At 54.6% G+C, this 113,735-nt stretch carries 109 protein-coding genes, 1 pseudogene and 1 riboswitch (2 of these 111 only partly in view); of the genes and pseudogenes, 45 read left to right on the top strand and 65 right to left on the bottom strand.

The window, feature by feature from the left end:
- The 4 genes in view from pqqC to pqqF are tightly spaced (each overlapping or abutting the next) and all read left to right on the top strand, a layout consistent with a single transcriptional unit that may run on beyond the window.
- Positions 1-81, top strand: the 3' portion of a protein-coding gene (gene pqqC / locus ACETPC_RS07580) for a pyrroloquinoline-quinone synthase PqqC (RefSeq protein WP_380180205.1). The gene continues 672 nt to the left of window position 1, outside the view; the window shows 81 of its 753 coding nt (coding positions 673-753); its start codon lies beyond the left edge, outside the window; its stop codon occupies positions 79-81.
- Positions 81-365 (top strand): pyrroloquinoline quinone biosynthesis peptide chaperone PqqD, encoded by a 285-nt coding sequence (pqqD, locus tag ACETPC_RS07575; RefSeq protein WP_380180203.1) that lies wholly within the window; start codon positions 81-83, stop codon positions 363-365. The genes pqqC and pqqD overlap by 1 nt, the downstream gene beginning before the upstream one ends.
- Positions 352-1,491, top strand: coding sequence for a pyrroloquinoline quinone biosynthesis protein PqqE (gene pqqE / locus ACETPC_RS07570; protein WP_380180201.1), 1,140 nt, complete (start codon positions 352-354; stop codon positions 1,489-1,491). The genes pqqD and pqqE overlap by 14 nt, the downstream gene beginning before the upstream one ends.
- Complete coding sequence (pqqF, locus tag ACETPC_RS07565) at positions 1,488-3,821, top strand: pyrroloquinoline quinone biosynthesis protein PqqF (RefSeq protein WP_380180199.1); 2,334 nt, start codon at positions 1,488-1,490, stop codon at positions 3,819-3,821. Before pqqE ends, pqqF begins: the two co-directional genes overlap by 4 nt.
- 109 nt (positions 3,822-3,930) lie before the next feature.
- Here the strand turns inward: pqqF and ACETPC_RS07560 are convergent, their stop codons facing one another.
- Positions 3,931-4,167, bottom strand: coding sequence for a helix-turn-helix domain-containing protein (locus ACETPC_RS07560; RefSeq protein ID WP_380180198.1), 237 nt, complete (start codon positions 4,165-4,167; stop codon positions 3,931-3,933).
- 551 nt (positions 4,168-4,718) lie between these two features.
- Between ACETPC_RS07560 and ftnA the strand changes: the two genes are divergently transcribed.
- Positions 4,719-5,225, top strand: coding sequence for a non-heme ferritin (gene ftnA, locus ACETPC_RS07555; RefSeq protein WP_380180196.1), 507 nt, complete (start codon positions 4,719-4,721; stop codon positions 5,223-5,225).
- A 36-nt stretch (positions 5,226-5,261) separates the two neighbouring features.
- Here the strand turns inward: ftnA and ACETPC_RS07550 are convergent, their stop codons facing one another.
- Both ACETPC_RS07550 and ACETPC_RS07545 read right to left on the bottom strand, forming a co-directional pair.
- A complete protein-coding gene (locus ACETPC_RS07550; protein WP_380180195.1) occupies positions 5,262-5,753 on the bottom strand; it encodes a GNAT family N-acetyltransferase in 492 nt (163 codons plus the stop codon).
- 10 nt (positions 5,754-5,763) lie between these two features.
- The gene (locus tag ACETPC_RS07545; protein ID WP_380180193.1) at positions 5,764-6,201 is read right to left on the bottom strand and encodes an SRPBCC family protein; all 438 of its coding nucleotides are present in this window, start codon (positions 6,199-6,201) and stop codon (positions 5,764-5,766) included.
- A 376-nt stretch (positions 6,202-6,577) separates the two neighbouring features.
- Here ACETPC_RS07545 and ACETPC_RS07540 point away from each other — a divergent pair, with 376 nt between their 5' ends.
- Positions 6,578-7,108: a hypothetical protein gene (locus ACETPC_RS07540; protein ID WP_380180191.1), complete on the top strand. Its 531-nt coding sequence runs from the start codon at positions 6,578-6,580 to the stop codon at positions 7,106-7,108.
- Between the two features lie 41 nt (positions 7,109-7,149).
- On the opposite strand, the gene ACETPC_RS07535 is transcribed toward ACETPC_RS07540, so the two are convergent.
- From ACETPC_RS07535 to ACETPC_RS07520, 4 genes and pseudogenes are all read right to left on the bottom strand, one after another.
- Positions 7,150-8,421 (bottom strand): phosphatase PAP2 family protein, encoded by a 1,272-nt coding sequence (locus tag ACETPC_RS07535; RefSeq protein WP_380180189.1) that lies wholly within the window; start codon positions 8,419-8,421, stop codon positions 7,150-7,152.
- Between the two features lie 119 nt (positions 8,422-8,540).
- Positions 8,541-9,780: pseudogene (locus tag ACETPC_RS07530) on the bottom strand (cupin domain-containing protein).
- A 498-nt stretch (positions 9,781-10,278) separates the two neighbouring features.
- On the bottom strand, positions 10,279-10,866 hold the full coding sequence (locus ACETPC_RS07525; RefSeq protein WP_380180187.1) for a cupin domain-containing protein: 588 nt from the start codon (positions 10,864-10,866) through the stop codon (positions 10,279-10,281).
- A gap of 117 nt (positions 10,867-10,983) precedes the next feature.
- Positions 10,984-11,895 carry a hypothetical protein gene (locus ACETPC_RS07520; protein ID WP_380180185.1) on the bottom strand — a complete coding sequence of 304 codons (912 nt, stop codon included), beginning with the start codon at positions 11,893-11,895 and terminating at the stop codon, positions 10,984-10,986.
- Positions 11,896-12,539: 644 nt separating this feature from the next.
- Here ACETPC_RS07520 and ACETPC_RS07515 point away from each other — a divergent pair.
- Positions 12,540-13,022, top strand: a complete 483-nt coding sequence (locus ACETPC_RS07515; RefSeq protein WP_380180183.1) for a YlaC family protein — start codon at positions 12,540-12,542, stop codon at positions 13,020-13,022.
- Between the two features lie 8 nt (positions 13,023-13,030).
- On the opposite strand, the gene ACETPC_RS07510 is transcribed toward ACETPC_RS07515, so the two are convergent.
- Complete coding sequence (locus ACETPC_RS07510) at positions 13,031-14,458, bottom strand: PLP-dependent aminotransferase family protein (protein ID WP_380180181.1); 1,428 nt, start codon at positions 14,456-14,458, stop codon at positions 13,031-13,033.
- Between the two features lie 57 nt (positions 14,459-14,515).
- Positions 14,516-16,633 (bottom strand): putative bifunctional diguanylate cyclase/phosphodiesterase, encoded by a 2,118-nt coding sequence (locus ACETPC_RS07505; RefSeq protein WP_380180179.1) that lies wholly within the window; start codon positions 16,631-16,633, stop codon positions 14,516-14,518.
- 531 nt (positions 16,634-17,164) lie between these two features.
- Here ACETPC_RS07505 and ACETPC_RS07500 point away from each other — a divergent pair.
- The 7 genes from ACETPC_RS07500 (at position 17,165) to ACETPC_RS07470 (ending at position 24,642) form a co-directional block, all read left to right on the top strand.
- Positions 17,165-17,731: a spore coat protein U domain-containing protein gene (locus ACETPC_RS07500; RefSeq protein WP_380180177.1), complete on the top strand. Its 567-nt coding sequence runs from the start codon at positions 17,165-17,167 to the stop codon at positions 17,729-17,731.
- A 23-nt stretch (positions 17,732-17,754) separates the two neighbouring features.
- On the top strand, positions 17,755-18,285 hold the full coding sequence (locus ACETPC_RS07495; RefSeq protein ID WP_380180175.1) for a spore coat U domain-containing protein: 531 nt from the start codon (positions 17,755-17,757) through the stop codon (positions 18,283-18,285).
- An 18-nt stretch (positions 18,286-18,303) separates the two neighbouring features.
- Complete coding sequence (locus ACETPC_RS07490) at positions 18,304-19,020, top strand: molecular chaperone (protein ID WP_380180173.1); 717 nt, start codon at positions 18,304-18,306, stop codon at positions 19,018-19,020.
- 3 nt (positions 19,021-19,023) lie between these two features.
- A complete protein-coding gene (locus ACETPC_RS07485; protein WP_380180171.1) occupies positions 19,024-21,423 on the top strand; it encodes a fimbria/pilus outer membrane usher protein in 2,400 nt (799 codons plus the stop codon).
- Positions 21,420-22,412 (top strand): spore coat protein U domain-containing protein, encoded by a 993-nt coding sequence (locus ACETPC_RS07480; RefSeq protein ID WP_380180169.1) that lies wholly within the window; start codon positions 21,420-21,422, stop codon positions 22,410-22,412. Before ACETPC_RS07485 ends, ACETPC_RS07480 begins: the two co-directional genes overlap by 4 nt.
- 169 nt (positions 22,413-22,581) lie before the next feature.
- The gene (locus ACETPC_RS07475; RefSeq protein ID WP_380180167.1) at positions 22,582-23,901 is read left to right on the top strand and encodes an MFS transporter; all 1,320 of its coding nucleotides are present in this window, start codon (positions 22,582-22,584) and stop codon (positions 23,899-23,901) included.
- 99 nt (positions 23,902-24,000) lie between these two features.
- A complete protein-coding gene (locus tag ACETPC_RS07470) occupies positions 24,001-24,642 on the top strand; it encodes a helix-turn-helix domain-containing protein (protein ID WP_380180165.1) in 642 nt (213 codons plus the stop codon).
- 13 nt (positions 24,643-24,655) lie between these two features.
- On the opposite strand, the gene ACETPC_RS07465 is transcribed toward ACETPC_RS07470, so the two are convergent.
- The 3 genes from ACETPC_RS07465 to exbB all read right to left on the bottom strand — a co-directional run bounded on the left by ACETPC_RS07465 (position 24,656) and on the right by exbB (position 26,646).
- Complete coding sequence (locus ACETPC_RS07465; RefSeq protein WP_380180163.1) at positions 24,656-25,366, bottom strand: RES family NAD+ phosphorylase; 711 nt, start codon at positions 25,364-25,366, stop codon at positions 24,656-24,658.
- A gap of 120 nt (positions 25,367-25,486) precedes the next feature.
- The gene (gene exbD / locus ACETPC_RS07460) at positions 25,487-25,909 is read right to left on the bottom strand and encodes a TonB system transport protein ExbD (RefSeq protein ID WP_380180161.1); all 423 of its coding nucleotides are present in this window, start codon (positions 25,907-25,909) and stop codon (positions 25,487-25,489) included.
- Between the two features lie 5 nt (positions 25,910-25,914).
- Positions 25,915-26,646, bottom strand: a complete 732-nt coding sequence (gene exbB, locus ACETPC_RS07455; protein WP_380180159.1) for a tol-pal system-associated acyl-CoA thioesterase — start codon at positions 26,644-26,646, stop codon at positions 25,915-25,917.
- Positions 26,647-26,889: 243 nt separating this feature from the next.
- On the opposite strand from exbB, the gene metC reads away from it, so the two are divergent.
- Entirely contained in the window at positions 26,890-28,092 is a 1,203-nt protein-coding gene (metC, locus tag ACETPC_RS07450; protein ID WP_380180157.1) for a cystathionine beta-lyase, read from the top strand.
- Positions 28,093-28,182: 90 nt separating this feature from the next.
- On the top strand, positions 28,183-28,845 hold the full coding sequence (locus ACETPC_RS07445; RefSeq protein WP_380180155.1) for a DedA family protein: 663 nt from the start codon (positions 28,183-28,185) through the stop codon (positions 28,843-28,845).
- A gap of 166 nt (positions 28,846-29,011) precedes the next feature.
- On the opposite strand, the gene ACETPC_RS07440 is transcribed toward ACETPC_RS07445, so the two are convergent.
- Entirely contained in the window at positions 29,012-29,914 is a 903-nt protein-coding gene (locus tag ACETPC_RS07440; RefSeq protein WP_380180153.1) for an AraC family transcriptional regulator N-terminal domain-containing protein, read from the bottom strand.
- A 233-nt stretch (positions 29,915-30,147) separates the two neighbouring features.
- Between ACETPC_RS07440 and dkgA the strand changes: the two genes are divergently transcribed.
- Positions 30,148-30,972, top strand: a complete 825-nt coding sequence (dkgA, locus tag ACETPC_RS07435; RefSeq protein ID WP_380180151.1) for a 2,5-didehydrogluconate reductase DkgA — start codon at positions 30,148-30,150, stop codon at positions 30,970-30,972.
- A 416-nt stretch (positions 30,973-31,388) separates the two neighbouring features.
- Positions 31,389-31,661 (top strand): YdgH/BhsA/McbA-like domain containing protein, encoded by a 273-nt coding sequence (locus ACETPC_RS07430; RefSeq protein ID WP_380180149.1) that lies wholly within the window; start codon positions 31,389-31,391, stop codon positions 31,659-31,661.
- Between the two features lie 111 nt (positions 31,662-31,772).
- On the opposite strand, the gene ftsP is transcribed toward ACETPC_RS07430, so the two are convergent.
- The 3 genes from ftsP to parC all read right to left on the bottom strand — a co-directional run bounded on the left by ftsP (position 31,773) and on the right by parC (position 36,421).
- Positions 31,773-33,191: a cell division protein FtsP gene (gene ftsP / locus ACETPC_RS07425; protein ID WP_380180147.1), complete on the bottom strand. Its 1,419-nt coding sequence runs from the start codon at positions 33,189-33,191 to the stop codon at positions 31,773-31,775.
- Positions 33,192-33,279: 88 nt separating this feature from the next.
- Positions 33,280-34,017, bottom strand: coding sequence for a 1-acylglycerol-3-phosphate O-acyltransferase (locus ACETPC_RS07420; RefSeq protein WP_380180145.1), 738 nt, complete (start codon positions 34,015-34,017; stop codon positions 33,280-33,282).
- A gap of 130 nt (positions 34,018-34,147) precedes the next feature.
- The gene (gene parC, locus ACETPC_RS07415) at positions 34,148-36,421 is read right to left on the bottom strand and encodes a DNA topoisomerase IV subunit A (protein ID WP_380180143.1); all 2,274 of its coding nucleotides are present in this window, start codon (positions 36,419-36,421) and stop codon (positions 34,148-34,150) included.
- A gap of 228 nt (positions 36,422-36,649) precedes the next feature.
- On the opposite strand from parC, the gene ACETPC_RS07410 reads away from it, so the two are divergent.
- Positions 36,650-37,228, top strand: a complete 579-nt coding sequence (locus tag ACETPC_RS07410; protein ID WP_380180141.1) for an NAD(P)H-dependent oxidoreductase — start codon at positions 36,650-36,652, stop codon at positions 37,226-37,228.
- A 32-nt stretch (positions 37,229-37,260) separates the two neighbouring features.
- On the top strand, positions 37,261-37,569 hold the full coding sequence (locus ACETPC_RS07405) for a putative quinol monooxygenase (protein ID WP_380180139.1): 309 nt from the start codon (positions 37,261-37,263) through the stop codon (positions 37,567-37,569).
- Positions 37,570-37,813: 244 nt separating this feature from the next.
- On the opposite strand, the gene ACETPC_RS07400 is transcribed toward ACETPC_RS07405, so the two are convergent.
- The 9 genes from ACETPC_RS07400 to nudF form a co-directional block, all read right to left on the bottom strand.
- Positions 37,814-38,413 carry a hypothetical protein gene (locus ACETPC_RS07400; RefSeq protein WP_380180137.1) on the bottom strand — a complete coding sequence of 200 codons (600 nt, stop codon included), beginning with the start codon at positions 38,411-38,413 and terminating at the stop codon, positions 37,814-37,816.
- A gap of 401 nt (positions 38,414-38,814) precedes the next feature.
- Positions 38,815-40,263 carry a hypothetical protein gene (locus tag ACETPC_RS07395; protein ID WP_380180135.1) on the bottom strand — a complete coding sequence of 483 codons (1,449 nt, stop codon included), beginning with the start codon at positions 40,261-40,263 and terminating at the stop codon, positions 38,815-38,817.
- 583 nt (positions 40,264-40,846) lie between these two features.
- The gene (locus tag ACETPC_RS07390; RefSeq protein WP_380180133.1) at positions 40,847-41,782 is read right to left on the bottom strand and encodes a DMT family transporter; all 936 of its coding nucleotides are present in this window, start codon (positions 41,780-41,782) and stop codon (positions 40,847-40,849) included.
- A complete protein-coding gene (locus ACETPC_RS07385) occupies positions 41,779-42,366 on the bottom strand; it encodes a TetR/AcrR family transcriptional regulator (protein WP_380180131.1) in 588 nt (195 codons plus the stop codon). Before ACETPC_RS07385 ends, ACETPC_RS07390 begins: the two co-directional genes overlap by 4 nt.
- 218 nt (positions 42,367-42,584) lie before the next feature.
- Positions 42,585-44,480, bottom strand: coding sequence for a DNA topoisomerase IV subunit B (parE, locus tag ACETPC_RS07380; RefSeq protein ID WP_380180129.1), 1,896 nt, complete (start codon positions 44,478-44,480; stop codon positions 42,585-42,587).
- A gap of 47 nt (positions 44,481-44,527) precedes the next feature.
- Positions 44,528-45,106 (bottom strand): esterase YqiA, encoded by a 579-nt coding sequence (gene yqiA / locus ACETPC_RS07375; RefSeq protein ID WP_380180127.1) that lies wholly within the window; start codon positions 45,104-45,106, stop codon positions 44,528-44,530.
- A 3-nt stretch (positions 45,107-45,109) separates the two neighbouring features.
- Positions 45,110-45,934 (bottom strand): 3',5'-cyclic-AMP phosphodiesterase, encoded by an 825-nt coding sequence (gene cpdA, locus ACETPC_RS07370; RefSeq protein WP_380180125.1) that lies wholly within the window; start codon positions 45,932-45,934, stop codon positions 45,110-45,112.
- A 37-nt stretch (positions 45,935-45,971) separates the two neighbouring features.
- Complete coding sequence (locus ACETPC_RS07365; protein WP_380180124.1) at positions 45,972-46,397, bottom strand: DUF1249 family protein; 426 nt, start codon at positions 46,395-46,397, stop codon at positions 45,972-45,974.
- A complete protein-coding gene (gene nudF, locus ACETPC_RS07360) occupies positions 46,394-47,029 on the bottom strand; it encodes an ADP-ribose diphosphatase (protein ID WP_380180122.1) in 636 nt (211 codons plus the stop codon). The genes ACETPC_RS07365 and nudF overlap by 4 nt, the downstream gene beginning before the upstream one ends.
- A gap of 213 nt (positions 47,030-47,242) precedes the next feature.
- Between nudF and tolC the strand changes: the two genes are divergently transcribed.
- The 3 genes from tolC to ACETPC_RS07345 all read left to right on the top strand — a co-directional run bounded on the left by tolC (position 47,243) and on the right by ACETPC_RS07345 (position 50,702).
- The gene (gene tolC / locus ACETPC_RS07355) at positions 47,243-48,727 is read left to right on the top strand and encodes an outer membrane channel protein TolC (RefSeq protein ID WP_380180121.1); all 1,485 of its coding nucleotides are present in this window, start codon (positions 47,243-47,245) and stop codon (positions 48,725-48,727) included.
- Between the two features lie 143 nt (positions 48,728-48,870).
- Positions 48,871-49,539: a DUF1190 family protein gene (locus ACETPC_RS07350; protein ID WP_380180119.1), complete on the top strand. Its 669-nt coding sequence runs from the start codon at positions 48,871-48,873 to the stop codon at positions 49,537-49,539.
- A 2-nt stretch (positions 49,540-49,541) separates the two neighbouring features.
- A complete protein-coding gene (locus ACETPC_RS07345) occupies positions 49,542-50,702 on the top strand; it encodes a glutathionylspermidine synthase family protein (protein ID WP_380180117.1) in 1,161 nt (386 codons plus the stop codon).
- A 5-nt stretch (positions 50,703-50,707) separates the two neighbouring features.
- Here ACETPC_RS07345 and ygiD read toward each other — a convergent pair whose 3' ends face one another.
- On the bottom strand, positions 50,708-51,490 hold the full coding sequence (gene ygiD, locus ACETPC_RS07340; protein ID WP_380180115.1) for a 4,5-DOPA dioxygenase extradiol: 783 nt from the start codon (positions 51,488-51,490) through the stop codon (positions 50,708-50,710).
- Positions 51,491-51,675: 185 nt separating this feature from the next.
- Here ygiD and zupT point away from each other — a divergent pair, with 185 nt between their 5' ends.
- Entirely contained in the window at positions 51,676-52,443 is a 768-nt protein-coding gene (zupT, locus tag ACETPC_RS07335) for a zinc transporter ZupT (RefSeq protein ID WP_380180113.1), read from the top strand.
- Positions 52,444-52,504: 61 nt separating this feature from the next.
- Here zupT and ribB read toward each other — a convergent pair whose 3' ends face one another.
- Entirely contained in the window at positions 52,505-53,161 is a 657-nt protein-coding gene (ribB, locus tag ACETPC_RS07330; RefSeq protein ID WP_380180111.1) for a 3,4-dihydroxy-2-butanone-4-phosphate synthase, read from the bottom strand.
- Positions 53,162-53,257: 96 nt separating this feature from the next.
- A riboswitch (FMN riboswitch) is annotated at positions 53,258-53,410 on the bottom strand.
- A 147-nt stretch (positions 53,411-53,557) separates the two neighbouring features.
- Between ribB and ACETPC_RS07325 the strand changes: the two genes are divergently transcribed.
- On the top strand, positions 53,558-53,845 hold the full coding sequence (locus ACETPC_RS07325; protein ID WP_380180109.1) for an accessory factor UbiK family protein: 288 nt from the start codon (positions 53,558-53,560) through the stop codon (positions 53,843-53,845).
- A 56-nt stretch (positions 53,846-53,901) separates the two neighbouring features.
- On the opposite strand, the gene hldE is transcribed toward ACETPC_RS07325, so the two are convergent.
- The 3 genes from hldE to ACETPC_RS07310 form a co-directional block, all read right to left on the bottom strand.
- On the bottom strand, positions 53,902-55,329 hold the full coding sequence (hldE, locus tag ACETPC_RS07320; RefSeq protein WP_380180107.1) for a bifunctional D-glycero-beta-D-manno-heptose-7-phosphate kinase/D-glycero-beta-D-manno-heptose 1-phosphate adenylyltransferase HldE: 1,428 nt from the start codon (positions 55,327-55,329) through the stop codon (positions 53,902-53,904).
- A gap of 84 nt (positions 55,330-55,413) precedes the next feature.
- Complete coding sequence (gene glnE / locus ACETPC_RS07315) at positions 55,414-58,227, bottom strand: bifunctional [glutamate--ammonia ligase]-adenylyl-L-tyrosine phosphorylase/[glutamate--ammonia-ligase] adenylyltransferase (protein WP_380180105.1); 2,814 nt, start codon at positions 58,225-58,227, stop codon at positions 55,414-55,416.
- Positions 58,228-58,255: 28 nt separating this feature from the next.
- Entirely contained in the window at positions 58,256-59,557 is a 1,302-nt protein-coding gene (locus tag ACETPC_RS07310; protein WP_380180103.1) for an inorganic triphosphatase, read from the bottom strand.
- 275 nt (positions 59,558-59,832) lie between these two features.
- Between ACETPC_RS07310 and ACETPC_RS07305 the strand changes: the two genes are divergently transcribed.
- Positions 59,833-60,453: a TIGR04211 family SH3 domain-containing protein gene (locus tag ACETPC_RS07305; protein WP_380180101.1), complete on the top strand. Its 621-nt coding sequence runs from the start codon at positions 59,833-59,835 to the stop codon at positions 60,451-60,453.
- A gap of 107 nt (positions 60,454-60,560) precedes the next feature.
- Positions 60,561-61,787 (top strand): multifunctional CCA addition/repair protein, encoded by a 1,227-nt coding sequence (locus ACETPC_RS07300; RefSeq protein ID WP_380180099.1) that lies wholly within the window; start codon positions 60,561-60,563, stop codon positions 61,785-61,787.
- Positions 61,788-61,822: 35 nt separating this feature from the next.
- Here the strand turns inward: ACETPC_RS07300 and bacA are convergent, their stop codons facing one another.
- Complete coding sequence (bacA, locus tag ACETPC_RS07295) at positions 61,823-62,641, bottom strand: undecaprenyl-diphosphate phosphatase (RefSeq protein WP_380180097.1); 819 nt, start codon at positions 62,639-62,641, stop codon at positions 61,823-61,825.
- Between the two features lie 144 nt (positions 62,642-62,785).
- Positions 62,786-63,145 carry a bifunctional dihydroneopterin aldolase/7,8-dihydroneopterin epimerase gene (gene folB, locus ACETPC_RS07290; protein WP_380180095.1) on the bottom strand — a complete coding sequence of 120 codons (360 nt, stop codon included), beginning with the start codon at positions 63,143-63,145 and terminating at the stop codon, positions 62,786-62,788.
- A gap of 107 nt (positions 63,146-63,252) precedes the next feature.
- On the opposite strand from folB, the gene plsY reads away from it, so the two are divergent.
- A complete protein-coding gene (gene plsY / locus ACETPC_RS07285; protein ID WP_380180093.1) occupies positions 63,253-63,849 on the top strand; it encodes a glycerol-3-phosphate 1-O-acyltransferase PlsY in 597 nt (198 codons plus the stop codon).
- A gap of 100 nt (positions 63,850-63,949) precedes the next feature.
- Here plsY and tsaD read toward each other — a convergent pair whose 3' ends face one another.
- Positions 63,950-64,972 (bottom strand): tRNA (adenosine(37)-N6)-threonylcarbamoyltransferase complex transferase subunit TsaD, encoded by a 1,023-nt coding sequence (tsaD, locus tag ACETPC_RS07280; protein WP_380180091.1) that lies wholly within the window; start codon positions 64,970-64,972, stop codon positions 63,950-63,952.
- A gap of 303 nt (positions 64,973-65,275) precedes the next feature.
- On the opposite strand from tsaD, the gene rpsU reads away from it, so the two are divergent.
- From rpsU to rpoD, 3 genes are all read left to right on the top strand, one after another.
- Positions 65,276-65,491, top strand: coding sequence for a 30S ribosomal protein S21 (rpsU, locus tag ACETPC_RS07275; RefSeq protein WP_001144069.1), 216 nt, complete (start codon positions 65,276-65,278; stop codon positions 65,489-65,491).
- Between the two features lie 111 nt (positions 65,492-65,602).
- The gene (dnaG, locus tag ACETPC_RS07270; RefSeq protein WP_380180066.1) at positions 65,603-67,348 is read left to right on the top strand and encodes a DNA primase; all 1,746 of its coding nucleotides are present in this window, start codon (positions 65,603-65,605) and stop codon (positions 67,346-67,348) included.
- Positions 67,349-67,570: 222 nt separating this feature from the next.
- On the top strand, positions 67,571-69,415 hold the full coding sequence (rpoD, locus tag ACETPC_RS07265) for an RNA polymerase sigma factor RpoD (RefSeq protein WP_380180065.1): 1,845 nt from the start codon (positions 67,571-67,573) through the stop codon (positions 69,413-69,415).
- Between the two features lie 117 nt (positions 69,416-69,532).
- On the opposite strand, the gene ACETPC_RS07260 is transcribed toward rpoD, so the two are convergent.
- The 5 genes from ACETPC_RS07260 to ACETPC_RS07240 all read right to left on the bottom strand — a co-directional run bounded on the left by ACETPC_RS07260 (position 69,533) and on the right by ACETPC_RS07240 (position 72,974).
- Complete coding sequence (locus ACETPC_RS07260) at positions 69,533-69,673, bottom strand: Hok/Gef family protein (RefSeq protein ID WP_380180398.1); 141 nt, start codon at positions 69,671-69,673, stop codon at positions 69,533-69,535.
- A 253-nt stretch (positions 69,674-69,926) separates the two neighbouring features.
- Positions 69,927-70,451, bottom strand: a complete 525-nt coding sequence (gene mug / locus ACETPC_RS07255; RefSeq protein ID WP_380180064.1) for a G/U mismatch-specific DNA glycosylase — start codon at positions 70,449-70,451, stop codon at positions 69,927-69,929.
- Positions 70,452-70,468: 17 nt separating this feature from the next.
- Positions 70,469-71,422: a YncE family protein gene (locus ACETPC_RS07250; RefSeq protein ID WP_380180062.1), complete on the bottom strand. Its 954-nt coding sequence runs from the start codon at positions 71,420-71,422 to the stop codon at positions 70,469-70,471.
- 71 nt (positions 71,423-71,493) lie between these two features.
- Positions 71,494-71,955: a heme-degrading domain-containing protein gene (locus tag ACETPC_RS07245; protein WP_380180061.1), complete on the bottom strand. Its 462-nt coding sequence runs from the start codon at positions 71,953-71,955 to the stop codon at positions 71,494-71,496.
- Positions 71,956-72,035: 80 nt separating this feature from the next.
- Positions 72,036-72,974, bottom strand: a complete 939-nt coding sequence (locus ACETPC_RS07240) for a LysR substrate-binding domain-containing protein (protein WP_380180059.1) — start codon at positions 72,972-72,974, stop codon at positions 72,036-72,038.
- A 129-nt stretch (positions 72,975-73,103) separates the two neighbouring features.
- Here ACETPC_RS07240 and ACETPC_RS07235 point away from each other — a divergent pair, with 129 nt between their 5' ends.
- A complete protein-coding gene (locus tag ACETPC_RS07235; RefSeq protein ID WP_380180057.1) occupies positions 73,104-73,493 on the top strand; it encodes a tautomerase family protein in 390 nt (129 codons plus the stop codon).
- Positions 73,494-73,550: 57 nt separating this feature from the next.
- On the opposite strand, the gene ACETPC_RS07230 is transcribed toward ACETPC_RS07235, so the two are convergent.
- A complete protein-coding gene (locus tag ACETPC_RS07230) occupies positions 73,551-74,702 on the bottom strand; it encodes a porin (RefSeq protein ID WP_380180055.1) in 1,152 nt (383 codons plus the stop codon).
- A 496-nt stretch (positions 74,703-75,198) separates the two neighbouring features.
- Between ACETPC_RS07230 and opgB the strand changes: the two genes are divergently transcribed.
- The 4 genes from opgB (at position 75,199) to ACETPC_RS07210 (ending at position 80,834) form a co-directional block, all read left to right on the top strand.
- Positions 75,199-77,493 (top strand): phosphatidylglycerol--membrane-oligosaccharide glycerophosphotransferase, encoded by a 2,295-nt coding sequence (gene opgB, locus ACETPC_RS07225; protein ID WP_380180053.1) that lies wholly within the window; start codon positions 75,199-75,201, stop codon positions 77,491-77,493.
- A gap of 168 nt (positions 77,494-77,661) precedes the next feature.
- Positions 77,662-79,224 (top strand): methyl-accepting chemotaxis protein, encoded by a 1,563-nt coding sequence (locus ACETPC_RS07220; protein ID WP_380180051.1) that lies wholly within the window; start codon positions 77,662-77,664, stop codon positions 79,222-79,224.
- Between the two features lie 86 nt (positions 79,225-79,310).
- Entirely contained in the window at positions 79,311-80,498 is a 1,188-nt protein-coding gene (gene ampH, locus ACETPC_RS07215) for a D-alanyl-D-alanine-carboxypeptidase/endopeptidase AmpH (RefSeq protein ID WP_380180049.1), read from the top strand.
- Between the two features lie 60 nt (positions 80,499-80,558).
- Positions 80,559-80,834, top strand: a complete 276-nt coding sequence (locus ACETPC_RS07210) for a hypothetical protein (RefSeq protein ID WP_380180047.1) — start codon at positions 80,559-80,561, stop codon at positions 80,832-80,834.
- Positions 80,835-80,859: 25 nt separating this feature from the next.
- Here ACETPC_RS07210 and ACETPC_RS07205 read toward each other — a convergent pair whose 3' ends face one another.
- On the bottom strand, positions 80,860-81,558 hold the full coding sequence (locus ACETPC_RS07205; protein ID WP_380180045.1) for a tetratricopeptide repeat protein: 699 nt from the start codon (positions 81,556-81,558) through the stop codon (positions 80,860-80,862).
- Between the two features lie 204 nt (positions 81,559-81,762).
- Here ACETPC_RS07205 and fucO point away from each other — a divergent pair, with 204 nt between their 5' ends.
- Positions 81,763-82,914 carry a lactaldehyde reductase gene (fucO, locus tag ACETPC_RS07200; RefSeq protein WP_380180043.1) on the top strand — a complete coding sequence of 384 codons (1,152 nt, stop codon included), beginning with the start codon at positions 81,763-81,765 and terminating at the stop codon, positions 82,912-82,914.
- A gap of 195 nt (positions 82,915-83,109) precedes the next feature.
- Complete coding sequence (locus ACETPC_RS07195; protein ID WP_380180397.1) at positions 83,110-84,417, top strand: NAD(P)/FAD-dependent oxidoreductase; 1,308 nt, start codon at positions 83,110-83,112, stop codon at positions 84,415-84,417.
- A 113-nt stretch (positions 84,418-84,530) separates the two neighbouring features.
- Here ACETPC_RS07195 and ACETPC_RS07190 read toward each other — a convergent pair whose 3' ends face one another.
- Genes ACETPC_RS07190 through ACETPC_RS07175 form a run of 4 tightly spaced genes read right to left on the bottom strand, consistent with a single transcriptional unit; the run spans position 84,531 to position 87,104 of the window.
- Positions 84,531-85,208 carry an HAD family hydrolase gene (locus ACETPC_RS07190; RefSeq protein ID WP_380180041.1) on the bottom strand — a complete coding sequence of 226 codons (678 nt, stop codon included), beginning with the start codon at positions 85,206-85,208 and terminating at the stop codon, positions 84,531-84,533.
- A complete protein-coding gene (locus ACETPC_RS07185) occupies positions 85,208-86,524 on the bottom strand; it encodes a carbamoyltransferase C-terminal domain-containing protein (protein WP_380180039.1) in 1,317 nt (438 codons plus the stop codon). The genes ACETPC_RS07190 and ACETPC_RS07185 overlap by 1 nt, the downstream gene beginning before the upstream one ends.
- Positions 86,525-86,577: 53 nt before the next feature.
- Positions 86,578-86,844, bottom strand: a complete 267-nt coding sequence (locus ACETPC_RS07180) for a carbamoyltransferase N-terminal domain-containing protein (protein ID WP_380180037.1) — start codon at positions 86,842-86,844, stop codon at positions 86,578-86,580.
- A gap of 41 nt (positions 86,845-86,885) precedes the next feature.
- A complete protein-coding gene (locus tag ACETPC_RS07175) occupies positions 86,886-87,104 on the bottom strand; it encodes a hypothetical protein (protein ID WP_380180035.1) in 219 nt (72 codons plus the stop codon).
- A 133-nt stretch (positions 87,105-87,237) separates the two neighbouring features.
- Here ACETPC_RS07175 and ACETPC_RS07170 point away from each other — a divergent pair, with 133 nt between their 5' ends.
- From ACETPC_RS07170 to ACETPC_RS07155, 4 genes are all read left to right on the top strand, one after another.
- On the top strand, positions 87,238-88,131 hold the full coding sequence (locus ACETPC_RS07170; RefSeq protein ID WP_380180033.1) for a LysR family transcriptional regulator: 894 nt from the start codon (positions 87,238-87,240) through the stop codon (positions 88,129-88,131).
- 374 nt (positions 88,132-88,505) lie between these two features.
- Complete coding sequence (locus tag ACETPC_RS07165) at positions 88,506-89,738, top strand: PocR ligand-binding domain-containing protein (RefSeq protein ID WP_380180396.1); 1,233 nt, start codon at positions 88,506-88,508, stop codon at positions 89,736-89,738.
- 14 nt (positions 89,739-89,752) lie between these two features.
- Positions 89,753-90,766 carry a response regulator gene (locus ACETPC_RS07160; RefSeq protein ID WP_380180031.1) on the top strand — a complete coding sequence of 338 codons (1,014 nt, stop codon included), beginning with the start codon at positions 89,753-89,755 and terminating at the stop codon, positions 90,764-90,766.
- 100 nt (positions 90,767-90,866) lie between these two features.
- Entirely contained in the window at positions 90,867-91,415 is a 549-nt protein-coding gene (locus ACETPC_RS07155; RefSeq protein ID WP_380180029.1) for a BMC domain-containing protein, read from the top strand.
- An 11-nt stretch (positions 91,416-91,426) separates the two neighbouring features.
- Here the strand turns inward: ACETPC_RS07155 and ACETPC_RS07150 are convergent, their stop codons facing one another.
- From ACETPC_RS07150 to ACETPC_RS07095, 12 genes are all read right to left on the bottom strand, one after another.
- Entirely contained in the window at positions 91,427-92,335 is a 909-nt protein-coding gene (locus ACETPC_RS07150; RefSeq protein ID WP_380180027.1) for a glycyl-radical enzyme activating protein, read from the bottom strand.
- A 46-nt stretch (positions 92,336-92,381) separates the two neighbouring features.
- Positions 92,382-94,916 carry a glycyl radical diol dehydratase GrpM gene (grpM, locus tag ACETPC_RS07145; RefSeq protein WP_380180025.1) on the bottom strand — a complete coding sequence of 845 codons (2,535 nt, stop codon included), beginning with the start codon at positions 94,914-94,916 and terminating at the stop codon, positions 92,382-92,384.
- A gap of 46 nt (positions 94,917-94,962) precedes the next feature.
- Positions 94,963-95,259 carry a hypothetical protein gene (locus ACETPC_RS07140; protein ID WP_380180023.1) on the bottom strand — a complete coding sequence of 99 codons (297 nt, stop codon included), beginning with the start codon at positions 95,257-95,259 and terminating at the stop codon, positions 94,963-94,965.
- A 12-nt stretch (positions 95,260-95,271) separates the two neighbouring features.
- On the bottom strand, positions 95,272-96,750 hold the full coding sequence (locus tag ACETPC_RS07135) for an aldehyde dehydrogenase family protein (protein ID WP_380180021.1): 1,479 nt from the start codon (positions 96,748-96,750) through the stop codon (positions 95,272-95,274).
- 28 nt (positions 96,751-96,778) lie between these two features.
- Positions 96,779-97,534, bottom strand: coding sequence for a propanediol utilization microcompartment protein PduB (pduB, locus tag ACETPC_RS07130; RefSeq protein ID WP_380180019.1), 756 nt, complete (start codon positions 97,532-97,534; stop codon positions 96,779-96,781).
- Between the two features lie 21 nt (positions 97,535-97,555).
- Positions 97,556-97,837 carry a propanediol utilization system shell hexameric protein GrpH gene (grpH, locus tag ACETPC_RS07125; protein ID WP_380180017.1) on the bottom strand — a complete coding sequence of 94 codons (282 nt, stop codon included), beginning with the start codon at positions 97,835-97,837 and terminating at the stop codon, positions 97,556-97,558.
- 132 nt (positions 97,838-97,969) lie between these two features.
- Positions 97,970-99,172, bottom strand: coding sequence for a propionate kinase (tdcD, locus tag ACETPC_RS07120; protein ID WP_380180015.1), 1,203 nt, complete (start codon positions 99,170-99,172; stop codon positions 97,970-97,972).
- 23 nt (positions 99,173-99,195) lie between these two features.
- Positions 99,196-99,687 (bottom strand): heme-binding protein, encoded by a 492-nt coding sequence (locus tag ACETPC_RS07115; protein WP_380180013.1) that lies wholly within the window; start codon positions 99,685-99,687, stop codon positions 99,196-99,198.
- A 16-nt stretch (positions 99,688-99,703) separates the two neighbouring features.
- Positions 99,704-99,970 carry a EutN/CcmL family microcompartment protein gene (locus ACETPC_RS07110; RefSeq protein ID WP_380180011.1) on the bottom strand — a complete coding sequence of 89 codons (267 nt, stop codon included), beginning with the start codon at positions 99,968-99,970 and terminating at the stop codon, positions 99,704-99,706.
- 3 nt (positions 99,971-99,973) lie between these two features.
- Entirely contained in the window at positions 99,974-100,630 is a 657-nt protein-coding gene (locus ACETPC_RS07105; protein ID WP_380180009.1) for a hypothetical protein, read from the bottom strand.
- Positions 100,627-101,280 (bottom strand): phosphate propanoyltransferase, encoded by a 654-nt coding sequence (locus ACETPC_RS07100; RefSeq protein ID WP_380180008.1) that lies wholly within the window; start codon positions 101,278-101,280, stop codon positions 100,627-100,629. The genes ACETPC_RS07105 and ACETPC_RS07100 overlap by 4 nt, the downstream gene beginning before the upstream one ends.
- 2 nt (positions 101,281-101,282) lie before the next feature.
- A complete protein-coding gene (locus ACETPC_RS07095; protein ID WP_380180006.1) occupies positions 101,283-102,377 on the bottom strand; it encodes a 1-propanol dehydrogenase PduQ in 1,095 nt (364 codons plus the stop codon).
- Between the two features lie 419 nt (positions 102,378-102,796).
- Here ACETPC_RS07095 and ACETPC_RS07090 point away from each other — a divergent pair, with 419 nt between their 5' ends.
- Complete coding sequence (locus ACETPC_RS07090) at positions 102,797-103,087, top strand: SymE family type I addiction module toxin (RefSeq protein WP_380180005.1); 291 nt, start codon at positions 102,797-102,799, stop codon at positions 103,085-103,087.
- Between the two features lie 196 nt (positions 103,088-103,283).
- On the opposite strand, the gene ACETPC_RS07085 is transcribed toward ACETPC_RS07090, so the two are convergent.
- The 3 genes from ACETPC_RS07085 to ACETPC_RS07075 all read right to left on the bottom strand — a co-directional run bounded on the left by ACETPC_RS07085 (position 103,284) and on the right by ACETPC_RS07075 (position 104,866).
- Complete coding sequence (locus ACETPC_RS07085; RefSeq protein WP_380180003.1) at positions 103,284-103,943, bottom strand: RES family NAD+ phosphorylase; 660 nt, start codon at positions 103,941-103,943, stop codon at positions 103,284-103,286.
- Positions 103,936-104,610 (bottom strand): integrase, encoded by a 675-nt coding sequence (locus ACETPC_RS07080; RefSeq protein WP_380180001.1) that lies wholly within the window; start codon positions 104,608-104,610, stop codon positions 103,936-103,938. The genes ACETPC_RS07085 and ACETPC_RS07080 overlap by 8 nt, the downstream gene beginning before the upstream one ends.
- Before the next feature lie 106 nt (positions 104,611-104,716).
- Entirely contained in the window at positions 104,717-104,866 is a 150-nt protein-coding gene (locus tag ACETPC_RS07075) for a hypothetical protein (RefSeq protein WP_380180411.1), read from the bottom strand.
- 309 nt (positions 104,867-105,175) lie between these two features.
- Between ACETPC_RS07075 and ACETPC_RS07070 the strand changes: the two genes are divergently transcribed.
- Entirely contained in the window at positions 105,176-106,354 is a 1,179-nt protein-coding gene (locus ACETPC_RS07070; protein ID WP_380179999.1) for a hypothetical protein, read from the top strand.
- 122 nt (positions 106,355-106,476) lie between these two features.
- Here ACETPC_RS07070 and ACETPC_RS07065 read toward each other — a convergent pair whose 3' ends face one another.
- The 5 genes from ACETPC_RS07065 to ACETPC_RS07045 all read right to left on the bottom strand — a co-directional run bounded on the left by ACETPC_RS07065 (position 106,477) and on the right by ACETPC_RS07045 (position 111,137).
- The gene (locus tag ACETPC_RS07065) at positions 106,477-106,863 is read right to left on the bottom strand and encodes a hypothetical protein (protein WP_380179997.1); all 387 of its coding nucleotides are present in this window, start codon (positions 106,861-106,863) and stop codon (positions 106,477-106,479) included.
- 28 nt (positions 106,864-106,891) lie between these two features.
- On the bottom strand, positions 106,892-107,233 hold the full coding sequence (locus ACETPC_RS07060) for a hypothetical protein (RefSeq protein ID WP_380179995.1): 342 nt from the start codon (positions 107,231-107,233) through the stop codon (positions 106,892-106,894).
- A 238-nt stretch (positions 107,234-107,471) separates the two neighbouring features.
- Positions 107,472-109,091: a hypothetical protein gene (locus ACETPC_RS07055; RefSeq protein ID WP_380179993.1), complete on the bottom strand. Its 1,620-nt coding sequence runs from the start codon at positions 109,089-109,091 to the stop codon at positions 107,472-107,474.
- Positions 109,092-109,114: 23 nt separating this feature from the next.
- On the bottom strand, positions 109,115-109,912 hold the full coding sequence (locus tag ACETPC_RS07050) for a nucleotidyltransferase domain-containing protein (RefSeq protein WP_380179991.1): 798 nt from the start codon (positions 109,910-109,912) through the stop codon (positions 109,115-109,117).
- Between the two features lie 4 nt (positions 109,913-109,916).
- Entirely contained in the window at positions 109,917-111,137 is a 1,221-nt protein-coding gene (locus tag ACETPC_RS07045) for an RtcB family protein (protein WP_380179989.1), read from the bottom strand.
- 182 nt (positions 111,138-111,319) lie between these two features.
- Between ACETPC_RS07045 and rtcR the strand changes: the two genes are divergently transcribed.
- Positions 111,320-112,906 carry an RNA repair transcriptional activator RtcR gene (rtcR, locus tag ACETPC_RS07040; RefSeq protein ID WP_380179987.1) on the top strand — a complete coding sequence of 529 codons (1,587 nt, stop codon included), beginning with the start codon at positions 111,320-111,322 and terminating at the stop codon, positions 112,904-112,906.
- Between the two features lie 55 nt (positions 112,907-112,961).
- Here rtcR and ACETPC_RS07035 read toward each other — a convergent pair whose 3' ends face one another.
- A protein-coding gene (locus ACETPC_RS07035; protein WP_380179985.1) for a DUF4153 domain-containing protein crosses the window boundary here: on the bottom strand, positions 112,962-113,735 show its end. The gene runs 948 nt beyond the window's last position; the window shows 774 of its 1,722 coding nt (coding positions 949-1,722); its start codon lies off the right edge, out of view; it ends in the stop codon at positions 112,962-112,964.

The following is a 113,735-nucleotide window of genomic DNA, read 5'->3' as shown; positions in this document are numbered from 1 at the left end:
AGCATGGCCTACGAGCTGCATCGTCCGCCTTACCATACCGTCACCGACCAGATCGCCTGGCATCATGAGAGATTGCTGTAATGACTATTAACGACCAGCAGGTGCCTCTGTTCCGTCGCGGCTACCGCTTACAGTGGGAGCCGACCCAGGATTGCCACGTCATCCTTTATCCGGAAGGCATGGCGAAGCTGAACGAGAGCGCTACCGCGATTTTACAGCTGGTGGACGGCAAGCGTCCGCTGGCGGCCCTGATTGCCGAGCTTAACGCTCGTTTTCCCGATGCGGGCGGCGTGGATGAGGATGTGAAAGCGTTCTTTGTGCAGGCCGTTGAACAGAAGTGGATAATTTTTCGTGAACTTGCTTAAGCCTCAGGTCAATCCGCCGCTGTGGCTGCTGGCCGAGCTGACCTATCGCTGCCCGCTACAGTGCCCCTACTGCTCCAATCCGCTGGATTTCGCGAAGCAGGAGCAGGAGCTGACCACGGAGCAGTGGATCGAAGTCTTTAAACAGGCCCGCCAGATGGGTGCCGTGCAGCTGGGCTTTTCCGGCGGCGAACCGCTGGTGCGCAAGGATCTGCCCGAGCTGATCCGTGCCGCGCGGGATCTGGGTTTTTATACCAACCTGATTACTTCCGGCATCGGCCTGACCGAGAAGAAGATCGACGCCTTTGCCGAAGCGGGCCTCGATCATATTCAGATCAGTTTCCAGGCCAGCGACGAGACGCTGAACGCCGCGCTGGCGGGATCGCAAAAGGCCTTCCAGCAGAAGCTGGCCATGGCGAAAGCGGTCAAGGCGCACGGCTATCCGATGGTGCTTAACTTTGTGCTGCACCGCCACAATATCGATCAGATCGACCGGATCATCGAGCTGGCGATCGAGCTGGAAGCGGACGATGTCGAGCTGGCAACCTGTCAGTTTTACGGCTGGGCACAGCTGAACCGTGAAGGGCTGCTGCCCACGCGCGAGCAGATCGCCAGCGCCGAAGCCGTGGTGCAGCGCTACCGCGAGAAGATGAAAGACAACAGCAACTTCGCCAATCTGCTGTTTGTGACGCCCGACTATTATGAAGAGCGGCCGAAAGGCTGCATGGGCGGCTGGGGCGCGATTTTCCTGAGCGTGACGCCGGAAGGCATGGCGCTGCCGTGCCACAGTGCGCGCCAGCTGCCGGTTGAGTTTCCTTCGGTGCTGGAGCATACGCTGCAGGAAATCTGGTACGACTCGTTCGGCTTTAATAAATATCGCGGCTTTGACTGGATGCCGGAACCCTGCCGCTCCTGCGACGAAAAAGAGAAGGATTTCGGCGGCTGCCGCTGTCAGGCCTTTATGCTGACCGGCAACGCGGATAACGCCGATCCCGTTTGCGCCAAATCGCCGCATCACGGTCAGATTTTGGCGGCGCGCGAGCAGGCTAACTGCAGCAATATTCAAATCAGCCAGCTACAGTTCCGCAACCGCACTAATTCCCAGCTGATCTTTAAAACTGCGCCGTGAACGATCTTTCCTCCTGCTGCGTGGCAAACGGCCTGCGGATCAATTTGATCCAGGATCCGCAAGCTACGCGGTCGGCAGCGCTGTTCCGTCTTTCTGCAGGCAGTTTTGACGAACCGGCGCGCTGGCCTGGCCTGGCGCATCTGCTGGAACATGTGCTGTTCGCTGGCAGCGAAGGTTTTCAGCAAGAGCAGCGGCTGATGGCCTGGGCGCCTGCTCAGGGCGCGCGGCTGAATGCCACCACGCTGGCGCACTATACCGCCTGGTTTGTTGAGATTGCGCCTGAGCAGCTTGCGGCAGCCTTATGCAGGCTGACGGATATGCTGGCGCGGCCGCTGCTGGCAACTGAGGCCATCCAGGCAGAAGCGGCAGCGATCGAGGCGGAGTATCGCCTGTTGCAAAGCCACGGGCCAACACTGTGCGAGGCAGCGCTCAGCCAGGCATTTGCCGCGCCTCATCCTCTGCACGATTTTCATGTAGGCAGCCAGCATGATTTTGGCGATGATGCCGCCGCTTTGCAGCAGGCGCTGCGAACCTACCACCAGCGCTTTTTCCATAGCGGCAGGCTGGAGCTGTGGCTGAGCGGCCCGCAGCCGCTGGCAGAACTGCGGACGCTGGCAGAAAAGGCTGCGGCGGCTTTCAATCAGGTTAATTTCGTCCCGGACGGTTTTCCCTTGTTACAGCTTGCGCGGCAGCGGACATTCGCGCTGCAAAGCGCCGCCGCGCAACAATTTCAGCTAAGTTTTGTTATCCGCGGGCACGAGCCTGCCAGCCTGGCGCTACTGCGCGAACTGCTGGCCGATAAAGCGCCAGGCAGCCTGCTGGCAACGCTACGCGAGCAGGGGTTGTGCGATGATATTTCGCTGCTGGAGCCTTACCGTAGCCCACAGCAGTCAGTGGTCAGCGTGGTTTTTCAGCGCAGCGATTTGCAGCTGGCGCAGTGCGTTGGCATCGAAAACCTGTTTCGCCGCTGGCTGGCGTTGCTGCCTGAACTAACGACAGCCCAGCTAACGCATTACGCCAGCCTGACGCAGCGCCGCTCTCGCCAGCTTTCCGTGCTCGATCGGCTGCGCGAGCTGGCGCTGGGCTTTCCGCCTGCGGAGGCGGCAACTGCCCTGCCTGTTTTGCAGGAATTTAGCCGTTTATGGGTTTCGCCTGCGGTTAACGCGCCGAAGGTGCAGGCTCAGGGTTTTACCCTGAAGCTGGCCGCCATTGACTGGCCGCACGTCACGCAGCAGGCGCTGCCCGATATGCATTTTTATTCCCCTTCTTCTGCACCCGCCGCGCCAGAGCTACCGGCGACGCGAAGTGCGTTAAGCCACTTTGCTGCTGCGGGCGAGCCTGTGCTGATGCTTAGCGTGCAGCAGCCTGGCCGACAAACAGCAGCAATGCTTGAAGCCGCGCTGCAACCGGCAATGGGCGAGGCAATGCATCGCGACGGGGAATTAAGTTTTTCCCGCCAGCACGGGCTGTGGCTGCTGCGGCTTAGCGGCAGCGAGGCGTTACTGGCTTTCTTGCTGGATCGGGCATTGCAGGATCTGGCGGATCCTTCGGCTGCCACGCTGGCCTATGGCGAAAGGCTTTTTCACAAGGCGCAACAAACGGACGATATCGCTATCCGTACTTTGCTTGCACGCCTGCCTGATTTGCTGAGTGGCGAATCGCCAGCAGCAGCGCTGCGCTGGCGGGCGACGCTTTATGGCGGCAGCGACGAAAGCGCGGATACGCTGGCCCGGCTGCTGACTAAACTGCCGGGCGTGGTGGAACCCACGCTGCCGCTGCCGACGCTTTCGCCCGCGCAGCCGCATTTTTTCTGCCCGACTTCAGGTCAGGATGCCGCTGTACTGGTGTTCTGTCCGCTTGCCGAGCGCAGCGCTGGGTGTTTCGCCAACTGGCAACAGCTGGCGGCCTTCTTTGAACCGCGCTTTTTCCAGCAATTGCGGGTCGAGGCTAATATTGGCTACGTGGTTAGCTGCCGCTTCCATCAGGCCGCTGGCCAGGCCGGTTTGCTTTTTGCGCTGCAATCCCCTTCTCTCAGCGCAGCGGAACTGTTCCGGCATATTGAGCTGTTTATCGCCGCAATGGAAAAACCGGTGCAGGAAGCGACCGCCGCCACGCTTAGCGCCAGCCAAAGCGTTATCCAGCAGGCGATGTCCGTAGCGACGCCAAAAAACCCTGAGCAAATCACCGCTCACTGGCTGTATCAGCAGCTGGCGCTGTCGCCCGGTGAGCTTCAGCCCGCTATCGCCTCATTGCGGCAGGCTTATCGACAGCTAACGGACGAGCGCATGCGCCGCTGGTATTTAAGCAACAGTAAAGAAGGCTGCGTTTAACTCGCGGCCGCCAGGGGGATAACGGCTAATAATAAGACGCCGCCGACATAAATATGCCGGAAGCCTTAACCATAGCGCGCAGCGCTTTTTCCCGACACGGCCGACAGGCTTATTTAGTTCGTCGGCGCAGCCTGGTCGGATGTATATAGCGCGTTGGCCAGATGCGCTCCGGCCTTTCTCCTAATGCTTCGGCAATCAGCTTTTCGCCTTTTGGCCACGGGCGGCGCAGCGCGTTAGCCAGCGTGGACGACGCCAGGCCTGCGGCGCGCGAAAGCGCAGACAGATTAGTGCCTCTTTTTTTCAGCGCAGCAATAATATCTGCGGAATGCCAGTCCTTATGCTCCATCTTGCGTCCTTTATAATGAGTGAAACTGAAAAGCTTTGTTTTGCAACTACGCAGCATATCACGTCATTTATCAGATGTGATCTTCCTGCACCGTGCGCTGTAGCGCATAAAGAGAAACAACCAGCGTTGAGACCGGCTTTAAGCGAGAAACGGCAAGAGAAGACAGAAAAAAATCATTTATTTCAATAGGGTAAAAATGCGTCCTCTGATTATCCCTGTTGCTTTCGCTGAGAATTTTCCAATATGTAATTTTTCTGAATTTTAGTGACCGTTAATATAGCGCCATTGACCTGAAAAAATAATAATAAATAAACCCGTTATTAAAAAGCGTAATTGAAATCACTTAGATATATTATTAAGTTAATGTACTCAGCCAATAGCTAATAAGAATGGTTATCAAAACCATTCCGCTGCAGGCTGGCGGGAGAACCGATGATAATAATTATCAATCACTTCGGGAAATTAAAAAATAGTTTTTAATGCGGTTTTTATTTCAGTTTATTCCATGCATAATGCGCGAAATAAATCATACATAAATATCTGGAGCCGCTATGCTGACTGCCGAAATGACTTCTCGCCTGAACGATCAGTTAAACCTGGAGTTTTTCTCTGCTAATCTCTATCTGCAAATGAGCGCCTGGTGCGCGGATAAAGGCTTTGAAGGCGCTGCCGCCTTTCTGCGCGAGCATTCCCGGGAAGAGATGCAGCATATGCAGCGTCTGTTTAACTACCTGAGCGATACGGGCGCGATGCCGGTGCTGGGCACCATCGCCGCGCCGCCGGTGACTTTTGACTCGCTGAACAGGGTGCTGGAGCAGGCCTACGAGCATGAGCAGCTTATTACCGCTAAAATCAACGAGCTGGCGCATGCTGCCATGACCTCGCAGGATTATTCTACGTTTAATTTCCTGCAGTGGTATGTCGCCGAGCAGCATGAAGAAGAGAAGCTGTTTAAAACCGTGCTGGATAAGCTGGCGCTGGTTGGCGATAGCGGCAAGGGCCTGTTCTTTGTGGATAAAGATTTGATGCAGATGAGCACGTCAGGCGATCATGCCTAAGGAAACAAGGGCGAACGCGGTTCGCCCTTTTTGCTGCTACAGCGCCAGATGGTAGAACTTTGTATCTACTTTCATCACGGGAAAAGCGGCCGGTAAATTTTTTTCGGCGACTTCGCTAAAACCGTTTTTTTCATAAAAGCGATGCGCCGCCAGAAATTTCGCGGTGGTGCCCAGCCAGATAGCCTGAAGCTGCTGTTCCCGGGCGTGCGCAACCAGTATTTGCAGCAGGCTGCTGGCCGCGCCATGCTCCCTACCGCGCCATGCCTTCGCCACAAACATTTTACGCAACGCGCCCTGCCGCTCGCCGATATCCTTCAGGCCGATGCAGCCCACTACCTGTTCCCCAGCCAGCGCCAGCCAAAAATCGCCCGTACCCTGCTGGTAAAAGTTTTCGATATCGCTGAGATCCGGCTGCTGCTCCGCGCTAATTTCGATACCGAATTCATGATTCTGGATCGGCAGGATCAGCGCTTTGACGCCGGCCTGATAGCAAGGCTGATAGCGCTGCAGGACAAGCTGCGTGGTCATGGCGAGATCCTTATTTAGCCAGCTTTTGCGCGATATTTTGCAGGCAGGTAGCGAAAACGCCTTCGCTGACGTTCTGCGCGACTTCCTGCTCGTCATGACCGGCGGCAACCTTGAAATCTGCCCACCACTCCGCCAGCGTAGTGCCGTCCGCCTTGGGTGAAAGTTTCACTACCGCTACGTAGTCCGTCACCGGCATGATGCCGTCCAGAATAGCGTAGTGCAGCTCCCTGCTGGCCTTATCGAGTTTAACCAGCCGCTCGCGTACTGCACCATCAGGCAGCGTCAGCTTTCTGACCACGCCGACTTTGCTTTCGGTAGCGCCCTCTTCCAGCTCGCTGGCGGAGATCGCCGGGTGGATTTTCGGCAGACCGTTAAAATCCGCAATCAGCGGCCAGATTTCTTCCGGCGTGGCGGTAATGATGCGGCTGGCATAAGAAGTGTGCGACATAATTTTCATCCTCTGAAGATAACGAAAATTTTACTTTAGCATGGAATAGCGAGTGCTTTTGCCCGTTGCTGCGGCCGCAGCACAAAAAGCCGATTCGGCCAGACGCTTCGCCTCTGCGGGCGAGGTTCTTTTGCCAATGACATAACTGGCCTTTTACACCTGAATGGATGAGAGTAATAGCGCTACCCAATACATATTGAGCGCATCAGTCTTTTCAGGGCTGCGGAAATAGGGTGAAGTTTAAAACTTTGATTTTAATCAAGGGCTAACGTGGAAAAAGCCGCCGAACGCCCGCCTATCGTTTATATTCCCTGCGGTTTAATCATCCCATCCAGGGAGCAACCGGGCCAAAGGGCCAGGTTTACAGGAGAAGAGAATGAAGCAAAAAATCAGTACGCTGGCTATGGGTATCGTCGTTGCCACCACCCTGCTTACCGGCTGCGGCGAAAAAGAGGCGCCGACGGTGAAATTTATCAATGCGGAGCGCGTGATGCAGGATTCAGGCCTGGCGGAGCAGCTAAAAGCCAGGCTGGGCGCGGTGGACGAGAAGCTGCAACAAGGACTAAAAATGGCTCAGGAGAATGGCGCCAGGCTGCCCGAGGAAAAACGAAGCAGCGCGCTGCTTGCCGATCGCCAGCTGTTAAATCTGGAGTGGCAGCATGCCCAGCGCCAGGCCAACAGCGTGGCGCTGAAGGCAATAACGGAAGCCGCGGATAAATATCGTCAGGCGCACCAGCTACTGGCGATTTTGCCAACTCAGAGCGCGCTTGCCTCTGCCCCTGAAGCGGATATCAGCAAGGAGCTGGCGGAGCAGCTAAAGGATAAAAAGCTGGATTTTGGCGCGCTGCCGGAAATTGGCGTAAAAGGCGAGCAGCAGAAGACGGCAGAAGCCAGCGCGGATAAATAACGCCGCGCTAACCAATAAGGGGTGAAGATTCACCCCTTTGTTTATCTTTTACCGGCGCTGACCGCCGCTGAAAGATCCAGCCGCTGCCAGAAGTTTTGTTCCGGCGTCTCGCCGGAAAGCGGATAGCCGCCAGCCAGTGCGCTGGAAACCATTAGCTGACGACGCTGAGACGCGCTCAGATGCGGCAACGGCGCTTCCAGCAGCGCTTCCGCGCCTGCCGGCACTGCAATCCTCACCTCTTTCCCTTTTTCCTGCGGCAGATTATAGGTCATCGCAAAATGGGCAAATTGCCGCATCTGCGGCGCGGCATAGGGATCGGCGGCGCCTGCAGGCTTAGCGCATTCGGCCAGCGTCGTGCCGCACTCTTTTTCCAGCGCGCCGCGTAGCTGCTGTTTCGCTTCATCAAACAGCGCCCGGTATTTTGTATCGTTCAGATAGTGAGCCACATTACGCTGCGCTACCATCCGCGACCCTATAAGGTCGATCGGATAGTGAACGCCCAGCACCATGCGTGAATAGCCATAGCGCGCAGCGCGATCTACCAGCGGGACAAAGCGTTCCGGCACCATTTCGCCCAGCAGCAACGCGTCAGTCCAGGCGGTATTGGTGTGGCCGCTTGGGAAGGCGCCTTCGCTCGCCTGGTAAGGCTGGTTGTCTTTCACTACCGCCGTATCCGGCACGCCATGAATAGTGTTGCCGGGGATCAGGAAAGGCCGTGGATAGTTAAAATGTGCTTTGGCCGCGCCAGTGCTGACCTCGCTGGCCTTGAGCAATGCCGCCGCTTTACCGATCTCGCCTTTATCGTAGGCATGCAGGAAAGCCTGGCCCAGCTTTGGCCCCAGCGCATCGGCGAGGAAAAAGAGGTGGTTTTGGCCTTCCGCATCGATAATTGCCTGGCGACGCTGGCCGTCGGTGGCGTTGAGGTTGACCTGCTCCACGCCCTGCAGGCTGGCTTCCAGCGTTTTTTTCGGCAGCGTGCCAAAGGCGCTAAGCAGTTCGATACCCGCCTGCTGGTTGGCTTTTTTGCCAAAGTCATAGCCGCTCGCCTTCAGCCACTGCTTGTCCGCCAGTTTGTCACTCTGGGCGGTTTTTTCCAGCTGTGCTCGCGTTAGCTTGCCCGCATCGCCTTTTAGCGTTTCGATAAGATCGCGCTGAATTTCCCCGTCAAAAGCTGCGAACTGCGCATTGCTGCTGGCGGGCGTGGTGGTTTCGATAATAGCCTGAATTTGGTCAGGGTTAAGGGTCGCGTTTTTTGCCTGGGCGAATTGTCCCAGCAGCAGCGTGCTGGCCAGCAAAGAATAACGAAAGCGCATGAAGGTTCCTCGGTTAACTTTATCGGCACTTATGCTGGAAGAGTTTGATGACAGGAAAGTGACAGCTTATATTTTGCAACGAATTGGTGCCGCATCCCTGCGGCCTGCTGGAGCATCAATCAGCCGCCAACCACCGGCTTTTTGGTTTTATCCAGCGCCTGCATAAAGGCGTCGTCCAGATGCAGATGCTGGCGAACCAGTTCAGGTGGCGTTGAAGCCAGCCACTGGTTCAGCGAGATATCGGCGTAATAATCGCTTTTGAACAGCTCGAGAAAACGCAGCGGTTTGTCGCCGGTGTTTTCAACGTAGTGCCCCATCGCAAAAGGTACGTAGCCGACATCCCCGGCGCGGAAATCAAAGGTGCGCGCCTGGCCGGAAGAGGCGAATACGCCCATACGTCCTTCCCCTTCCAGGTAGTATTGCCATTCGTCGGTGTTTGGATGCCAGTGCAGTTCGCGCATTGCGCCGGGCTGGAGTTCTACCAGCGCCGCCGCAATGGTTTTGGAAACCTTAAACACCGAGGAGTCGGTAATACGTACCGTACCGCCTTTTAGCGTGATGGGCTGCTGCGCCAGCATGCGGTGGCTGAAGGCGGTGGCTGAAGGCGGTGGTGGAACGAGTAGCGCCCGCGATGGCATCGTTTTTCAAATCGCCCGGCGGCGTGGCGGCAAAGATATATTCATCGGCCGGGGCTGGCAGCTTGCTGAAGGTTTCCACCGGCACGCCGAAGTTTTTCGCCAGCACTTCCGGCGGCACATGCTTAAACCAGTCGCTGAGCAGAAAGGTGCTGTCCTCGTCAAAGCCGCCGCTGTCAAAGGCCAGCAAAAACTCGCAGCCGTCCGGGCCAAGCCCCTGAATCGAGTGCGGTACGCCGGGCGGAAAGTACCAGAGATCGCCTACGCCCACATCATCCACAAACCAGTGGCCGTCCACGTCCAGTGCGGTAATGCGTGCCTTGCCGTAAAGCATATAGGCCCACTCGCCCTCTTTATGCCAGTGCAGCTCACGAATGCCGCCGCTATTCAGGCGCATGTTGACGCCAGCAATACTTTTGGAAACGCCCAGTTCACGCTCGGTAATCTGTCGTGTCCAGCCGCCGCTGCCTTTACGTACATGCGAATCGCTATAGGAAAAGCGCAGGTTAGGCAGCGTGCCGCTGTCGGTAGGCGGTGGATTAACGATATCGGGGTTTTCAGCCTGGCGCACCGGATCGTGCGGGCCAGGATCGCTGCCGCCCATTTGGCCCGTCCAGGGCTGTGCCGTGACTGTACGGTCATGAGCATGAACGGAACCGGCCGCCAGCGCCACCGTTCCTCCGGCGGCGAAGGTCATAAAGCTACGACGTGTAAGGGGATTCATCTCTGCTTCCTTGTGTAGTTTCAGAAACGCATCGGGCTGTTCTGCCGACGCGTCATTAAGGCTAGCTACACAAACCTCAACCAATCCTAAGCGGGTAATGGCTTAAGCACGCTGAAATGTAAGCAAAAAATCATCAAAAGAATTCATCAATAGGTTAGTGAAATTTATAAAATATTCGCTACCCGATGCTAAAAGCGGGATGTTACTGGCTTGTTAATAGAATTTATCAGTAGCAAACGCCAGTCTGGGTCTGCAACCATCAATTATTTTTATCAACGTGGGGCAAATCGGGAAACATCCGCTTACCTGGCTATACACTTTGCCAGCGGACGATAGCCTGTCTTCAATTATCAGGAGTGGTGAAGGACCGGGAAAAGGTTGTCACGCCCTTTTTAGAAAGATAACTTGCGCGTCCATGCGCGACCGCTGATTTATCCAGCCAGGGCAGTACGGCTAAATAATCAGGCTTTAATCCGTGAATAAGCTGGCTTGTCCCGGCTACAAGTTTTGGAGCGGATGCCAGATTTCAGTGACGGCACCTTCACCGCCGGTGATGGGATCCTGCTGCGGCATCGGCACGCGTTTAATGGCGTGCAGCGAAGCTTCGACATGTTCCAGATCGCTGCGGCGCGTATCGGGTTCCATGCCTTTTGGGTAGGCGCCCACGGCAAAGAAGTCTTCACTCGCTGCCAGCTGCTGATGGCCGACCCCCGCCGGGATCAGGATGGCGTCACCAGCGTGTACGGTAACCGCTCTGCCCGTTTCGCCACCAAACAGGATTTGTGCCCAGCCTGCGCCAATGCCCAGCAGCTCATGCGTATTGGGATGGTAGTGCGTATAGGCATAAACAGGATAGCGCCAGCGCGGCGTCCAGTTGTGACGAGAAAAGGTTTCTTCAAACCAGGCCGCGACATCTTCTGTTTCATTGGGCACCACGCGCGGATAAATGATCAGCGGCAGCGGGTTATTCGGCACGCCGCTGGCGGGCTGAAAAGTCATATACTGCGGGTTGTTTGACATACCCGCAGAAAAAGTACCGGCAGCAAAAGACATCATTGCAAGCAGGTTACCAGCATGGGTCAGCATAGGATGCCTCCTGGAAAATCGGTGTTAATCAATTGTGGCATTTGATAGCAAACTTGCAACAGCTGCAATCAATGTTTGATCACATAACCCATTAATTTTCCAGACCTTAACTCAAATTCAGCGCCAGCAGGCCATGACTTTGCGATGACAATCAGCAAATAGCGCGCCCAGGTTTTCCATATTCGCCTCTGTCGACATAACGATCAGCAGCGTTTTCAGGTTAAGCACGCGTCGGCAAAGCACAGCAAAGTTTTTCTGCCACTCTTCCACGGGATTGCCGGGAAAAAAATGGTGGCAAAGCAGGTAAAACAGATAGTTGCCAAGAATTTCCTGTTGCGCCGCGGCAGAAAAGCCGCTCGTGTTTTCCAGTTCCCGCCAGCGCTGTCTCAGCGCCTCTTCGCCTGTTGATTTTAACTTTTCCAGTTTTTTTAACCGCCTGTCCTCTTCTGCCAGTGACCAAAGCGGCAGCTCGCGTAAAGTGTGCAGCCTGACCGGTGGATAGTCGTCCGGGCTATGGCTGCGGGAAAAATCCAGCCGCAGCGTCTGGCGAAAGTCCGGTTGCAGCCAGGCTTCCTGCAGAGCGACGCGCTGTTGGGTATCCAGCGCGGCCGCTTCACGGATAAAACGCCCCAGCAGATAAATCAGCAGCGTCGGCTCTGTCCGAAAAGCCGTGAATAAGTGCAGGCAGAGCTGGTTCATCTGTAGCCTGTCGGCGGCCAGTTCCGGCAGGGATTCCGCAGCGCCTTCGCTAAAAGTGATAGTGCAGGATGCCGTGCGGTTCAGGATTTCTATAGCGGCCTTGCGGCAGCCCATATCGGCGCTATACCGCACATGGTTCCGCCATCTGAACTGCATTAGCGGCGAGGCATTGTTGCAGCCTGGACAGCCGCAGGGCTGGATATTTTGCTGCAGGCGCAGGACATAATCCGGCGTCCAGACGCTTGCCGTAGCCTGATTATTTGCCATAGCGGCGTACGCGGTTTTTCTTTTTGGTTTTACCGCTGAGTCGGCGGTTGACTTATTTTTCATTATTATTACGCCGCCGGAGGGAGAAAAAGACCCCATTAAATTAACAGGATCACAATAAGTACTTATTCTTTTCATAATAAATCTTCCCTGATTTAACGTAGTTATTACCAATGTAAATTTTAATAACGGCTCATCATTTGATTAACGTTAGTATTACTGAAAAAATAAGTGAAGAGACGCCGCGCAGGCGTCGCCTGACTCAGCTGCAGCAGCCAGCCTAGTCTAATTCTGAATTATGCAGATTAAAATAAACAAAAACTCTATCAACAGCTATTTAAATCAGTCTGTTTTACAAAAAAATACTCTATCGACTTTTAAATCAGATTTTTTAGTATTTAATAATTTCTTATTTAGCTTATCCGTAGCTGTCTTATTATTACCAAATTAACTTATTCCGTGCCGCCGGAGAGGACAGTAACGGCTAATCAGTTTGCTTTGCGCCTTAAGCTATCACTATTATCCGGGCAGCTTTTTTCGAGCGACGGGTTTTGCTCTTAACGTTATCGCTGACACGGCTTGCTAACCTGAACAGGTTAGGGCTAAGCCGCGGCCAGCAACTGTTATAGCTTTATTGACGGTAACTGTGTCTGCCCTTATCCGCCCGGGTGTGGTTTACTGACGCCTGTACCGAGAGGAGGTTCAGAGTGGAAGACGTTAAACAGATCCTGCTGCGCGAAATCGACACCCTTAATCGTGAAGAACAGCGCGATAACCGGCCGCGCTTCAGCTTCAATTTTCTGAAAAATCATCCTGGCCTGTGGGCATCGATGTATACCTGTTATGCCCTGACCGTGGCGCTGATTTTTACCACCGAGTTTCTGGGCTGGCCTGCATTCTGGGGCGCCACTTTCTTTGTGCTGCTGATGAGCGGCCTGATGCTGCTGGACGTTAACCCCCGCTATCGCTTTGAAGATATCGATACGCTCGACCTGCGCGTTTGCTATAACGGCGAATGGTATTATGTCCGCACGCTGTCCGAACAGGCGATTCAGGATATTCTCGCCAGCAGCCAGGTACCGGATAACGTTAAGCAGGGTATCGAAAAGCTGCTGAAGCTAAAAGGCGAAGTGGATTTTTACGATGTGTATCATCTGACCTGGGGCCAACAGCGCGCCTCTGCCGTCTGACTTTCTTTTCAGGGCCTGCCATGGCCCTGAAGCATCTCTGCGATTAGCCTGCCCAGCGTGGCTACTGCCGCCTCCCGCGCTTCGTTCCATTCCCATGCCGTATTGAACCGAAAGTAGTTAGCGTATTGCTCGCTGGTAGAAAACATTTTTCCCGGCGCGATACTTATTTTCTCCTGTAGCGCCTGATAGTAGAGTTCGGTGGTGTTAACCGCTTCCGGCAGCTCTATCCAGAGAAAATAGCCGCCCTGGGAGTCGTTGATTTTTGCGCTGGCGGGCAGATGCCGCCGCAGCGACTGCCGGGCCAGGTTTTTACGCTGCTCCAGCCGCTGGCGCAGCTTGCGCAAATGCACGTCGTAGCTGCGGCTGCTCAGATAGTCCACCAGCGCCAGCTGCATCGGTGCGCTGGTGGAGATGGTGCTCATCAGCTGCAAGCGCTGGATACGCTGCGCGTGTTTGCCCGCAGCAACCCAACCTACACGGAAGCCTGCTACCAGGTTTTTAGAAAAAGAAGAGCAGTGCAGCACATCATTCTGTTTTTCAAAAGCCTTGGCCGGCAGCGGTTTTTCGCTGCCGAACCAAAGCTCGCTGTAGACATCGTCTTCGATCAGCGTGACCTGATGCGCTTCCAGCAGCGTCACCAGCGCCTGCTTTTTCTCGCGGCTTAGCGTGCAGCCCAGCGGGTTTTGCTGGTTGGACATCATCCAGCAGGCTTTGACCGGCAGCTTCGCCAGAGTGGCGGCCAGCTCTTCCAGATCGATACCGTGCTGCGGATGCGAGGCGATAGCGACAGCCTTAAGCTGAAGCCGCTCAATAGCCTGTAGCGCGCCGTAAAAACAGGGGTTTTCCACCACTACCCAGTCGCCGGGCTCGGTGACCGCCTGAAGGCTCAGGTTGAGCGCTTCCATGGCGCCGTTGGTAATCACGATTTCATCGGGCGAGACCTGAATGCCCTGGAGTGCATAGCGTTTGGAGAGCGTTTTGCGCAGCGCTTCGTTGCCCGGCGGCAGGTTGTTCAGCGCGTCCGCGGGCTTCAGGGAGTGCGAAACGGCGGCGAGCGAACGCATCAGCTGCCGCTGTGGAAAGAGTTCTGGATCGGGAAAAGCGGAGCCGAACGGCATAATGCCCGGCTCGCGGCAGGCCTGGAGCACCTCGAAGATAAAGTCGTTGATGTCGACCGATTCTGTGAGCTGCACCTTTTGGTGGCTGGCGGGCTGGCTGAGAAACTCTGCCCGCGGCGCCACATAGTAGCCCGACTGCGGCCGCGAGAGGATCCAGCCCTGGCTTTCCAGCACCTGATAGGCATGCATTACCGTCATCAGGCTCATGCCGCTCTGCGCGACCTGCTCGCGCAGCGAAGGCAGTTTCTCGCCCGGTAGCCAGAGCTCGCTGGCAATCTGCTGCTGGATTTGATCGATTAGCTGAAGGTATTTTGCCAAAACTGTTACAGGCCCGTGCTCAAAATTGAGTAACTATTATAGTTAGCCGGGCCGTGATTAGACAGCTTTTGGCACGTCGATTTTTTCTGCTTCGTGCGCGTGATTGGCTTCATGGTCGCCCGCATAATGTTTTAGCTGCGGCACCTGTTCAGCTGGCACAGGTTTGCCCAGCAAATAGCCCTGCAGCGAGTTGCAGCCCAGGCTGGTAAGAAAAGCCTGTTGCTCCTCTGTTTCCACACCTTCGGCCACGACTTTCAGCTTTAAAGTCTGCGCCAGCGCCACGATGGCGGTGACAATGGTGGCGTCTTCGTTCTGGGTTTGCAGCTCGTTGACGAAGGCGCGATCGATCTTCAGCTCGCTGGCGGGTAGCCGCTTTAAATAAAGCAGGCTGGAGTAGCCGGTGCCGAAGTCATCGATAGAAGCTTTGACGCCCAGCTCGGTGAGTTCGGTCAGAATGCGCACGCTTTCGTCCGGATCGCGCATGGCGGTCGTTTCGGTGACTTCCAGCGTCAGCAGCTCCGGCGGAATATTATGCTCTTTTAACGCCTTCACCACCGTTTCCACCAGGCCGGCCTGTTCAAACTGTAGCGACGAGAGATTGACCGCCACCGACCACTGCGCGTTGCCCATTTTATGCCAGACGCTTAGCTGGCGGCAGGCTTCGTTAATCACCCAGTTGCCAATGCTGACGATCAGCCCGGTTTTCTCCGCCAGCGGCAGGAAGATATCCGGCGTCAGCAGGCCGCGCTGCGGATGCTGCCAGCGGATGAGCGCTTCAAAACCGACGATCGGCCCCTGCGGCGCGCAGAATTTTGGCTGGTAGAAGAGGCGCAGCTCGTTGTGCTCCTGCGCCAGCCAGAGGTCGTTAATCAGCTGGAGCTGGTTTTGCGCAATGGTATTCATTGACGGCTGGAAGAAGCTGTAGTCGTTGCGGCCATTATTTTTGGTGTGGTACATGGCGGCATCGGCATTGAACATCAGCTCGCGTTCATCATTGCCGTCGCCCGGATAGACCGCGATGCCGATGCTCAGCGAGACTACCAGCTCGTAGCGGGAGATCAAAAATGGCTCATCTATGGCCTTCACCAACATATCGGCCACGGCAGCGGCATCGTTCGGCTCGCCGATCTCTACCAGCAGCACAAACTCGTCGCCGCCAAGCCGTGCCAGAGTATGGTGCCCTTTTAACAGGCTCTTCATACGTTCGGTCACGGCGACCAGCAGGTTATCGCCAACGTGATGGCCGAAAGCGTCGTTAACCGCCTTAAAGCCGTCCAGATCCATAAACATCAGGGCGAAAGAGGTGTTTTCCCGCACGGCTTTATTCAGTGCCTGATCAAGCCGGTCTTCCAGCAAGATGCGATTGGGTAAGCGGGTGAGATTATCGTGCAGGGCCAGCTGGGCCAGCTCGCGGTTCGCTTCCGCCAGCGAAGAGGCGAGCACTGAAGTTCTGGCCTGCAAACGGGCATCCAGCGTGGAGACCACCAGGGTGATCCCCAAAATCGAGAGCGTGACCACTACGACCAGCACCGCCAGCCAGCTGCTGTTAACGCCCATCTGCGTGGCGTGGCTGTCCATTGGAAAGTTGGCGGCCGCCATGCCGCTGTAGTGCATGCCCGCAATAGCGGCGCCCATAACCAACGCGGCGCCGGCACGCAGCAGCGCCAGATGGCCTTCGCCCTGGCGCAGCTTGAACGCCAGCCAGAGCGCTGCCGTGGAGGCGACCAGCGCAATCGCCACCGAGAGCGCTATCCAGCGCCAGTCCCAGACGATGCCCGGGTCAAACATTAGCGCGGCCATGCCAATATAGTGCATCGCCACCACGCCGCTGGCCATCGCTACGGCACCCACCATCAGACGGGCCAGCACCAGTTCGCCGAAGCAAACTATCCACAATGCAAAGATAGAGGCCGCCACCGCGACAAACATTGAAACCAGCGTCAGCAGCGGATCGTAACTCATCACCATCGCCAGATTCATCGCCAGCATGCCGATAAAATGCATCGACCAGATGCCGATGCCCATCGCGAAGCCGCCACCAACCAGCCAGACTCGGGCCGCTTTTCCTGTTGAGGTCGCCACCCTGCCGGCCATATCCAGCGCGGTATAGGAAGCCAAAAAGGCAACAAATATGGAGACGATAACCAGCAGCTGGTCGTAGGAGCTCATAAGCATATGCAATTCTCTGAAGCAAAAGCCAGTTTTCTGGCACCAGGTAATGGAATAGTGAAGCTGGTAAAGCGTTTTCAACAATTACGGTATCGGCTAAAGAGTAGTCAACTTTACCCCTGGGTAAACAAAGTCGTTCGGCCGCACGACGATAGCGGGCCAGAACCCGCTATCCGCTTATAATTCAACGGGTTTATCAGTTGTGGCTTTTGGCCCAACGACCTTAGCATCCGCGCTTTTTTTTGCCCAGCGAAACCCGAAGTCTCTGCTGATTATTTCTTATCAGTCTCGCTGGCGAGAGCCGCTTCGCCTTTCTTGCCATTCATTAGCGCTATTTTTGCGTTTCGCTTAGCTCAGCGCTGCAGGCTGTTCTATAGTGTTAAACATAACAGAGATCGGCCATTTTGGTCGGCATCCCGGCCTTGCGCCGCGGAAAGCATTTCCGGCTTAGCGTTTTACCTGCATCGCGGGCCGTTTATTTATGTTTTACACCGGGCGAAAAAGCACTTCCATTAGACTGATCGGTAAGGAATGATTATGAAAATGAAGCTTTTTCTGCTGGGCTGCGGCTTGGGCCTCGGCGTAGCCGCTTCCGGCTTTGCCGCCACCACAACGGGAACCATCAACGCAACGCTGGTCCTGACTACCGGCTGTGTGGTCAACGGACAAACCGGAACGACCGGCGTTAACTTCGGTACCCTGGACTTCGGCAGCAGCGCCGCGACCTTTGATACCCTGAACGCCACTCTGGTCGGCGCGCTGGGCAACGGCATCTTCGTGCGCTGCACTACCGGGCAGACGTATAACGTACAGCTGACCAGCAGTAACGCTGCACCGGCAACCGTATATGGCGAAGTGACTGCCCAGCCCCGCTATCTGATTCTGGGCAGTAACAATACGCAGGGCATCGCCTATACCTTATATAATTCAACAGCCTACACCACACCCATCGCTAACAATACCAACCTGACCAACACCGGTACTGCCGATCCGACTAACGGCGACAACTATCCTATTTATGGTCGTATTACAGGCGGCGGATTCAACGCGGCGATCCCGGCTGGCACCTATACCGATACGATTAACGTCGCCGTGAATTACTAAACGGCGGCCAGAGGGAGCGCAAGGTGCCGGAGAGGGCAACGAAACTGGCGGGCTTACTAAGTCCGCTTTGTATTGTGGCGTTCTTTGCTACTAATCCGGCATGGGCGCTGCCGACGCAGACTTTTCAGGTTACGGCCTCTATCGTGAACGGCTGCGTGATTTCCGGCACTAACACGGGCGTATTCGGTACGCTGAATTTCGGCACGCAGCCCGGCGTCGGCTCGGTCTCCGCCAGCGCCAGCTATGTACAAAGCTCAAGCATCACGCTGGCCTGCACGCCAGGCACCACGCTGAGCATGAGCATTAACGGGGGCGCTAATTATTCCAGCACCCGTAATTTGAAAATCGCCAATAACACAGATTTGGTGGCCTATACGCTCTATACCAGCGCCACCCACAGCGCAGCAAGTGCTATCCCGGTCAATCAAAGCGTGGCCTTGACTTACAGCAACGCCAATAACATTACGCTGCCGATTTACGGCCTGCTGCAAATGAGCGGCGTGCGCCGGGCCGGGACTTACAGCGACACTTTAACGGTGACGCTGAGTTGGTAAACAGGGAGAGAGGGAGAAATGAAAACATTACGCACAATCGCGTTGCTGGCTGGATTGACGGTTAGCTCGCTGCTGCCCGCCTGGGCAGGAAACTCAGTCCTGATCTGGCCGATCGATCCTAAAATTCACAGCGGCGACAAAGCGACCGAACTGTGGCTGGAAAATCGCGGCGCGGCCACCACCCTGATGCAGGTTCGGGTGTTCCGCTGGCAGCAGCAGGATGGGCGCGAGCAGTATCAGACGCAGCAGACGGTGGTTGCCAGTCCGCCTTTGGTAAGGATAGAACCAGGCCAGAAGCAGTTGGTCAGGCTAATAGGCCAGACGCCGCCGCCTGCGGGCGAGGAGCAGGCCTATCGGGTGCTGCTGGATGAGATCCCAACACCGCAGCAGCCCGGAGAAAATCAGGCGGGCCTTAATTTTCAAATGCGTTACTCCGTACCGCTTTTCACTTACGGTGAAGGGCTTGCTGCCGACAGCGCCCGCCCTAATCTGAGCTGGCGGCTGGTTAATCGGGACGGTAAATCAGCGCTGCTTATTACCAATAACGGCAATGGCCATGCCCGGCTAAGCAAGGTTTCATTAGGTGGACGTACGCTGTCCGACAGCCTGTTTGGCTATGTACTGGCGCGTTCCAGCAATGCTTTTCCGCTGAATTTTCCGGCTTCCGAACGTTCACAGCTGAGCGCGGAGCTGGATAATAATCAGACCTGGCGCAGTACCAGCTCGCCGCGCTAGCCGATGAACGGGCGACGCTGTTCTCTGGCCCTCTGCCTGTTAAGCTACCTGCTTCCTTCAGCCGGTCGCGCGGAAACCTATTCCTCTTTGCCGCCGCCACCGCAGCAAAACGCACCGGGCACGCAGAACCAGCAATATATGCTGGGGCTGGTGGTTAACGAGCAGGATAGTGGCCTGGTGGTACCGGTGGAGTTTCGGGATAACCACTATTTTTTGCGTGCGGGGGATTTGCAGCGGGCTGGCATTCCTTCGGCACTGATTACCTCATCCATGATGGATGTCTCTGCCATCCCTCAGGTTAAAGCCGATTACGATCAAAGCCGTCAGCGCCTGGTATTGACGGTGCCGCCGGGCTGGCTGCCGCGCCAGCAGCTGGCGGGCCAGGAGCAGAACGGCCCGCGCTATCCCGGCAGAACCTCGACCGGCGCGCTGTTTAATTACGATCTCTACACCAGCCGCACTTCCGCCAGCGGCAGCCGTCTCTCTGCCTTCAATGAATTCCGCCTGTTTGGCACGCTGGGCCAGTTTTCAAGCAACGGCGTTTATCAGCAGCAGCTTTCCGGCCAGGCTACCGGCACGCAGAATAAGGGCTATATCCGCTATGACACTTACTGGAGCAATCAGAATGAGAATCGCTCGCTAAGCTGGCGCGCGGGCGATTTGATTACCGATGCGCTGTCGTGGAGCAGCAGCGTGCGGCTGGGCGGTATTCAGATCGCGCGCGATTTTTCCGTGCGGCCGGATCTGGTGACCTATCCGCTGCCCTCTTTTTCCGGCCAGGCAGCAGTACCCTCTACCGTCGATTTGTTTGTCAATGGCTATAAAAACAGCAGCAACAATGTGCAGCCCGGCCCCTGGTCAATGACCAATATGCCGTTCGTTAACGGCGCAGGTGAAGCTGTGGTGGTCACTACCGATGCCGCAGGAAGGCGAGTTTCCACCACTATGCCTTTTTACGTTTCCAGCAATTTGCTGAAGCCCGGCCTTTCTGATTTTGCTTTTTCCGCCGGGGCGCTGCGCAACAACTACGGCATCAAGAGCTTTGATTACGGTTCCGCCGCCGCCAGCGGCTCTTACCGCTATGGCGTGACCGACTGGCTGACGCTGGAAAGCCACGCCGAAGGCGCAGACTCGCTGGCGCTGGGCGGCGCGGGCGGTCAGGTAAAGATCGGCGCGCTGGGTGTGGTTAACGCGGCGCTGGCGCAGAGCCAAATGAACGGCGGCCGCGGCACCCAGTACAGCTGGGGCTATCAGTACAGCAACAGCCGTTTTAACATCGGCACGCAGCATATTATCCGCTCGGCGGGCTTCGGCAATCTGGCGCTGTACGGCGACCGCAACAGCGGCGTGGGCGGCACGGATTATACTCTCAGCCGCCGCAGCGCCCAGTACAGCGCCAGCGTCTCGCTTAACCGCTTTGGCAGTCTTGGCGCGGCTTTTATCGATATCACCAGCGGCAGCGGCGATCGTACCCAGCTTTGGAATCTTTCCTGGAGTAAAAATATCTGGGGCAATAGCAGTCTTTATGTTTCTGCCAGCCGCGATCAGCGTCAGGGCGACTGGACGGGCACGATTTCGCTGGTGATCCCGTTTAGCGAGCGTGGCAATGCCAGCCTGAGCCTGGATCGCGACCAGCAGGGCACCACCTCACAGCGCGTAAACCTTTCCCGCTCCATGCCCACCGACGGCGGCCTGGCCTATAACGCTTCATGGGCTAACCAGAGCAGCGGCGGTGACTATAAGCAGGCAAGCCTGAGCTGGCGCAACCAGAAAGTGGAAACCTCCGCAGGATTCTATGGCGACGGCGACTACACCACGGAATGGGCCGATGTGACAGGTTCGCTGGTGCTGATGGACGGCAGCTATTTTGCCGCCAATCAGGTCAATGACGCTTTCGTGGTGGTGAAGACCGACTATCCGAATATCAACGTGCGCTATGAAAATCAACCGATGGGGAAAACGGACGCTGGCGGCTATCTGCTGGTGCCGGGCATCAGCTCTTATTATCCGGCTAAATATGATATCGATACGCTGGATTTGCCCGCGGATATGACCGCTTCCAGCGTTGAGCAACGCTTTGCCGTTAAGCGCGACAGCGGCTATCTGCTGCATTTTCCGATCGAGCCACTGCGTGCCGCCAGCGTAATTTTGCACGATCAAAACGGCGAGCCGCTGCCCGTTTCCACGCAAATTATTCGTCCGGGTTCCGCGACTGAGTATGTCGGCTGGGATGGCCTGGTCTGGATGGAAAACCTCCGCGAAAACAACCCATTCCGTGCGGAGACGCCGGATGGACGCCGCTGCCAGGCAGAACTTAAGGTGCCAGGCGGAAGGCCTGAGTCCTTGCAAACTTACGGGCCACTGACCTGTGCCCTTTCTGACGCTTCAGGAACCTCGCCATGATTACTCGCTCTTGCTTCCGCCTGGCGCTTTTAATGCTGCTGATGCTTTGTTCGCTCGCCGCCCGTGCGGCCTGTTCTTTGCCCTCTTCTACTGCGGCATTTGGCAGCGTCAGCTCTTTTACGATCAACACTACCGCGAGCAATACCACGGCCAATGTGAATGTTAACTGCGGCTCGGGTAGCGTGTTATCCCTGCTTTCCAGTGACTATGTCCGGCTTCAGCTTGCCAGCGCCACCTATACCAGCAGCACGCGCGGCGCGTTGAAAACCGCCAGCACCAGCACGGATTTTATCCCGCTACGCGTGTGCAGCGATTCAGCCTGCGCTACGGAGATGTTAATTGGCGGCACTACCGTTAATTACTCCCAGGCGCAATTGCTGAACTTGCTGGGGCTGGGCGGCGGCCAGAATTTCGCTATCCCACTTTATCTGCGCACGCTCACCGGTCAGACCGTAGCTGCCGGAACCTATACGGTGACGCTGAATATTTTGGTCACCTATAACATTTGTACCGGCATTGGCGCGCTGGGAGCCTGTTTGTTAGGCAGCCAGCAGACCGGCTCCGGCACCGTACCCATTACGACCACGCTGGTAGTGACCAACGACTGCACCACCATAACCGCGCCCAATGTCAGTTTCGGCAGCGCGCCGCTGGTTGGTAGCTTTAGCGCCGTTTCGCAGTCGATTAACGTTATCTGTACTAAAGGCAGCGCCTATACGGTGGGCCTGAGCAACGGCAGCCACGCGGTTGGCACCCAGCGCTATATGACCAGCGGCAGCAATCAGCTGGCCTATGAGATTTATAAAAACGCCACGACATCACGCTGGGGGCCAACAGGAACGGAGCGCGTAGCCAGCACTGCGGCAAACAGCATTACCACCGATGGCCTGACCCGGACTTTTAACTATACGGCCCGCATTCTTGCTTCTCAAACCACGCCCGCGGCCGGGAATTACAGCGATAGCGTAGTGGTCGACGTTTCTTTTTAAGCCTCGCGGGCAAAATGCCCTTTAAAGGTGCATTGTTAATTTATTGTTACCAATATAATAGTAATTTGATAGTCAGAAGTGAGTACTGTCACATTAACCTGACTAAAAGCACGATAAAACAACGGAGAACCATCACGCTAAAAGATAAGAAAAATTGAAAGGACAGGCCATGACAACCTATACATCCTCACCCACAAAGCCGCAGGGTAGCGCCAGAACCATCTTCAATGTGACCAGCGGCAACTTTCTGGAAATGTACGATTTTATGGTCTTCGGCTATTACGCCACGGCCATCGCCAAAACTTTTTTCCCGGGCGACGATCCTTTCGCCTCACTGATGCTGACGCTGATGACCTTCGGCGCCGGTTTTTTGATGCGGCCGCTGGGCGCGATCGTGCTGGGTTCCTACATTGACCATCATGGACGGCGTAAAGGATTGCTGCTGACGCTGGGGCTGATGGCGCTCGGCACTTTAACCATTGCCGTAGTGCCTGGCTACAGTACACTGGGCGCGGCGGCGCCGATCCTGATCCTGCTGGGCCGCCTGCTACAGGGTTTTTCGGCTGGTGTGGAGCTGGGCGGCGTCTCTGTTTATCTCAGCGAAATCGCGCCGAAAAATCGTAAAGGCTTTTTCGTGAGCTGGCAGTCAGGCAGCCAGCAGATCGCGGTGATTTTCGCCGCGCTGCTTGGCCTGGGGCTTAATCATCTGCTGGCGAAGGATCAGGTGACCGACTGGGGCTGGCGTATACCCTTTTTTGTCGGCTGCCTGATTGTGCCTTTCCTGTTCTGGGTGCGGAGAATGCTGGAAGAGACTGAAGCGTTTAGCCAGCGTAAGGTGCATCCTTCTATGCGCCAGATCGTGCGCGGCGTCGCCAGCAACTGGGCGCTGGTGCTGGCAGGCATGCTGATGGTGGTAACCACCACGGTGATGTTTTATATGATTACGGCTTTTACGCCGACCTTTGGCAAAACCGTGCTGATGATGAGCGATAAACAGAGTTTTTTGGTAACGCTATGCGTCGGCCTGTCGAATCTGTTCTGGCTGCCGATTATGGGTGCCGTTTCCGATCGTTATGGCCGCCGTCCGCTGCTGATCCTGTTTACCGTACTGATGATCGCCACCGCCTGGCCGGTACTGCACTGGCTGGTCGGCTCGCCGACTTTCGCCCACCTGCTGGAAGCCGAGCTTTGGCTTTCCTTCCTCTATGCCAGCTACAACGGCGCTATGGTGGTTTATCTCACGGAAATTATGCCTGACGAAGTGCGCGCAACCGGCTTTTCGCTGGCCTATAGCCTGGCTACCGCGCTGTTCGGCGGCTTTACGCCAGCCATGTCCAGCTATCTCATCCACGCTACCGGCGATAAAGCTATGCCCGGCGTCTGGCTGACTTTCGCCGCCGTCTGCGGCCTGATCGGCACTTTAATCATTAAACGCCTGGTTCGACAGTATCAGGCCCGCCGTCCTGCCGCACCCGCCATTCAGCTGTAGCCTGCCGACCAGCCGCCTTTTTTGCGGCTGGTCGTTATCGTTCTCTGCCTTTGACTAGTTATAAAAACAGGAATAATATACTCGTCAAAGAGGAGAGCTATGATGAGCATGATTATTGACCCACGGCTGAACGCCGTTCAAAGCCTGAACGAATTCCAGCGCAATCTTCTGCAAAGAATTCATAATATTGCGCTTGTTTTAATGCCTGAATTTGAAGATAAAACGCAGGCAATGGAAGCGGTCAGCCTTGATGATAAAGCCCTGATGCAGCGCCTTTACGCCACCTTACTCGAGCAAAACGTCCGGGCACCGGAAAATGAACTGTGTAAAGCGCGCCGTCGCCGGGAAAATCTGGAGAAATTTTATGCGCAGCTCGAAGAAACGGGCGGCACCATCAAGGTCAACGACGTGGCGGCTATCCTGGGTATTTCCCGTCAGGGCGTTCACGCTCGCCTGAAAAAAAATAGACTGCTGGCTTTCAAACAAAACGGCGATTTCATCTTTCCCCGCTTTCAGTTCGCTGAAACAGGGCTGCTGCCCGGTTTCGAAGAGGTAATAAGCGCCTTTGGCGCCAATCTGCATCCTGTGATGATATTGAATGCGCTGCAGGCACCTGTAGATATCAATGGCGATGGCCTACTACAGACGCCCATCGAAATTATGCAAAAGGGTGCGGATGCAAAAGCGCTGAAGATACTTGTCCGTAACGCTGCTCTGCTCGGCCAACAGGGCGGCAGCTAATCAGCCCTGCGTTCTAATCCGTCTCCGATATAATTTCGAAATTCAGAAGTAGCTCCAGCATGTCATCGCCTGCCATCCAGGGCTGGCGCCAACCGGGAGGAAACAGGTTGGTATCATATTCTTTGTACTGGCTTATCGTAGCCATGCCTTGCGGAACGTCGCTAAAAAGCCCGGCGCTTCCCGGCGTTTGCCAGAATGCGTAGCACTTGAGATAGCGGCAATGTCTGCTGCAGTAAGCGATACCGGCATATTTATCCTGATATAGAGCGAAAAGATGAGCCATCAACCATTGTGGCAAGTTATAGCGCTCGTTTTCCAGGCTGTCTAAAGGAATATGCAGCAGTTCACAAAGCCGGATAACATCAATAATCTTTATCTCTCTTGTGACCTTTACCGCGCAGAGATAGTGCTGGCTGAGCGCTGACTCAGGCCAGGCTATTTTCCTGGCGAGGTGAAACATTCGTCCGTAGCTTTCCGCCATCGCCGTCAGAGCGGAGTCTGCGGCATACCATACGGCGATTTTACCGCCGGGAGGGTTAAACCGGCCGCATTTTTCTGCCTCATCAGGCGCAGAAAAGTGGATCGCGCTTTGATATTTTCGCCACTGATGACGTTTGAGGATACTGCCTTCTGGCAGCACAAGCTCAGGTATTTGTTGTCCGGAGGCAACCAGCTCCGCTATTGCTTTCGCAGTTGCCTTACTCTGAAACGTCCATTTCCGCATAGCCGCTACTCCCTTCTTACGAAGGAGTCAATTTGGCATATTTTTGCCCTGAAAAGCTTAAGGCAAAAAAAAATCCGCAGCTTTCGCTACGGATTTTTTATTGCTGACAAAGCAAGCCGGTTATTTCGCGGCGGTTTCCATGCCCATCAGGCCGATTTTGAGATAACCAGCCTGGCGCAGTTTATCCATAACGCCCATCAGCGTTTCATAATCTACCGACTTATCTGCCTGGAAGAAGATGGTGGTTTCTTTGTTGCCCTGCGTCTGGCTCTCCAGCGCGGCCAGCAGCGTCTCCTGCGTTACCGCATCGTTGCCGATAAAGAGCTGCTTATCTGCCTTGATTGAGAGATAAACCGGTTTTTCCGGACGCGGCTGAGGCGCGCTGGTCGAAGCAGGCAAATTAACGCGAACGTCAACGGTAGCCAGCGGCGCGGCGACCATAAAGATAATCAGCAGCACCAGCATAACGTCGATAAACGGCGTGACGTTGATTTCGTGCATTTCGCCATTGCTGTCGAGGTCTTCATTTAATCGCATGGCCATGGCGCTTATCCTACCCGCAGTTTCTGCGCTTGCGCTGGCGCGTGCTGACCGCTGGCGGCCAGATCCAGATCGCGGCTTTGCAGCAGCATAATCTGCGCGGCTACGTCACCCAGCGAGGCTTTATAGTTAGCGATCATGCGGGCGAAAACGTTATAAATAACCACCGCCGGGATCGCCGCTACCAGACCGATAGCCGTTGCCAGCAGCGCTTCTGCAATACCTGGTGCCACTACCGCAAGGTTAGTGGTCTGGGTCTGGGCAATACCGATGAAACTATTCATGATCCCCCAGACGGTACCGAACAGGCCAACGAAGGGTGCAATTGCACCGATGGTTGCCAGGAAACCGTTGCCGCGACCGGCGTGACGGCTGAAGAAAGCAACGCGGCGTTCCAGGCGGAATGAGGTGCGTTCTTTGATGCCGTCGTTGTCTTCCGAGCGTGCAGAGAGCTCCAGCTCGTTTTCGGCCTCTTTCAGCAGCTGCGTAGTCAGGCTGTTAGCTTTGAACGTAGCGCAGGTATCTGCTGCTTCCTGCAGGGAGCGCGCACCGGCCAGCGCCTGCTGCTCACGCTTGAGGCGGCGTTTAGCCGAGCTCAGCTCCGCGCTTTTGCTGAAGAAAATAGCCCAGGTGACCACCGAGGCCAGCAGCAGACCGATCATTACCACTTTTACTACGATGTCTGCATGGTGATACATGCCCCAGACGGAGAGGTCCGTCTGCATTAAGTCATTCGTCACGCTGTCTCTCCAACGTCAGTTACCGATAGCGAAAATATTGTGCGGATCATACCAAATCAAATCCGAATTGATAGTAGTTATCATTACTATTTACCCTTTAAGCAACACTTTTTACACTTCTTCCCTGATGTCCCTTTGGCTGCTGGGGGTTTTCCTGAAACTTTATCATATAGCGGGATGGCGAATTTCACCCTGCCGCCAGCCGTGTTAACGTTAAGCAAGATTCTTTAACCGAGCAGACCGATGACCAGTAAAAACATTGAAACGGCGTTGATTAGCGCCGGTCGCCGCAAACGTTATACCCAGGGTTCCGTCAATAGCGTAATCCAGCGCGCTTCGTCGCTGGTGTTTGATAGCGTGGCCGAAAAGAAACGCGCTACGGCAGGCAGAGCCGAAGGCGAACTGTTCTATGGCCGTCGCGGCACGCTGACCCATTTTTCGCTTCAGGAAGCGATGACCGAGCTGGAAGGCGGCGCGGGCTGCGTGCTCTACCCCTGCGGCGCGGCCGCGGTTGCCAACGCCATTCTCGCTTTCGTATCGGCTGGCGACAACGTGCTGATGGCCGGTTCCGTCTACGAGCCGACGCAGGATTTCTGTAGCAAAATTCTCAGCAAGATGAACGTTTCCACTACCTGGTTTAGCCATACTGCGGGCGCAGAGATTGCCGGGCTGGTGAAGCCGGAAACCCGGGTTGTTTTTCTGGAGTCGCCTGCTTCCATTACTATGGAGGTGCAGGATATTCCGGCAATCGTGGCCGCCGTGCGGGCGAAAGCGCCGGAAGCGGTGATCATGATCGACAATACCTGGGCGGCAGGCATTCTGTTTCGCGCGCTGGATTTTGGTATTGATATCTCTATTCAGGCTGGCACCAAGTATCTGATTGGCCATTCGGACGCGATGATCGGCACCGCCGTCGCCAACGAACGCTGCTGGGCACAGCTGCGTGAGAACTCCTATCTGATGGGGCAGATGGTAGATGCGGATACCGCCTATATGGCCAGCCGTGGTCTGCGCACGCTGGCAGTGCGCCTGCGCCAGCACGAAGAGAGCGCTCTACGCGTTGCGCGCTGGCTGGCCGAGCGCCCGGAAGTTGCCGTAGTTAATCATCCGGCATTGCCGCAGTGCAAAGGCCATGAATTCTGGCAACGCGATTTTACCGGCAGCAGCGGCCTGTTCTCCTTTGTACTAAAAGCGCGGCTGGACGACAGCCAGCTGGCGGACTATCTCGATCACTTTGAGCATTTCAGCATGGCCTATTCGTGGGGCGGCTTTGAGTCGCTTATTCTGGCTAACCAGCCGGAAGAGCTGGCGGCGATCCGCCCAGCGGGCGGCATTGATTTCAGCGGCACGCTGGTACGGCTGCATATCGGGCTGGAAAACGTTGAGGATCTACTGGCCGATCTGGCGGCTGGTTTTGCACGCCTGGCTAAATCAGCGCCAAACTAAACAAAATCACAACAACCCCGGCCCGATCAACGCTGCGGCGGGCTATTTACGAGTACACTAATGCTATTGATGCGGTAAACAGGATAAAAAATGGCGGTACTCCATGAGATTGTGCAGGCGCTCTGGCATCAGGATTTTGCCGCCCTGGCCAATCCCGATGTTATCTGGGTAGTTTATGGGATCATGTTTGTGACGCTGCTGCTGGAAAACGGCCTGCTTCCCGCTGCGTTTTTGCCTGGCGATAGTCTGCTGCTGCTGGCCGGTGCCATGATCGCCAAAGGCGTGATGGGGTTCGTTCCAACCCTGGCTATTTTGACGCTGGCGGCCAGCCTGGGCTGCTGGCTTAGCTATCTGCAGGGGCGCTGGCTGGGCAATACCAGACTGGTGAGAAGCTGGCTGATGCATCTGCCCGCGCAGTACCATCAGCGCGCCTGGAGCCTGTTTCATCGCCACGGCCTGATGGCGCTGCTGGTTGGCCGCTTTCTGGCCTTTGTACGCACGCTGCTGCCGACTATGGCCGGTATTTCAGGTCTGACCCATACCCGCTTTCAGTTTTTTAACTGGATTAGCGGCCTGCTGTGGGTCGGCATTTTGATTTCGCTGGGCTATGCGATAAGCCAGGTGCCCTTTATCAAGCGCCATGAAGATCAGGTGATGTCTATCCTGATGATCCTGCCGTTGGCGCTGCTCTGTATCGGGCTCTTCGGTAGCCTTGCGCTGCTTGTTAAGCGTAAAAAAGCTCAGGGCCGTTAATCGGCCCTCAGACTGCTGAACCTGAAGCGATGGAGGGCCTGTGGCGCACTACGGGCCATGAACGGCCCGTACTGAGCTGTCATGGAAGACGTTTTTTGCGTCTTTGCGGAAGACACAGGCCCTCCTGAGCCTGCACCGGCATATTTTGTCATCAATCTCAGGGCCGTTAATCGGCCCTTTCCGCCTGGCGCATTCTGCCCATTTCCTCGCCTGGCGTGACCCCGAAGTAGCGTTTGAACTCGCGTGAAAACTGCGAGGCGCTTTCATAACCGACCCGCATCGCCGCCGCGCTGGCTTTCAGGCCTTCATGCAGCATCAGCATGCGCGCCTGATGCAGCCGATAGCTTTTCAGGTATTGCAGCGGCGAGGTGCTGGTCACCGCTTTAAAGTTGTGATGGAAAGCAGAGACGCTCATATTGACCTCGGCCGCCAGCAGCTCCACGCTCAGGCTATCCGTATAATTCCGTTCGATGCGCCGCAGCGCGCGGGCTATCTGGCTGAACTGCGTCTGGCGGCTGACCAGCGCCATCAGCGCGCCGCCGCACGGCCCTGACAATACGTGATAAAGGATCTCCCGCACTATTTGCGGCCCCAGCACGCGCGCATCACGCGGATTTTGCATCGCATCCAGTAAACGCTCCGCTGCGCATAACATCGGTTCAGTTAGTGGCGAGGAGTGAATACCGCGAGTTTGCGGCTGCGGATGAAAGCTGTCGTCTTCGCCGATATCGATTAGCAAATCCTGCAATTTAACCGGATCGACGTTAAGCAGCAGTCCTGCCAGCGGCTCTTCCGGCGTGGCAAAAGTCTCACATTCCACTGATAACGGCACGGTAAGCATCAGATATTCCGTGGCGTCATAGTGAAATACGCTGTTGCCCAGGTAGCCAGTTTTTCTGCCCTGGAACAGGATAACGATACCGGATGAATAGAGCACCGGCGTGCGTCCGCTGGGCTGGCTGGCGTAAATAAGACGGATATCCGGCAGTAGCGCCTGAACGTCGTTTTTTGAATCAATAAGTTGTATTACCTGACGCGCAAGCCGGGCACACAGCAGATTGCGATCCATGAAGTTTACCTGAAAAAATGTACTGGGAGCATGATGCCGAAGCCAATACCGATCGTCCAGCGCTCTGGAGGATCGGGCAAGAAGAAAGCAGAAACAGGCATGGCCTGCGGGCATGAGCAGCGGTTTATTAATCCTAATTGCGTAAAAGGGTCAGAAATCTCAACTAAACTAAGGCCAGCTATCTTACTTAACGGCGCAGAGGCGTCGGCACAACAGCTGCAAAGGAGAGAACCATGGCAGAGCAACCCATAATCAAGCTTCACGACGGCAATATGATGCCCCAGCTCGGCCTGGGTGTCTGGCAGGCAAGCATTGATGAAGCGCGCCAGGCTGCGCTGAAAGCGCTTGAGGTAGGCTATCGTTCTATTGATACCGCCGCCATCTATAAGAACGAAGAGGGTATTGGTCAGGCTTTACAGGAAACTTCGGTAGCGCGTGATGATATTTTTGTTACCACCAAACTGTGGAATGATGACCAGCTAAATGCGCCGCAGGCGCTGGAAACCAGCCTGAAGAAGCTACAGCTGGAAAGCGTGGATCTCTATCTGATGCACTGGCCTTGCCCGGCGAAAGATAATTATGTCGAAGCCTGGAAAGCGATGATCGAGCTGCAAAAGCAGGGGCTGACCAAAAGCATTGGCGTCTGTAATTTCCAGGAAGCGCACCTGAAGCGCCTGATGGATGAAACCGGCGTGCGTCCGGTGATCAACCAGGTTGAGCTGCATCCTATGCTGCAACAGCGTACGCTGCACGCCTGGAACGCTATGCACCAGATTCAGACCGAGTCCTGGAGCCCGCTGGCGCAGGGCGGCAAAGGCGTATTCGATCAGGCTGTGATCAAAGAGCTGGCGAAGAAATATGGCAAGACGCCGGCACAGATCGTGATTCGCTGGCATCTGGACAGCGGCCTGGTAGTGATCCCGAAATCGGTAACGCCTTCGCGTATTGAAGAGAACTTTAAAGTCTTTGATTTCCGTCTGGAAAAACCGGAAATCAGCGAGATCGCCGCGCTGGATGCCGGTAACCGTCTGGGGCCTAATCCGGACGAGCTGAACTAGCCCGCCGAGGGAAACTAAAAATCTGCGCGCCGGGTCTGAGATCCGGCGCGCTTTTTATCTTATTACAGCGCTAAACCTTGTCCGAAAGATAAATCGTTTTTATCCTGGCCTTCTTTAAGATAAACATCTAATAAACCGTCCGCATAATAAATTTCGAATAATGTTAATAATAAGCAGCCATTGAAAAAGCATCTTATCATTAAGAGATTTGAGAAACGCCAATAAATTCAGCAAGGTAAGATAATAATGATAACAGGTTTTTGCGCCATTATTAATAAGGCGTTTACCCCACCGCTTTAACAATAGGTTTTGCTAATCAAACAGCGCCTTTATTATTGTTAAGAGCAAAATTACATACAGAAGGAAATGAGTATACTGGCGCCGAAAACCTTCCTGATTTAAGCCAATGGAGAAGTATGATGAAAAAAATGGTTGCAGCCGCGCTGCTGTTGCTGATGACGGGTTCCGCCTTCGCCGCGCAGATCGTGCCGCGCAGCGAGCTGAATAATTATGTCCAGAAAGAGCGCATCTCGATTTCCAACGTGATGGGCGGAAAATCTAAAGCGCTGGAAGCGCTGCGCGCAGAAGTGGATAAAAAAGGCGGCGAATATATGTATATTACTTCGCTTGACCGTCCTGGCGATTCCAGCCACTGGCGCGGCACCGCTATCGTGCTGGAAAAGAAATAACCGTCCGTAAATAGGCTCGTTTTACCGGGCTATTTTTATCCGAACAGCAGTTCACTCTCTTTTCTGCTGTTCGGAATTCCCTGCCCTGGGTCGCCCTTATTCTGTTTGCCTTTACTGTAACGCAGGCTGCACCTGAAGCTGCCCTGCCGTGCCGCGATCGGCCATTTCCAACGTCTGGCTATAATAGACAAACGGGAAGTGATCGGATGAAGCCTGAGTAAAGGAAACAAACAGCTCCACGCTGCCGTCTACCCAAACTGTATCCTTCCAGCCCCGGTCTTCCGCCATCGGCTGCGCGCCGTTAACGTTTTTAATCAGGAACATGACGCCCTGAATATGGAACGCCTGCGGCATATCCGCATGAATAATCCAGCGCTCAAAACTGCCCTGCTGCGCCTGCACGTCGATACGCCCCATATCCCACAGCGCGCCGTTGATGCCCGGCTGCGCATCGCCCAGGCGGAACTCACGCGTGCGGCTGACGCTGCCTTCGATCAGCTGATCGGCCAGCAGGCGCATCGGCAAGGTATCGGTAACCAGCGGCAACAGGCCGGTGGGTCGCAGCGTCAGCACCAGCGTGGAGGTCAGGATGCTGGAAGGTTCAAACAATCCGCGCAGCCTGTCGACGATGCCAGCCGCCTGGCCCGCCGTGATCGAGACTTCGTCGCCCTGACTCATATCCACCAGAATTTCCCGGCGCTCGCCCGGTGCCAGAGAGAGCTGCTGCACGGCAACAGGAGCGGGCAGAAATCCCTGATCGCTGGCGATAACGTTAAAGGGCCGGTTATCGCTCATGCTGAGCTGGTAACAACGGGAGTTGGAGGCGTTAAGTAACCGGAGGCGCACCCAGCCTCGTGAGACTTCGACATAAGGATTTTGCGTGCCGTTTACCAGCAGCGTATCGCCAACAAAGCCACCGCTGGCGGGCGGGCTATAGTCCGGCGAACCGAAGTTATCGATGCGCTTGTCCTGAATAATCAGCGGAAAGTCGTCCACGCCGTAGTGATTCGGCAGCGGCAGTTTTTTACTGACCTCATCCTCAATCAGCCACATGCCCGCCAGACCGTTATAGACGTGCGGCGCCATACGGTTGGGCGTATTGGCGTGATACCAGCAGGTTGCGGCGGCCTGGCGAACCGGGATCACCGGCGCCCAGTCGACGCCCGGCGACATCATCCTTGCCGCGCCGCCAGCCAGCGCGCCCGGCACCTGAAGTCCGCTTACGGTCATGGCTACCGGTTCGTTCAGGCGATTGCTGTAGATAAGCTTTACGTCATCGCCGCTCCAGACTTTTACCGTCGGCCCCAGATAAAGCCCGTTAACGCCCCAGACCTGCGCTTTGCTGCCGCCGGTAAACGACCAGTGGCTGCGCTGTAACGTTAAAAAAATGGGCTGTCCGCGACGGGATTCGATTAACGGCGGCACGGGCAAAGGATTGCCAGGCCCGGCGGCGCGCACGCTGACGGGCAGCGCGCTGGCGCACAGCGCTATGCCTGATGCCTGAATAAACTGACGTCGACTGAAGGACATAAAAACTCCGTAACCCAAAATGCGGCCCAGCAGGCCGCTATCCGTTTTTTATGATGGTTTGCCGTGCGCCGACCGTTAACCGATCGGATTACTTTTTGCCTGCGGCTTCCCGCGCGGCGACTTCCGCATTCAGCTCGGCCAGCTTGTCCGCCATCAGCTCGCGGCAGTGGGTCGCCAGCTTACGAACAGACTGATCGGCGAAGGCCGAGGTGTCGACCGGCGGCAGCATCTCTACAATAACCAGGCCGTTATGCAGACGGTTTAGTTTAACTTTGTCATGCGTATTGCTGACCACGATCGGGATAATCGGCACGCCAGCCGCCATTGCGGCATGAAAAGCGCCGGTTTTGAACGGCAGCAGCCCGCGTCCACGGCTACGCGTTCCTTCCGGGAACATCCAGAAGGAAATTTTCTTTTTCCTGAACTGCTCAACCAGCTCATTGATGGTGCCATGCGCTTTAGTGCGGTTGTCGCGATCGATCAGCAGATTGCCGGTCAGCCAGTAGAGCACGCCGAAGAAAGGGATCCACAACAGGCTTTTTTTCCCTACCGTAACCGTGGTCGGCTGCACGGCTTTTGCCGCCGTGATCATATCGTAATTGTTCTGGTGGTTCGCGATATAAATTGCGTTGGGATAGCTGTCCGCGTCCTGCGGCTTACGGACTTCCACCTTAAGGCCGAACACCGATGAGAGTCGGCCAAACATATGACCAAAAGTGGCGACATGACGTGGATTACGCGGGCTGAACAGACACCAGATGCAGCCAAATACGCAGACCAGGATTGAATAGAGGATCGTTATCACGACCCGTAGAATTATCAGCATCACATCCTCATTTTTGCTGGGCTGTGGCAGTAGATCCACCGCCACACGTTACGCTTCACCCGGCGCGCCGGATGAAGTCTCTCCTTAAATCAGCAGTCTATTCTGCTTTCTGTCGGGCGCCGTGGCCGACTTACTCTTCGCTATTGTCAGCTTCCGGACGCGCTGGCGCGTCTACTTCGACACGGTCGATACGCTGTAGCCCACGCGGCAGCAGCGTGCCACGGCGTCCACGTTCGGCACGGAACTTCTGCAAATCTTCCGGCTTCAGCGTCAGCTTGCGTTTGCCCACGTGTAGCGTAATCGACGTTTGCGGCGACAGCAGCAGCAGCCAGGCCAGTTTATCCTCGCCGGATGCCGCCTCCGCTGACGGAATCGATACGATCTTGTTGCCTTTGCCTTTGGAGAGCTGCGGCAGATCGCCTACCGGGAACATCAGCATCCTGCCCGCTGCGGTAATCGCCAGCAGCATATCATCCTCATGGTGGATTGCCTGCGGCGTCATCACTTTGGCATTCTGCGGCAGCGTCAGCAGCGCTTTACCGGCGCGGTTGCGGGAAACCAGATCGCTGAAGGTACAGACGAAGCCGTAGCCTGCATCCGAGGCCAGCAGCAGCTTCTGGTCGTCTGCCTCCATCAATACCTGCTCCACTATTGCGCCTGGCGGCGGCGTTAGCTTGCCGGTCAGCGGCTCGCCCTGGCCGCGCGCAGAAGGCAGCGTGACCGGATCCAGCGTGTAGCTGCGCCCGGTGGAGTCGATAAAGGTCACTGGCTGATTGCTCTTACCGCGCGCCGAGGCCCGATAGCTGTCGCCCGCTTTGTAGCTCAGGCCGCCCGGATCGATATCATGACCTTTGGCGCTACGCACCCAGCCCATTTGCGACAGGACTATAGTGACCGGCTCGGAAGGCACCAGCTCGTTTTCGCTGATGGCTTTAGCTTCTTCACGCTCGCGCAGCGGCGAACGGCGGTCGTCGCTGTAGGCTTCGCTATCCGCCTGCAGCTCTTTTTTCAGCAGGGTATTCATTTTACGTTCGGATGCCAGAATCCCCTGTAAACGATCGCGCTCTTTCTCCAGTTCGTCCTGCTCGCCGCGAATTTTCATCTCTTCCAGTTTGGCGAGGTGGCGTAATTTCAGCTCGAGGATCGCTTCCGCCTGGGTTTCGCTGATGCCGAAGCGTGCAATCAACACCTGTTTCGGCTCGTCTTCGCTACGGATGATATGAATAACATCATCGATATTCAGGAAAGCGATCAATAAACCTTCCAGGATGTGCAGGCGCTTCAGCACTTTTTCCAGGCGGTAATTAAGACGGCGGCGCACGGTATCGCGACGGTAGACCAGCCATTCACTGATGATTTCCAGCAGGTTTTTTACCGCCGGACGGTTGTCCAGCCCGATCATATTCAGGTTGATACGGTAGCTTTTTTCCAGGTCGGTAGTGGCGAACAGGTGGTTCATTACCTGTTCCATATCTACGCGATTGGAGCGCGGCACTATCACCAGACGCGTTGGGCTTTCATGATCTGATTCGTCGCGCAGATCCTCCACCATCGGCAGCTTTTTGTTACGCATTTGCGCAGCGATCTGCTCCAGCACGCGCGCGCCGGAAACCTGGTGCGGTAGCGCGGTGATCACTACGTCGCCGTCTTCTTTTTTCCAGACTGCGCGCATGCGTACGGAACCACGGCCGTTCTGATAGATTTTACGGATCTCGGCGCGCGGAGTAATAATTTCCGCTTCCGTTGGATAATCCGGCCCCTGAACGATATCCAGCAGCTCATCCAGCGTGGTTTTCGGCGAGTCGATCAGCTTAATAGCGGCGTTTGCCACCTCGCGCAGGTTGTGCGGCGGAATATCTGTTGCCATACCAACCGCGATACCGGTAGTGCCGTTGAGCAAGATATTCGGCAGGCGCGCAGGCAGCATCGCTGGCTCCTGCATGGTGCCATCAAAGTTCGGTACGTAATCTACCGTGCCCTGGCCCAGCTCGCTTAACAGCAGCTCGGCGTATTTCGACAGGCGCGATTCGGTATAACGCATTGCCGCAAAGGATTTCGGGTCGTCCGGCGCGCCCCAGTTCCCCTGGCCGTCCACCAGCGGATAGCGATAGGAGAAAGGCTGCGCCATCAGCACCATAGCTTCATAACAGGCGCTGTCGCCGTGAGGGTGATATTTACCCAGCACGTCGCCTACGGTACGGGCCGACTTTTTAAATTTAGCGCTGTTGTTCAGGCCCAGTTCCGACATCGCATAGACGATGCGGCGCTGTACCGGCTTCAGGCCATCGCCGATATACGGAAGCGCACGATCCATGATGACGTACATGGAATAGTTGAGATAGGCCTCTTCCGTAAACTTATGCAGAGCGCGACGCTCTGCCCCTTCCTGAGTCAAATCGCTCATTACTTTTTCTTCCTCACATCATGGCGTCACGGACACGCCACATCGGGGCCGTTTGGCGGGGATAGTACCTTATCCGGGCCGCTTCTGTCACAGAGAACCGTGACGGCAAAGCGTTTCTTTTCTGGCGCTATTATTGCGCCTGGAGCAAAAGTATTGTGATCGCCTGTTTATTTTTCCGCACCGCTTTCGCACGTAAACTGGCGGCAGTTTTGAATACTGGAGAGCAGCATGCACATTTTTATTATTGACGCCGGTAAAACCTTTGCCCATTCCAAAGGCGAGCTGAATCACACTTTGACTGAAGTCGCCGCCACTTTCCTGCGCGATGCCGGTCACCAGGTCGATGTTACCGTGGTAGATGAAGGCTACGTAGTCGCCGATGAGATCCAGAAATATCTGGCGGCCGACGCGGTGATTTATCAAATGCCGGGCTGGTGGATGGGCGAGCCGTGGATTTTGAAAAAGTATATCGACGAAGTCTTTACCGAAGGCCACGGCATGCTCTACGCCAGCGACGGCCGTACCCGTTCCGATGCTTCGAAGAAGTATGGCTCGGGCGGGCTGGTTCAGGGGAAAAAATATATGCTTTCCCTGACCTGGAACGCGCCGCTGGAAGCCTTTACCGATCCGGAGCAGTTCTTTGAAGGCGTGGGCGTTGACGGTCTCTATCTGCATTTCCATAAGGCTAACCAGTTCCTGGGGATGGAAGCGCTACCGACATTTATCTGTAATGATGTGATTAAGCAGCCCGACATTCCGCGTGATATTGAGCGCTATCGGACTCATCTGAGCGAAATCTTTGCTTAACTGATAAGACGTTTATCTCATAAGGAAAGACCATGCTCACCGTTATTGCTGAAATTTGTGTCAGGCCTGGCCGCCGTAACGCGGTTATGCAGGCGATAGAAAAAGTGATACCAACGGTGCTGGAGGAAGAAGGCTGCGGCAGCTACCGCATGCTGGTCGATCATCAGGCTCAGGTCCCCTGGAAGCAGAATTCGCCCGACTCGGTGTTTATGGTTGAGCAGTGGGATTCCCTGCGGCACCTTGAGCAGCATCAGCAGGCGGCGCATATGGAGCAGCACCGCAGCTATATTAAAGATGACGTGCTGGACGTGCGGATATTTGTGCTGGAACCGGCTCGCTAACGGTTAGGGATGGTAGCCAGCGCTGCCGTCCAGTTTGCTTCTGCAAGAGACAGTTTGCTCTTAAGAAGTATTTATTATGGATGGAACAAACGGTGATACTTTTTGCGGGCAAATTCCTTATTACTTAAACCTTTGTTGGCGGTTTACTCCTGGTATTACTGCTGCTGGTTAGTGCGGTGGCGGAGGTCAGGATCCTGCCGTAATTTTACTGAATTTGCCGACCGTTTGTTCCCTCGTTCACCGGCTACTGCAAATATTTTTTGGGGGCATGTGCCGAATAAGCTAAATAATGTCTGCTTTTTGTTGATGACATAGCGTCCTCGGGAGTTGACAAAGTTTCCGGAATAGATCTTTGTACTATCTCTGCATTTACTTTAATCAGATCGCTATCAGGTTGCAGATCGGCATATATCATTTCATCAACAGGCTGCCGTGTGTCCAGTGAGCTTCTTCCTGGCAAAATAGCCGTCTCTGGAAAAAATATATTTTTTGCCGTATATAAAGCCAGGGCAGCAGCGCTTGTCCCTAAAAGCAATAATGACTTTTGTTTGTTTGACAGACATTTTTTATTGCTGCTTTCAATTTGTGAAACATCGGTATTATCTTTCTCCCGAAGAGGAGACATTTCATCTTCCCCAGGTACAACGAGTTCGAAATTGCTGATATGGTCAGACTGGTTTACCTTTGAAAAAGGTTTCAGACCAGAGGAAACGCTGATTTCCTGTGGCGACATAGAAACGGACGAAAGTTGACGGCTGAAACTCTTCCCGGGTGAAGCAGCGGCAGTTTCGTGACTGACCGGGATCGAGATATACACTGAAGATGAGTTAACAGAATTTACCATTGTTTATCCTTTTTTTAGGTATATTAAGGCTGACTGAAAAGATATCTATTCCTGAGAGAAAATTGTAAAGATAAAAATTACCCATGTTATCGCGATAACTTTTATAAGTTGCTCAAATACTTTATCGATAAAGTAATAAAAGCATTCGTTACTGGTTACTATACTGCATCATAGCTTACGGCTTCGGGGTCGAAGATTAATGTTTTATAAAAGATGGCCGATAAAACTGGTCGTTCGGCAGAGCGTTTCAATATACCATCGTCACAGACGATACCTGACTACTGTCTGGAATGTTTATTTTATAGCCAACTCTGTTTGCGTCTTTATTCTCTGTAAATCTTTCCACTTTAGTAATAACCCAGACTATCTGTTATTTACATAAAAATGGCAGATGTAAATTACTATTTATCCCTTCCTTCTTTAGGAGAACCTGTACGCAGATGGTGGATACATGCTGAAATATCATGTATACTGTTCACAATCCTTCTTCGCTTACTCTCTATGCCCTCTCCCCCATTAAAATAATCAACCAGGGGAGAATAAAACTTCTGTTCTTGTGAAATTTTATCGTTCCAATCCTTAAGAATAAGGTTGATACCAAATAAGCTTTTTAATTGTATATTCCTGGCTTTGGGTTTGATATCCTTATTCAAGGAGTTTTCTGTAATATATTTCTTTAGATCATGGATCGCGTTTTCCAGTTCAGCAAGTCGCTCTCTCCGTTCGCTGCTTCGTATAATATTATTCACCGCCTGATATTTCTTACTTACTTCTGCATCCGTTTTTTTAGCAAAAATATAGTCATCAATTAAATCATTAATTTCATAAAGTTTCTCATTCAGTTCGGCAAGTGGCGGCATGGGCATGTTCAGTTCCCAGGATTTATCAGAAATATCAAACCGGCTTCCTACTTCCTCTTGCAACATTTTTCTATGATTTAAAACATAGTCGTTCAGGTTTTTTATTTTTTGCTTATGCGCATGAGCCGACTCAATAGACCCGCCCTCTTTGTTAAGGTGGCGATCGATATTATAACCCAGCAACTCAACCTCATGCATTATATTATTTACGTACTTAACTTCCCAGGCGGGATACCGCGTAAATATATCTATTTTTTCATATAGACAGCTTGCCTGCGTATCGATTAAATGATTTTTATTCTTTATGGAGTTTTCATTACTATTTATTTTATCACTAAGCTCATTTTTATCCACGGTGCTTTTCTTACCAGACGGTAATTTACTATTAATTTGGCCTGAATAAACCATGGAATGTATATCGTTCAAATTTATTTTTGGATAATCTTCAGTAACCGGGATGATTGTTGGCCGTATTTGTTTATCATCTGGAGTATATTCTGAGCATTTGAGAGCTGCTAAAATTTGATCCAGAGAGTCGGTATAATTTTTGTCAGGCATGTGTATCAGGAAATTATCTGGCACCTTGTTATCATTGACAGCCGTGTGCGTTTTGTACGACTTTATGCCTGCTATTATACCTATAGAGGCTAACGCTCCCACTGTCCCCAGTGATGAATACATTAGTATTTTTTTCTTTGGGCTGCACTGATTTTTTATTACATGGAGATTTTTGTCAGGGGAGGAAGTTTTCTCACCTACCTTTATTTCTTGTAATTCATACTCTTTATCGTTATCATCTGGCTGATTGCTATCACACCAGGAGTATTTCACTCCAGAGAGAAACCCTGGCTTTGCAGTTGAGTTATTAACAGCAATCAAAGGTTCGCTAATATTATTAGCCAATCCACGTTTTATGTTTTTTTCATCGTCGTCAGTAAACTGTACAAACTCGGGTAACCTTACGATAGGTGAAGCAATAGAATACGGCACAAGCATCTCCTTCTAAAAATAAAGATAATGACAGAAAGCATTATCTAAGAAAATATAACCACAGTAAAAAATAGTCCTCAATCTTTCCAGGATATATGGATATGAATCTTCATTGCCCACCTCTTATTTGGCGGTGTTATCCATGGAGAAAGCCTCCCGGTTAAAATTAAGCACTATCCGATCCAAAAAATTTGTTATAGTAGCTTTCCTTTTATTACCTATTTACAAAACTAATTGTGATGATAAGTAATATCAAAAAAATAAACTTTCATAAATTGCTCATTTTTTCTTAAGGTTATTTAAAAGAAGATCATAAATTAATTTTCATTTTTAAATATCAGGAAAATGCCTTTCTTTTTTCATCCTTATCTGGACGAACGTCTGTTTCCATCCCTCAGCATTGCCGTTTTCGTATGGCGCAAGCGACCGTTTTCTTATGATGATGCAGACGCTGGTTCGGGTGATGACAAAGCCCTTATACTGAGGAAAACGCTGCGTAAAATCAGCCCGCTGGCCTCCCGCTTTGCTTCTTATGCAGGCTGCCGCGAGCAAACCTTTTAGTTGGGCGTGCAAGCAGAAAAGGTCAAAGCAGCTTTTCTGGCAATGCTGCGGGCGCAGGCTCAGTTTTCCGCCAGCGTAGCGTAATAACAGCCAGGCAAAGAACAATTAGCCCAATACCAACCCAGCCTTCTGGCGGCAGGCGCTCGCCTACCAGCAACACGGCCAGCAGCGCTGCGATAACCGGTTCAACCAGAGTGATGGTCGTTGCCGTACTGGCCGGAACACGGGCAAGCCCCATGCCGTAGCAAAGATAGCCGATAAACATCGGCACCAGCGCCATATAAATGCCGACGCCAGCGTTATGCCAGGAAGCCAGCAGCGGCGCGCCCGTCAGCATCAGCACCGGCATTAAAAGCAGGCCGCCAGCGCCAAAAGTTGCGCCCATTGCCGCCCGTGTGGCTACGCCGTTTTGCATCATGCGCCGGGCTGACCAGGAGTAGAGCGCGTAGGTTAAACCAGCCAGCAGGCCAAGGCAGATCCCCAACGTGGTTTTATCACCACCAGCATGGTGCGCGCCGCTCTCGGCCAGGCTCAGCAGCGTCATGCCGGTCACGCCAATTGCCGCACCGAACATCCATTTTTTACTGAGCTTTTGGCCGTCCAGGCAGTACTCAATCAGCGCAGAGAAAAGCGGTGCCGAGCCGATTGAAATCACAGTTCCTGCCGCCACGCCGGCATAGCGCATAGAGGCATAGAACGTCAGCGGGTAAATCGCTACGGCAGCGGCGCCAAAAACAAGATAGCATCGGTTGGCGGCGATAAGAGTTCTTTCCCGAATAATGCTGCGTAGCGCGATCAACGCCTGTAACAGACCGCCAATTCCCATCGCTACTGCACCGACCGCCAGCGGCCCTAGCTCCGGCGCAAAGGTCGCGGCAGTGCCGGTGGTTCCCCATAAAACTGCAGCGACAAGTACGCCAAACGTGCCCAGCAGGCGTTGCGAGTGTTCCTGATTCACAGCGCCTCCATGAGCTCTTCCGCCATCCGGCAGGCCTGGGCGATGCAGTCGCTTTTTCCTTCCAGCCCGGCGCGAGAGATGCTCCCTTCAAGAAGGAAAGCAAAGTGCCTTGCTAAATTGGTCGCTCGCGCAGGATCGGTAGCGATCTGCATTAAATGGCCAGCCAGGATCGCCTCAACCTCTTCTTTATGTCTTCTGACCGCCTCGCGACCGGGCGCGCCAGCCTCCAGCTCCGCTGCCGCATTTAACAACCCGCAGCCACGGAAACCGTGCTCATAGGCAAATTCAGCATGATCGCCATAGGCCTGGAACACGGCCACGACGCCGTCACGAGGCGTTACCGCTTTCTGCGCTCGCTGCTGATAAAGATCCAGCCACTCCTGATGCCTGACGGTTAAATAAGTAGCGATCAGCTCATCTTTAGAGGCGAAATTGTTATAAAGGCTTTTTTTAGCGACGCCAGCGCGTTTAACGATGGCATCAATGCCGGTGCCATTGATGCCATGGCTATAAAAGAGCACGCGCGCGGCGTTCAGCAGTTTGTCGTAGGCAGATTTAGCGCCAGCGGCAGGAATTTCAGGCATGCTTATCTCCGAAGAATGTAAGTAGCCAGACCAGTATACCTACACACACCGCATGAGCAAGCCTGAGGTTACATTTGTAGAGGTAAGATTTGAGTTTAAGGAGGGAGACGCGACTGTCTCAGGATGAATTTTGCGGCTTCACTCGCACATTGTTGTACGAGATAAAGCCGCAGTAGCAAGCCGGAACTTTGGCTCTTTCTTTAGATGGCCGAAGAGAATTAAACTTCGATTTCCGCCATATGGCCTTTTTCCTGCAGCCAGTTGCGGCGATCTTCCGAGCGTTTTTTCGCCAGCAGCATATCCATCACCGCCAGTGTCTGATCCACTTCGTCATCGTCGATAGTTAGCTGTACCAGGCGACGGGTATTAGGATCCAGCGTGGTTTCGCGTAGCTGTAGCGGGTTCATCTCGCCCAGGCCTTTAAAGCGCTGCACGTTGGGCTTGCCCTTTTTGCGTTTCAGCTGATCCAGGATGCCCGCTTTTTCTTCTTCGTCCAGCGCGTACCAGACCTCTTTTCCCAGATCGATACGGTAAAGCGGCGGCATCGCCACGTAGACGTGACCGTTTTTCACCAGCGAGCGGAAATGGCGCACAAAGAGCGCGCAGAGCAGCGTGGCGATATGCAGGCCATCGGAGTCCGCATCCGCCAGGATGCAGATTTTGCCGTAGCGCAGCTGGCTCATATCTTCGCTGTCGGGATCGATGCCGATGGCGACGGAGATATCATGCACCTCCTGCGATGCCAGCACCTCGTCCGAAGAAACTTCCCAGGTGTTGAGGATCTTACCCTTCAGCGGCATGATCGCCTGGTATTCGCGATCGCGCGCCTGTTTGGCCGAGCCGCCTGCGGAATCCCCTTCTACCAGGAAAAGCTCGGTGCGGTTTAAGTCCTGCGCGCTACAGTCTGCCAGTTTCCCCGGTAGCGCCGGGCCGCTGGTCAGCTTTTTACGCACGACTTTTTTCGCCGCGCGCATACGGCGCTGGGCGCTGGAGATCGCCAGCTCGGCCAGCATTTCCGCCGCCTGCACGTTCTGGTTCAGCCACAGGCTGAAGGCGTCTTTTACCACGCCGGAAACAAAGGCGGCGCACTGACGGGAAGAGAGACGCTCTTTGGTCTGCCCGGCGAACTGTGGATCCTGCATTTTTACCGACAGCACGTAGGCGCAGCGATCCCAGATATCTTCCGCAGAGAGCTTCACGCCGCGCGGCAGGATATTGCGGTATTCACAAAACTCGCGCATCGCATCCAACAGGCCCTGACGCAGGCCGTTAACGTGCGTACCGCCCTGCATGGTCGGGATCAGGTTGACGTAGCTTTCCGTCAGCAGCTCGCCGCCTTCCGGCAGCCACAACAGCGCCCAGTCCACCGCTTCGACATCGCCCGCAAAGGAGCCGACGAACGGTTTTTCCGGCAGCGTCGGCAGCCCGTTGACCGCCTCCGCCAGATAGTCCGTCAGGCCGTCCGCGTAGCACCAGCTCTGCTCGGTGTTGTTGACCTTGTCTTTAAAAACGATTTCCACACCCGGGCAGAGCACCGCCTTCGCCTTCAGCAGGTGGCTGAGGCGGGAAACGGAAAAGCGCGGACTGTCGAAGAAAGAAGCATCCGGCCAGAAGCGCACGCGCGTGCCGGTGTTGCGTTTACCTACCGTGCCGGTCACGTGCAGATCCTGCACCTTGTCGCCGTTTTCAAACGCCATTTCATAGATTTCGGCGTTGCGGCGCACGGTGACTTCCACGCGCGTTGAGAGAGCGTTCACTACCGAAATCCCTACGCCGTGCAGGCCGCCGGAGAACTGGTAGTTTTTATTGGAAAACTTGCCGCCCGCGTGCAGCCGACAAAAAATAAGCTCGACCGCCGGTACGCCCTCTTCCGGGTGAATATCGACAGGCATGCCGCGGCCGTCGTCAATCACTTCCAGCGACTGATCGGCGTGCAGGATCACTTCGACGCGTTTGGCATGGCCCGCCAGCGCTTCATCCACGCTGTTGTCGATCACTTCCTGGCCTAAATGGTTAGGACGCGACGTGTCGGTATACATGCCCGGACGGCGGCGAACGGGTTCGAGGCCGCTGAGTACCTCAATGGAATCAGCGTTGTAGCTGGACTGAGTCATTGTATCAATCTTGGTGGCTGTAAATAAGTGAGCCCCCGCGTCCCGCTTCAGGCAGAGAAGCCCAGGAAGTCGAGGATCGAGGAGAAATGGCGTTCGAATCCGATAAAAGCATGATTTCCGCCCTCTTCAACCGTCTGGCGGCAGGCGCTGTAGTAGCCCACAGCCTGGCGGTAATCGAGCACTTCATCGCCCGTTTGCTGCAGCAGCCAGAGCAAATCCGGCGACTCTAACGGGTCAATCTGCATCACTTTCAGATCGTAAATGTGGCGTGACTCTAACACATATTGCTGCCCGGTGTATGGGTTCTGATTCAGACCTAAATAGTCCGTCAGCAGTTCATAAGGCCGCACCGCCGGATTAACGACTACCGCCGGTAAAGTAAAGCACTGCGAGAGCCAGGTTGCATAATAGCCGCCCAGCGAAGAGCCAACGATACCTACCTCTTCGCCCGAGAGTTCCATGATCAGGTTCTCCAGCAGCAGTGCTGCATCTGCCGGAAACGGCGGCAGCTGCGGCACTATGACCTGAATTTTCGGGTGGCGCGCCGCCAGCCATTGCCGAAACTGCGTCGCTTTAGCCGACTGCGGCGAGCTGTTGAAGCCGTGCAAATAAAGCAGCGTGGCCATAAATCAGTATCCTTCTGAGTCGGGGTCGGGACTGAAAGCGCGCGTCGTCAGACGCTCAACCCGGGTTTCTACCCTGCCGTCCTTGTGCAAATCCAGCCAGCGCCAGCCCGGCGCCTCGGAATCAATCGTAAAATTCGTACAGTGCGGCTTGAACTGGACGCTGGTAGAAGGCGTAGCCAGCAGGCGGCGGCCGTTCCAGTCTATATCCAGATCCTGATGGATATGCCCGCAAAGCAGCGTGGTCGCCAGCGGATAACGCTGTAGTATAGCTTCCAGCATATGCGAATTACGCAGGCTGTGCTGATCGAGCCAGGTACAGCCCGAAGGCAGCGGATGGTGATGCAGCAGCACCAGCGTATGACGCTCTGGCGCTATCGCCAGCGTTTTCTCCAGCCACTCCAGCTGGTAGTCGCTCAACTCGCCGTGCGGTACCCCAAAGACCTGGCTATCCAGCAGGACGATTTGCCAGCTGTCGCCCAGCAGCACGTGTTTTTCATCGGCGATTTTGGCTTCCGCCAGCGTGCTGAACATTGCTGGCTGAAAATCGTGATTGCCCGGCAGCCAGACGCATGGCGCGGGCAGCCGGGCGATGCCCTCAGCGAAATGCTGATAGGCCTCGACGCTGTGATCCTGTGCCAGATCGCCAGTGGCGACGATCAGATCGTACGGTTCTTCACAGGCTTCGATAACCTGCAGCACCGCATCGAAGCTGGCCCAGGTGTTGACGCCCAGCAGCGTTTCATGTTTGCCCGCGAAAAGATGGGTGTCCGTTATCTGCAGCACTCTTGCCCGGCCGCTCTCCACGGGAAGTTTTAACAGGCTATCCAATCAAAATCCTTAGGGTTAACGCCATTCTGGCGGAAACTTACCACACCGGAACGGCCATTACGCCATGCGCTAAACAGTAGCGCAACCAGTCGGCGAGAAACTGGTTTATCTGATGTTTTTCATCACGCTGATGCAGCTTTTTATTTGGATAATCATAGCGTGCTTTGAAGCGATAGATCTGCTGAGTGGAACACACTTCCGCTACCATCGCGTCATGGTAGAGCCGCACGGACATGGCGGGCAGGCTCCAGTAGCTCACGGCAGGCGCGGTCTGTTTAATTTCCACCAGCGTAGTGTAACGCGTTGATTCCTGGATAGTCACCGTATAACTTGCACCGTTGACCTGCAAGGTGACCGACGCGCCCGCCCGATCGTCTTTCGGCAGCAGCCGACGCAGCTGGGCGAAGTTGGTTTCGCTCAGCCGCATCATTTCAGGGAAATCAGGCACGTAGCGCTTTATCATTCGGTTTTCCACTCGTCTCGTAGTTTTTTATGGTGCAGTTCCAGCCATTGCAAAGCGATGACGGAAGCCGCGTTGTCTATTTTCCCCTCTTCCACCCAGCGGTAAGCCTGTTCGCGGCTGACCACATGCACAAGAATATCCTCATTCTCTTCCTCCAGACCGTGGTTTCCCTGCGCCACGCTGGCATCCACTTCGCCGACAAAAATATCCAGCCGCTCGCTGGTGCCGCCGGGGCTCGATAAATAGCTAAGCACCGGCTTCACGCGGGCGGGATTGAGCCCGGCTTCTTCTACTGCCTCACGGCGAACGACCTCTTCCGACGTTTCGCCCGGCTCTATGATACCGGCCACTAATTCTAACAGCCAGGGCGTCGGACTGCTGTCAAAAGCGGGTATGCGAATTTGTTCGATTAATACTACCCGATCGCTAATGGGATCGTAGGGCAGCAGCACGGCAGCATGGCCGCGCTCGAACACTTCGCGGGAGACTTCTTTGCTCATCTCGCCGTTAAACAGGCGATGGCGAAAACGGTAACGAGTGAGCGAAAAAAAACCTTTATAGCACGTTTCACGTGCAATAATTTCTACATCGTTTTTGGTGAAAGTCACCGGGTTTTTTTTACTGCTTTCCATGGTTCTCTCTCCTTTACTGCGTTTTCAGATTGTGAAAAATGGCCGCCGAAACCCGCTGGGAGTGTAGTTGTTAATGATTAAATTGAGTAAATTGTGGCAACATGGCACTTTCAGCCAACTTATCTTTTTCATTTACTCTGGTAGAATCGGCGATAATTTTTTGGCTTACGACAGCGCTACCATAGCAATATTGCTGCATAACAAGGAATGCAAATGAAGAAACTGCTCCCTTTACTTATCGGCCTGGGCCTGGGCGGCTTCAGCGTCGCCAGCCAGGCGGAAAACCTGCTGCAGATCTATCAGCAGGCCCGGTTGTCTAACCCCGATCTTCGCAGTTCTGCAGCCGATCGCGACGCCGCATTTGAGAAAATCAATGAAGCGCGCAGCCCGTTACTGCCTCAGCTGGGCCTGGGCGCCGATTATACCTACAGCAACGGCTATCGCGACAGCAGTGGTCTGCACTCGAACACCACCAGCGGCACGCTGCAGCTGACGCAGACCATTTTCGATATGTCGAAATGGCGCGCCCTGACGCTGCAGGAAAAAACGGCAGGCGTACAGGATGTCACCTACCAGACCGCGCAGCAAAACCTGATCCTGAATACCGCTACCGCTTATTTTAACGTATTAAACGCCATCGATACGCTTTCCTATACGGAAGCGCAGAAACAGTCGATCTATCGTCAGCTGGATCAAACCACGCAGCGTTTTAATGTCGGCCTTGTAGCTATTACGGATGTGCAGAACGCGCGCGCGCAGTACGACAGCGTGCTGGCTAACGAAGTAACTGCGCGTAACAATCTGGATAACAATCTGGAGACGCTGCGTCAGGTAACGGGCAACTATTACCTGAGCCTGGCTTCGCTGAATGTGGATAATTTCCAGACGGAAAAACCGCAGCCGGTTAACGCGTTGCTGAAAGAGGCCGAGAGCCGCAACCTCAGCCTGCTCTCTGCTCGTCTGAACCAGGATTTGGCACGCGAGCAGATTCGCCTGTCAGAAACCGGCCATATGCCGACACTGGATCTGACCGCGCAAACCGGCATGTCAAACAGCAAATATGGCGGTAGCCGCGCCAACAGCGCAGCCTACCAGGACAGCATCACCGGCAATAGCCAGGTCGGCCTGAGCTTCTCGCTGCCGCTTTACAGCGGCGGTTCTGTTACTTCTCAGGTGAAGCAGGCGCAGTACGCCTATGTCGCCGCCAGCGAGCAGCTGGAGAGCGCGCATCGTACCGCAGTGCAGACCGTGCGTTCATCCTTTAATAACGTCAATGCTTCCATCAGCAGCATTAACGCTTATAAGCAGGCCGTGGTTTCCGCGCAAAGCTCACTGGATGCGATGGAGGCTGGCTATCAGGTCGGCACGCGCACTATCGTAGACGTGCTGGATGCGACCACCACGTTGTATAACGCCAGGCAGCAGCTTTCCAACGCGCGTTACAGCTATATGATCAACGAGCTGAATATTAAATCGGCTCTGGGTACGCTGAACGAGCAGGATCTGCAGATGCTGAACAGCCGTCTGGGCAAAGAGGTGCCAACCTCGCCAGAAGCTGTCGCCCCGGAAAATGCGCAGCAGGATGCGGCGGCAAACGGCGCGCAAACAGCTGCACCGCCTGCCGTGCAGCGTGCTGCCGCGCCAGCGGCAGCCAGGAGTTCTGCACCGGCGCACAGCGGTAATCCTTTCCGCAACTAGTTGTTTTGGGGCAGCGCCGCTGCCCCTTTTAATTTCAAATGTATAGCCAGGTAAAGATCCCCTTTCCACCGCCGTCCATTGCTTCAATTTTAGCCGCCGTTCCCCTATCCTATGCATTACCTTTGGGCACAGGACAGAATCTTATGAAACGGACAAAAAAAATTAATCATGCCTCCTTCCGCAAGAGCTGGAGCGCACGCCATCTTACGCCAGTAGCGCTGGCGGTTACCGCCGTATTTATGCTGGCCGGCTGCGAGCAGTCGGATGAGACCGTCTCGCTTTATCAGAACGCCGATGACTGTTCCGCCGCTAATCCCGGCAAAAGCGAACAGTGCACCACGGCTTACAATAACGCCAAAAAAGAAGCGGAAAAAACCGCGCCTAAATACGCTACCCGCGAAGATTGCGTGGCGGAGTTTGGCGAAGGCCAGTGCCAGCAGGCGCCCGCTCAGGCTGGCGTCGGCACCAGCAATGCCGAATCGCAGCAGAGCGGCAGCTTCTGGATGCCGTTAATGGCAGGCTATATGATGGGCCGTCTGATGGGCGGTGGCGCGGGGTTCGCCCAGCAGCCGCTGTTTAGCTCGCGCTCGCCAACCAGCCCGGCCAGAGGCCAGTTCGTGGATGCCAGCGGCAAGAGCTTCGGCGCCGCCACGCCGGGCCGTACCATGACGGTACCGAAAACCGCACTGGCACCTAAGCCCGCGACCACCAGCACCATCACGCGCGGCGGCTTTGGCGAGAGCGTGGCAAAACAGTCTACCATGCAGCGTAGCAGCGCAACGTCCGGCTCCAGCCGGTCATTCGGAGGTTAAGCGTGCAGCGTCTGGCTATTGCAGAACGTCCTGACTGGCGTGAAAAGGCTACCGAATATGGCTTTCGCTTCCACACCATGCACGGTGAACCCTACTGGTGTGAGGATGCTTACTATCAGTTCACGCTACAGCAGATCGAGAAGCTGGAGTCGGTGACTGCCGAGCTGCACCAGATGTGTTTGCAGGTAGTGGATAAGGTCGTCAACAGCGAAGAGCTGCTGGCGAAGTTCCGCATTCCCAAACACACCTGGGATTTCGTGCGTACCTCCTGGAAGACCAGCCAGCCTTCGCTCTACTCGCGCCTCGATCTGGCCTGGGATGGGAAAACGGATGCCAAACTGCTGGAGAACAACGCCGATACGCCAACCTCGCTGTATGAAGCCGCCTTCTTTCAGTGGATCTGGCTGGAGGATCAGCTTAGCGCGGGCAGGCTGCCGGCCGGCAGCGATCAGTTCAACAGTTTGCAGGAAAAGCTAATCGACCGTTTTGCCGCGCTGCATCAGCAGCACGGCTTCAGCTGGCTGCACTTTGCCTGCTGCCGCGATACGGATGAAGATCGCGGCACCGTACAGTATCTTCAGGACTGCGCGACGGAAGCAGGCCTGCCGAGCGAGTTTCTTTATATCGATGAAATCGGGCTGGGCGAAAAAGGCCAGTTTACCGATGTGCATGACCAGGTGATCGGCAACCTTTTCAAGCTCTATCCCTGGGAGTTTATGCTGCGCGAAACCTTCTCCACCAAGCTGGCCGATGCCGGTGTGCGCTGGCTGGAACCGGCCTGGAAGAGCATTATATCCAACAAGGCGCTGCTGCCGATGCTGTGGAAAATGTTCCCCAACCATCCTAATCTGCTGCCCGCTTACTTTGCCGAGGACAGCGTGCCAGCCATGGATAAGTACGTGGTTAAACCGCTGTTTTCGCGCGAGGGTGCCAATATCCGCATCGTGGAAAACGGTAAAGAGATAGCGCGCGTGGATGGCCCCTATGGCGAAGAAGGCATGATCGTGCAGCAGTTCCATCCGCTGCCAAAGTTCGGCGACAGCTATACGCTGATCGGCAGCTGGCTAATCGACGATCAGCCAGCCGGTATCGGCCTGCGCGAGGATCGCGACCTGATCACGCAGGATCTTTCCCGCTTTTATCCGCATACCTTTGTTGAGTAAGCGGCTTAGCCTACCTGCACCGAAAGCATACTGATTGAGGCCATTTCCAGTCCGTCTACCGGCACGGAAGTGGCTTCATCAGGCTGTCGCGCGCCCAGCACGTAAAGCAGCGGCAGAAAATGCTCCGGCGTCGGGTTGGCCAGCGCCGCGCCTTCGTGCTGCATAAAGTTAACCAGCGGATGCTCTTCCGCTGGGCCCTGCCACTCCAGCTGTTCACGTACATAATTATTGAACGACTCCGCCCATACGTGCGGTTTCGCGCTGCCGTTCCAGCTCGCCATACGCAGGTTGTGCACCACGTTACCGCTGGCAACGATCATATAGCCGTGTTCGCGCAGCGCGGCCAGCTTGCGGCCCAGTTCAAAATGGTAAGCGGCTGGCTTAGTACCGTCCAGGCTGAGCTGCACTACCGGAATATCGGCCTGTGGGTACATTTTTATCAGAACGCCCCAGGAGCCGTGATCGAAGCCCCAGTCCTGATCCAGCCTTACCTCCACCGGTGAAAGCGCTGCGGCTATTTCTTTTGCCAGCTCAGGCGAGCCTGGCGCGGGATAGCGCGTATCAAACAGCGCCTGCGGAAAGCTGCCGAAGTCATGGATGGTACGTGGCTTTTCCATGGCGGTTACCGCTGTTCCGCGCGTGTACCAATGGGCAGAAACTGCAATAATTCCTTTCGGGCGTGGCAGTTTTTCCCCCAGCTCGCGCCAGGCTTCAGTATAGCGATTTTCTTCCAGCACGTTCATTGGGCTACCGTGGCCGAGGAAAAGCGCGGGCATTAATGTTTTCATAATCATCTCCAGAATAGTAATGCCCTAACGCTACACCCTTTCTTTCATTACTACAGCCGGATAAGCCTGACGAAGTTATTCAATAAATTTGAAGATGGAGAAAAACATTTCCTGACGTTATCAGGCGGATTTCTCTGCTAATGTATAGCAATGGCTATACTTTTCTGAAAAGAGGAGAAGCAATCGTGTCTGTCCCTTTATTACTGACCTTACTGGCTGGCGGAGCAACTTTTATCGGGGCTTTTTTGGGTATCCTGGGCCAGAAGCCTTCGCCGCGCGCGCTGGCTTTTGCGCTGGGTTTTGCCGCCGGTATTATGCTGCTGATCTCGCTGATGGAAATGCTGCCTGCCGCGCTCTCAGCGGAAGGCATGTCGTCGCTGCTCGGCTACGGTATGTTTATCGTTGGGCTACTCGGCTATTTCGCGCTGGACAGGCTGCTGCCGCATCAACATCCCCAGGATCTGATGAGCGGCAAATCACCGCGTAACCTGCGTCGTACCGCAATGTTACTGACGCTCGGCATCAGTTTGCATAACTTCCCGGAAGGCATAGCAACCTTTGTAACCGCCAGCAGCGACCTGGAGCTGGGGTTAGGCATAGCGCTGGCGGTCGCTATTCATAATATTCCTGAGGGTCTGGCGGTAGCCGGGCCAATGTACGCCGCTACCGGCTCAAAGAAGAAGGCGCTGTTCTGGGCCGGTCTTTCCGGTATGGCGGAGATAGCGGGCGGTATTTTCGCTTTTTTGCTGCTGGGGCCGTGGCTTTCGCCAATGATAATGGGCGCGGTAATGGCCGCCGTTGCCGGGATCATGGTAGCGCTTTCCGTAGATGAACTGATGCCGCTGGCGCGCGATATCGCGCCTGATGTTAATCCGAGCTATGGCGTGTTAAGCGGGATGACGGTGATGGGACTAAGCCTGACGCTGCTGGAAAGCGCTGGCATGGGCGGATAGCGGACGGCAAGAATAAAAAAACCCCGGCGTGCCGGGGTTTTTAGATGGTATCTGCTAACGGTCAGCTTGCCTGGCGTGTTTCGCGGCTGCGGCGGTAAGCAACCAGATCTTCAATAGTCACTACCGGCATCTCGTGCTGTTTCGCAAATGCGATCGCTTCCGGCGCGTGCGCCATAGTGCCATCGTCGTTAGTCAGCTCGCACAGGACACCAGCAGGTTTAAAACCAGCCAGCGTCACCAGGTCAATGGTGGCCTCAGTGTGGCCGCCGCGCGTCAGCACGCCACCATCGCGTGCGCGCAAAGGGAACACGTGACCCGGACGATTTAAATCGCTCGGTTTAGCATCGTCGGCGATAGCGGCACGAATGGTAGTAATGCGATCGGCAGCGGAGACGCCGGTGGTCACGCCTTCCGCCGCTTCGATCGTTACGGTAAAACCGGTGCCGAATGAGCTGGTGTTGTTTTCTACCATCATCGGCAGCTCCAGCTGGCGGCGACGCTCTTCGGTCAGGCACAGGCAAACGATGCCGCTACCGTGGCGGATAGTCAGCGCCATCTGTTCAACGGTCATGGTTTCTGCGGCGAAGATCATATCGCCTTCGTTTTCACGATCTTCATCATCCAGCACCATTACGCCACGGCCGTTGCGTAATGCGTCGATAGCGCGTTCCACACGCTGTTCAGGCGTGCCAAATTCAGAAAGAAGCGTCTGATTCATGGTAAATAATCCTTTGTGTTATATGGGTTACCAGAACCAGGGCGAACTTAGGAGTCAAAAAAATAACGGCGCGGCGGGCGCAGGCCCGACAGGATACGTTACCCTCTCCCATCCGGACTTTAACCGTCGGCCCCGGAATTACACCGGATCTGCTGACCTTCAGACCTGGAAAGCCTGAAGCGCTCGCGGGCTTTCAGCCGTAGCTGATTTACCGCCGGTGGGGAATTTCGCCCCGCCCTGAGAATAAGCCTGATTACTATAGCGCCGAAAAAATAACAGGGCAACGAACAAAATACGCAAATCCTTAGCCATTTTGCCGCTTTGTCGTTTTTGGGTTTAACCTTTGGGGTTATGGCATTACACTTAACGAAACTTTGTCGCTATCAGGAAGCCGCCATGATTGACCCGAAAAAAATTGAACAACTAGCCCGTCAGGTTCATGACTCTATGCCAAAAGGGATCCGCGAGTTTGGCGACGATGTCGAGAAGAAGATCCGCCAGACGCTGCAGTCGCAGCTGACCCGACTGGATCTGGTTAACCGCGAAGAGTTCGACGTGCAGACGCAGGTGCTGCTGCGCACCCGTGAAAAGCTGGCCGCGCTGGAAAGCCGCATCGCCGAGCTGGAAAGCCGCGGTGTGGACAATACGCCGAAAGAAGTGCTGAAAACGGAAGATATGCAGTAACGCTTGTACAAAAGGCGCCAGTCGGCGCCTTTGTTACTCACGGCAGCTGAATTTAATCAGCTTTTTGCCTGAATAGCCTTGATGATGTTGCTGGTAGAAATACCGTCTTCAAAGTTCAGGACGCGAACCTCGCCGCCGTTGGCCCAAACCTCTTTGCTGCCCGCAATCTCTTCTGGCTTATAGTCGCCGCCTTTTACCAGCAGATCCGGCAGGATTTCGGCGATTACTCGCTGCGGCGTATCTTCTTCAAACGCCACCACCCAATCCACAGCTTCCAGCGCGCCCAGCACAATCATGCGGTTTTCCAGCGGATTTACCGGGCGGGTTTCGCCTTTCAGCCGTTTGGTGGAGGCATCGCTGTTAACCGCGACAATTAAACGATCGCCCAGCTTGCGCGCGTTTGCCAGGTAAGATACGTGGCCGGCATGCAGAATATCGAAGCAGCCGTTGGTCATCACGATTTTCTCGCCGCGACGGCGCGCCAGCGCAACCGCCTCTTTAAGCTGCTGTTCCGTCATCACGCCAAAGCCTGATTCAGGACGGGCGCGAATGGCGTTTTCCAGCTCTACCGGCGATACCGTCGACGTGCCCAGCTTGCCGACCACAACGCCAGCGGCGGCGTTAGCCAGGAAACAGCTCTCTTCCAGCGTGTTGCCTGCGGCCAGCGCGGCGGCCAGCACGCCGATTACCGTATCGCCTGCGCCGGTCACGTCATAAACTTCCTGCGCCTGCGTCGGCAGATGCACCGGCTCTTTGCCTGGCTGCAGCAGCGTCATGCCGTTTTCGGAACGCGTCACCAGCAGCGCAGACAGTTCGAACTGCTGCATCAGCGCCATACCGCGCGCCACGATATCCGCTTCGTCTTTGCACTTGCCCGCGACCGCTTCGAATTCGGAGAGGTTTGGCGTCAGTATGGTCGCGCCGCGATAACGCTCGAAATCCGTGCCTTTTGGATCGACCAGTACCGGGACTTTTGCCTGGCGAGCAATCTGGATGATGCTCTCTACGCTTGCCAGCGCGCCTTTGGCATAGTCGGAAAGCACCAGCGCGCCTGCACTCGGCAGCGCCTGGCTGATGCGCTGATGCAGCGGCTCGACGTCGATGCCCTCAAAGCCTTCTTCGAAATCCAGACGGATCAGCTGCTGGTTGCGCGACAGCACGCGCAGTTTCGTAATGGTTGGATGCGTGGCAACAGAGACGAAATCACAGTGTACGTTGACGCCGGTAAGCGCCTCGTTCAGTGCGCGCGCCGCATCGTCCACGCCAGTCAGGCCGACCAGGCGAGAGCTGGCACCGAGCGAGGCTATATTCATCGCCACGTTGGCCGCGCCGCCGGGACGCTCTTCCACATTGTCCACTTTGACCACCGGCACCGGGGCTTCAGGGGAGATACGGCTGGTTGGGCCATACCAGTAGCGATCCAGCATCACGTCGCCAACAACCAGAACGCCCGCACGGTTAAAATCGGGCAGCGTAATTTTCATTCCAGATACTCCAGGCTGCAGTCAGTCAAAAAATAATGCGCGCGATGATAGCACATGCCGCCTTTCCCGCACATTGCGCCACTGTTACGCCTCCAGCCAGCGCTGCCAGCTGGCGTTAACCACGGCCTGCTCTGCGCTAAAGGCTTCTGGCGCAAGCTGGCCGGGCAAATCCTGTAGCGCCATATGGTGCAGCTCATCACGCAGCGTGACGTAGGCCTGGGTCAGCGCCTGCGCCTCCTGCTCGCTCATTCTGTTATGCCGCGCCAGCATCTCCAGAATACGCACGTTATCAGACCAGCGCGTTAGTTCAGGATCCGTCGCGGCATAGCGTAAGACCAGATATTGCGTAATGAATTCAATATCGGTGATGCCGCCGCGATCCGCTTTGATATCCCAGCGCCCTTTGTGCCGGTTGCCCAGATGCGCGCGCATTTTTTCACGCATTTCCCGCACCTCGGTTTGCAGCTTCTCTTCCGCGCGCGGCAGGCAAAGAATGCCGCGCCGGATATCCGCGAAACGCTGGCTCAGCGCTGTATCGCCAAAGACAATACGCGCCCGCACCAATGCCTGATGTTCCCAGGTCCAGGCCTCGTGCCGCTGGTAATCATCGAAAGCGGTAAAAGTGCTGACCAGCATGCCTGCCGCGCCGGAAGGACGCAGGCGCGCGTCAACCTCATAGAGGATGCCGGAAGAGGTACGGGTGCTGAACAAGTGCATAATGCGTTGCGCAAGCCGCAGGTAGAACTGGCGGCCATCGATACTACGCTCGCCATCCGTAACCGCTTCCGCCGGGCAGTCGTGCAGGAAGACCAGATCCAGATCCGAACTGTAACCCAGCTCCCAGCCGCCCAGTTTGCCGTAGCCGATTACTGCAAAACCTCGCTCCTGCGGATCGTTAAGATGCGAAGGCTGGCCATAACGCTGTACCATCATTTGCCAGGCCTGCTGTACGACTTGCTCGATGATAGCCTCCGCCAGCCAGGTCAGATGATCGCTGACCTTCATTACCGGCAGCGTGCCCGCAATATCGGCCGCAGCGATACGCAGATGCTGCGCCTGCTTAAACTGGCGCAGCGCCTCCAGCTGCTGCTCTTCGTCTTCTTCCGGGATGCGCAGCAGATACTGGCGCAGTTCGTCACGATAGGCATCCGTGGCCGTAGGCTGGTAAAGCGTGGCCGGATCCAGCAGCTCGTCCAGCAGCAGCGGATAGCGTGCCAGCTGGCTGGCTACCATTGGCGAGGCGGCGCAGAGGCGGATCAGATGCTTCAGCGCGCCCGGATACTCCGTGAGCAGCTCCAGATAGGTAGTGCGCGTGACTACGCCCAGCAGCAGCGGCGTCAGGCGACTGAGCGTGACATCTGCATCCTCGCGCGGACAGACCTCGGCCAGCAGGCCCGGCATCAGTTGATCCAGCGCCTGGCGGCCGCGAGGCCCGATGGTGCGTTTATCGACATCCTGACGGAAATCGCCGATCGCCCGCAGCAGGCGCTGCTGCGCCTCGACGCTCAGATGAGGCACCAGCGCCGCCAGCTCTGGCTCTTCCAGGCGATCCTGCCAGAGCACGCCATACTCGTCCGCTTCTTTGTTATCGCCCGCTTCCGGCGCATCATCACCAATTAACTCGTCGAAAATAGCGCGTACGGCGGCCATGTGCGCTTCTAACTGCTGGTACATCTCCGTCCAGTTTGCTGCGCCCATTGCCCAGGCAAGCCTGGCGCGGTTAAGCTCGTCCGCCGGTAACGTTTGGGTTTGTTCATCGTTGATGCTTTGCAGCAGGTTCTCCAGCCGACGCAAGAAGAGCCAGGCCGCTCGCAGCTGACCAGCTTGTTCTGCAGGCAACAAGTGCAGATCTTCGATAGCCTGTAGCGTTGGCAGAAAGGCGCGCAGCTGTAGCGAGCGCTCACGTCCACCGCGAATTAGCTGGAAGACCTGAACGATAAATTCCGTTTCGCGTATGCCACCCGCGCCCAGTTTGATGTTATCTTTCAGGCCGCGCCGCCGTACTTCTCTGGCGATCATGCTTTTCATATTGCGCAGCGACTGGATCACGCTGAAGTCGATATAGCGGCGATAGACAAAAGGCCGCAGCATCTGTTCCAGCTCCTGGCCCCAGCGATCTTCCGCGCCGCCCATCAGCCGCGCCTTGACCATGGCGTAGCGTTCCCAGTCGCGTCCTTGTTCCTGATAGTAGTCTTCCAGCGCGGCAAAGCTCAGCACCAGCGGCCCGCTGTCGCCAAACGGGCGCAGGCGCATATCTACGCGATAGACGAAGCCGTCTACGGTTGGCTGATCCAGCACTTTTATCAGCCGCTGGCCCAGCCGGGTAAAAAACTGGGCATTGTCCAGCTCGCGACGGCCGCCCTGGGTCACGCCGTTTTCCGGCCAGGTGAAGATAAGATCGATATCCGAAGAAAAATTCAGCTCGCCGCCGCCCAGCTTGCCCATGCCCAGGATCAGCAGCGGCTGCGGCTCGCCCTGCGCGTTGACCGGCGTGCCCATTTCAAGACAGCAGGCGTGCCACAGCCAGTCGCGCGCCGTTACAATCAGCGTTTCCGCCAGCACACTGAGCTGTTGCAGCGTCGCTTCCGTGCTGCTGAGCGCCAACGCCTGCATCCAGGCGATACGCGTCAGCATATGGCGGCGAAACAGGCGCAGCTCGCGCATTAGCGTAGCTTCGTCCGTGACCTGCGCCATCTCCTGCGCCAGCCAGTCGGCGTAATGCCGCCACTCTTCCGGCTGCGGCGCGTTTTGCAGCAGCTCCTGCTGCCATTCAGGATAGCGAGCCAGGTTTTCACTGATAAAATCACTGAAGGCCGCGCCAGCCCGTAGCGCGGGATCCGCAGCGGAAATCGGCAGGGCGGCAAGCTGCGGCGGCAGCGTTAAAGAGTGTGGCGACATAGGTAACTCCCTGTGTGGGCGCCCGGGATCAGGCGCCGCCGTTTTTCCAGAAAACCGGCTGCTTCAGCGCCTGGTGACGATAGCTGTCGAGCCAGGCTTCCTGGTGGGTTTTAATCGCGTGGGCCAGCTGCTCCCATTCGCCCAGCCAGGCTGCTACCGCCGTCTCGTCGTAGGCGCCAGCCAGCAAATGAGCGGCGAGAAGCTGGCGCTGCAGCCGGGTTAGCTTGTCCTGATATTCGTTTAGCTGACGCACATGAGCGAAAGTCTCTTTTAAATCAGCGGAGACGCGGCCCAGCATGATATCGCAGAAGCGTTTGAACGAGCTTTGCAGCTTGGCGTCGGTTTTGCTGTCGATAAAAGGACGCCAGCCTGCGCTTGCTATCCAGTTAGTAAGCGCCAACTGGGTTTGCAGCCAGAGCGGCGTAAAACAGATTGAAGGCTGCGGTTTTTTCTCCGCCAGCGCCTCAACCAGCCCGGTCAGCTGCTGACGCAGCTCGCTGCTGGCTTTACGCGGCACCAAAGTGCCAAACAGAGAAAAGGCCTGGCGCAGCGTCTCCAGCGCTTTATTGATTTCGCGCAGCGCGGCTTTGTCGCCGCGCAGCCACAGCTCTTCATGATATTGCCACTGGCTTAGCGCCAGAGTGAAAGCAGCAGACATACCCTCTTCCACCGTGGCTTTCGGTTTGGCTTTCAGGACCGGCAGCGGACGCAGCTCTGGCTGCGTTTTTCCCTGCGCCAGCCCGTAGCCGCGCGCGGCTTTACTCAGGCTACCCAGACGCAGCCCGCCCATTTCCGCCAGCTCGGCGGCGAAAGCCAGCAGTTCCGCACGTTCGCCTGTTTTCAGCTCCAGCTCGATTTCGCTCAGCGGCTCACTGAGTTCGCCTGCCTGCACCTCGCCCCGATCGAAGGCTACTTCGATCTCGCTGTTCAGGTAAGTGACTACCCACTTTTCCCGGATAAAGTGGGTGCTGAACAGCGGTTGTAAGGCCGCCTGTAGCGCATCAAGGTCGCAGCCCTGCGGCCAGATTTCCGCAGGCAGTTGTGCAATCGCCAGTTCGGGCTTTTCCAGCGGCACGTTATACTCCGGGCGCTGATGCAGGCCGCCTACGCTCTGGCCCGCCGCTTTCAGCGTCATTTCGTAGCTGTCGCCGAAGCCGCGGATGCGCAGCCCCATGTCCCAGCGACGCAGCTGGCGATCTGGCGTTTCGTAATAGATGTTGGTCAGCTTCTGTGGAGCACTGTGCTGGTTCGGCCAGGCTGCCAGGCGCGCAGGGAGTTTTTCAGCGCCTTCAGGCGTGGCAATGAACTTTACTTCAATTTCTATGGTCATATTTTCTTAATCAGATTAGCGGCACGGTCAATGAAACGCCTGATGATACCGCGAAGGGCGATTTGTATTCAGCACAAAGCCGAAAACCGTTGGGGGGCTCAGCCAGATATGATGAAAATAGTAATGCACAATCCCCCTGGTTGTCCCGACTTTCCTGGCGCTTTGCGCGCTGGCTCGCGGCAGGCCGAGTCCAGGATAGTTCTCATTCAGCTTTATGCAAGCCATCTCCAGACTGTGCCATTACTTTTTTACCGCTCTCACAAAAAAGATACCGAATGAAAAAAACGCATCTACTTGGCCTTACTTTACTGACTTTTAGCGTTGCCGCCTCGCTCCATGCCGAAGAAAAGCGCTATATTTCCGACGAGCTTTCCACCTGGGTACGCAGCGGCCCGAGCGACAGCTACCGCCTGACCGGCACGCTGAACGCCGGTGAAGAAGTCGCGCTGCTGCAAACCAACAACGAAACCCATTACGGCCAGATCCGTGACGCCAACGGCCGCACTTCCTGGATCCCTCTGGCGCAGCTTAGCGAGCAGCCAAGCCTGCGCACCCGCGTGCCCCAGTTAGAGCAACAGGTAAAAGACCTCACCGACAAGCTGGCTAATATTGATGGCAGCTGGAATCAGCGCACCGCAGAGATGCAGAAAAAAGTCGCCGGCAGCGATGATGCCATCAACGGCCTGAAAGCGGAAAACCAGAAGCTGAAGAACGAACTGATTGTGGCGCAGAAAAAGGTCAGTGCCGCCAACGTGCAGCTTGACGATAAGCAGCGCACCATCATTATGCAGTGGTTTATGTATGGCGGCGGCGTCGCGGGCATTGGCCTGCTGCTGGGTCTGCTGCTGCCGCATATGATCCCAAGCCGCAAGAAGAAAGACCGCTGGATGAGCTAATCACCGCAGAATCGGCCTTTTGGTATGCAGGCAAACCTCTCCGCAACGGTAGGAGAGGTTCTACACTTCACGTATGATGCCTGAAATTTTCAATCCGGGAGTCTGTAGTGAAGAGTTACCTTGTCGGTGGCGCGGTACGCGATGCCCTGTTAAATTTGCCGGTCAAAGACAAAGATTGGGTGGTGGTGGGCGCTTCGCCTGCCGAGATGCTGGCGCTCGGCTTTCAGCAGGTCGGCCGCGATTTCCCGGTTTTTCTGCATCCTGAAACGCAGCAGGAGTATGCGCTGGCACGCACCGAGCGCAAAAGCGGCAGCGGCTACACCGGTTTTGTCTGTTATGCCGCGCCAGATGTAACCCTTGAGCAGGATTTGCAGCGGCGCGACCTCACTATCAACGCAATTGCGCAGGATAAAGAGGGGCGTTATTACGATCCCTACAACGGGCGCGCCGATATAGATCAACGCCTGCTGCGCCATGTTTCGGCCGCTTTTAATGAAGATCCGCTGCGCGTGCTGCGGGTAGCGCGTTTTGCCGCGCGCTTTGCCCATCTTGGCTTTGTTATTGCTGACGAAACGCTGGCGCTGATGCGCTCAATGGCGGCAAGCGGCGAACTCAGCGAGCTGACGCCGGAACGAGTCTGGAAAGAGACGGAAAAAGCGCTGGAAACACCCACGCCGCAGGTCTATTTTCAGGTTCTGCGCGACTGCGGCGCGCTCGCCGTGCTCTTCCCTGAGTTAGATAATCTTTATGGCGTGCCCGCGCCAGCCAAATGGCATCCGGAAATTGATACAGGCGTGCACACGCTGATGACGCTGGCAATTGCGGCGCAGCTAAGTGAAGAAGTAGACGTACGCTTTGCCACACTGTTCCACGATGTCGGTAAGGGGCTGACGCCGCCGGAAAAATGGCCGAGCCATCACGGACACGGCCCGGCTGGCGTTCCGCTGGTCGAGCAGCTTTGCCAGCGGCTACGCGTGCCTAACGCTATCCGCGATCTCGCGCTGCTGGTGACTGAATTTCATGATTTAGTCCATACCGTCGAGCGGCAAAGTCCGGAAACACTGATCGCCCTTTTCGACCGTATCGATGCCTGGCGTAAACCGCATCGTGTCGAGCAGATCGCGCTGACCAGCGAGGCGGATGCCCGCGGGCGTACAGGCTTTGAAAACAACGCTTATCCGCAGGGCGATTATTTACGTCAGGCTTTTGAAATCGTGCAGAACGTTTCGACTAAAGAGGTGGTCGCAGCGGGCTATAAAGGTATTGAAGTCAGGGAAGAGCTTACGCGAAGGCGCATAGCCGCGCTGGAACAGTGGCGGGCTAAGCCGCTTTAAGAAAAGAGCCGGACGCGAAGTCCGGCTTTTTTGTACTAGACGAACACCATGTAAACCGCTGCGGCAATAATAAAGCGGTAGATGGCGAAAGGCACAAAGGAGATACGCTGGATCAGCTTCAGGAATACCTTGATGGCAATCAGCGCCACCACGAAAGCGGTGAGAAAACCTACGGCGAACATCGGCATATCCGCCATCGACAGGAAGCCCAGGCTTTTATAGAGATCCAGCACCGTTGCGCCCATCATCATTGGCACGGCGAGAATAAACGAGAACTCGGAAGCCGCATAACGGCTTACGCCCATCAGCATGCCGCCGGAGATGGTCGCGCCGGAACGGGAGAAACCAGGCCACAGCGCCAGGCATTGAAAGCAGCCAATCATAAAGGCCTGACGATAGGTCATATCGTCAATGCCTTCTGCTTTAGGCTTTTTAGGTTTCAGGTACTCAGCAGCCAGCAGCAGCACGCCGCCGACAACCAGCGCGTACATTACGTTGATAGGGTTGAAAAGCGTTTTGATTTTATCATGAAAAATCAGTCCGATAACCACGGCTGGCGCCATACCCAGCAGAATGTGGATCAGCGTGAGATGGCCTTTTCCTGTGCCTTCATGGGGAACTTTACCAAAGTGAATACCGATCAGGCCAAACAAACGGCGCCAGAACATCACTACAACCGCCAGGATTGAACCCAGCTGGATAACCACTTCAAACGTATCGGCTTTATCGCCCTCAAAGCCTAACAGATGACCGACAATGATCATGTGCCCGGTGGACGAGACGGGGAGAAACTCCGTTAACCCCTCGACAATCCCGAGGATCGCCGCCACCCATAGCTGATGAATATCTGCCATCAAATCTTCCCCTATCCGTTTCAAAGCCATTAAAAAGGCGGTCGCTCTACGCTACCGCCAAAATTGTGCCCGCAGAAAGGCGGGCCAATCCTCAGACAGCCCATAATGTGGTTTGGTTTCATCGTGATGGCAATCACATTGCGCTTATTTCGGAATTGTCCCTCGCTCAATGATTACGCCAACCTGCAGCGCCTGCGCCACGGCGCCCGGTTTGCTGAGTTTGATGCGTATCCACGGAGAGTTAAAACGCTCCAGTAACAGGGTGGCGACCTCTTCCGCTACGCGCTCGACCAGCGCGAAACGACCGTTGGCGACGTGATTGATAATGGCCTCTGAAACGTCGGCGTAGCTCAGACAGTCGTTTACATCGTCGCTTGCCGCCGCTTTGCGATTGTCCCAGGCCATTTCGACATCGAACACCAGCTTTTGCGAAATGGTTTGCTCCCAGTCGTAAACGCCAATGGTGGTGATAACCGACAGCTGTTCAATAAATACAATATCCATGATACGAGTCTCTGTTTTTAAGGTTGCCGGATACCACTTCCGACGGTTTATGCGTATTATCCACGGATGACGAGATCAAAACGACCCCCTGAAGACGGAACGGTGTTATGAGTGTATTCGCGCCTGGTATGATCATTTTCGCGTATCTGTGCGGCTCCATTTCCAGCGCAATTCTGGTTTGCCGGCTGTTCAGATTACCCGACCCACGGCACAACGGTTCCGGCAACCCCGGCGCGACCAACGTGTTGCGTATCGGCGGTAAAGCTCCCGCGCTGGCCGTGCTGCTGTTTGATATCCTGAAAGGCATGCTGCCGGTCTGGCTGGCTTATCACTATGGCCTTTCCCCTTTCTGGCTGGGACTGGTGGCTATCGCCGCCTGCCTGGGCCATATCTATCCGGTGTTTTTTCAGTTCAAAGGCGGCAAAGGCGTGGCGACGGCGTTCGGCGCCATTGCGCCAATCGGCTGGGATCTCACCGGCCTGATGACCGGTACCTGGCTACTGACCGTGTTGCTGAGCGGCTATTCATCGCTGGGTGCTATTATCAGCGCGCTGATTGCGCCTTTTTACGTCTGGTGGTTTAAGCCGCAGCTGACCTTTCCGGTAGCTATGCTGTCATGCCTGGTGCTGCTGCGTCATCATGACAATATCCAGCGTTTATGGCGCGGCCAGGAATCGAAAATCTGGAAAAAGAAGCGAAAGTAGCTTGCTGTCCCGCTGGCTTTAAACATAAAAAACCCGCACAGGTATGCGGGTTTTTTATATGAGCAGGGAAATGGCCTGGCGGCTATAACGAAGCGGCGCCTTAGCTTTCCTTTAATGGCGAAAGTTCAGCGAGCGGCCAGCGCGGACGTACGCTAACGCTCAGATCGCTGCTGGTGCCGCCTTTCAGCCTGACCATGCCTGCGTAGGCGATCATCGCGCCATTATCGGTGCAAAACTCTGGCCTGGCGTAAAATACTTCGCCGCCGCGCGCGCGCATTACATCTGCCATTCTGGCTCGCAGCGTACGGTTAGCGCTGACGCCGCCCGCAATCACCAGCCGGGAAAAACCGGTTTGCTCCAGCGCGCGCTTACACTTGATAATTAGCGTATCGACAACCGCATCTTCAAACGCCCGGGCTACATCCGCGCGAGTCTGATCATCGTTAGCATTTTCACGAATAGTATTAGCCGCAAAGGTCTTCAGCCCGGAAAAGCTGAAATCCAGCCCCGGCCGGTCGGTCATCGGACGTGGAAAGACGAAGCGCTTTTCTACGCCCTGCTGCGCCATTTTCGACAGCATCGGCCCGCCCGGATAATCCAGTCCCAACAGCTTGGCCGTTTTATCAAAGGCCTCGCCTGCCGCGTCGTCAACGGATTCGCCCAGCAGGCTGTATTCGCCAATGCCGGTCACGCCGATCAGCTGCGTATGGCCGCCAGAGACCAGCAGAGCGACAAAAGGAAAATCGGGCGGATTGTCCTCCAACATCGGTGCCAGCAGGTGCCCTTCCATATGGTGAACCGGCACGGCCGGGACGTTCCAGGCGAAGGCCAGCGAGCGGCCAATGGTCGCACCGACCAGCAGAGCGCCGACCAGGCCTGGCCCGGCGGTATAGGCAACCGCGTCGATATCCTGCGCCTGTAGACCCGCCTCTTTTAAAGCGGCCTGAATCAGCGGCACAGTTTTACGCACGTGATCGCGCGAGGCCAGTTCCGGCACTACGCCGCCGTAATCGGCATGCAGTTTGACCTGGCTGTAAAGTTGGTTAGCGAGCAAGCCGGCCTTATCGTCGTAAATCGCGATACCGGTTTCATCGCAGGAAGTTTCTATTCCGAGTACACGCATGGCTTTTACCTCATTCTTGCGGCGCGCAGTGTAGCATGAAGACCGCGCGCGCTGCGGCAATTTTCCACGCGTTACCGACTTCGCCCTGAAGTATAAGAAGAAAATTTCATCGCCCCGCTCCAGGGAGTGGTGTATAATCTTCCCCCTGAAAAAACCGGCAGCGGCACAGGCGCATCTGTTGGTGAGACATTATGCTATGGTGCTTTACAACGCAGCCTGTGTTGGAGTAAAATTCCGCACCATTTTGAAACAAGCTGGCACTGACGTCAGCAGCAAAACCGAATTTATCGAGGTGAGAGTTACATGCCGGTAATTAAAGTACGTGAAAACGAGCCATTTGACGTAGCACTGCGTCGCTTCAAGCGTTCTTGCGAGAAAGCAGGCGTTCTGGCTGAAGTTCGTCGTCGTGAGTTTTATGAAAAACCTACTACCGAACGTAAGCGCGCTAAAGCTTCTGCGGTTAAACGCCACGCGAAGAAACTGGCTCGCGAAAACGCACGCCGCACTCGTCTGTACTAATTTTTGAGGGCTTGCCCTCAGGCTTCACAGACAAGTAGTAGTACACAAGGCCGTGCTTTCCGAAAGGAATGCGCGGCTTGTTCTCGTTTATGAGCTGATAAACCGGGGCCTATGGCTGGACGAATTCCACGCGTATTTATCAATGACTTGCTGGCTCGCACGGACATCGTGGACCTTATCGATGCGCGCGTAAAGCTAAAAAAGCAGGGCAAGAACTATCACGCGTGCTGTCCCTTCCATAATGAGAAAACCCCCTCTTTCACCGTTAACGGCGAAAAGCAGTTTTACCACTGTTTCGGCTGTGGCGCGCACGGCAATGCGATCGATTTTCTGATGAATTACGATCGGCTGGAGTTTGTCGAAAGCATCGAGGAACTGGCTACGCTTTACGGCCTGGAAGTGCCTTACGAAAGCGGCACCGGCCCCAGCCAGCTCGAACGCCACCAGCGCCAGAGCCTTTATCAGCTGATGAACGGCCTGAACGAGTTTTACCAGCAGTCGCTGTCGCAAAACCAGGCGGCAGGCGCGCGCGACTATCTGGCGAAACGCGGCCTTAGCGACGAGGTTATCCGTCATTTTTCTATTGGCTTCGCGCCCGCAGGCTGGGATAACGCGTTAAAGCGTTTTGGCCGCAGCCAGGAAGATCGCCAGTCGCTGATTGATGCCGGTATGCTGGTCACCAACGATCAGGGCCGCAGTTACGATCGCTTTCGCGAACGTATTATGTTTCCCATTCACGATAAGCGTGGGCGGGTAATAGGCTTTGGCGGACGGGTGCTGGGCGATGCAATGCCCAAGTACCTGAACTCGCCGGAAACCGATATTTTTCATAAAGGCCGCCAGCTGTATGGCCTGTATGAGGCGCAAAAGAAACATCCCGAACCCGCTAAGCTGCTGGTGGTGGAAGGCTACATGGACGTGGTGGCGCTGGCGCAGTTCGGCATTGATTATGCCGTGGCGTCGCTGGGCACTTCCACCACGCCCGAGCATATTCAACTGCTTTTCCGCACCACAGATACGGTGATCTGCTGCTATGACGGCGACAGAGCGGGCCGGGAAGCGGCCTGGCGCGCGCTGGAAACCGCATTGCCTTACATGAATGACGGTCGTCAGCTACGCTTTATGTTTCTGCCCGACGGCGAAGACCCCGATACGCTGGTGCGTAAAGAGGGCAAAGAGGCGTTCGAAGCGCGGATGGAGCAGGCGATGCCGCTCTCCGCTTTTCTGTTCGACACGCTGCTGCCGCAGGTTGATTTGCGTTCACCGGATGGCAGAGCGCAGCTAAGTACCCTGGCGCTACCGCTGATTAGCCAGGTGCCTGGCGAAACCCTGCGTATTTATTTGCGTCAGGAGCTGGGCAACAAGCTGGGCATTCTGGATGACAGCCAGCTGGAAAAACTGCTGCCGAAACAGGCCGAGGGCGCGAAACCGCCCCAGCAGCCCCAGCTAAAACGCACAACCATGCGTATACTGATTGGACTGCTGATTCAAAACCCGGAACTGGCAACGATAGTGCCCTCGCTGGAAGGGCTGAATAATTCAGAACTTCCAGGGTTTCCGCTGTTTGTGGAGTTAGTAAGTACCTGCGTCGCGCATCCCGGCCTGACTACGGGTCAGCTGCTGGAACTCTATCGCGGCACAAAATTTAGCCAGAGCCTTGAAACCCTGGCAACATGGAACCACATGATAGTAGAGGATGAAGTGGAAACCATGTTCAAGGACTCGCTGGCCAGCATGTATGACGCTGCGCTGGAGCGCAGGCTGGAAGAGTTAATCGCGCGCGACCGTACGCACGGTCTGAGCGCGGAAGAGCGTCGTGAATTCTGGACGCTGAGTCAGGCACTGAAGAAATCCTGACGGGCCAAACGGGCCACTTTTAACATTGACGGCCGCTTGAGTAGCGCGCGGCCGGCGTAAACAGCATATCCGCGGCTTAAGTGCCGATTATCCGCCAGGTTGAGCCTGGCAGCCGCCACGACGGGCAGCGGCAATAATCCAACGCCCTCACTGTTATTGTTGGCTGCTTAAACTTAGCCGACCAACACCAATCTAATTTAACAGAAGTGTGGATACCGTCTTATGGAGCAAAACCCGCAGTCACAGCTGAAGCTGCTTGTCACCCGTGGTAAGGAGCAAGGCTATCTGACCTATGCCGAGGTCAATGACCATCTGCCGGAAGATATCGTCGACTCCGATCAGATCGAAGACATCATCCAGATGATCAACGACATGGGCATCCAGGTTGTGGAAGAAGCGCCTGATGCCGACGATCTGATGCTGAACGAAAACAGCAGCGATACGGACGAAGATGCTGCCGAAGCGGCTGCTCAGGTGCTCTCCAGCGTGGAATCGGAAATCGGGCGTACCACCGATCCGGTACGTATGTACATGCGCGAAATGGGCACCGTGGAACTGCTGACGCGCGAGGGCGAAATCGACATCGCCAAGCGTATCGAGGACGGCATCAATCAGGTGCAGTGTTCCGTTGCTGAATATCCAGAAGCTATCACCTATCTGCTGGAGCAGTACGATCGCGTCGAAGCAGGCGAAGCACGCCTTTCCGATATGATCACCGGTTTTGTCGATCCGAACGCGGAAGAAGAGATGGCGCCTACGGCTACGCACGTAGGGTCTGAACTTTCTGAAGAAGAGCGCGACGACGACGAAGACGAAGATGAAGAATCTGACGACGATAGCGCGGACGACGATAACAGCATCGACCCGGAGCTGGCGCGCGAGAAGTTTACCGAACTGCGCACGCAGTACGAGAAAACGCGTACGGTGATCAAGGCCAAGGGCCGCAGCCATGCCGATGCCATCAGCGAAATCCAGAATCTGTCCGACGTCTTTAAACAGTTCCGCCTGGTGCCGAAGCAGTTCGACTACCTGGTGAACAACATGCGTACCATGATGGATCGCGTCCGTACTCAGGAACGCCTCATCATGAAGCTCTGTGTTGAAATCTGTAAGATGCCGAAAAAGAACTTCATCACGCTATTTACCGGTAACGAAACCAGCGAGACCTGGTTCAACGCCGCGCTGGCGATGAACAAGCCCTGGTCCGAGAAGCTTAAGGATGTGGCGGAAGACGTACAGCGCAGCCTGATGAAGCTGGCGCAGATCGAAGAAGAGACCGGCCTGACCATTGAGCAGGTTAAAGATATCAACCGTCGCATGTCTATCGGCGAAGCGAAAGCGCGCCGCGCCAAGAAAGAGATGGTTGAGGCTAACCTGCGTCTGGTTATCTCTATCGCCAAGAAGTACACCAACCGCGGCCTGCAGTTCCTCGATCTGATCCAGGAAGGCAACATCGGTCTGATGAAAGCCGTTGATAAGTTTGAATATCGCCGTGGCTATAAGTTCTCTACTTATGCCACCTGGTGGATCCGTCAGGCTATCACCCGCTCTATCGCAGACCAGGCGCGCACCATTCGTATTCCGGTGCATATGATTGAGACTATTAACAAGCTCAACCGTATTTCCCGCCAGATGCTGCAGGAGATGGGCCGCGAACCGACGCCGGAAGAGCTGGCCGAGCGCATGCTGATGCCGGAAGATAAAATCCGTAAGGTGCTGAAGATCGCCAAAGAGCCTATCTCTATGGAAACGCCAATTGGTGACGATGAAGATTCGCATCTGGGCGATTTTATCGAGGATACCACGCTGGAGCTGCCGCTGGATTCCGCTACCTCGGAAAGCCTGCGCTCAGCAACGCATGATGTGCTGGCTGGCCTGACGGCACGTGAAGCGAAAGTGCTGCGCATGCGTTTCGGTATTGATATGAATACCGACCATACGCTGGAAGAAGTGGGTAAACAGTTCGACGTTACCCGTGAGCGTATCCGCCAGATCGAAGCCAAAGCGCTGCGCAAGCTGCGCCATCCAAGCCGCTCTGAAGTGCTGCGCAGCTTCCTGGACGACTAATCCAGCCTGCGTAAAAAGCCCTGGCTCCGGCCGGGGCTTTTTTATGCCTGAAGAAGGGTGCTCATGGATCCCTCCCACAATGCGCTGGCGAACTTCCTGTCCGCCAGCGGGTTGCCCTTACCGTGCAGATTCGCAGGCTAAGCTGGCTACAACCTCTGTACCGCCCTGCTTAACTTGCAGCTCGCAAAGCGAACCGCGTGTGAGCCAGATAAGAGTTACTACCGTTATGCAGACCACTATTAAACAGAGTGCGAACATTTTTTGTGCCATCACTGGCCTCCTTTTCCATTGCTTTTCAGCGGGTAAAAGGCTACCTTCACTTTGTTGGGAGTGGAGAGTAGCCTCACTTTGACTTACGTCGGGTGGGGCTTTTCTCTTTTTATCCCGGCCACCCAGGATAAAAAGATCCTGAGCACCCGTCGCGCAGTGTAGCGCGCTTCCTCCTGCGTCGCTGGCACAAATTACTGTTGTTCGTGCTGGATCTGATTTTTCTGCAACAGCGGTGTAAATGTCAGCCTGCGCGTGCGATCAGCGCCGAATTTAATGCTGCGTAGGCCGCTGTCAGCTCCTCCTGCGAAGCCCGGTTCAATCCGCTGGGATTAGGCAGCACCCAAATTTCCGTTTCGCCCAGCTTTTGCGGCTGCCTGCCCCAGGCGACCTTATTGATGCCAAACGCCTGTCTGTATGCCTGCTTTCCCAGCACCGCCAAAGCTTCAGGCTGATAGCGAAGTATTTTATCAGCCAGCAGCCTGCCGCCGTCACGCAGTTCGCTGGCTGAAAGCTCTGTGGCTTCGCGCGTGGGTCTTTCCACCAGCATAGTGATCCCGCAGCGCGTCTCCAGCAGCGCCCTCTCCTGCTCGGGTTTTAACTGTTGCCTGGTAAAGCCAGCCTGCCAGATGGTTTTCCAGAAGCGGTTGCCCGGATGGGCGAAATGAAAGCCGGTATGCGCAGAAGATTTTCCGGGGTTAATACCGCAAAAAACCACTTTCAGATCTGGCGCAAGGATATCGCTAATACCGTGCTCCTCAGTTTCCATACTTTTTCTCCAGAGTGTCAGGGAATAACAAAATAGCTCAGCACTTCGCAGCCTCTTCCCGCCGATGGCGTAGCCGTAACCCTAAGCTTTGCGGTATCGATCACGCTTAGCGTCCCGTCAGCTTCATTGGCTATCAGCAAGGTTTTATTATCGGGGCTGAAGCAGCCATCCATCGGCTTATTGCCTACTTTTACCTGGCCTAGAGGATTTAGCTGGCCGTCAAACAGGCTGATAACAGGTTCTTCATCACCAATCACCACCAGTAAAGAACCGTCATCGCTGAAGCGAACCAGCTGCGCGGATCTCTGATGTCCTGCCAGCGGCAGCGTTTTAGTTAAGCGATGAGTATTGCCATCCAGAATATGAATCTGCGGTTTTTCGCCGTCCGTAACAACAACAAAGGGTTGAAAGGGTGAAGCGGCGATGCCGCTGATAGCGCCAGGGACAGTGATATTGTCAATAACTTTTCCTTCCCCTGCGGATAGCGCCACTACCGTTACCGAAGCATCCTCTTCATTATCGGTAAAGAGTTTATTACCGGCAGGAAGGATCGTCAGTCGATGCGTATTATGCGAGGGCACGGGAATTTTACTGACGATCCTGTCCGTTACGGGATCGATCGCCAGGATCATAGCACTGTTTTCGCAGCACTGATAAACGTAGCCATCATGCCCCAGACGGCAGGTATGAGGCGACTCAAGCGGACTGATATCAATAAAGCCGCTTAGCTGCCGATGTCGCAGATCGATTACCGCGATCTTATGGCCCGGATGCGGATTGTCGCCGTGAATGCCGTCGCCAAAAATAGGTACGTAGGCTTTATGTTGTTCCGGCAGGATCAGCAGTTCGTGTGGGCGAGGAGGAAAAGCATTCAGCTCTTGTTCTACGGCAAAAGTTTCGGGATTTAAGAACAGGACATTGCTGCCCTGCTTATCAACGGCAATCAGGCCATAGCGTTTTTCCGGCTTCACGGCGCGCTCCTTTTAACGGGTTAGTTTCCTTAAAGGTAGCGCACGACGCCAGGGCGCCAGCGATGAATAAGTTACAAAATCTGCTGGATACCCCATATTGCCAAAGCATGATCTTCATGAGAAGGCAGGCCGCTAACGGTTACCGCGCCGATAATACCGCCGCCGCTCAGCAATAGTGGAAAACTGCCGCCGTGATCGGTATAGCGTTGCGGATCCATATAGTTCATTGCCTCCATTCTGATGCCCGCTGCCTGATTGACCTCGCCGGTGTAGAGCGAAGCGTGCCCATTACGTAAAGTGGTATTGCGCTTGCGGGCTATCCACTCCAGGTTTTCGGCGCTGGAACCAGATAATGCGCAGGTAAACAACACCTGGCCAAAGGCGTAGACTTCAATCGCTATTGGCGCTTTTTCCTCTACGGCGCGACGGCGGATCGCCTCGCCTATGCGCCATGCATCGTCAAAGCTGAACTGTATCAGCCGGATTGTTTGTTCCTGCTGCAGTAAAGTTTCCAGGCTGGGTATGGCAGACATAGCTAACTCCTTCAGGGATGATTGCCAGCCAGCCTAAATAATTTATTTATTCTATAAAATATAAATTCAGAATTTATGTTTTATTTGCGAGCAGGATCGCTCTTCTGCCGATCGAAGGCGTTACGCAGCCAGTGGGTAAATTCGCTAACAGCACGCGGTACTTGCGCAGCCCAGGGGCGTACAACATAGAGATTTTCCGCAAAAGCGCCCACAGCCCGCCAGCGCGGCAGCACTTCAACAAGCCGACCAGCGGCCAGCGCAGCCTGTGCGCTAAAGTCGGGCAACAGCGCGATGCCTAATCCCTCAAGCGCGGCGTCTCTTATCGACTCGCTATTGTTTGTAGCGAATGGGCCGCTAACGTTTACTACCGCTTTCTCGCCACCGGTCTCTTCGGAAAAAGTCCATTGCGGCGTCTCTGTTCCGCGCGGGTAGTAAAGACAATGGTGCTCGCTTAACGCCTGCGGTGTTTCAGGTTCCCCGTATTCTTTTAAATAGGCTGGCGATGCCACCACCAGCGCGCGTGTAGCGCACAGCGGCAGCGCTACATGGGTATCCGGCAGCGTATCGCTGTGACGAATGGCGAGATCGAAACCTTCGCTGGCCAGCGAAACCAGCCGGTCGGAAACTTCCAGCTGCACGCGAACCTGAGGATGCGCACGCAGAAAGGCAGTAATATGCGGTACCAGCTGCTGCCGGGCAAAAGCCACCGGCGCGGTTACGCGAATCAGTCCGCGCAGCGGCCCGGCAGAATCACGTACGCTAAAAAAGCTCTGCTCTATTTGCGCGAAGGGCAAACGCAGCTCTTCGACCAGTTTTGCGCCCGCGCTGGTCAAACGCAGAGTCCGGGTAGTTCTGGTAACCAGCGGCACGCCCGCCTGCTGTTCCAGCTCCTTGATTTTTTGGCTCATGGCAGCCTTGCTGACCTCAAGCCTTTCCGCCGCGCGGGTAAAGCTGCCCTGCTCCGCCAGAACCGTTAGCCAGTGCAGGTGGATCCATAACGCATCGGTTTTTATATCCATGGCTATTGTTCACTATAGTAAATAATTATTTCAACTATAGCGCTTTTTCCGTCGGGTTAATCCGCCTAAAGTTAACCCTGTGAGCCATGTCGCATCACCCAGATAACAGCATGAATTAAGGGGAAAACTATGCCATTACTGCAATTTGACGTTATTCAGGGCCGTTCGGAATCTGAGCTAAAAACGTTGCTGGATGCCGCGCACCGCGCTGTTCTTGCCGCGTTTAAAGTCCCTGCGCGCGATCGCTATCAGATTGTTCACGAAAATAAGTCTTACCAAATGGTATTTGAGGATACCGGCCTGGGTCTAACGCGTACCGATAATCTGGTGATGGTGCGGGTGTTTACCAGCCCGCGCAGCGACGAGCAGAAGCAATTTTTTATGGCGGAGCTGTGCCGGGAGCTAAAAGAGAGCTGCGGCATTTTGGGTAGCGACGTCATGATTAGCTTTATCACTAACAGCAAAGGCGACTGGAGCTTTGGCAACGGCGTGGCGCAGTATATGACGGGCGAGCTTTAAAGAAAGTGCTGGCGTAGTGGCTGAAAAATCCCCGGCCGCAGCCGGGGATTGTCGGAATTAGAAGTCGTAGCGCAGACGCACCAGATTCATATCGCCGAGGTTATTGCTGCTTGACGTGAACACATGCTCGTAATCAACGCGGAAACCGTAGTCGAGCTGGAAGGTGATACCTACACCGTTATCGATACGCTGGTAGTCGCGATCGTTAACATATTCCAGACGATCGCCCATTACGTAAGGCATAAAGGTTTTCAGGCCATAGTTGCCGACCGGAACGGTGTAGCCCGCCAGGTATTCGATACCCCATGCGTCGCCGGCAAAGTAGTTATGCACGTTCTTTTTGGTGCTCAGCAGGTAATTCTGGTAATAACCGCCGCCAAAAGTGAAGGTCCAGTTGTCCGGCTTCCAGCTCAGGGAAGTGCCGTAAATGTTCTGGTTCCAGGTTTTATCGTCGCCGGTGCCCGGGTTACGCATATCGGCGCGGGTATAGTTCCAGGCCGCGCCCCAGGTCAGCTCTTTGCTCAGATGGTAATCCACGCCCAGCGATCCGCCGCCCTGACGCTTGTAGCGCAGACCGTTGCCCGGCAGATATTCATTGTCGGCAAACAGGTAGGATGCCAGCACATCGGCGTTACCAAAAGTATTCTTATACTTCAGCATCTTGCGCGAACGGTAAGAACCGTCGTAGTCGCCAGCGATGCCGTTGCCCGGCGCCTGCGCCAGCATATCGTAATCCCAGATATCGGTTTTCGCGCCGACCACATCGTAATAAACGCTGTTTTGCTGACCGAAAGTCAGTTTACCCCAGGTTTTGCTCTGGAAACCGGTGTAGAGCATACGACGGCTGGTATCATGCGCTTTATCCGCATAATGGTTATCCCAGTCGAATACCGCAGGAATGTTTACGCCCAGCTCGTAATAGCCTACCCAGCTCACGTCATCAAACAGGTAGTAGTCCGCCAGGAAACGGAAGCGGGTACCGCCGTCAAAGCCGTTACGCTTATAGGCATTTTTGCCATCGTCGCCGGTCAGGTTATTGAACTGGGGACGAATACTGCCGCCAACGGTGAAATTCAGGCGGCTCAGTGGATCGCCTGCCTGCGGATTTTGTTTGATCAGAGTCACTTCAGCGTGCGCGGCAAAAGATGCCCCGCCTACGACCAGCGCCAGGCCAACAGCCTGACTTAACACGCGCATTTTTGTTAACATTATGTAGCCCTGTAAAGCATTGCCAAAAAAGTGAGAACGAAAAAAGTCACACAAAGCCGATTTTTCGCGCGATTATAGGCAGGAACCGGGCAAACGCAAGGATCAAAAACGGCTTTTGTAAATTTTCTTATATGTATTTGTTTTATTTGTGTTAAGTAAATGCAATGCAGTTTTATTTCCACGATCCTTCTGAATCGCCCTGCTTTTTGCCGCGTCCGCGCTGCTGTTGCCTTGCCTGACTCAGAAAGATTGTCGGCAGCAAAGCGCGTAACCTTAATTAATTTACTTTTACCCACTCTATTGCGGCTTTCAGCCGCGCATTAATTTCTGGCGCGACGCCTTAGTTAAACGAAGCTTAAACAAAACCTGATGATGCTGATAACGCCACGCGGTTATCTTATTGCCAGCATAAATTGGCTACGTTAAATTGATCGATTCGCGACAGATTTGTGATCAATAGCGACATGGACGGCATTTTTCGGAGAAAATAAAAATAATGGGATCGGAATCACTTTCGCTGCTGCTGTTTGCGGCCTCGGCCGCGCTGTATAGCTGGAAAGCCGGTAAAAATAAGCTGGGCTTTACCGTTATTCTGCTGCTGCTGGGCGTTTATATCGTGCTGAATGCTTCGCTGCTGGCGAGTAATTATTTTACCGGCGAAGGCATTAACGATGCGGTTATCTATACCCTCACCAATAGCCTGAGCGGCGCAGGGATCGGTAAATATCTCCTGCCAGCCATCGGCCTGATGCTGGCGCTATTTTTAGTATTCGCTCTGCTTGCCTGGCTGCTGCGCCGCGGCAGAAAACGTAGCGGCAGCGGGCTGTATAGCCTGCTGGCTATCTTGCTGGCGCTGGCATCTGTTAAGACTACGCCCGCTTATCAGCAGGTAAGCAGCCTGATTAAATCTCAGTTGGGTAAAGGCGATTCCGATTTTTACAGCCACTATAAAGTGCCCGGCACGCAGATACGTGGCGCTAAACCTAATCTGGTTTATATCTATGCGGAAAGCCTGGAACGCACCTACTTCAACGAAGCTTTCCCCAATCTTGCGCCGGAACTCAGCGCGATCAAAGCGAACTCGCTGGATTTCAGCAATACCCAGCAGCTTCCCGGCACCGAATATACCATTGCCGGTATGGTCGCCTCGCAGTGCGGCATTCCGCTATTCGCGCCTTTCGACGGCAATGCCTCCAGTTCGCTTTCGACTTTTTATCCGCAAAATGTTTGCCTGGGCGATATCCTGAAGGCCGCCGGTTATCAGAACTATTTTTATCAGGGCGCCAGCCTGAGTTTCGCTGGCAAAGATCTGTTTTTGTCCTCGCACGGTTTCGACCATTTGTACGGTTTCGACGAGCTGAAAAGCGTGGTGAAGGATCCGGGCTATCGTAACGACTGGGGCTGGTATGACGATACCGTGCTGGATCAAGTGTTCGATAAATATGTCGAGCTGGCGCAGCAGGGCCATCCTTTTTCGCTTTTTGCCCTGACGGTAGATACGCACCATCCCGACGGTTTTATCTCCCGCAGCTGCCAGCGCAAAAGCTATTTATGGGAAGGCAAACAGAATAAATCTTTCGCCGCCGTGGCCTGTAGCCAGGAACATATTGCCCGCCTGATTGAACGTATCCGCGCCACGCCGTGGTTTAAAAACACTGTTATCGTAGTCAGCTCCGATCATCTGGCGATGAACAATACAGCCTGGAAATACCTGAATCAGCATGACCGCAGCGATCTCTTTTTTATGCTGCGTGGCGATGATAACAGCAGCAAAGTGATTCCGGTTAAGCGCAGCACGCTGGATAACGGCGCCACCGTGCTGGACGCGCTGGGCGGCGATAACTTTATCGGCCTGGGCCGCAGCAGCCTCTCCTCGACTTCTTTGGCCGCGACCTATTTGAATATCAAAGAAAAGATTAACGAGTGGAAGCCGGATGTCATCAAGCTGTGGAATTTCCCGAAAGCCATCGCCGATTATCAAATCGATACGGTGAAAAATACTTTTAGCTTCGCCGGTGTGCATTTTAAGCTGCCGCTGCTGCTTGCCGTTAAGCCCAATAAAATCGAGCCGAAGTTTGATGTTTATCTGGCACCGCCGCTGAAGCAGCAGCTGGCGGATTTCGCGCCGGACGAGAAGTTCGTCTGGATCGATAGCTGCTTTAAAATGGGTAGCGTCTGGAACGAGAAGCTGGCGCTGAGCCGGCAGCTGTGCGTGGCGGACGGCACGCTAAATTCGCCGCCGACTATTCAGGAGATAAAACCTGGCGTCTCTCAGGGCCGCGTCAGCTTCCGCCAGGTCGACAGGCAAAGCGAGGAGCGCTATCAGCGCAGCGTGACCCGGTTGCGTATCGCCGACGAGGATCTGAAATATGCTTCTGACGCCATTCTTTTTGCCCTGCCCGGCCTGCCTGAGCAGGTGCTGAAAGTAACAGGGCTTTCTTATGTTGAGCCCTGGGGCGGTCGCTGGTCGGATGCCAGCCTTATGCCTGCCGTCAACATCGAGTATCTGGAGCCGCTGCCGGAAACTTTCGATCTGGTGCTGACCGCCCGCGCGTTCGGCGCCAACAGCCAGCGCCCCTTTACGGTGAAAATCGGCAATAGCGAACAGGCTTTCCGGCTGGGCAATAATGACAGCACGCTCAGCATCCGTCTCGCTAACCCTGGTCGGGCGCGAAAACTTGAGATCAGACCGCCCGCGCCGGAAACCACTGCCGAAGGCGCCGTCGCCGGTTTTACCGCCCGTCAGTTAGGCATTGGCCTGATCAGCCTGAAAATTCAGCCCGTGCCATAAACATGCTTTTTCCCGACCCTCGCGCCTGCTTTTTTCTTTTTCGCGCATGCAGCAGGCGCGATTACGCTCAGAATCCGGTCAAGTTTTTATCCCCGCTGCCGATTTAACAGCCTTAGTAACGCCAGTTATCAACTTAAGGCTCTTTTTTAAACAGCAAGGAAAAACCGGATGACATCTGTAAAAAATATGAAAGTCGGCGTGCGGCTTGGCGCAGCCTTTGCCCTGGTCATACTGCTGCTGATTGTGGTCAGCGTTACGGCCATCGTAAAAATCGGCAGTATCAACGGCGCGGTCGATCGTATTGTTAATGACCGCTATATCAAAGTCCGGCTGGCTTTTGACGTGCGCGATGGCGTCAACGAGCAGATTAAGTACCTGCGCGGCATGGTGATTGAGACGACGCATCCGGAGAAAAATCAGAAGCGCTACGGCCAGCTGGACAAAGTCACGCAAAATACCAATCAAACCATTGAGCAAATCGCTAAACTGCAAACCACTGAAGTAGGCCAAAAGAAAATTCAGGCGGTTAAAGAGGCCGCGCAGCAGTTTGAAGCGGCGAAAAGCGAGCTGCTTGCGCTGGTAAAAACAGGTAATCAGGAAGCGGCTGCCGAGTATGCGCTGTTTAAGATGACACCTTCGCAAACCGCTTACTTAGATATCGTGAAGCGTTTCGCCGATTCCCAGTCCGGGCAGTTGCAGGCTGAAGGCGCCAATGCCGTTGCCGACAGCGCTTTCGCCACCCGTATTACGTTGATTTTCTCCACGCTGGCCGCGCTGCTCGCCGTAGTGCTGGGCTATTTCCTGACTCGCTCTATCGTTATGCCACTGCGTGAAGCGGTGCAGATTGCTGAAAACGTGGCGGCGGGCGATCTGCGCACGGCGATCCGGGTGAATTCAACTGACGAAACGGGCCAGCTGATGCAGGCGCTGAAGAAAATGAACGAAAACCTGCTGCGCATCGTGACCGAAGTGCGTTCGGGCACCGAGCTAATCGCTACCGCGTCAGGCGAAATTTCGCTGGGCAATATGGATCTCTCTTCCCGCACCGAGCAGCAGGCCAGCTCGCTGGAAGAAACCGCCTCTGCGATGGAGCAGATGACTTCTACCGTGAAACAAAACGCTGATAATGCCCGTCAGGCTAATGAGCTGGCGGCGCTGGCCTCGAAAGTGGCCGTTCAGAGCGGATCCGCGGTTAATCAGGTGGTCAGCACCATGGAAGTTATCAACTCTTCGTCGAAAAAAATCGTCGATATTATCAGCGTGATCGACGGTATTGCTTTCCAGACCAACATCCTGGCGCTGAACGCCGCTGTAGAAGCCGCGCGCGCTGGCGAGCAGGGTCGCGGCTTCGCCGTGGTCGCCTCAGAAGTTCGTAACCTGGCACAGCGCTCAGCTTCTGCCGCCAAAGAAATTGCGCAGCTGATTGAGGATTCAGTCAACAAAGTAGAAGAAGGCGGCAAGCAGGTCGCCAGAGCGGGCAGCACAATGGAAGAAGTGCTGGCCAGCGTGAAAAGCGTGACGGAAATCATGGGCGAGATCTCTATCGCCAGCCACGAACAAAGCACCGGCATCGACGAGATCAATATGGCGATTACCCAGATGGATCAGGTCACGCAACAGAACGCGGCGCTGGTAAATGAATCGGCCGCTGCTGCACAGTCGCTGCAGGAGCAGGCGGAACAGCTTTCGCGCGCCATCGGCATTTTTAAAGTCAATCACAACGCCGCCTGACGGCCAGCGGCGGCCAAAAAAAGAGGCCGCCGCTCTTTTGTCCCCTTTAGGAAAAAGATTAGTATAAGGACACTTTTCCGCTCCCGATGGATATATGCACGTTGAAACCTTTTCGCCTGCTGGCGCTTTGCGCCCTGCTTCCTCTCGGTGCGCTGGCCGCAAAAACTTCTCCCGATCCTTTGCTGGCCTCGCAGATTGTCGATCGCTATGCGCAGAATATTTACTACAACACCAAAGCGACCGGGATGGCGATGGTGGCGATTGACGCCAACCAGCGCGTTTTCGCCAGCCTGGGCTCGGTGCGTCCCGGCAGCAGCGTCAGGCCGCAGAAAGATTCTATTATCCGCATCGCTTCGCTAACCAAGCTGATGACCAGCGAACTGCTGGTAAAGCTGGCGGAAAAAGGCGTGGTGCGCCTTGACGATCCTTTAAGTAAATATGCGCCGCCAGGGAGCGTGGTGCCAGCCTATGCTGGCCAAACTATTCGGTTAATTAACCTGGCTACGCACACCAGCGGTCTGCCCCGTGAGCAGCCTGGCGGCAAACCTCATCGCCCGGTGTTTGTCTGGCCGACCACCAGCCAGCGCTGGAGCTGGCTCAGAAATGCGCAGCTTAAAGCCGCGCCGGGCACTCAGGCGGCCTACTCTAATCTGGCTTTTGATTTGCTGGGCGATGCGCTTTCCCGCGCCGCTGGCACCTCTTATCAGGCTCTGTTGCAACGTGAAATCACCCGTCCTTTGGGGATGAAAGACACGACTTTTACGCCTTCGCCTGAACAGTGTTCGCGCCTGATGGTAGCGGAAAAAGGCGCCAGCCCCTGTACCAATACGCTGGCCGCTATCGGCAGCGGCGGCATTTACTCCACGCCCGACGATATGGGCCGCTGGATGCAGCAGTTCCTTTCTTCCGATTTACAGGCGCGTTCGCCTCAGGCCGATCGCATCCAGACGATGATTTATCAGCGCGATCAGCTAAGCAAAGTAGATGGCATGGACGTGCCCGGCAAAGCTTCCGCGTTAGGCATGGGCTGGGTTTATATGGCGCCGCAGGGCGGTCGTCCCGGCATCATTCAAAAAACCGGCGGCGGCGGCGGCTTTATTACCTATATGGCGATGGTGCCACGCTATAGCGTAGGCGTGTTTATCGTGGTGACGCGCTCGCCGGAAACGCACTTTACCGCCATGAGCGATGGCGTAAATAATTTGCTGACTGAACTGATCGGCAATACGCCGGACAGCGCGCAGCTGGCCGCCTCTATTATGGAAAGCGAATAATTTCACGTGGCGCGGCCAACCCGGTCGCGCCTGTTGAACAGCGTTATCAAAAGGAATTTTATGCAGGAAATTATCGGGCAGGAAGAGAAGAAAAAACCACGCACGCCACGAAAGCCGCGCACGCCCAGGGAAAACCTGGAACCGCGCGAGCCGCGCGAACCCAGAACGCCCAGAGAGCCACGCAAGCCCCGGGAACCACGAACGCCGCGCGTACCGCGAGAAGCCCGCCAGAAGAATAACAATGTCCTGGTTTCTCCCCAGAAAGAGGCAAGCTGGTGGAGAAGAGTAAAAGAAATGCTTCTGGCAAGCTTTAAGAAAAGCCGGAATAAGCTCTGAAAAGAGGCGCGACAGGCGACCGCGCTTATTTAACCCGGACGTAGTGACCGGCGGCAGAGACATTATGACCGAAAGCGCAATCGCCGGTTACGCTGGTTGCCAGACTCATTGGGGTAAAGCTCAGCTTCACATCACAGTTACCCCATTCGTCGTCACCGTCGCGCTGCCGCAGTACGCCCTGACCATTAAGGATCGCGGCCTTTCCTTCCAGGCTGCCGATATTAGGGCCGTAATACATCGCCGCCAGCCCGGCCCAGACGCCGTCAAAATTTACCTTATATTCTTTGCCTGCGGCAGAAATAACGTAGCTGCTCCACATTCCTCTGCCGGCATACTCCCAATATTCGCCAATGGGCGAAGCAGGCTGCGGCAACGCGGCAATTTTTTCTTTAATTAACGCCAAATTATATTGGGATTTGGCATCTTTCTCGTCAATCAGCAGCCAGGCCTTAGCTTTGAGGTACTCTCCCTGACGGATCCAGGTCAGCGCGACGTTGTTATAGGCCGTAGCGATCACGCTATCCGGCAACTGGCAAGTTTCACTCCAGCCAACCTGCTCGGTATAGCTGTCGCGCGCTTTCTCATACTGCTTCGCTTTATAAGCTTTATCGCCAGCGGCGGCATAATTTTTGATTTTAGCGCAGTCTATTTCCGGATGTTCCGCGTCAGCCGCGGCAGCCATAGAGAAAATCGCCAGCGAACCGGCAAGAAAGATACGTAGCATGGAGGCAACCTCAGGCCAAAGGAAAGTGCGCCAGCTTAACAAATTTACCGAAGAATATAACTCCCTGAACAGGCAGCGCTTTACCGCGCAGAGTTGCCCCGACCTGATCTTAATCAATACCCGCCCTGACGTTGAAACGCATATTTCCAGGCAGTGACGATAACCTTTGTGATTTCAAAAAAATTGAAACAGCTGGAGAAGATAATGCTACAACGAATGATCCTGAACGAAACCTCCTGGTTCGGCCCCGGCGCTATCTCGCAAATTGTCCATGAAGTCAGCCAGCGCAACCTGAAGAAAGCGCTGCTGGTCACCGATAAAACGCTGCTTCAGGCGGGCGTGATCGATAAGGTGACCGCGCTGCTGGACAAACATCATCTGCCGTATGTCATTTATGACGAGGTGGTGCCAAATCCTACTATCGCCGTTATCACTAACGGCGTGGCAGCGTTTAAAGCCGCGCAGGCGGATTATCTTATCGCCATCGGCGGCGGCTCGCCGCAGGATACAGCCAAAGCCATCGGCATTATCATTAATAATCCCGAGTTCGCCGATGTCCGCAGCCTGGAAGGCTTCGCTAATACTAAAAATCCCTGCGTGCCGATTATCGCTATTCCTACCACGGCGGGTACAGCGGCAGAAGTCACCATCAACTACGTTATTACCGATGAGGAAAATCGCCGTAAATTTGTCTGCATCGATCCGCACGATATCCCGGTAGTGGCGATTATCGATGCAGAGATGATGGCAAGCATGCCGCCTTCACTCAAGGCCGCCACGGGGATCGATGCGCTGACGCATGCCATTGAAGGCTTCACCACTAAAGGCGCGTGGGAGCTTACCGATGCACTGCACCTCAAGGCTATTCAGATTATCAACCGCTCGCTGCGCGCTTCCGTAGCCGGCGACAAACAGGGCGTGGAAGATATGGCGCTGGGGCAATACGTAGCCGGTATGGGCTTCTCCAACGTAGGTCTTGGCCTGGTACACGGCATGGCGCATCCGCTGGGCGCGTTCTATAACGTGCCGCACGGCGTCGCCAACGCCATTATTCTGCCGCACGTGATGGCGTGGAACGCCGATTTCACTGGCGAAAAATATCGCGATATCGCCCGCGCGATGGGCGTGAAAAAAGTGTGCAGCATGAGCCTGAGCGAAGCGAGAGAGGCCGCGGTGGAAGCGGTTAAACAGCTTTCTGTTGATGTCGGCATTCCTGCCCGCCTGCGCGATGTGGGCATGAAAGAAGAGGATATTCCGGCGCTGGCGCAGGCCGCGCTGGACGATGTCTGCACCGGCGGCAATCCAAGAGAGGCAACGCTGGCGGATATCGCCGATCTTTACCGCAAAATTTATTGATGCAGCAGCATGCAGGCCGCCGCGCCTGCATGCCTTCCCCACTTCCTTGCGCTTGCGGCGCGCCACTGGCAAAAATTATTCCCTGTTTCAGAAAAACCGGACGGCAGCGCGTGATTTGATGCACGACAAAAAAACACTGCCGAATGCGGTGTTACTCTTGCTGTTTCGCCAGCCTAAAAGTCAGGGAAGATAATGATGAAATATGCCTCAATACCTTTTAACCAGAATCAAAACGGCTGGCTGCGCGAAACGCCTGCCGTTTATCCCACGCTGCGCGGTGACTGCCAGGCTGACTGGGCAGTTATCGGCGCGGGCTTTGCCGGTCTGGCTTTCGCCCGTCGGCTGGCAAGCCTGAATCCGGAGTTAAAAATCGTGGTGATTGACGCCACCAGCGCGGCGGAAAGCTCTTCCGCGCGCAATTCCGGTTTCGCTATCGGCCTGCCGCACAATATCGGCAGCTCGACGGCGGAGCTGCAAAAAGCGCAGGATTATCGATCTTTGCTTCAGGCCGGGATCGTGGAGCTGGAAAAGATCGTGACGGATCGGGGTATTGCCTGCGAGTGGGAAAAGGCCGGGAAATATCACTGCCAGGCGGATGCGCGCAGCGAAAGCGTATTACAGGAGTATCGCGACAATCTTGACCTGATGAATGAGCCTTATGAAACGCTCGATCGCGAGGCGCTGTCGCAGCGGCTCGGTACGCACTTTTATCATAAAGGTATTTATACGCCTGGCGCAGTGCTGCTTAATCCGGCCAGCCTGGTAACCGGCCTGGCGGCGACGCTGCCGGAAAACGTTATTCTGTATGACAATACGCCAGCGATGGCTATCCACTACGGCAAGATGAATCGCGTTATTACGCCCTTCGGCACGCTTTCCGCGCCCCGGATCATGCTCGCTACGGCCGCCCTTTCCCCGCAGCTTGCGCCGGGCATCAGCAAACAGGCGGCGATAGCGACCTTTGCCAGCCTGACCGCGCCGCTAAGCGATGAACAGCTTCAGCGGCTGCCGCAAATGAGTAGCTGGGGCGTAACACCTGTTAACGCTATTGCTGGCGCCACGCTGCGCTACACCGCCGATCGCCGCATTTTAATCCGCCAGCACGTTACTCCTGCGCTGCATGGCCGCGTAACCGCCGCGCAAACTTATGCCGCGACCCGCCTGCACAAAACCACCTTCAATAAAATTTATCCGCAGCTTAAGGACGTCGGGCTAACTCACAGCTGGTCGGGCACCATCAGCGTTACCCGCAACGGCGCGCCGATTTGGGGCGAGCTAAGCCGCAACGTTTATGCCGCCAGCGGCTGCAACGGCGCGGGCGTTTCTAAGCAAACCATCGCCGGTTCGCTGCTGGCGGACTATGCGCTGGGCTACGATAACCCGCTGGTGGCGACGATGCAGTCGCTGGGCCAGGCAAACTTTTTACCGCCTTCGCCGCTGCTGGATGCAGGGGTATTCGGCACGCTATTGAAAGAGCGCTGGCTGGGCAGACGGGAGGCTTAACCCTGTCGCAGCTCTGGCGGCCTGATAAATCCAACACTGGTACTGTTATATAAAAGCAGGTAATGCTCCACAAAACCCGAAACAGACGTAAATTCTAAAAGGTGCCTGCCTTTTTATGCAGGCATGATTTCTATACCATAAGAGCTGGAATAAAAAGGATATTGCGGCCTGTCACTGACCTTAACGCAGGTAAAATCATTAATATCAGGTATATTGCTTGCTGGATTATTGACTGAAATACATAGCGCTCCGGCGTCTGTCGCCGAACGAATCCCATTGATGGAATCTTCAAACACTAAGGTTTGCCCGGGTTCAACGCAAAGGTTCCGCATAGCAAGAATATAAGGCTCGCTGTTCGGCTTTCCATTCACCACATCATTTCTTGAAACGATAGTGGAAAAATAGTCAAGATCGTGCTGATGAATAACATTAGCTATTTTAGCTGGCCAGCTACTGGTCACCAGGCCCATTTTTATTTTATGCCTTGCAATAGTAACAATTAAATCACGAACCCCTTTAATTAAAACGTAGCTGGCCTGCTCTTCTCTTTTATCTACCTTATGATGAATTTCTGTACGCGTCCGTTCCGTTTCTTTTGCAAAGAGATGGTCGAGAGTGTACGTGGCGGAGGCGCCTATAATATATTTATCTATATCCTCTTTATCAAGTTGATAACCATATTCCATTGCTGTAACAACCCAGGCATTTGTGATAACTGCATTAGAATCGATGATCACACCATCAAGATCAAAAAGTATCGCACTGATAATTTTAACATCGTTTCCTTTCATTAATGCTTCCTTGTAACAATATACCTGTCGTTGAAAACTATAGCCCCGACAATGCCTTCTCGTAGTACAGACAGCGCTTCGTCTGGCGTATGTATAATAGGTTCTTCATGGCGATTAAATGATGTATTAACAAGACAAGGCTGACCAGTTAATTCATACCATTTATTTATTAACCCATACATAAAGGGATCTCTTTCTTTCCTTATAACCTGCGGCCTTGCTGTTCTGTCAACGTGGACCACGGCTGGACATTGCGGCACTAAACTTTTTTTACATCGCCATGTCATTGTCATAAACTCTGACATATTCCTCTTTTCCGGCCAATCTTCAAAGCATACCGCCGCGAGATTTTCAGAAGTTACTGGCGCAAAAGGCATAAACTCAGTCCTTTTGAGCATTTTATTAAGCCATATATTAAGAGTTTTATCATGAGCATGGTAAATAATACTTCTATTGCATAATGCTCGTGGGCCAAATTCCATTCTTCCCCTAAAGAAGGCTATTATTTTATCTTCCCTTAATAAATGAATGATTTCTTTCTGAACATTATCCGGTTCAGTCGTATCCAGATCGGATTGCTCAACTAAAAATCTATGTATCTTATCATTTTCAAAAGATGGACCTAACGACATTGTTTCCAGCAAACATCTTTTACCCTCTTTCTTCCAACTTGCCGTAACCGCAGCGGCAAGAGGTAATCCTTCGTCCCCCATGCAAGGAAGAACAAAAAGCGCTTTAATGCCAGGCAGCTCTCTGATAACCTGATTAAGTCGAACGTTACCGAATATGCCGCCTGCAAGACAAATATTTTTTACATTGTATTTTCCCAGCCACGGCACAAGGAGTTCGCACAGTATATTTTCAATATGTTTCTGCGCGGCGGCAGCAATATCTTCAGGCGCATAGCTATTGACTAATGCAATCAGTTTTTCCGAATAAGATTCATAATAAGGCATATATAGATCGCCACAATTAGCAACCAGCCTGTTATTTTTTACATCAATCATTTCTTTCATCAATGGCAGCGCCTTGTTTGGATCACCGTGAGCAGATAAACCTGTCACTTTTCCCTCATGCCTGTTGGCTTTAAATCCCAGTAGATGTGTTATTCTTCCATAAAAATAGCCCAGACTATCAATAGTTGTTTCTCTTTGCAGTAGCGTCTCGTTGCCATTATCGATATAGCGAATAGTTAATGATAAAAAATCCCCTCTGCCATCACAGGTAACAACCAGAGCTTGTTCAAATCCCGAAGTAAGCCAGGCCCCCCAGGCATGAGTATCATGATGATCAATATATAGAGATTTCTCTGCCATATCATGTTTGATAAGGAAGTCATCGAATTCTTTTCTTTTTTCCTTATCATTTATCAGCTCATCTGCAATTCTGTTTTTAAAATATCAATATTATGAGAATTATTAACACATTCATTAATAATCCTTTCGACATAAAGATTGAGGCAGTAATCCTCGTTAAAACCTGCTTTCCATCCATAAGCTATAGTATCGATATCCTTTAATGTCTTACCCGCAAAATGAAGGACATAGTCAATAGACTGTTGCGGCCATACCTTATGTGCTTTGATGCGTGTAAATCGCTCTTCATGAACAGCAGCGATAATATTGCCATTTTTCACCAGACAGGCTCCCGCCGTGTCATTATTAGTTATCCCTAATATCAGTATATGACTACCTCCTTAGCTCCAGCATATAACTTATTCATTCTCTTAAAGTTCTCTAACGCTACTTTGTTACTCTCCGCCATAACATGTAAATGGGAAACACTAAAGTTTTGTAACAAAAGCGTCCGGATAATTTCTCCAGCGCCCGTTTCATCTAACGATTGTGGTACAACAGTCTCTTTTTTTACCAGAAACACAAAATGATGTTTATTCATACCCTTCCCCTTTTACCAGCCACCAATATTTTTGGTCACGATTCACATATTGGAGTGAAATTACTATTAAAATAGATATTCTTGTGAAAATATAATTAAAAATTATTTGCTTTTAATAACCAAAAGGAATGAAATGGAAAGCCGGTCGTTACAAGCATTTATTGCTCTTGCCGATACTCAAAATTATCGTGAAGCCGCCTGTAAAATTCACATAACGCAGCCTGCTTTAACAAAAAAAATCCAGCTGCTGGAGAGCGAGCTGGCGTTACAGCTATTTACTCGCGGTCGGCATGGAGCTTCGCTTACGCCTGCTGGAGAACAACTACTGGAAAAGGCTAAAGCTGTAGTAGCCACGATCGCAGATCTGCAGCAGCTTGCCAGTGATTTATCCAAAGGAAAAGCTGGCAGTCTGGCTATAGGCTTTGGCGTTGCCGGCATTAAAATAGCGCCGGAACTGGTCACTAACTTTCATCACGTGCATCCGCAAGTAAACATTTCCCTGGACGACATGCCCTCTTCTATACAGAAGGAAAAATTATTGAATGGGCAGCTCCAGCTGGCATTTATGAGTCTGCCGGTAGCCCCACCGCTTAGCGGCTTAAAACTGCGTACGGAATCGCTGACGCTGGCGGTAAATCGTCTAAACCGTCGTATAATTGAGGATAAAATCGAGCAGTGTTCCGAATATTCGTTGTTGGCGAAATTACCTTTTTTGGGGCTAACCCGCGAGAGAGGCCCCGGCCTTAACAGGCAAATCGACCGCTTTCTGGCCTTTCATAATATTCAGCCTCAAATCCAACAGTATGCACGAGATCTTCATACGCTTATGGCTCTGGTTGCTGCTGACATGGGCGTGGCGCTCGTGCCGGAAAGCGCAATACATATAGCGCCTGACGAAGTTGAAACAATTCCGCTTCAGGGGCCCTATGTTAGTTGGGATGTAGGTATCATCTGGAATCCAATACAGCAGGATGCCGTCCGTGACGCTTTTATTTCTATGCTGAAAGGCTCATATGAAAAAAATTAACATTCATAAGATTCCGGACGCAAGCTATCACACTCTGCGAGGTTCGGCTTTATAGCCTGGTTGCCATAAAAACTATTTTTTAAAGTTCCGTCGTCCACCTCCCTGATGTCTTATAGATTTCATCCATCAACAGCCTCAATCGTTTATTAAAGTCCAGCCATCCTTAAGCTGTAGTGCCGCCCATAATTCCTACGGCGCGCAGAGCGGTAGCGCCCTGCCTACGCGATATCAGGTGTTCGGCTGCGTGAAAAGAGGTTAAGAACGAGCTCTGCAAGCCTGCATGAGAGAAATGCGTAGCTGTGAGGCCGTTCACTCTTCAGCCGCCGCATTCCCGCTACACTGCGCCCTGGCACGATTTTAGCGAGGGATGCGGCATGGAGGCCGACTACAGGATTTCCGAGTTTCTCGATACAAAAAGACTACAGACGCTGCAGGATCGCCTGAGCCAGGTGATGGGGCTGGCGCTGGTGGTGGTGGATGCGGCAGGCGTGCCGGTTACCCGCCCCAGCGGCTTTTCCGAGTTCTGCGCGCGCTACCGTCAGGATCCCTGCCAGGCAAAGCGCTGCTACGCCTGCGATAGCGCTGGCGGCCATGCGGCTATGCAGGCGCGCAAACCCGTGGTCTATCGCTGCTGCTGCGGCTTTGTAGAATTTGCCGTTCCCATCACCATTAACGACCGCTATCTGGGCGCTTTTATTTCCGGTCAGGTAAAGGTTGAAGCCGAAAAAGAGCAGGCCATTCCTTTCATTTTATCGATCTCGCCGCCGCAGGAACTCGCGCCGCAGCTTCAGGCTCTGCATAACGCGATGCCAGTCTTGCCCTATCAGCGTTTTGCGCTAATGGCAGATACGCTACTGCATCTGGCCAGCTGCCTGGTGGAACAGGCCTGGGCCAACGTTATGCAGCGCGAGCTGCATAAAAAAGAGCAGCAGCTAACGCAGGAGCTGCGCAAAAGAGTCGAAACGGAAAAACTGCTGCACGAGGCCGAGTTTAAAGCGCTCAGCTATCAATTGAATCCACACTTTCTGTTTAACGTGCTGAATACCATAGGACGGCTGGCCTACCTGGAAGAGGCGCAGCGTACAGAGGCGATGGTGCATGATTTTTCCGACATGATGCGCTATCTGCTGCGAAAAAATAATCACGCCGCCATTACGCTGGGACAGGAGATCGGTTACGTCAACAGTTATATGGCCGTGCAGAAGGTACGCATGCGCGATCGCTTTGAGTATAGCTGCGAGATCCCGCCGCACTATCTCGACGTGCCCTGTCCTTTTCTGATGCTGCAACCGCTGGTGGAAAACTTCTTTAATTATGTGGTGGAGCCGCGTGATGTGTTAAGCGTGCTGCGCATCCACGCTGCTGATAATGGCGAAGATATCATTATTGAAGTCAGCGATAACGGCGACGGCATCGCTCAGGAAGATATCAAACGCATTTTGTCCGGCCAGCAAAATAATAAAAAAGGCGGCATCGGCATTATCAATATTATGCAGCGCCTGCAGTTAATGTTCGGTGCAGGCGGCAGGCTGGCGATTTCCAGTGCCCATCAGCCGATGATGGGCACCACCGTCACGCTGCAATTTCCTTTAACCCCTCATTCCTGATGCTGGAGCGCACTATGCCTACCGTGGTGATTGTCGAAGACGAGCCGGTGGAAGCCGAGAGCCTGCATCGCATCATTGCCGCCAGCCTGGACAAGGCGCAGATTTATGAAGCCTCCACGGGCAGGAAAGCGATCCAGCTGATCGATCAGCTTAACCATATCGATCTGCTTTTCGTGGATTTAAATATTCCCAGGCCGGACGGCAGAGAGGTTATCCGCTATCTCAGAAGCAAAAACAGCGAGGCGCGCGTGATCGTCACCAGCGCCAACGACGATTTTGATATGGTGCGCAGCATGCTGCATTTGCAGGTAGAGGATTATCTGCTGAAGCCGATAAAAAAAGGCACTATTATCGACAAGCTTCATCCCGCGCCGAGCGCCGATCGGGCTGCCGTAGCAGAGGCCAGCGCGCTCAGGCAGCAGATAAACACCCTGCTTGCCGCCTGTGACTATGCACAGTGGCATGATTTTCTGCTGGGTTTCCTTGCCCAGGTTAGCGACAGTCAGGCCATTCTGCTGCTGACCTTGCTGCAACAGCAGCCCGCGCTCAGGCAGGCCAGCCGGGAAAAACTCAGCGCGCTGGCGTTGCAGATAACCCACTTCGGCTTTACTACGGCGCTCTACTGGCGGCTACTGCAGGCTACGCTGTACGCCAGCCAGGAAATTTTCGATGCCGCGCAAAAAAACTGCCCGATGGATTTTATCGCCCGGGCGAAATTTCATATTGAAAGAAATATCACGGGCAACGTCACGCTGGATGCTATCGCCAGTAAAGCCTTCGTCAGCGCCTGCTATCTGAGCCGCATGTTTAAAAAAAGCGTGGGAACCGGGTTCGCCAGCTACATCACCAGCCGGAAAATTCGTTTCGCCTGCGCGCTGCTGCGGTTCAGCGATCTCAATATCAATGCGCTGGCGCTGGAACTTAGCTGGCAGGACGCCAACTATTTTTGCCGCATCTTTAAAAAAGAGACGGGCCTGTCGCCGTCGGATTACCGTCGCCTGCAGGCCGCGCCGCAGACCAGGGCATAAAGGCAAAATAATCCCGGTAGCGGGCAAGATAGTTTACCTTGCCTGGCCTTGCCGCCCGATAGAATCGGCAGAATTATGATGCCAAAAGCAGGAGAAAGCGATGTCCGGAAAGAGCCTGGGACTGATTGAAACGGTCGGGCTGGCCGCTGCCGTAGAGGCCGCCGACGCCGCGCTGAAGTCGGCGAATGTCGAACTAACGGGCTGTGAAAAAACCAACGGCGGCGGCCTGATGCTGGTGACGCTGACAGGTGAAGTCGGCGCCGTCAACGCGGCCGTGGATGCGGCCGTAGCGGCGGTTCGCCGTATGGGAAAAGTTTACGCTTTTAAAGTGATCGCCAGGACGGCGGAAGGGCTGGAAACCCTGCTGCGGCAGTCGTCGCGGCCCGCTCTGCAAAGTGAAAGCGCTAAAATTATCGAGGCAGAACCCCAGCCTGAGCCACAGAACGAAGCGCTGGTGCAAACTGAGCGCGTTAAAACAATTGAAGCAGAACCCCAGCCTGCGCCGCAAAGCGAAAGCGCGGAAGCTAAACTTTATCCGGTCGCGGTAAAGGCAGCGGAAAGCGGGAAAAGCGCAACAGAGAAAAACAGCGCGCCAGCCAGTAAACCCGGCAAATTGAAATCGCCGAAAACCAGGCCAGGAAAAAAGTAGTTAATGGGCGGTTATCCGCCCGTATGGCAGCTAAATCCGGCGTTTTCCACTATCCTGCGCAGCGGTGCAATATCAACAACGCCGCTTTCTTCCTGTAGCGGATATTCTCTTCCCAGCAGCGCATATTTATTTTCGCCAAACCTGTGGTAGGGCAGCAGATGAATTTCGCTGACGTTCAGCATTAGCCTGGCGAATTCCGTGATGCTTTGTATCTCTTCGGGATTATCGTTTACGCCGGGGATAACCGGTACGCGCACGATAGTTTTGGTCATAAAGGAGATACGCAGCAGGTTTTCCAGAATAGCGCTGTTGTCCACGCCGGTATTCGCCTGGTGCACCGCCGGATTGATAGCTTTGATATCCGTCAGCGCCAGGTCGACATAGGGGAAAACGGCTTCGATTACCGCTTTGCTGGTCAGGCCGGTGGTTTCGATAGCGGTATGCCAGCCTTTTTCCTTGCAGGCTTTCAGCAGCTCGCGCGCAAAATCGGGCTGCGCCAGCGGCTCGCCGCCGGAAAGCGTTACGCCGCCGCCGGAACGCCGAAACAGATTTTCCTCTTTTTGCAGCTCGCGCATGACCTGGCCTACCGTCATACGTTTGCCTTTCATCTCCAGCGCGCCCGTTGGGCAGACCTGGGTACAGTCGCCGCACTGCATGCAGCGTGTTCTGTCGACAAAGAAAGGATTGCTCAGCGAAAGCGCCTGATGGCGACAGGCTGCCAGGCATTTTCCGCAGCGAATACAGTCGCGGCTTTTAAAGATCAGCTCCGGCTGCGGGCGCTGCGACTCGGGGTTGCAGCACCATTTGCAGCTCAGCGGGCAGCCTTTAAAAAAGGGGATCGTGCGGATCCCCGGCCCGTCATGCAGCGAGTAGCGCTGAATATTAAACAGTACGCCTTCCGTTTCGTAATTGGCTTTCATCCTGGCTCCCGCAGGCGATCGCGCCGTCTCCGGCGCGATCCCAACCTTAGAAATGCTGCTCGGTGCGGCTGATAATATCGTCCTGCACCTCTTTCGCCAGCACCACGAACTGCGCGCTATAGCCTGCTACACGCACCACCAGATCCTGATACTGCTGCGGATCTTTTTGCGCCTTCAGCAGCGTTTCCCGATCGACTACGTTGAACTGCACGTGCATGCCTTTTTTATCAAAATAGCTTCTGACCAGGCTGCCGAAATTGCGCAGGCCTTTTTCACCAGCCAGCGCGGAAGGCAAAAATTTCTGGTTGTAGAGCGTGCCGTTAGAAGCGATAAAGTGATCGAGCTTGGCCACCGAACTGGCCGCTGCAGTTGGGCCGTTGCTGTCTTTGCCCTGGCGTGGCGAAACGCCGTCCGCCAGCGGCTCTTTGGCCAGTCGGCCATCCGGCAGCGCGCCCACATCTTTGCCAAACAGCACGTTAGCGGAAACAGGGTAGATCCCGGCCTGAAACTGACCGCCGCGTGGGTTGCGATATTTTTCGACTTCCTGGCAGTAGATCAGCGCGCAGCGGCGAGCCACCAAATCGACCTCGTCGATATCGTTGCCGAAGCAAGGCGTGTTTTCCAGAATGCGGCGTAGCTCTTCAAACCCGGAACGGTTAGCCTGCGGTGCCGACGCGGAAGAGAGCTGGCGATACACTTCGTTTTTGATCGCCGTTGCATCCAGGGATCCGTCGCGATCGATAATCTGTTTTACCACGGCATAAATTTCTTCTTCGCTCAGCGTAGCCTGACCTACTGGCGCGCCGTCGCCGACCGGATAGCCGAAGTTGGCATCCAGCGCCGTTTTCAGTTCGGCGAGCGTGACCTTGCCATCTTCAAATACCTGCTTCTGGATGGCGTAAACCGAGTCGCCGGTATCCGCCACGCCAAAAGCCTGCGGGCCGGTGAAGTTATAGATGGCGCCGCCTTCCTGTAGCGATTTGCCGCGACCGATGCAGTCATCTACCAGTGCGGAAAGGAACGGCAGCGGGCAGCGTTCGCCGTGCGCGATGTCAACGCTGTTGCAGGCTTCCACCAGCTGATGAACGAAGTGCGCCATCTGCTGCTGAAAAGCCTGGTAAAAATCGTCCATGCTCTTCCAGCTGGTCATATCGCCGGTAACCGGCCCCAGCTGTTTTCTGCCGGCGCGGCCATTGTGCAGCGTGATATCCAGCACCTTAGCCACGTTGAAAAAGGCGGCGTCGTGCCAGCCTTCGGTACGGTGCGGCGCCTGCGGCTCTACGCAGCCGATTATGCAGTAGTCGCGCGCATCCCGCAGTGAGACACCACGATTTTGCAGCGCCGGTATAATAACTTCATCGTTATAGATGGCCGGTACGCCCAGCCCAAGGCGCACTACTTCGCAGGCTCGGAATAAAAATTCGTCGGGTGTGCCCTGCCAGACGCGGATAGAGAACGACGGCTGGGGCAGTCTTACATGCGCGGTCGCTTCCATGCACATATAGCTCAGCGGGTTGGTAGCGTCATGCCCTTCTTCCGTTTGGCCGCCTACACACAGGTTCTGGAACACCGCGTAACCGGCGAAAGCCTGGGCAGAGACTTCATCACGCGTCTTGTTGATATCATTGAGTTTGATCCAGCAGCAGTCCACCAGCTCCTGGGCGAATTCCGGCTGAATGCTGCTGTCCGCGGCCAGATAAGGATACATATACTGGTCGAAACGGCCTGGCGAGATTGAATGGCCGCTGGATTCGATTTGCAGCATGCACTGAATAAACCAGAAAGTTTGGCAGGCTTCCCAGAAGGTTGTCGCGCCCTGCTCCGGCACGCGGGTGCAGTTTTGCGCAATTTGTTCCAGCTCGCGCCGCCGCTGCGGGTTGCTCTCTTCGCGCGCCAGCCGCGCCGCCTCGTCGGCGTAACGATGGGCGAAAACGATAGCCGCCTGATAGCTGAGGATGACTGCCTGATAAAACTGCTCTTTTTTCAGATAATCCGGACTGCTGCGATCCAACTTCTCCAGCGCCCGCGTTACTTCATCAATCACGCCGCGAAAACCGATTTTCAGCACCTTGCCGTAATCCACGCTGACGTGACCGACGCCGCCATAAAAGTAGTTGCCTACGGTAAATACGCCGCCAGCCATACTCTCTTTGGTGCCTTCAGACATATAGGAAGCGGCCAGCGAGCTGGTGGTTTTACCCGGCCAGTATTTAAATGCCTCGCTCAACTCCCGCGCCGTTTGCTTTTCGATGATAAAAGGATCGGCCAGCCGGTGCTCCATGGTGTCGAACTCTTTTTCTACCCATTCATATGAGAATTCCGGGCAGATCTCTGTAGATCGCGGATGGATAGTTACCGCGCCGACGATCAGCTCATCGGGGCGAATAGTCACCGGCAGTTTGTGAAATATTTTTTCGATTACCCTGGCCCGCCGCATGATGGCTGGCAGATGTTCGTTTTCCTGATAAGCCTGGGTAGCCAGCACGGCGCGTTCCGATTCCACATAGGGTTTGGCCTGTAGAATGGTGTTTTTTAGCCGCACGACACGGTCGGTCGGATGGGAAAAGCCTTTTTCCAACATAGTAGTCACTCCCGAAATTGCGTTCTGTTTATGGCCTGCCGCGCGGCTACACGCCGGCTTCCTGTTCGATAATGCGCATCACCTCGCCGACCGCCGCCACCTCACCGAAAATCGCCAGCGTGGTGATATGCTGCGGACAGCTGCCGAAAATTTCCGACACCATGACGCTGGCGCTTTTGCTGGCGAGATCGGCGTAAAAATAGAGATCGGGCACCGGCAGCATAATTAGCGCGACGGCATCAACGCGCAGCAGATCCAGCCGCGTGCGAAATTCCGAAGGCATGCGGCGCCTGAGCATCGCCAGGGTTTCCGGCGCGGGCGCGTTGATAATGCGTGTTTTCATTAGTCTGTTCCGTCAGCGGATATTCAGGGATTCAACCATCACGCAGCGCCGCTTTCTGGCGAAAGAGCGCGCCGAGGTCAGCCCTTCGCCCGTGGGCCCGGCGATAGTAAAGGTGGCGTGTCCTTCGCCACCTACGCCTAAGCCCGCGTAGGACGGCCCGTTTTTAACGAAAATGGTGGTCTGGATTTGCCGCGCCATTTTGGTCAGCTTCTCGACGTTGGTGGAGTGCATCACGGCGGTATGACGGTTGCCGTGCTCGACCTTAACCGCCAGCTCAATCGCCTCGTCAACGTTATCCACCCGCACCAGCGGCAGGATCGGCATCATCAGCTCATGCTCGACAAAAGGATGCGTGCGCTCTGTTTCCAGCAGAATGACCCGGGTCTCCTGCGGCGCGTCTATCCCCAACTGTTGCAAAATATAGCGAGCGTCTTTGCCGACGAAGGCGGTATTGGGGCCGCTGCCTTTGTCGTTGAGCACCAGCGTCTGAAGCTGACGGATCGCTTCTCTGTCGCCGAGCAGATAAGCGCCGCTTTTTTTCATGCAGTGGATCAGGTAGTCCGCGACCTGGTTAACCACGATGACTTCTTTCTCTGCTGTACAGGGCAAATTGTTATCAAAACTACAGCCGTTGATGATGTCGCGCGCGGCTCGTTCGATATCCGCGGTTTCATCCACTACCGCTGGCGGATTGCCCGCGCCTGCACCGATCGCTTTTTTCCCGGAAGACATGACCGTTTTGACGATCGCCGGGCCGCCGGTCGCCACCAGCATATTGATGCGCGGATCGTTAATCAGCGCGTTGGTGTTTTCTACAGAAGGCTGTGAGACAGTCACCACCAGATTATCCGGCGCGCCCAGCTCATTAAGCTTTTGATTGATTAACTGCACCGCATAGAGCGAAACCTGGCGAGAGCGCGGATGAGGACTGAACACTACCGCGTTGCCCGCAGCCAGCATGCCGATGCTGTTATTGATAATGGTCTCGGTCGGATTGGTGGTCGGCGTGATAGCGCCTATTACGCCATAGGCGGAATACTCGGTCAGCGTCAGGCCGGCGTCGCCGCTCTGCGCGCAGGTGGTTAAATCTTCCGGGCCGGGCGTTTTCTGCGCCGCCAGACGATTTTTAATCAGCTTGTCCGCGCAGTTGCCCATACCGGTTTCTTCAACCGCCATACGCGACAGCTGATGCAGCAGTTCTTCCTGAAGAAACAACTCGCGGATGCCGCTGATAAAGGTTTCACGATCCCGCATTGAGCAGTGACGGTACTGCACCTGCGCCAGCACCGCTGCGCCAATCGCCTCATCCATAGTGGCGAAAACGCCCGCCGTCTGCGGCTTGATGGCGGCCATCTGCGGCGCGGCCTCTTTCTTTGCCAGCGCGCTGGCGACAAGGGCGCTCAGATCGGGCTTTGGCTCGACGGCGGCAGTGGTCGCGCCGTATTTGCTCAGCACCTTTTCCACTGCCTGAGCAATTTCACTGTCATTCATGCTTCCTTTCCTTAGCGCCCGCGCTGCGTCAGATATAGGGTTTGGTGGTGGAATGGATGGGAGCGGGATCCAGCGTCGCCAGCAGCTGTAGCCCCACGTCACGCGCGGCCGCTACCGCCTGGCGCACCGCGCCGGAATCGCCGGAGAAGGTGAAAATCGCCTCGTTGCTGAAGCTGGTGCCTTTGGCCGGGCTGGCATAGCTGACCGGTTCTATTACCGCCGCTTTCGCCGCCGCGTCGGCGATAACTATGCCGATCGCCGCCGGAGAAGCGCAGGTCATGCCGAAGGATTTGCCCAGCGGCGCGCCAAAGGCTTTGTTCAGCGCGGTACTGGCGCGCGCGGTGTACTGAAACTCCAGATGCCCGGCTGGCGAGCCGTAAACATCGCCCATGGTGCGCTCGATTTCCGCCAGCGCCACTTCTACCGCACGGCGCACATCCGAGACATCCGACGCGCCGAAAAGGATCAGGCAGCCGTGTCCGCCGCCGCCTTCCGTGTCGCGCGCCAGCTCAATGGCGACAATTTCACTGTTGGTGGCTTTCACCGCCTCGTCAGCGGCGAAAATATGCGGCCCGGCGCCCGTGCGTGCGCCCAGGATCCCCAGCGAACGATATTTGCTGTCGATCTGCATGGTTTCATGTAGCTGACTATCGACGTTGGCGATCACCAGGCCGATGGTATGGCCGAGCGCGGTACCGACAAATTCGGTCAGGCCGCAGCCTGGCTTATTGCCCTGCGCGCCTGTCACCCGGGAAATAATCTGTTCGACAAGATTGTCCTGCATAACCGGCCTCCTCTGTCTTTATCAGCCGATCGCCTTCGGCAGGATCTTTTCGACTTCCACATGCGGACGCGGGATAACGTGCACGGAAACCAGCTCGCCCACTTTGCCCGCCGCTACGGAGCCAGCATCGGTCGCAGCTTTTACTGCGCCTACGTCGCCACGCACCATTACCGTAACCAGGCCGGAGCCGATTTTTTCATAGCCGACCAGCGTGACGTTGGCCGATTTCACCATGGTATCCGCGGCTTCAATAGCAGAGACCAGCCCTTTTGTTTCCACCATGCCTAACGCTTCCTGCTGCATACTCACCTCATCTGTTTTGTCTTTAAAAGGCCACAGGACGACCCTGGTGCCATTACATTTTTGCCATCTGATACTAAAACCGGCGGAAAAAAATATTTTGTCCGCCAGAAAGATTATTTTGCGCTCTGCCCGCTATACCCGAAGCGCGGCGGTAATCGCGGCAGCATCCTGGGCGATCATCTTCTCTTCATTAGTGGGAATGACGAGGATCGCAGGCGAATCCGGCAGTGAAATCCGGCCCTGGCGTCCGCCGAAGATCGTGCGGTTCTTATCGCGATCTAGCCGCAGGCCGAAGATCGCCAGCCTGTCAGTAGTCAGCTCGCGCACCAGCACGGAGTTTTCTCCAATACCGCCGGTAAATATCAGCGCATCCAGCCTGTGTAGCGCGGCCATATGCCCGCCGAGATGCCTCGCCAGCCGATGAACCATGACATCAATTGCCAATGCGGCGCGCTTATCGCCGTTTTCGCGCGCTTCCTGCAATGTACGGCAGTCGCTGGAAAGCCCGGAAAGTCCCAGTAGCCCCGCTTTGCCGTTAGCCATGGCGCAGAGTTCTTCCAGACTTTGCCCGGTGCATTTCGCCAGATAAGCCATAGCCCCGAAGTCGATATCACCGCAGCGTGTGCCCATTACCAGCCCTTCCAGCGGCGTCATGCCCATGGAGGTATCCACGCTTTGCCCGTTGCGCACCGCGCAGAGCGACGAGCCGTTGCCTAAATGCGCGATCAGGATGCCGTGATCCTGCGGATCGAGATCCAACTGTCTGACCGCTTCGGCGGCGACGAAACGATGTGAAGTACCGTGGAAGCCGTAGCGCCTGATTTGATAGCGATCGCGGTATTCCAGCGGAATGGCATAGGTACAGGCTTCCGGCGGCAGCGTCTGGTGAAAGGCCGTGTCGAACACGGCAACCTGCGGCAGCGCTGGCAGCAGCTGCATGGCCGTCTCAATGCCGATCAGGTTGGCGGGATTGTGAAGAGGAGCCAGCGTCGCAAGCTGCCTGATTTTTTCCGTGACCGCAGACGTCAGCAGCACGGACTCTTTAAACTCACTACCACCGTGCGCTACGCGATGGCCGATGGCGCAGAGCGAGGCGAGCAGCTCTTTTTCTGCCAGCACGGCAAACAGCGTTTTCAGCGCGCAGTGGTGATCCGCCTGTGCCAGATCCTGGATAGTTTTTCCCGCTTCGTCTTTGAATGTGATGCTGGCGTTATCCAGCCCCAGCCTTTCTGCCAGTCCGGAGAGCAGCGGCGTATCGCCTCCCAGCGGCAGCACCGAAAATTTCAGGGAGGAAGAACCGCAGTTAATGACCAGAACTTTTGCTGCTGATGACATAGTTACCTCTGAATAACATCCGTTTATTGACAGGGCGTCAGTGAAAAGTGCGCCTGGCTGAAGCGGGCAAGCGCTTCGCGCGCAATAGCAATATCCTGCTCTACGCTGCCACCGCTGATGCCGATGCCGCCCAGCAGCCGCCCTTGCGACCAGCAGGGCAAGCCGCCGCCCAGGCAGCAGATCCCTTCTTCGTGCTGCAAACCATATAAAGCGGTGCCGGGCTGAACCTGGCGCGCCAGTTCGTGCGTCGCCATACGCAGCGCGACGGCCGTCCAGGCTTTCTCCTGCGCCAGCTTGTGGCTGACCAGCAGCGCGTTATCCATGCTGAAGAAGTAACGTTGCTGTCCGACCGCGTCCACCAGGCTGAAGACAATCGCCACCTCATATTCCTGCGCCACTTCGCCCGCCAGCGAAGCCAGCGCCGCTGCCTGCTCCAGGCTCAGGGAAAGCCGTCGCGGCGTATGGCAGGCGATCGCCTGCTGCACCATCTGTTCGAGCTTTTCTTTCGCTGACATTCGCTGCCTCCTTGTGCTAAGCGTTCAGATCCAGCGTGTCGACGATGCCGACCACCGCAGCATCGACTACCGAATGCTCGCCGTTGCCCATGCGGGCCGAACTGCCCGAGCTGACGATCACCGTTTCGCCATTTCCCGCGCCGACCAAATCCACGGCGACCTGAGCGCTGCCTGTAGGCTGATGATGCTCGTTCAGCCGGGCAACAATCAGCAGCTTGGCGCCGTTTAGCGAGGGATGTTTAGTGGTGGAGACCAGCGCGCCCGTGACTTTTGCCAGATACATAGCTCAATCCTTTTTGCTTAGCCTGATGCGCCGCCGGGCTATTTCATCCCGCGCGGCTGGCGTAATTAGCATGTTGCGATCGATGCGCAGCGAAGCGCCTTCCGGATGCGCCCGAATGTCTGCCAGCGACAGCAGGCTTTTGCCTTTGGCGCTGCCGGGAACGATCACGCCGTATTCCTGTAGGGTTTCGATATAGTTTTGCTGCCGTTGCCGTACCGCTGGCGGAAAATCCGTGCGGGCAAACTCGCCGTTAAGCGTGGCGACAATTTTTTTGCGGTGGCGCAGCGCATGAAAAGCCCAGGCGCTGGCAACGTTATCGCGCAGACAAAGCGCGATCTTCGCCAGGCTGTTGCCGGAGAGCGCGGGTAAAAACAGCTCGCTGTACTCTTCCTGCGGCGCAGGGAATCGCCTTTCTATCACCAAATTGGGCAGAAAATTATCGCGCCAGCGCAGCAGATTTGGCCGGATAGCGGAGGCGCTGTAAGAAAGCGTGAGCCGAAGTTCGTAACCGGCCGTATGCAATGCCTCCAGCGCGGCCAGCGTTTCTGGTAAGGTGCTTTCATCTTCGCCGGTTATCACTACCTGAACAGAGCCCAGACGCCGCCGCGCCAGCACTTCCTCAATGATGCGTTCGAGCTGCTGGTCGGCTACGTTTGTCATGCGCCTGTCGCTCTTGTTGCCGCTATCACCCGATCGTCGTTACGTAGCCCGAGCGCATTGGCTTCTTCCACATCAATATGCATCTCCAACACCGCATCCGCGCTGACGCGCACTTTTACATGATGCAGCACGCCCGAGCGCGCGCCCTCAGTGGTTACATCGATTTCCGCGCCGTCGGATAAACCATGCCGTGCCGCTTCTTCCGGTGAAATATGGATATGGCGCCAGGCGACAATCGCGCCTTCAGTCAATTCAACCTGGCCATGCGGGCCAACCAGCGTCAGGCCAGGTGTTTCCTGAAGTTCGCCGGACATCCGCACCGGGGCTTTGATACCCAGCGCGAAACTATCCGCTACCGAGATTTCAACCTGCGTAATGCTGCGCAACGGCCCCAGCACGCGTACGCGCTGTATTTCGCCCTTTGGCCCGCGTAGCGTGACCGTCTCCTGGGCGGCAAAGTGGCCTGGCTGCCTTAGTGCCTTCATGCGGGTTAGCGAGGAGCCGTAGCCGAACAGCAAATCCATTTCGCTGCGGCTTAAATGCACATGCCGGTTAGAAACGCCGACGGGAATGCTTAGCGCCGACTTTTTACCCGCCAACTCCTGTAGAATTTGTTGGGTGATCCTTCTTGCCTGCTGTTGCGTATCCATTTTTATTCTCCAGACTCTCCGGCCAGGCGCGTCAGCAGGCGATCGACATCCTGTACGCTGGCCTGGCGAGGATTGGTCGCGGTGCAGCCGTCAGCCAGCGCCATGCGGATAAGGATGGGTCGCAGCTTCGCCAGCTTCGTTAAATCCGTGCCCATTTCCTTTAAGGTGGCAGGAATACCGAACTGCCGGTTAAGTGCACGCACGGCCTGCGGCAAATCTTCTGCATCCATTAACCGCGCGCAGAGCCGGTAACGCATTTGCGCCGCGGCTTGCTCGCTGTTGAATTCAATTACCAGCGGCAAAAGCATGGCGTTAATCCTGCCGTGTGGGAGGTGCAGCATGCCGCCGACGGCATGCGCCATACCGTGAACCAGACCCAGTCCCGCCGAGTTAAAGGCGATGCCCGCCAGGCATGAGGCGTGGTGCATATGCGTGCGTGCGCAGAGATTATCCGGCTCGCTGTAGGCATAGGGTAAGTAGCGGGCGGTGAGCGCTACTGCTTTTTCTGCCAGCGCATCGCTGAAATCATTGGCGCCTGTGGAAACCAGCGCTTCAATGGCGTGAGTCAGTACATCCATACCGGTATCCGCCGTTACGCTTTTTGGCACGCTCAGCACCAGCCGGGCATCAAGCAGAGTGATATCAGGCAGCAGCGCATCGGAGATCAGCGGATATTTGCTGCCGCTTTCCGTATCGGATATCACGGCATAGGCAGTGACTTCCGACCCGGAGCCGCTGGTGGTCGGGATAGCAATAAGCCTGATGTGGACAGCAGGATTAAACTCCTCAAGCGTGACCTTGATACCTTTGGCAGCATCCAGCGACGATCCGCCGCCCAGCGCCACGATCGCATCCGGCTGGAAAGCTTTAAACTTTTCCGTGCCGGCCTGTAAAACCGTGGTATCGGGATCGGCTCTGACGCCGCTGTAGATAGCTACGGCAGCCTGCGGCATAGCGGCAATCAGCTGGTTAACTTTGCCAGAGGAGAGCATAAAGTCGTCGGTGACGATCGCCACCCGTTTGAGGTCGAGCTGGCCAAGCGACGCCAGCGCGTTTTCGCCATAGTAAATATCCGGGACAGAAAAGATGTTCGCCACGCCGTTATCCTTACCGGTTGCCGCGCCTGCGGATCAAAGGCTGTCAGGTTAGCACCCGCGCAAAAGCGTATAGCCGGGACAATTTGCGCCGCACGGGGATTTTTTTGCCCGACACAAAACGACATGACAAGAAAGTGCAGGTCGGGGTTTCGCAAGAGTTATAAAGAGCTTTCCACTACCTGATGCCGGGCTGCTGACTGACTTTTCCTGCCTGAATTATGGAACAGAACCCGATATTTTCTGCCCTGTATTTCATTGGTTACATTATTTCTTCAACCTGCCTTCCATATTCAGACATTGCTTTTATGAAGTGCTGGCTGGCAGCCGCCGCTGAAATATAATGGCCGCAATGTAAATAAGCGCGGCGCTAAATTTTAATGTGCTGTGCTGACGACCATAAATGAAAGGAGGCGTTTATTATGGCTATGAGATGTTGTCCCCATGAAATCATGCCCAAAGAAGTAAAAGATCCCTGTATTCGTTATTTAACGGTCAGCGACGCCTGGACGCCGCTGGAGCGGGAGCGCGTGCCAGCGCTGGTTTTAAAAGGAAGGTGGCTGGAAAAAGCTGGCTTTCCCATCGGTACGCTGGTGGATGTTTGGGTCAGGCATGGCTGCCTGGTGCTTACCGCCAGAAACGAGCAGGCGGAGGCGCTAAAAGAAAAGCAGGAAGAGCTGAAGGAGCAGGAGCTGATGGCAATGGCGGAATAGATAAGCGTGAAGGGTAAGGCTTTTATCTTAGCAGGCAGGCGCGGGAGTAGTATCTTGCGCCTGCGGAATAGTTTTGGGTTAAGTAGACTGATAATAAAGGCTTTAATTGAGGTTAGCCAGGATGATGGCAGACACTGGTTTAATATAAACTCATCAGGCCAAAATTCGCTCAGGCTTTGATTAAAACCAGGCTATTTTACCCGCCAGCTTCCAGCAGGACCAGGCCCAGTTCATCCGCCTGCTCTTCGATAACGTTCATTACCTTTTTGGAACTCAGTAATAATTCAGAGTCAATTTCGGCTTTTAACTGTGCGGTATGAAGGCGATCGCCAAAAAGCATTAATGCGGTATCGCCATGTTGACGGGAAGACCACTGCAACCCCTGCACTTCCGGAAAAGCCTGATAAATAGCCAGGGAATATTCACGCGTATAAATGTATTGGTCAGCGCCAGAGTCGAGTAAATAAGCACGGCTTACTCCCATTTTCCTTAACGTCCTCGGATTTAAATCGGCAAGGAGCAAGTCGGTAGATGATGTGATGACTGAATATACCTTACCTTCCAGCCTGGCTAAATCGTAAGGAACGCCGTAAGAGTCGAGAGGTAAATCGTGGAAAAGCGTTTCCATTACCGCCACGCCAGTGCTTATTCCGCCATACAAGGTAGCTACACCGTTACTCATTGGGCTAAAACGCGCACTACCTTTACCGGGGTTAAATTGTGCTGCGGTAAAAGCCGCTGAATGTATACGATAAATGCGTTTCCCTGCTTTCCAGACAGCGTAATTTACTGCTAAATCGCTTTTAGGCTTTCTTAGTTTACGGGTGATAACTTCCCTGTTATCTCTGTCAGCCATGTATGCCGCCTTCCAGTTCCGCCTGCGCGGCTGCCAGCACTCTTTCGGGCTGGGTGGCCAGCAAATCCTTTGGTTTTTCGCCGCCCAGCCAGCTGTTGGCGAACCCGAACCAGATAGCCAGCCCCCAGGCGGTTTTTTTGTCGCCAAACAGCGAAATGATTTTTTTGGCAATTGGCAGAGGCCGGTAGCCTTCATCCAGCACATAGTCAGGGAAATAATCTTTGCCATTGTGCTGAACGGCGAAGATTTTACCGGCCTGCTTCCAGCGGTTCGGGCCAGCACTGGGATTGGCGCTGGTGAAACCTGCTTTTTCCGATAGCTCTTTTGCCTGTAGCCAGGTGGAATCTGCAAAAATTTGGGCGTTCAGGGCTTCGCGGCGCTGTGCATTACGCTCTGCGCGTGCCTGCTCCATCGGCTCTTTATCCTTAGCCGAGGCAGCGCGAGCCCGGACGCTTTTTTTTGCTGGCGTACGCTGATTCATCGAGGCCAGTATTGCCGTCATCGCCGCGCTTATCGCTATTTTTATCGTTTCGTTGACATCGGGGCTCTGCCCCAGATTAATCACCAGATATTTTGTATCGGCATGCGGATCCAGCTTGTGCAGCTGCTCGCCGCTCAGGGTTTCAACCTTATAAGCCTGCCGGGCGCTGTTTGCTTTCGCTTCCATAACTCACCTCATCGCGCATGGATATATTCATGATATCCATTATATGCATGATAAAGAAAATGTCACTGACGGAGCCGTCACTTTATCGATCTGCCGTCAATTCTTTTCAGGAAGCAGGCTTCACTACCGTCACCAGCCCAGGCAAATCCCAGGTGCCGCCCGCATGGATATAGCGGCACATGCCAGTGGTGGCTTCACTGCTCTGGCGGAATAACCGGCGCAAAGAAAGGTTTTTGATAATCATGGCGACAGACACTATAGCCTTGCTGGCTGCTGGTCGCAGACAACAGTTAATGCAAAATTTGCAGCGATAGCAAATCTGTTCTGCAATTTGGACATTAACAAAATAGTAGGTTGCGGGTAAAAATGCTTGAAAGTTGCTTGTGAATAGCGCAAGGATAACACAATTAAAGGACTTCAGGCGGCCGCTGCTGAAATGTCTTTTTTGCCACCGGCGATCAGGTTGATTATCGATGGCTGCTTCAATCCAGGGAAATTTTAGCGGCCGCTGATGTTAACTGAAACGCCATAAAGGGACGTCTGCTATGAAGAGAAGGATCTATCAATGAATTTTACACTAACAACACTAATTGCTTTTATGTTATTTATAGCTTTGTTAGCCTGCACACCTTTGTTGCTTATTTCACCTTTGCTAATTAGATTCTTCTCGACAAAGAGTAAAAAAGAAAATTTCCTGTTCAAATTTTTCGAAACGCCAGCAATAGTAATAACCTCGATATTATTTATTTGTTTAAACGTCTATGAGCAGAATATTTTTCATGTCTTTCTTTATCTTCTTCCTTACTCTTTATTAATGCTTTTATCTCTGGCGCTAAATAAAACAACCCTGTCAGAAGACAAGAGAGTTGTCGCTTTCCCCTGGATAATATTCGTGTTGATTTTTTTATTTCAGCTTGATAATTTTTTAAAACAGAAATGGGAAGCGGATTATTATATAGCTGTTACAGAAGCACTTCAGGCAGGGGATAAAAATAAGTTAAATAGCTTGTGGGGAACATGTCCTGAAGATGACGTTCTTAGTACAACATTTTCTCGAATGAGTGACGATCCGACCTATCCCGGCGCTTCCTTTGAAAAAATTATCGAATGCGGTTTCCTTGACAACAATACTTATGAGATAAAAGGATCTTTCGAAAGTGCATTAAATATTAATCTATTAGACATTTTATATAAGAAAATGACACCGGACGATAGAAATTTATTCAGCATGGATGAAAATTTCATTATCTCAAGAATCGATGCCCTCAAACAGTGCAGCGGCAGAAAGGAATGCAGTCAGAACAAAGTAGAGGCTATCGATTATTTGCGAAAACGTTTTCCTGAATGGAACCAGCATATTACATTCAGCAGGGCGGACTTACATAGAGCTATCATGCTTGCTAACAAAATCAGTGTGAAATTCATGCTGGAGTTTGTACAACCCGATAAATTTTCAGATAAACTGGGCATAGCCATTTTAAATAATGATACAAGTTTCATTATTAAAAACTTGAAAAGGAAAGAAGATTTATTATTATCATTAGGGAAAAAGTTTAACTTTGAAAAAGACGACACCCTGGTACTGGATTACATTCTTGAAAATGGTTCTGAAGAGGTAATCAATTACATCATTAACAGACTACATGCCGATATCGATTGTGATAAACATGAAATAAAAATATATCACAATCAAGAAATTAGTGATGAATTTAAAGAAAAACTTACCAAAAAAGTATGTAAATAGTCAACTCACTGAAATGGCGGGTGCACAAAAATGAATTTGGTTGAGTTCAGATGCTCTGTTGACGGTGATAATAGCCTGTATCAATCGGCTACAACAACTGACCTGCCAGTTGCCAAATACGGCTAATCCAGCAGGTCTTTCCCCAGGGCGTTTTCTTTACCCCGTAGCTTAATTAACACCTCATGCAGTTTGCCGACTGACAGATCGCGGACAACTGGATGAGGGATACCTTTTAACCGCCGGTAAAAATAGCCGATACAGAAAAAATCAAAGCCTTCGCTATTGAAGAGGTATTCGTTATCCTGCAGCGAGAAGAGCGAACGGAAACTCTCTTCTTCTGTCTCAAAGCTGATGCCGAATACTTTTTCTGCTTCCTCCAGCAGCTCGACGCCATCGTCGCCGGTAATATGCAAATCGTCCTCTAACAAGGTATTTTCATCAATCTTCTTCTTACGCCAGCCCGAAAACTCGCGAACAAAGGCGATAACTTCTTCTGGTGTTGGATCCATGCTTATCTCCCTGTTAAGACAGGTTATTCTACAGCCTGAAAAAATTCATTTCCTGCACGTCAGCCAGCGGATTCGCCGCCTGGACGGCAGCCAGGAATCCGGCGAAATCCTTGTTGAAAATCGAATAATTATTGAGGAGCCTTAGCTCTCTTTCTGTTTTATAAGGCGTAGTGACATAGCGAACCAGCCATACTCTACGGCTGCTGACTACGGTATGGCTGACTTTTACCCGGATAATATTTTCCAGCGGAACTTTGCAGAGGGTCTCACCGTCGCGCTGCTGGTAAAGGAAAGAGCCGTCATAGTAATAATCTTCGGTATTCATCCCCAATTTTTTCAGGATTGGCGTACTGGCCGATATCTTTTTCATTTCGCCCTTAGCGGCAAAAAAATCGTCCCGTTTGAAGATCGGTAAAAAGAAATATTTTATCAGCAGAAAAATAAAGGGCAGCGGTAAAAGATTTTGAATAATTTGCGGAAGCTGGTGCATATAACCTGTTCGTCATTTAACCTGTTTTCATCATTATACAGGAAACTGGCGCTTCGCTTGCCATCAATACAAGGGTAGCCGACAAGCGCCTGGTTTATTTAGATTAGCCAGCCATTGGCTAAAGTCCGGCATCAGTTAACGGCGCAGAGTGCTCCACCAGCCGCTCAAGCTGCTGCGCCAGCCTTTCTGCTACCTCTTCTTCCGGCTCCAGGCTTCTGGCCTGTTCCAGCAGCGCGACGGTTTCCACCGGCAGCAAAGCCGCAGGCCAGGCTTCCAGCGCATTTATCGCCATATAACGGTTGCGCGTCACCGGGCTTTGCAAACCCGTGCGGATAAGCTCCCAGCCCAGCCCCGGAAAACGTTTTAAGTCCTGTAGCACGGCATCGAGCGCGTCGTGCTGACGGTATTGCGGCCCCAGGCCCAGCGATTTTTTCGGCCCGGAGGCGATGGCGATCAAATCCAGCTCGTGCTCTGCCAGCTCGACAACCTGCGCTATATAAGCCGGATTGTCGGTCTGCATCATCTGATACCAGAGCCAGTTCTCAGGCTGCGTGCGATAGCGCTGATACACGGCAGGCCAGGGATCGCCGCCCTGCTCCCGGCAAAGCCTTAAAGCGTGTTCAAAAATCGCCACATCTTCTTCGTCCAGGCCAGCTTCGATTAATCCTGCCCATTCCGGCCGCGCCTGGATAGTTGCGCAGAGCGCTTTTAACTTCTGCCGTTCCGCTTCTGTCGCAAACGATTCTTCATCGGCCAGCCGGGCGATCTCGTTGACGACCTGATAGTGCTGAAGATCGGCGGTCGTCGCCGGATTAACCAGGGCAAGATAGCGCTCGCAGGCCAGCGCGGCAAAAGCATATTCATCAATACACGGGCCTGGCTGGCCGTTAATCATCCCGCGCAGAATTTCCGCCGCACCCGTGAGCAGCTCCGCATCGACTTCGCCCTTCAGCGCTTCGTGCAGGCGGCCATGTTCCGCACAGTGCCAGGCGGTATATTCCACCATCACGTCATTTGCGTAGCCCGCCCTTAACAGCCACTGGCGAAGGCTCTCATCCGGCTCTTCCGGCAGCCGTTCGATTAGCTGGATACGTCCCCAGCCGGTCAGGCGCTTAGCCAGTTCCAGCCACTCCTGCTGATACTCATCCGGCGGCAGAATGGCACGCATCGCTACCACAGCATAAAGCGTAAACTCATCGTGGCCTCCCAGCGTCCGCAGGATATTGATGCTTTGCTGATATGGGAAGAAAGCCAGCAGCGCCATCGCGCATTTCACTACCTGGCGATCCGGCGCTCTTGTTGCCAGGAACAGCGTCAGCGCCCGCAGCCGCCGCGCATCGATAGCGCCGGACTGGCTCAGGCCGCTGAGCAAATCATCAATGTAATCAAGCGGCGACTCTTCGCTCAGCAGCTGATACAGCGCCCGCATATTTTTCCGGCTGCTGCGGCGCAGGACGTTAACTATCGCCTGTGTAACCTGAGCCGCTTTTTCTTTGCCGTCGCCGCGTATCACATGATGACCAAAAGCGCCGTCCTGTGCGCCGGGCGCCCAGCACAGGCGGTTCTCATCTTCGGCTAAAGCAGACTCGTCCGGCAGCGTCTGCGCTTCTTCCGGTAATACCTCATCCTGCGGCCACTGCACCAGCCAGCTATAGATGGCCTTCTGCTCTGTCGGCCAGACTACCGGAAAAAGCTGCTCGTCCGGATGGCGAAAAATATTGGCCAGCCACTCTTTCATTATTCTCTCCTTGTGGTGGTTTGTTACGCTGCACTCATTACGGTGTTCAGCAACAGCCTGTCCAGATCGCTACAGTCGCGCCTTTTGCTGTCCGGCAGGCTTTCGCTGAGGCGGCTTTCATCCAGAAGCTGGCCGATAAAAGCGTGGATATGCTCTAAACGCTCGCCGTATTCTGCCTCGCCAGTACGCTGCTTGCGGGCCAATAGCCAGTCGATCTCTTCCAGCAGCACAGGATCCGTGACCGTTCCCGCCAGCAGTTCTTCAAAACGCATCGGCGGCGCGCCTTTGCCCGCTTCTATCCACTGCACCGCCAGCAGCGGCCGCAGCACGTAGAAGTATTTCTTCAGCCGCACGCTTTCGCCCTGTAAGTAGCCGCGAAAGTTCTTTTTCGCCATCGACAGATAGTGCCAGCGCGCCCGCAGCGGCGAAAACCAGTCCGGTACGCTTTCACGCAGCGCTGCGATTGCTGCATCCTGCTGCTGATAGACTATCGGCGAGTCCAGCCATTCAATTAAGGTCGGATTGGCTCTTTTCAGCAGGCCCAGCGCTTTGCGCCACTCCCAGCCGCAGACGTCCAGCGTGTCGTCGATTGGCAGCTCTATTACATCCCGCTGCGGCTCTACGCGCAGATACCATTCCGGCTTGTGAACATAGATAAAGCGCACGTCGTAATCGCTGTCTGGCGAGGCGAAGCCCCAGCCTCGGCTACCTGATTCACAGGCGTACAACACTTTTACATCGTGCTTTTCTTCAAGCTGGCGCAGCACTTCACGCACGCGAGCACGCATTGCGCTGTCCACGCCATTCAATCCTGTTTTCATTGTTTTATCCTTTTACGCAAACTACCTGCGACAACGTATGCACCACTTCCACCAGCGACGCCTGCGCGGCCATCACGGCATCGATATCTTTATAAGCCATCGGGATTTCATCGATCACATCCGAATCTTTACGGCACTCAACGTGCGCCGTGGCGCGGATTTGATCTTCCACGCTAAAGCGCTTTTTCGCCGCCGTACGGCTCATCACTCGTCCCGCGCCGTGGCTACAGGAACAAAAGCTCTCTTCATTTCCCAGGCCGCGCACGATAAAACTTTTCGCGCCCATCGAACCGGGAATAATGCCCATCTGCCCTTTTTGCGCCGAGACCGCGCCTTTACGCGTCACCAGCACCGACTCGCCGAAATGGGTTTCGCGCTCCACGTAGTTATGGTGGCAGTTCACCGCTTCCAGATGCGTGGTGAAAGGCTTGCTGATAACTTTCGCCATCGCCGCCAGCACGCGTTCCATCATCGCCTCACGGTTATGACGGGCGTAATCCTGCGCCCAGCTCACCGCTTCCACGTAGTCGTTGAAGTGTTTACTGCCTTCGGCGAAGTAAGCCAGGTTACGATCCGGCAGGTTAGCGATATGCTGCTGCATATCTTTCTGCGCCAGGGTAATAAACAGGTTGCCGATAGCATTGCCGACGCCGCGCGATCCGCTGTGCAGCATGACCCAGACCTGCTGGCGTTCATCCAGACAGATTTCGATAAAATGGTTGCCCGTTCCCAGCGTGCCCAGATGCTGGTAGTTGTTAGTTTTCAGCAGCGCCGGATACTTGCTTGTTAGCGCCTTAAAGCGCGGCGCCAGTCCTGCCCAGTGGCGATCCACTTCCTGCGGCGGCGATTGCCAGGCGCCTTTATCACGGCCAGAACGGTTATTGGTACGCCCGTGCGGCACGGCCTGTTCAATAGCACTGCGGATGCCCGCCAGGTTATCGGGCAGATCGCGGGCCATGAGCGAAGTGCGCACCGCAATCATGCCGCAGCCGATATCCACGCCGACCGCTGCCGGGATAATCGCGCCTTTGGTTGGAATAACGGTGCCGATGGTGGAACCTTTACCCAGATGCACATCCGGCATCACCGCCAGATGGCGAAAAATAAACGGCATCTTCGCCGTGTTCAGCAGCTGCTCGCGCGCTTCCGGCTCGACGGGAACGCCTTCCGTCCACATTTTTATCGCCGCGCCGTTCTGCTGAAGAGTTTGATAGTGTTTAGTCATTTTTATTCTCCTGTTGCTGTGCCATTACTATTGCGAACGGCGTGCCAGGTTAGCTACCGGCAAGAAAATAATTTTAATTTATTGATTATAAATGAATTTATTTTATGGCCGTTTTTAAGGCTTGCTTGGCTCTTACGGCCAACTTATCTTTACAGATAAATTATTTATCTTGCAGGATAAGCATGAAAAAGAACGTGGTGATCGGTGTACTGGGAACGGTGCTGGACAGGCGCGGCAAACGCGAGAAACGCTGGAACAGATGGCGGCCTACCGTCGCGCTTTGCCAGCAGGAAAATCTGCGGGTCGACAGACTGGAGCTGCTACACCAGCCGCAGAGCTTCACGATGGCTCAGCAGGTCGCAGAAGATATCCGCCAGGTCTCGCCACAGACCGAAGTGGTGCTGCACAGCGTAGCGCAGAACGATCCCTGGGATTTTGAAGAGGTTTACGGCAGTTTTCTGGATTTTGTCAGCCGCTATCCTTTCGATACCGACAGCGAAGAGTATCTGGTGCATATCACCACCGGCACGCACGTAGCGCAGATTTGCTGGTTCCTGCTGACCGAAGCGCGCTATCTGCCTGCCCGTATTCTGCAAACTTCCCCGGCGGGCAAGTCGCCGGATGCGCCCGGCGCGCTGGGCCACTATTCCATTATCGATCTGGATTTAAGCCGCTACGCGACGCTGACCAGCCGCTTTCTGCGCGAGCAGCAGCATTCCACCTCGTTTTTAAAATCCGGCATTGAAACGCGCAATCCCGGCTTCAACAGCCTGATCGAGCAGATTGAGCGGGTCGCGCTGCGCTCCAGTGCGCCGATGCTGCTGACCGGCCCGACCGGCGCGGGCAAATCCTTTCTGGCCGAACGTATCTACCAGCTACGCCATACGCGCCACCGCCTTGCGGGCAAATTTGTGGCGGTGAACTGCGCTACGCTGCGCGGCGATAACGCCATGTCCACGCTTTTCGGCCATGTAAAAGGCGCTTTCACCGGCGCTCAGCAGGCGCGAAGCGGGCTATTGCGGGAAGCTGATGGCGGCATGCTGTTCCTGGATGAGATCGCCGAGCTGGGGCTGGATGAACAGGCAATGCTGCTGCGCGCCATTGAGGAAAAGCGCTTCTTTCCCTACGGTGCGGATAAAGAGGTCAGCAGCGATTTTCAGCTTATCGCCGGAACGCACAGAGATATGCCGCAATGGGTTGCCGAAGGCCGCTTTCGCGAAGATCTCTATGCCCGTATCAATATGTGGACGTTCCATCTGCCTGGCCTGGCCGAGCGCCGCGAGGATATCGAGCCTAACGTAGAGTTTGAATTGGCACGCTATGCGCGGGAGCATCAAACCCAGGTGCGTTTTGATAAAGAAGCCAGAAATCATTTTTTGCGCTTTGCCTGCTCGCCGGAAGCAAGCTGGCGCGGCAATTTCCGCGAGCTGGGCGCATCCGTTACGCGTATGGCAACGCTGGCAGATCAGGGCAGGGTTTCGCTGGCGCTGGCGGAAGAAGAGATCGGGCGTTTACGTACCGGCTGGCGGACTTCAGCATCGCCGCAGCCATCTGCAACAGAGCTGCCTGATGTAGCCCAGTACGATCTGTTTGACCAGTGCCAGCTACAGACGGTACTGAGCGTCTGCCGCGCGTCGGATTCGCTTTCCGAAGCTGGACGAAGGCTGTTTGCCGTTTCGCGCCAGAGCAAAAAGCAGCCCAACGATGCCGATCGCCTGCGCAAGTATCTGGCGCGGTTCGGGCTGAGCTGGGAAGAGATTAAAGGGTAATGTCGCGGGTACAGGCGGTCGAGGAGTGACCGCCTGGCTTCACATAAACAGCGCGCTACTGCCCTTCGTAGCCGTAATACTGCACCGGGAGACGCTGGCCGTTTACTTCCAGATCGCGCCAGGGCTTCACAGCGGTTGTCGGCATTTTTTCCCGGACAGCCCGATCCAGCCTTTCCGACAGCCTCACGTTGCCAACCTCATTCCAGTCGATGCCCTGATGAGCATAGACAGTGATGCCAGCCTGGTTACGGTTATAAAGCAGCACTTCTGCCGTGCCGTCATTATTAAGATCCTGCATCCATACCAGACAGGCGTCAGCGTCTACCAGACAGGTTCCCAATGCCTGCCCAATATATTGGGCCTGATCCTGCCACCAGCTTTCCGGCGGCGCTTCGCTGCCCGCGCGCAACGGAATGCTGCGCTGAAGATCGGCAAGCGTTGGTTTTGCTGCTTTATCTGTGTAGCGCCCGGCCAGCATCTGCGCCAGCATGGCTTTCCCGTGGGCAGGATCGGCGAGCCACTGCGGATGCTCGTTCAGCTCCAGCAGCGCCTTTTCGCCACGGCGGCCCGCACTACTGAGGCTGTAAAGATCCATCGCATCTGCTTTGGTTGTGCCCTGGGCAAAGCGACCCAGCCGATCTTTAATGCTGATGCGCCACGGATCGACTGCTGGCGTATGCAGTAAAAACCAGCCGCAGGCCATCAGCCCCAGCATCAGGGCCGTAAAAGTATTCATGCTGCGAGCGCCCTGCCTCCAGGCGCGGCGCTGATACCACAGCAGTAGCAGCGAGCCGATAAAGGCAATCAGCGCGATGGCGACGCCGTAAAT

This window comes from Pantoea sp. sgz302252 (assembly GCF_042610525.1).
Taxonomy (GTDB): domain Bacteria; phylum Pseudomonadota; class Gammaproteobacteria; order Enterobacterales; family Enterobacteriaceae; genus Erwinia.
Note: the sequence above shows the minus strand (reverse complement) of the source record. Positions and strands in the feature narration are given on the sequence as shown.

Bases quoted from the DNA above. Each gene is read 5' to 3' on its own strand.
- ACETPC_RS07325 (WP_380180109.1), top strand. From the start codon at position 53,558: ATGATTGACCCGAAAAAAATTGAACAACTAGCCCGTCAGGTTCATGAC.
- ftsP (WP_380180147.1), bottom strand. From the start codon at position 33,191: ATGTCCTTCAGTCGACGTCAGTTTATTCAGGCATCAGGCATAGCGCTG.
- ACETPC_RS07485 (WP_380180171.1), top strand. From the start codon at position 19,024: ATGAACGGGCGACGCTGTTCTCTGGCCCTCTGCCTGTTAAGCTACCTG.
- ACETPC_RS07550 (WP_380180195.1), bottom strand. From the start codon at position 5,753: ATGACCACGCAGCTTGTCCTGCAGCGCTATCAGCCTTGCTATCAGGCC.
- ACETPC_RS07305 (WP_380180101.1), top strand. From the start codon at position 59,833: ATGAAAAAAACGCATCTACTTGGCCTTACTTTACTGACTTTTAGCGTT.
- opgB (WP_380180053.1), top strand. From the start codon at position 75,199: ATGGGATCGGAATCACTTTCGCTGCTGCTGTTTGCGGCCTCGGCCGCG.
- ACETPC_RS07260 (WP_380180398.1), bottom strand. From the start codon at position 69,673: ATGTTCGCACTCTGTTTAATAGTGGTCTGCATAACGGTAGTAACTCTT.
- glnE (WP_380180105.1), bottom strand. From the start codon at position 58,227: ATGTCGCCACACTCTTTAACGCTGCCGCCGCAGCTTGCCGCCCTGCCG.
- ACETPC_RS07505 (WP_380180179.1), bottom strand. From the start codon at position 16,633: ATGCTTATGAGCTCCTACGACCAGCTGCTGGTTATCGTCTCCATATTT.
- folB (WP_380180095.1), bottom strand. From the start codon at position 63,145: ATGGATATTGTATTTATTGAACAGCTGTCGGTTATCACCACCATTGGC.
- ACETPC_RS07065 (WP_380179997.1), bottom strand. From the start codon at position 106,863: ATGGATCCAACACCAGAAGAAGTTATCGCCTTTGTTCGCGAGTTTTCG.
- pduB (WP_380180019.1), bottom strand. From the start codon at position 97,534: ATGCAGGACAATCTTGTCGAACAGATTATTTCCCGGGTGACAGGCGCG.
- ACETPC_RS07235 (WP_380180057.1), top strand. From the start codon at position 73,104: ATGCCATTACTGCAATTTGACGTTATTCAGGGCCGTTCGGAATCTGAG.
- ACETPC_RS07475 (WP_380180167.1), top strand. From the start codon at position 22,582: ATGACAACCTATACATCCTCACCCACAAAGCCGCAGGGTAGCGCCAGA.
- ACETPC_RS07070 (WP_380179999.1), top strand. From the start codon at position 105,176: ATGAATTTTACACTAACAACACTAATTGCTTTTATGTTATTTATAGCT.
- ACETPC_RS07170 (WP_380180033.1), top strand. From the start codon at position 87,238: ATGGAAAGCCGGTCGTTACAAGCATTTATTGCTCTTGCCGATACTCAA.
- ACETPC_RS07430 (WP_380180149.1), top strand. From the start codon at position 31,389: ATGATGAAAAAAATGGTTGCAGCCGCGCTGCTGTTGCTGATGACGGGT.
- ACETPC_RS07400 (WP_380180137.1), bottom strand. From the start codon at position 38,413: ATGGTAAATTCTGTTAACTCATCTTCAGTGTATATCTCGATCCCGGTC.
- metC (WP_380180157.1), top strand. From the start codon at position 26,890: ATGACCAGTAAAAACATTGAAACGGCGTTGATTAGCGCCGGTCGCCGC.
- ACETPC_RS07175 (WP_380180035.1), bottom strand. From the start codon at position 87,104: ATGAATAAACATCATTTTGTGTTTCTGGTAAAAAAAGAGACTGTTGTA.
- plsY (WP_380180093.1), top strand. From the start codon at position 63,253: ATGAGTGTATTCGCGCCTGGTATGATCATTTTCGCGTATCTGTGCGGC.
- ACETPC_RS07160 (WP_380180031.1), top strand. From the start codon at position 89,753: ATGCCTACCGTGGTGATTGTCGAAGACGAGCCGGTGGAAGCCGAGAGC.
- ACETPC_RS07385 (WP_380180131.1), bottom strand. From the start codon at position 42,366: ATGCCTGAAATTCCTGCCGCTGGCGCTAAATCTGCCTACGACAAACTG.
- yqiA (WP_380180127.1), bottom strand. From the start codon at position 45,106: ATGGCCACGCTGCTTTATTTGCACGGCTTCAACAGCTCGCCGCAGTCG.
- ACETPC_RS07060 (WP_380179995.1), bottom strand. From the start codon at position 107,233: ATGAAAAAGATATCGGCCAGTACGCCAATCCTGAAAAAATTGGGGATG.
- ACETPC_RS07105 (WP_380180009.1), bottom strand. From the start codon at position 100,630: ATGACAAACGTAGCCGACCAGCAGCTCGAACGCATCATTGAGGAAGTG.
- ACETPC_RS07165 (WP_380180396.1), top strand. From the start codon at position 88,506: ATGGAGGCCGACTACAGGATTTCCGAGTTTCTCGATACAAAAAGACTA.
- ACETPC_RS07110 (WP_380180011.1), bottom strand. From the start codon at position 99,970: ATGTATCTGGCAAAAGTCACGGGCGCGCTGGTCTCCACCACTAAACAT.
- ACETPC_RS07465 (WP_380180163.1), bottom strand. From the start codon at position 25,366: ATGCGGAAATGGACGTTTCAGAGTAAGGCAACTGCGAAAGCAATAGCG.
- ACETPC_RS07230 (WP_380180055.1), bottom strand. From the start codon at position 74,702: ATGTTAACAAAAATGCGCGTGTTAAGTCAGGCTGTTGGCCTGGCGCTG.
- ACETPC_RS07490 (WP_380180173.1), top strand. From the start codon at position 18,304: ATGAAAACATTACGCACAATCGCGTTGCTGGCTGGATTGACGGTTAGC.
- ACETPC_RS07100 (WP_380180008.1), bottom strand. From the start codon at position 101,280: ATGGATACGCAACAGCAGGCAAGAAGGATCACCCAACAAATTCTACAG.
- ribB (WP_380180111.1), bottom strand. From the start codon at position 53,161: ATGAATCAGACGCTTCTTTCTGAATTTGGCACGCCTGAACAGCGTGTG.
- parE (WP_380180129.1), bottom strand. From the start codon at position 44,480: ATGACTCAGTCCAGCTACAACGCTGATTCCATTGAGGTACTCAGCGGC.
- grpH (WP_380180017.1), bottom strand. From the start codon at position 97,837: ATGCAGCAGGAAGCGTTAGGCATGGTGGAAACAAAAGGGCTGGTCTCT.
- tdcD (WP_380180015.1), bottom strand. From the start codon at position 99,172: ATGTCATCAGCAGCAAAAGTTCTGGTCATTAACTGCGGTTCTTCCTCC.
- tsaD (WP_380180091.1), bottom strand. From the start codon at position 64,972: ATGCGTGTACTCGGAATAGAAACTTCCTGCGATGAAACCGGTATCGCG.
- ACETPC_RS07240 (WP_380180059.1), bottom strand. From the start codon at position 72,974: ATGGATATAAAAACCGATGCGTTATGGATCCACCTGCACTGGCTAACG.
- dnaG (WP_380180066.1), top strand. From the start codon at position 65,603: ATGGCTGGACGAATTCCACGCGTATTTATCAATGACTTGCTGGCTCGC.
- ACETPC_RS07080 (WP_380180001.1), bottom strand. From the start codon at position 104,610: ATGGAAGCGAAAGCAAACAGCGCCCGGCAGGCTTATAAGGTTGAAACC.
- ACETPC_RS07090 (WP_380180005.1), top strand. From the start codon at position 102,797: ATGGCTATGAGATGTTGTCCCCATGAAATCATGCCCAAAGAAGTAAAA.
- ACETPC_RS07545 (WP_380180193.1), bottom strand. From the start codon at position 6,201: ATGTCGCACACTTCTTATGCCAGCCGCATCATTACCGCCACGCCGGAA.
- ACETPC_RS07405 (WP_380180139.1), top strand. From the start codon at position 37,261: ATGCTCACCGTTATTGCTGAAATTTGTGTCAGGCCTGGCCGCCGTAAC.
- ACETPC_RS07195 (WP_380180397.1), top strand. From the start codon at position 83,110: ATGAAATATGCCTCAATACCTTTTAACCAGAATCAAAACGGCTGGCTG.
- grpM (WP_380180025.1), bottom strand. From the start codon at position 94,916: ATGTTGGAAAAAGGCTTTTCCCATCCGACCGACCGTGTCGTGCGGCTA.
- ampH (WP_380180049.1), top strand. From the start codon at position 79,311: ATGGATATATGCACGTTGAAACCTTTTCGCCTGCTGGCGCTTTGCGCC.
- ACETPC_RS07135 (WP_380180021.1), bottom strand. From the start codon at position 96,750: ATGAATGACAGTGAAATTGCTCAGGCAGTGGAAAAGGTGCTGAGCAAA.
- ACETPC_RS07350 (WP_380180119.1), top strand. From the start codon at position 48,871: ATGAAACGGACAAAAAAAATTAATCATGCCTCCTTCCGCAAGAGCTGG.
- parC (WP_380180143.1), bottom strand. From the start codon at position 36,421: ATGAGCGATTTGACTCAGGAAGGGGCAGAGCGTCGCGCTCTGCATAAG.
- ACETPC_RS07365 (WP_380180124.1), bottom strand. From the start codon at position 46,397: ATGATAAAGCGCTACGTGCCTGATTTCCCTGAAATGATGCGGCTGAGC.
- ACETPC_RS07210 (WP_380180047.1), top strand. From the start codon at position 80,559: ATGCAGGAAATTATCGGGCAGGAAGAGAAGAAAAAACCACGCACGCCA.
- ACETPC_RS07535 (WP_380180189.1), bottom strand. From the start codon at position 8,421: ATGCGCTTTCGTTATTCTTTGCTGGCCAGCACGCTGCTGCTGGGACAA.
- ACETPC_RS07045 (WP_380179989.1), bottom strand. From the start codon at position 111,137: ATGACTAAACACTATCAAACTCTTCAGCAGAACGGCGCGGCGATAAAA.
- ACETPC_RS07445 (WP_380180155.1), top strand. From the start codon at position 28,183: ATGGCGGTACTCCATGAGATTGTGCAGGCGCTCTGGCATCAGGATTTT.
- ACETPC_RS07410 (WP_380180141.1), top strand. From the start codon at position 36,650: ATGCACATTTTTATTATTGACGCCGGTAAAACCTTTGCCCATTCCAAA.
- ACETPC_RS07245 (WP_380180061.1), bottom strand. From the start codon at position 71,955: ATGTCTGCCATACCCAGCCTGGAAACTTTACTGCAGCAGGAACAAACA.
- ACETPC_RS07470 (WP_380180165.1), top strand. From the start codon at position 24,001: ATGATGAGCATGATTATTGACCCACGGCTGAACGCCGTTCAAAGCCTG.
- exbD (WP_380180161.1), bottom strand. From the start codon at position 25,909: ATGGCCATGCGATTAAATGAAGACCTCGACAGCAATGGCGAAATGCAC.
- fucO (WP_380180043.1), top strand. From the start codon at position 81,763: ATGCTACAACGAATGATCCTGAACGAAACCTCCTGGTTCGGCCCCGGC.
- mug (WP_380180064.1), bottom strand. From the start codon at position 70,451: ATGGAAACTGAGGAGCACGGTATTAGCGATATCCTTGCGCCAGATCTG.
- rpsU (WP_001144069.1), top strand. From the start codon at position 65,276: ATGCCGGTAATTAAAGTACGTGAAAACGAGCCATTTGACGTAGCACTG.
- ACETPC_RS07150 (WP_380180027.1), bottom strand. From the start codon at position 92,335: ATGAAAGCCAATTACGAAACGGAAGGCGTACTGTTTAATATTCAGCGC.
- ACETPC_RS07155 (WP_380180029.1), top strand. From the start codon at position 90,867: ATGTCCGGAAAGAGCCTGGGACTGATTGAAACGGTCGGGCTGGCCGCT.
- ACETPC_RS07050 (WP_380179991.1), bottom strand. From the start codon at position 109,912: ATGAAAACAGGATTGAATGGCGTGGACAGCGCAATGCGTGCTCGCGTG.
- ACETPC_RS07185 (WP_380180039.1), bottom strand. From the start codon at position 86,524: ATGGCAGAGAAATCTCTATATATTGATCATCATGATACTCATGCCTGG.
- ACETPC_RS07115 (WP_380180013.1), bottom strand. From the start codon at position 99,687: ATGTCAGCGAAAGAAAAGCTCGAACAGATGGTGCAGCAGGCGATCGCC.
- ACETPC_RS07440 (WP_380180153.1), bottom strand. From the start codon at position 29,914: ATGGATCGCAATCTGCTGTGTGCCCGGCTTGCGCGTCAGGTAATACAA.
- ACETPC_RS07140 (WP_380180023.1), bottom strand. From the start codon at position 95,259: ATGAAAACACGCATTATCAACGCGCCCGCGCCGGAAACCCTGGCGATG.
- ACETPC_RS07480 (WP_380180169.1), top strand. From the start codon at position 21,420: ATGATTACTCGCTCTTGCTTCCGCCTGGCGCTTTTAATGCTGCTGATG.
- ACETPC_RS07205 (WP_380180045.1), bottom strand. From the start codon at position 81,558: ATGCTACGTATCTTTCTTGCCGGTTCGCTGGCGATTTTCTCTATGGCT.
- ygiD (WP_380180115.1), bottom strand. From the start codon at position 51,490: ATGAAAACATTAATGCCCGCGCTTTTCCTCGGCCACGGTAGCCCAATG.
- dkgA (WP_380180151.1), top strand. From the start codon at position 30,148: ATGGCAGAGCAACCCATAATCAAGCTTCACGACGGCAATATGATGCCC.
- ACETPC_RS07220 (WP_380180051.1), top strand. From the start codon at position 77,662: ATGACATCTGTAAAAAATATGAAAGTCGGCGTGCGGCTTGGCGCAGCC.
- pqqD (WP_380180203.1), top strand. From the start codon at position 81: ATGACTATTAACGACCAGCAGGTGCCTCTGTTCCGTCGCGGCTACCGC.
- rpoD (WP_380180065.1), top strand. From the start codon at position 67,571: ATGGAGCAAAACCCGCAGTCACAGCTGAAGCTGCTTGTCACCCGTGGT.
- ACETPC_RS07560 (WP_380180198.1), bottom strand. From the start codon at position 4,167: ATGGAGCATAAGGACTGGCATTCCGCAGATATTATTGCTGCGCTGAAA.
- nudF (WP_380180122.1), bottom strand. From the start codon at position 47,029: ATGGAAAGCAGTAAAAAAAACCCGGTGACTTTCACCAAAAACGATGTA.
- ACETPC_RS07420 (WP_380180145.1), bottom strand. From the start codon at position 34,017: ATGCTGATAATTCTACGGGTCGTGATAACGATCCTCTATTCAATCCTG.
- rtcR (WP_380179987.1), top strand. From the start codon at position 111,320: ATGAAAAAGAACGTGGTGATCGGTGTACTGGGAACGGTGCTGGACAGG.
- ACETPC_RS07500 (WP_380180177.1), top strand. From the start codon at position 17,165: ATGAAAATGAAGCTTTTTCTGCTGGGCTGCGGCTTGGGCCTCGGCGTA.
- ACETPC_RS07190 (WP_380180041.1), bottom strand. From the start codon at position 85,208: ATGAAAGGAAACGATGTTAAAATTATCAGTGCGATACTTTTTGATCTT.
- ftnA (WP_380180196.1), top strand. From the start codon at position 4,719: ATGCTGACTGCCGAAATGACTTCTCGCCTGAACGATCAGTTAAACCTG.
- ACETPC_RS07055 (WP_380179993.1), bottom strand. From the start codon at position 109,091: ATGAAAGAGTGGCTGGCCAATATTTTTCGCCATCCGGACGAGCAGCTT.
- bacA (WP_380180097.1), bottom strand. From the start codon at position 62,641: ATGGCAGATATTCATCAGCTATGGGTGGCGGCGATCCTCGGGATTGTC.
- tolC (WP_380180121.1), top strand. From the start codon at position 47,243: ATGAAGAAACTGCTCCCTTTACTTATCGGCCTGGGCCTGGGCGGCTTC.
- ACETPC_RS07540 (WP_380180191.1), top strand. From the start codon at position 6,578: ATGAAGCAAAAAATCAGTACGCTGGCTATGGGTATCGTCGTTGCCACC.
- ACETPC_RS07085 (WP_380180003.1), bottom strand. From the start codon at position 103,943: ATGGCTGACAGAGATAACAGGGAAGTTATCACCCGTAAACTAAGAAAG.
- ACETPC_RS07310 (WP_380180103.1), bottom strand. From the start codon at position 59,557: ATGACCATAGAAATTGAAGTAAAGTTCATTGCCACGCCTGAAGGCGCT.
- ACETPC_RS07520 (WP_380180185.1), bottom strand. From the start codon at position 11,895: ATGAAAAATAAGTCAACCGCCGACTCAGCGGTAAAACCAAAAAGAAAA.
- hldE (WP_380180107.1), bottom strand. From the start codon at position 55,329: ATGAAAATTACGCTGCCCGATTTTAACCGTGCGGGCGTTCTGGTTGTT.
- ACETPC_RS07525 (WP_380180187.1), bottom strand. From the start codon at position 10,866: ATGCTGACCCATGCTGGTAACCTGCTTGCAATGATGTCTTTTGCTGCC.